89 protein-coding genes (1 of these 89 only partly in view) are annotated in these 115,343 nt (G+C 51.6%); 31 read left to right on the top strand and 58 right to left on the bottom strand.

Annotated features, from left to right (window positions below):
* Positions 1-335, top strand: partial view of a ribonuclease Y gene (gene rny, locus ACKWCC_RS03690; RefSeq protein WP_413994549.1) — the 3' end only. Its footprint begins 1,234 nt before the window's first position; 335 of the gene's 1,569 nt are visible here — the last part of the coding sequence; the start codon falls outside the window, past its left edge; the stop codon is at positions 333-335.
* 243 nt (positions 336-578) lie between these two features.
* Here rny and ACKWCC_RS03685 read toward each other — a convergent pair whose 3' ends face one another.
* The 16 genes from ACKWCC_RS03685 to ACKWCC_RS03610 all read right to left on the bottom strand — a co-directional run bounded on the left by ACKWCC_RS03685 (position 579) and on the right by ACKWCC_RS03610 (position 23,685).
* Positions 579-2,966 carry a DUF349 domain-containing protein gene (locus ACKWCC_RS03685; RefSeq protein WP_413994548.1) on the bottom strand — a complete coding sequence of 796 codons (2,388 nt, stop codon included), beginning with the start codon at positions 2,964-2,966 and terminating at the stop codon, positions 579-581.
* 232 nt (positions 2,967-3,198) lie between these two features.
* Positions 3,199-3,936, bottom strand: a complete 738-nt coding sequence (locus ACKWCC_RS03680) for a shikimate dehydrogenase family protein (protein ID WP_413994547.1) — start codon at positions 3,934-3,936, stop codon at positions 3,199-3,201.
* Entirely contained in the window at positions 3,926-4,945 is a 1,020-nt protein-coding gene (locus tag ACKWCC_RS03675) for a DUF368 domain-containing protein (protein WP_413994546.1), read from the bottom strand. Before ACKWCC_RS03675 ends, ACKWCC_RS03680 begins: the two co-directional genes overlap by 11 nt.
* Positions 4,946-4,957: 12 nt before the next feature.
* Positions 4,958-5,875: a DUF368 domain-containing protein gene (locus ACKWCC_RS03670; RefSeq protein WP_413994545.1), complete on the bottom strand. Its 918-nt coding sequence runs from the start codon at positions 5,873-5,875 to the stop codon at positions 4,958-4,960.
* A 24-nt stretch (positions 5,876-5,899) separates the two neighbouring features.
* Entirely contained in the window at positions 5,900-7,291 is a 1,392-nt protein-coding gene (locus tag ACKWCC_RS03665) for a tetratricopeptide repeat protein (protein ID WP_413994544.1), read from the bottom strand.
* A gap of 205 nt (positions 7,292-7,496) precedes the next feature.
* Positions 7,497-8,678: an aspartate aminotransferase family protein gene (locus tag ACKWCC_RS03660; RefSeq protein WP_413994543.1), complete on the bottom strand. Its 1,182-nt coding sequence runs from the start codon at positions 8,676-8,678 to the stop codon at positions 7,497-7,499.
* Between the two features lie 9 nt (positions 8,679-8,687).
* The gene (locus ACKWCC_RS03655) at positions 8,688-10,382 is read right to left on the bottom strand and encodes an OstA-like protein (protein ID WP_413994542.1); all 1,695 of its coding nucleotides are present in this window, start codon (positions 10,380-10,382) and stop codon (positions 8,688-8,690) included.
* Positions 10,383-10,527: 145 nt separating this feature from the next.
* On the bottom strand, positions 10,528-11,529 hold the full coding sequence (locus ACKWCC_RS03650; protein WP_413994541.1) for a ThuA domain-containing protein: 1,002 nt from the start codon (positions 11,527-11,529) through the stop codon (positions 10,528-10,530).
* A gap of 4 nt (positions 11,530-11,533) precedes the next feature.
* A complete protein-coding gene (locus ACKWCC_RS03645) occupies positions 11,534-14,725 on the bottom strand; it encodes a PVC-type heme-binding CxxCH protein (RefSeq protein ID WP_413994540.1) in 3,192 nt (1,063 codons plus the stop codon).
* 108 nt (positions 14,726-14,833) lie between these two features.
* Complete coding sequence (locus tag ACKWCC_RS03640) at positions 14,834-16,258, bottom strand: Gfo/Idh/MocA family protein (protein ID WP_413994539.1); 1,425 nt, start codon at positions 16,256-16,258, stop codon at positions 14,834-14,836.
* A gap of 18 nt (positions 16,259-16,276) precedes the next feature.
* A complete protein-coding gene (locus ACKWCC_RS03635; RefSeq protein ID WP_413994538.1) occupies positions 16,277-17,086 on the bottom strand; it encodes a 3-keto-disaccharide hydrolase in 810 nt (269 codons plus the stop codon).
* 420 nt (positions 17,087-17,506) lie between these two features.
* Positions 17,507-18,778, bottom strand: a complete 1,272-nt coding sequence (locus tag ACKWCC_RS03630; protein ID WP_413994537.1) for an adenylosuccinate synthase — start codon at positions 18,776-18,778, stop codon at positions 17,507-17,509.
* Positions 18,779-18,798: 20 nt separating this feature from the next.
* Positions 18,799-19,245 (bottom strand): Fur family transcriptional regulator, encoded by a 447-nt coding sequence (locus tag ACKWCC_RS03625; protein ID WP_413994536.1) that lies wholly within the window; start codon positions 19,243-19,245, stop codon positions 18,799-18,801.
* 111 nt (positions 19,246-19,356) lie between these two features.
* Positions 19,357-21,561 (bottom strand): RelA/SpoT family protein, encoded by a 2,205-nt coding sequence (locus ACKWCC_RS03620; protein WP_413994535.1) that lies wholly within the window; start codon positions 21,559-21,561, stop codon positions 19,357-19,359.
* Positions 21,562-21,605: 44 nt separating this feature from the next.
* Positions 21,606-22,838, bottom strand: a complete 1,233-nt coding sequence (locus tag ACKWCC_RS03615) for a M48 family metallopeptidase (RefSeq protein ID WP_413994534.1) — start codon at positions 22,836-22,838, stop codon at positions 21,606-21,608.
* A 37-nt stretch (positions 22,839-22,875) separates the two neighbouring features.
* Positions 22,876-23,685: a TrmH family RNA methyltransferase gene (locus tag ACKWCC_RS03610; RefSeq protein WP_413994533.1), complete on the bottom strand. Its 810-nt coding sequence runs from the start codon at positions 23,683-23,685 to the stop codon at positions 22,876-22,878.
* Positions 23,686-24,075: 390 nt separating this feature from the next.
* Here ACKWCC_RS03610 and ACKWCC_RS03605 point away from each other — a divergent pair, with 390 nt between their 5' ends.
* From ACKWCC_RS03605 to ACKWCC_RS03550, 12 genes are all read left to right on the top strand, one after another.
* Positions 24,076-24,663: an NTP transferase domain-containing protein gene (locus ACKWCC_RS03605; protein ID WP_413994532.1), complete on the top strand. Its 588-nt coding sequence runs from the start codon at positions 24,076-24,078 to the stop codon at positions 24,661-24,663.
* A 31-nt stretch (positions 24,664-24,694) separates the two neighbouring features.
* Positions 24,695-25,768, top strand: coding sequence for a molybdopterin-synthase adenylyltransferase MoeB (moeB, locus tag ACKWCC_RS03600; RefSeq protein WP_413994531.1), 1,074 nt, complete (start codon positions 24,695-24,697; stop codon positions 25,766-25,768).
* Positions 25,752-26,525 carry a sulfite exporter TauE/SafE family protein gene (locus ACKWCC_RS03595; RefSeq protein WP_413994530.1) on the top strand — a complete coding sequence of 258 codons (774 nt, stop codon included), beginning with the start codon at positions 25,752-25,754 and terminating at the stop codon, positions 26,523-26,525. The genes moeB and ACKWCC_RS03595 overlap by 17 nt, the downstream gene beginning before the upstream one ends.
* A gap of 319 nt (positions 26,526-26,844) precedes the next feature.
* On the top strand, positions 26,845-27,429 hold the full coding sequence (locus tag ACKWCC_RS03590; RefSeq protein ID WP_413994529.1) for a hypothetical protein: 585 nt from the start codon (positions 26,845-26,847) through the stop codon (positions 27,427-27,429).
* A 327-nt stretch (positions 27,430-27,756) separates the two neighbouring features.
* The gene (locus ACKWCC_RS03585) at positions 27,757-28,095 is read left to right on the top strand and encodes a type II toxin-antitoxin system RelE/ParE family toxin (RefSeq protein WP_413994528.1); all 339 of its coding nucleotides are present in this window, start codon (positions 27,757-27,759) and stop codon (positions 28,093-28,095) included.
* Positions 28,096-28,099: 4 nt separating this feature from the next.
* A complete protein-coding gene (locus ACKWCC_RS03580) occupies positions 28,100-28,429 on the top strand; it encodes a helix-turn-helix domain-containing protein (RefSeq protein ID WP_413994527.1) in 330 nt (109 codons plus the stop codon).
* 175 nt (positions 28,430-28,604) lie between these two features.
* Positions 28,605-29,192 (top strand): TlpA family protein disulfide reductase, encoded by a 588-nt coding sequence (locus ACKWCC_RS03575; protein WP_413994526.1) that lies wholly within the window; start codon positions 28,605-28,607, stop codon positions 29,190-29,192.
* 571 nt (positions 29,193-29,763) lie between these two features.
* Positions 29,764-30,285 (top strand): hypothetical protein, encoded by a 522-nt coding sequence (locus ACKWCC_RS03570; RefSeq protein WP_413994525.1) that lies wholly within the window; start codon positions 29,764-29,766, stop codon positions 30,283-30,285.
* Between the two features lie 2 nt (positions 30,286-30,287).
* Complete coding sequence (locus ACKWCC_RS03565; protein WP_413994524.1) at positions 30,288-30,461, top strand: hypothetical protein; 174 nt, start codon at positions 30,288-30,290, stop codon at positions 30,459-30,461.
* 552 nt (positions 30,462-31,013) lie between these two features.
* Positions 31,014-31,889 carry a helix-turn-helix domain-containing protein gene (locus ACKWCC_RS03560; protein ID WP_413994523.1) on the top strand — a complete coding sequence of 292 codons (876 nt, stop codon included), beginning with the start codon at positions 31,014-31,016 and terminating at the stop codon, positions 31,887-31,889.
* A 113-nt stretch (positions 31,890-32,002) separates the two neighbouring features.
* Positions 32,003-32,449: a nuclear transport factor 2 family protein gene (locus ACKWCC_RS03555; RefSeq protein ID WP_413994522.1), complete on the top strand. Its 447-nt coding sequence runs from the start codon at positions 32,003-32,005 to the stop codon at positions 32,447-32,449.
* A 54-nt stretch (positions 32,450-32,503) separates the two neighbouring features.
* Positions 32,504-32,857 carry a hypothetical protein gene (locus ACKWCC_RS03550; protein WP_413994521.1) on the top strand — a complete coding sequence of 118 codons (354 nt, stop codon included), beginning with the start codon at positions 32,504-32,506 and terminating at the stop codon, positions 32,855-32,857.
* A gap of 149 nt (positions 32,858-33,006) precedes the next feature.
* Here the strand turns inward: ACKWCC_RS03550 and ACKWCC_RS03545 are convergent, their stop codons facing one another.
* From ACKWCC_RS03545 to ACKWCC_RS03535, 3 genes are all read right to left on the bottom strand, one after another.
* Positions 33,007-34,302: an amidohydrolase family protein gene (locus tag ACKWCC_RS03545; RefSeq protein WP_413994520.1), complete on the bottom strand. Its 1,296-nt coding sequence runs from the start codon at positions 34,300-34,302 to the stop codon at positions 33,007-33,009.
* 35 nt (positions 34,303-34,337) lie between these two features.
* Positions 34,338-37,292, bottom strand: a complete 2,955-nt coding sequence (locus ACKWCC_RS03540) for an amidohydrolase family protein (RefSeq protein ID WP_413994519.1) — start codon at positions 37,290-37,292, stop codon at positions 34,338-34,340.
* 207 nt (positions 37,293-37,499) lie between these two features.
* Positions 37,500-38,561 carry a DUF3810 domain-containing protein gene (locus ACKWCC_RS03535; RefSeq protein ID WP_413994518.1) on the bottom strand — a complete coding sequence of 354 codons (1,062 nt, stop codon included), beginning with the start codon at positions 38,559-38,561 and terminating at the stop codon, positions 37,500-37,502.
* Between the two features lie 67 nt (positions 38,562-38,628).
* On the opposite strand from ACKWCC_RS03535, the gene ACKWCC_RS03530 reads away from it, so the two are divergent.
* Positions 38,629-40,086 (top strand): aminoacyl-histidine dipeptidase, encoded by a 1,458-nt coding sequence (locus ACKWCC_RS03530; protein WP_413994517.1) that lies wholly within the window; start codon positions 38,629-38,631, stop codon positions 40,084-40,086.
* A gap of 443 nt (positions 40,087-40,529) precedes the next feature.
* Here ACKWCC_RS03530 and ACKWCC_RS03525 read toward each other — a convergent pair whose 3' ends face one another.
* From ACKWCC_RS03525 to ACKWCC_RS03515, 3 genes are read right to left on the bottom strand one after another with little or no spacing between them, the layout of a single operon-like run.
* Positions 40,530-41,669, bottom strand: coding sequence for a peptidylprolyl isomerase (locus tag ACKWCC_RS03525; protein ID WP_413994516.1), 1,140 nt, complete (start codon positions 41,667-41,669; stop codon positions 40,530-40,532).
* Positions 41,666-42,229, bottom strand: a complete 564-nt coding sequence (gene gldI, locus ACKWCC_RS03520) for a gliding motility-associated peptidyl-prolyl isomerase GldI (RefSeq protein WP_413994515.1) — start codon at positions 42,227-42,229, stop codon at positions 41,666-41,668. Before gldI ends, ACKWCC_RS03525 begins: the two co-directional genes overlap by 4 nt.
* A complete protein-coding gene (locus ACKWCC_RS03515; RefSeq protein WP_413994514.1) occupies positions 42,226-43,242 on the bottom strand; it encodes a DHH family phosphoesterase in 1,017 nt (338 codons plus the stop codon). The genes gldI and ACKWCC_RS03515 overlap by 4 nt, the downstream gene beginning before the upstream one ends.
* Before the next feature lie 76 nt (positions 43,243-43,318).
* Here ACKWCC_RS03515 and ACKWCC_RS03510 point away from each other — a divergent pair, with 76 nt between their 5' ends.
* Together ACKWCC_RS03510 and ACKWCC_RS03505 are read left to right on the top strand one after the other, a co-directional pair.
* The gene (locus tag ACKWCC_RS03510) at positions 43,319-44,341 is read left to right on the top strand and encodes an alkaline phosphatase D family protein (protein ID WP_413994513.1); all 1,023 of its coding nucleotides are present in this window, start codon (positions 43,319-43,321) and stop codon (positions 44,339-44,341) included.
* Between the two features lie 137 nt (positions 44,342-44,478).
* The gene (locus tag ACKWCC_RS03505; RefSeq protein WP_413994512.1) at positions 44,479-44,898 is read left to right on the top strand and encodes a nucleoside-diphosphate kinase; all 420 of its coding nucleotides are present in this window, start codon (positions 44,479-44,481) and stop codon (positions 44,896-44,898) included.
* Positions 44,899-44,999: 101 nt separating this feature from the next.
* Here ACKWCC_RS03505 and ACKWCC_RS03500 read toward each other — a convergent pair whose 3' ends face one another.
* The 5 genes from ACKWCC_RS03500 to recF all read right to left on the bottom strand — a co-directional run bounded on the left by ACKWCC_RS03500 (position 45,000) and on the right by recF (position 47,991).
* On the bottom strand, positions 45,000-45,710 hold the full coding sequence (locus ACKWCC_RS03500; RefSeq protein ID WP_413994511.1) for a redoxin domain-containing protein: 711 nt from the start codon (positions 45,708-45,710) through the stop codon (positions 45,000-45,002).
* Positions 45,711-45,910: 200 nt separating this feature from the next.
* Complete coding sequence (locus ACKWCC_RS03495; protein ID WP_413994510.1) at positions 45,911-46,204, bottom strand: hypothetical protein; 294 nt, start codon at positions 46,202-46,204, stop codon at positions 45,911-45,913.
* Entirely contained in the window at positions 46,201-46,497 is a 297-nt protein-coding gene (locus tag ACKWCC_RS03490) for a DciA family protein (RefSeq protein ID WP_413994509.1), read from the bottom strand. Before ACKWCC_RS03490 ends, ACKWCC_RS03495 begins: the two co-directional genes overlap by 4 nt.
* Positions 46,497-46,931 carry a hypothetical protein gene (locus ACKWCC_RS03485; RefSeq protein WP_413994508.1) on the bottom strand — a complete coding sequence of 145 codons (435 nt, stop codon included), beginning with the start codon at positions 46,929-46,931 and terminating at the stop codon, positions 46,497-46,499. The genes ACKWCC_RS03490 and ACKWCC_RS03485 overlap by 1 nt, the downstream gene beginning before the upstream one ends.
* Positions 46,912-47,991: a DNA replication/repair protein RecF gene (gene recF / locus ACKWCC_RS03480; RefSeq protein ID WP_413994507.1), complete on the bottom strand. Its 1,080-nt coding sequence runs from the start codon at positions 47,989-47,991 to the stop codon at positions 46,912-46,914. The genes ACKWCC_RS03485 and recF overlap by 20 nt, the downstream gene beginning before the upstream one ends.
* Before the next feature lie 123 nt (positions 47,992-48,114).
* Between recF and ACKWCC_RS03475 the strand changes: the two genes are divergently transcribed.
* The 7 genes from ACKWCC_RS03475 (at position 48,115) to ACKWCC_RS03445 (ending at position 54,277) form a co-directional block, all read left to right on the top strand.
* Complete coding sequence (locus ACKWCC_RS03475; protein WP_413994506.1) at positions 48,115-48,882, top strand: tetratricopeptide repeat protein; 768 nt, start codon at positions 48,115-48,117, stop codon at positions 48,880-48,882.
* Positions 48,882-49,367, top strand: a complete 486-nt coding sequence (gene ribH, locus ACKWCC_RS03470) for a 6,7-dimethyl-8-ribityllumazine synthase (RefSeq protein WP_413994505.1) — start codon at positions 48,882-48,884, stop codon at positions 49,365-49,367. Before ACKWCC_RS03475 ends, ribH begins: the two co-directional genes overlap by 1 nt.
* A 150-nt stretch (positions 49,368-49,517) precedes the next feature.
* Positions 49,518-49,787: a riboflavin synthase subunit beta gene (locus tag ACKWCC_RS03465; RefSeq protein ID WP_413994504.1), complete on the top strand. Its 270-nt coding sequence runs from the start codon at positions 49,518-49,520 to the stop codon at positions 49,785-49,787.
* Entirely contained in the window at positions 49,787-51,634 is a 1,848-nt protein-coding gene (gene mutL, locus ACKWCC_RS03460; protein ID WP_413994503.1) for a DNA mismatch repair endonuclease MutL, read from the top strand. The genes ACKWCC_RS03465 and mutL overlap by 1 nt, the downstream gene beginning before the upstream one ends.
* A complete protein-coding gene (locus ACKWCC_RS03455; protein ID WP_413994502.1) occupies positions 51,635-52,378 on the top strand; it encodes a rhomboid family intramembrane serine protease in 744 nt (247 codons plus the stop codon).
* 2 nt (positions 52,379-52,380) lie between these two features.
* Entirely contained in the window at positions 52,381-53,262 is an 882-nt protein-coding gene (locus tag ACKWCC_RS03450) for a rhomboid family intramembrane serine protease (RefSeq protein WP_413994577.1), read from the top strand.
* A gap of 4 nt (positions 53,263-53,266) precedes the next feature.
* Positions 53,267-54,277 (top strand): endonuclease/exonuclease/phosphatase family protein, encoded by a 1,011-nt coding sequence (locus ACKWCC_RS03445; protein WP_413994501.1) that lies wholly within the window; start codon positions 53,267-53,269, stop codon positions 54,275-54,277.
* On the opposite strand, the gene ACKWCC_RS03440 is transcribed toward ACKWCC_RS03445, so the two are convergent.
* The 9 genes from ACKWCC_RS03440 to udk all read right to left on the bottom strand — a co-directional run bounded on the left by ACKWCC_RS03440 (position 54,251) and on the right by udk (position 61,296).
* Positions 54,251-54,574, bottom strand: coding sequence for a DUF6122 family protein (locus ACKWCC_RS03440; RefSeq protein ID WP_413994500.1), 324 nt, complete (start codon positions 54,572-54,574; stop codon positions 54,251-54,253). The two genes, ACKWCC_RS03445 and ACKWCC_RS03440, sit on opposite strands and share 27 nt — an antisense overlap.
* A 4-nt stretch (positions 54,575-54,578) precedes the next feature.
* Complete coding sequence (locus ACKWCC_RS03435) at positions 54,579-55,196, bottom strand: WbqC family protein (RefSeq protein ID WP_413994499.1); 618 nt, start codon at positions 55,194-55,196, stop codon at positions 54,579-54,581.
* A gap of 64 nt (positions 55,197-55,260) precedes the next feature.
* The gene (gene lepB, locus ACKWCC_RS03430; RefSeq protein ID WP_413994498.1) at positions 55,261-56,958 is read right to left on the bottom strand and encodes a signal peptidase I; all 1,698 of its coding nucleotides are present in this window, start codon (positions 56,956-56,958) and stop codon (positions 55,261-55,263) included.
* 79 nt (positions 56,959-57,037) lie between these two features.
* The gene (dapB, locus tag ACKWCC_RS03425) at positions 57,038-57,739 is read right to left on the bottom strand and encodes a 4-hydroxy-tetrahydrodipicolinate reductase (protein WP_413994497.1); all 702 of its coding nucleotides are present in this window, start codon (positions 57,737-57,739) and stop codon (positions 57,038-57,040) included.
* Between the two features lie 53 nt (positions 57,740-57,792).
* On the bottom strand, positions 57,793-58,401 hold the full coding sequence (locus ACKWCC_RS03420; RefSeq protein WP_413994496.1) for a DUF5683 domain-containing protein: 609 nt from the start codon (positions 58,399-58,401) through the stop codon (positions 57,793-57,795).
* Between the two features lie 22 nt (positions 58,402-58,423).
* Positions 58,424-59,332 carry a ParB/RepB/Spo0J family partition protein gene (locus ACKWCC_RS03415; RefSeq protein WP_413994495.1) on the bottom strand — a complete coding sequence of 303 codons (909 nt, stop codon included), beginning with the start codon at positions 59,330-59,332 and terminating at the stop codon, positions 58,424-58,426.
* 2 nt (positions 59,333-59,334) lie between these two features.
* Positions 59,335-60,108, bottom strand: coding sequence for a ParA family protein (locus tag ACKWCC_RS03410; protein WP_413994494.1), 774 nt, complete (start codon positions 60,106-60,108; stop codon positions 59,335-59,337).
* Between the two features lie 242 nt (positions 60,109-60,350).
* Positions 60,351-60,683, bottom strand: a complete 333-nt coding sequence (locus ACKWCC_RS03405) for an FtsB family cell division protein (protein WP_413994493.1) — start codon at positions 60,681-60,683, stop codon at positions 60,351-60,353.
* A 4-nt stretch (positions 60,684-60,687) separates the two neighbouring features.
* Complete coding sequence (gene udk, locus ACKWCC_RS03400) at positions 60,688-61,296, bottom strand: uridine kinase (protein WP_413994576.1); 609 nt, start codon at positions 61,294-61,296, stop codon at positions 60,688-60,690.
* A gap of 107 nt (positions 61,297-61,403) precedes the next feature.
* Here udk and ACKWCC_RS03395 point away from each other — a divergent pair, with 107 nt between their 5' ends.
* Positions 61,404-62,627 (top strand): multidrug effflux MFS transporter, encoded by a 1,224-nt coding sequence (locus ACKWCC_RS03395; RefSeq protein ID WP_413994492.1) that lies wholly within the window; start codon positions 61,404-61,406, stop codon positions 62,625-62,627.
* 271 nt (positions 62,628-62,898) lie between these two features.
* Here the strand turns inward: ACKWCC_RS03395 and acs are convergent, their stop codons facing one another.
* From acs to nagB, 8 genes are all read right to left on the bottom strand, one after another.
* Positions 62,899-64,806 carry an acetate--CoA ligase gene (gene acs, locus ACKWCC_RS03390; protein ID WP_413994491.1) on the bottom strand — a complete coding sequence of 636 codons (1,908 nt, stop codon included), beginning with the start codon at positions 64,804-64,806 and terminating at the stop codon, positions 62,899-62,901.
* A gap of 58 nt (positions 64,807-64,864) precedes the next feature.
* Positions 64,865-66,559, bottom strand: coding sequence for a sodium:solute symporter family protein (locus ACKWCC_RS03385; protein ID WP_413994490.1), 1,695 nt, complete (start codon positions 66,557-66,559; stop codon positions 64,865-64,867).
* A 54-nt stretch (positions 66,560-66,613) separates the two neighbouring features.
* The gene (locus ACKWCC_RS03380) at positions 66,614-66,877 is read right to left on the bottom strand and encodes a DUF4212 domain-containing protein (protein ID WP_413994489.1); all 264 of its coding nucleotides are present in this window, start codon (positions 66,875-66,877) and stop codon (positions 66,614-66,616) included.
* Between the two features lie 23 nt (positions 66,878-66,900).
* Positions 66,901-68,001: an anhydro-N-acetylmuramic acid kinase gene (locus ACKWCC_RS03375; RefSeq protein WP_413994488.1), complete on the bottom strand. Its 1,101-nt coding sequence runs from the start codon at positions 67,999-68,001 to the stop codon at positions 66,901-66,903.
* A gap of 2 nt (positions 68,002-68,003) precedes the next feature.
* The gene (locus ACKWCC_RS03370; protein ID WP_413994487.1) at positions 68,004-69,596 is read right to left on the bottom strand and encodes a glycoside hydrolase family 3 protein; all 1,593 of its coding nucleotides are present in this window, start codon (positions 69,594-69,596) and stop codon (positions 68,004-68,006) included.
* Entirely contained in the window at positions 69,583-70,857 is a 1,275-nt protein-coding gene (locus ACKWCC_RS03365; protein WP_413994486.1) for an MFS transporter, read from the bottom strand. Before ACKWCC_RS03365 ends, ACKWCC_RS03370 begins: the two co-directional genes overlap by 14 nt.
* The gene (locus tag ACKWCC_RS03360; protein WP_413994485.1) at positions 70,841-72,364 is read right to left on the bottom strand and encodes a glycoside hydrolase family 10 protein; all 1,524 of its coding nucleotides are present in this window, start codon (positions 72,362-72,364) and stop codon (positions 70,841-70,843) included. Before ACKWCC_RS03360 ends, ACKWCC_RS03365 begins: the two co-directional genes overlap by 17 nt.
* 61 nt (positions 72,365-72,425) lie before the next feature.
* Entirely contained in the window at positions 72,426-74,354 is a 1,929-nt protein-coding gene (gene nagB, locus ACKWCC_RS03355) for a glucosamine-6-phosphate deaminase (RefSeq protein ID WP_413994484.1), read from the bottom strand.
* A gap of 217 nt (positions 74,355-74,571) precedes the next feature.
* Between nagB and ACKWCC_RS03350 the strand changes: the two genes are divergently transcribed.
* On the top strand, positions 74,572-75,321 hold the full coding sequence (locus ACKWCC_RS03350) for a DeoR/GlpR family DNA-binding transcription regulator (protein WP_413994575.1): 750 nt from the start codon (positions 74,572-74,574) through the stop codon (positions 75,319-75,321).
* A gap of 3 nt (positions 75,322-75,324) precedes the next feature.
* Complete coding sequence (murQ, locus tag ACKWCC_RS03345; RefSeq protein ID WP_413994483.1) at positions 75,325-76,137, top strand: N-acetylmuramic acid 6-phosphate etherase; 813 nt, start codon at positions 75,325-75,327, stop codon at positions 76,135-76,137.
* A 173-nt stretch (positions 76,138-76,310) separates the two neighbouring features.
* On the opposite strand, the gene ACKWCC_RS03340 is transcribed toward murQ, so the two are convergent.
* Together ACKWCC_RS03340 and ACKWCC_RS03335 are read right to left on the bottom strand one after the other, a co-directional pair.
* The gene (locus ACKWCC_RS03340) at positions 76,311-76,724 is read right to left on the bottom strand and encodes a c-type cytochrome (protein ID WP_413994482.1); all 414 of its coding nucleotides are present in this window, start codon (positions 76,722-76,724) and stop codon (positions 76,311-76,313) included.
* Positions 76,721-77,842: a PQQ-dependent sugar dehydrogenase gene (locus ACKWCC_RS03335; RefSeq protein WP_413994481.1), complete on the bottom strand. Its 1,122-nt coding sequence runs from the start codon at positions 77,840-77,842 to the stop codon at positions 76,721-76,723. Before ACKWCC_RS03335 ends, ACKWCC_RS03340 begins: the two co-directional genes overlap by 4 nt.
* Positions 77,843-77,982: 140 nt before the next feature.
* On the opposite strand from ACKWCC_RS03335, the gene ACKWCC_RS03330 reads away from it, so the two are divergent.
* Positions 77,983-86,616 carry a T9SS type B sorting domain-containing protein gene (locus tag ACKWCC_RS03330; RefSeq protein ID WP_413994480.1) on the top strand — a complete coding sequence of 2,878 codons (8,634 nt, stop codon included), beginning with the start codon at positions 77,983-77,985 and terminating at the stop codon, positions 86,614-86,616.
* Between the two features lie 198 nt (positions 86,617-86,814).
* On the opposite strand, the gene ACKWCC_RS03325 is transcribed toward ACKWCC_RS03330, so the two are convergent.
* The 10 genes from ACKWCC_RS03325 to tsaD all read right to left on the bottom strand — a co-directional run bounded on the left by ACKWCC_RS03325 (position 86,815) and on the right by tsaD (position 104,388).
* Positions 86,815-88,326, bottom strand: coding sequence for an FG-GAP repeat domain-containing protein (locus ACKWCC_RS03325; protein WP_413994479.1), 1,512 nt, complete (start codon positions 88,324-88,326; stop codon positions 86,815-86,817).
* A gap of 75 nt (positions 88,327-88,401) precedes the next feature.
* Complete coding sequence (locus tag ACKWCC_RS03320) at positions 88,402-91,755, bottom strand: VCBS repeat-containing protein (RefSeq protein ID WP_413994478.1); 3,354 nt, start codon at positions 91,753-91,755, stop codon at positions 88,402-88,404.
* Between the two features lie 361 nt (positions 91,756-92,116).
* Positions 92,117-93,853: a RagB/SusD family nutrient uptake outer membrane protein gene (locus tag ACKWCC_RS03315; RefSeq protein ID WP_413994477.1), complete on the bottom strand. Its 1,737-nt coding sequence runs from the start codon at positions 93,851-93,853 to the stop codon at positions 92,117-92,119.
* 21 nt (positions 93,854-93,874) lie between these two features.
* Positions 93,875-97,117: a SusC/RagA family TonB-linked outer membrane protein gene (locus ACKWCC_RS03310; protein WP_413994476.1), complete on the bottom strand. Its 3,243-nt coding sequence runs from the start codon at positions 97,115-97,117 to the stop codon at positions 93,875-93,877.
* Between the two features lie 455 nt (positions 97,118-97,572).
* Positions 97,573-99,162 (bottom strand): fasciclin domain-containing protein, encoded by a 1,590-nt coding sequence (locus tag ACKWCC_RS03305; protein ID WP_413994475.1) that lies wholly within the window; start codon positions 99,160-99,162, stop codon positions 97,573-97,575.
* A gap of 417 nt (positions 99,163-99,579) precedes the next feature.
* The gene (locus ACKWCC_RS03300; RefSeq protein ID WP_413994474.1) at positions 99,580-100,761 is read right to left on the bottom strand and encodes a THUMP-like domain-containing protein; all 1,182 of its coding nucleotides are present in this window, start codon (positions 100,759-100,761) and stop codon (positions 99,580-99,582) included.
* 6 nt (positions 100,762-100,767) lie between these two features.
* Positions 100,768-101,868, bottom strand: a complete 1,101-nt coding sequence (locus ACKWCC_RS03295) for an AI-2E family transporter (protein ID WP_413994473.1) — start codon at positions 101,866-101,868, stop codon at positions 100,768-100,770.
* Between the two features lie 3 nt (positions 101,869-101,871).
* Entirely contained in the window at positions 101,872-102,489 is a 618-nt protein-coding gene (locus ACKWCC_RS03290) for a DUF4159 domain-containing protein (RefSeq protein WP_413994574.1), read from the bottom strand.
* Between the two features lie 154 nt (positions 102,490-102,643).
* The gene (locus tag ACKWCC_RS03285) at positions 102,644-103,351 is read right to left on the bottom strand and encodes a 16S rRNA (uracil(1498)-N(3))-methyltransferase (protein ID WP_413994472.1); all 708 of its coding nucleotides are present in this window, start codon (positions 103,349-103,351) and stop codon (positions 102,644-102,646) included.
* A gap of 11 nt (positions 103,352-103,362) precedes the next feature.
* Positions 103,363-104,388, bottom strand: a complete 1,026-nt coding sequence (gene tsaD / locus ACKWCC_RS03280) for a tRNA (adenosine(37)-N6)-threonylcarbamoyltransferase complex transferase subunit TsaD (protein WP_413994471.1) — start codon at positions 104,386-104,388, stop codon at positions 103,363-103,365.
* A 108-nt stretch (positions 104,389-104,496) separates the two neighbouring features.
* Between tsaD and ACKWCC_RS03275 the strand changes: the two genes are divergently transcribed.
* The 4 genes from ACKWCC_RS03275 to ACKWCC_RS03260 all read left to right on the top strand — a co-directional run bounded on the left by ACKWCC_RS03275 (position 104,497) and on the right by ACKWCC_RS03260 (position 112,089).
* Entirely contained in the window at positions 104,497-108,906 is a 4,410-nt protein-coding gene (locus ACKWCC_RS03275; protein WP_413994470.1) for a translocation/assembly module TamB domain-containing protein, read from the top strand.
* A 234-nt stretch (positions 108,907-109,140) separates the two neighbouring features.
* On the top strand, positions 109,141-110,127 hold the full coding sequence (gene pfkA, locus ACKWCC_RS03270) for a 6-phosphofructokinase (RefSeq protein WP_413994469.1): 987 nt from the start codon (positions 109,141-109,143) through the stop codon (positions 110,125-110,127).
* A gap of 24 nt (positions 110,128-110,151) precedes the next feature.
* A complete protein-coding gene (gene gap, locus ACKWCC_RS03265) occupies positions 110,152-111,153 on the top strand; it encodes a type I glyceraldehyde-3-phosphate dehydrogenase (RefSeq protein WP_413994468.1) in 1,002 nt (333 codons plus the stop codon).
* 84 nt (positions 111,154-111,237) lie between these two features.
* Complete coding sequence (locus ACKWCC_RS03260; protein ID WP_413994467.1) at positions 111,238-112,089, top strand: N-acetylglucosamine kinase; 852 nt, start codon at positions 111,238-111,240, stop codon at positions 112,087-112,089.
* A 5-nt stretch (positions 112,090-112,094) separates the two neighbouring features.
* Here ACKWCC_RS03260 and ACKWCC_RS03255 read toward each other — a convergent pair whose 3' ends face one another.
* Both ACKWCC_RS03255 and ACKWCC_RS03250 read right to left on the bottom strand, forming a co-directional pair.
* Positions 112,095-112,469, bottom strand: a complete 375-nt coding sequence (locus ACKWCC_RS03255; RefSeq protein WP_413994573.1) for a RidA family protein — start codon at positions 112,467-112,469, stop codon at positions 112,095-112,097.
* Between the two features lie 34 nt (positions 112,470-112,503).
* Positions 112,504-115,233 (bottom strand): putative LPS assembly protein LptD, encoded by a 2,730-nt coding sequence (locus ACKWCC_RS03250; protein ID WP_413994466.1) that lies wholly within the window; start codon positions 115,231-115,233, stop codon positions 112,504-112,506.
* Between the last annotated feature and the right edge of the window lie 110 nt (positions 115,234-115,343).

The raw sequence follows: 115,343 nt of genomic DNA, 5'->3' as shown, positions 1-115,343 counted from the left end.
TGGAAATGAAGACCCTGATCGCGCCCATAGTACAGGTATGTGACGCCATTAGCGGTGCCCGGCCCGGAGCCAGGCGGCAGGTACTGGATTCCTACATACAGCGATTGAAGGATCTGGAGGAAATAGCCTTTGGTTTTGGAGGGGTGCAAAAGGCCTACGCCATACAGGCCGGTAGGGAATTGCGCGTTATCGTGGAAAGCGAAAAGGTGAACGATGACAAGGCCGCCCAACTTTCCTTTGAAATATCACAGAAAATACAAACGGACATGACCTATCCCGGTCAGGTAAAGGTGACCGTGATCAGAGAGACCCGCGCCGTGAACGTTGCCAAATAAGCGCTTTGTGCCCCATAAAAAAAGCCCCGATTTCTCGGGGCTTTTTTTATGGAATGGTGCCCAGCGGTGGCGGACATGGGGAACAGGAACTGGCCCCAGCTTTGGTCTTTTGTATGCCAGCGGTTAAGCGAGAAGGATGAAACCTTGGCATCCCCCTTGCGCTACCGTTGGCTCCCCGGTACCGACCGACTTGATCGAAGGCTGCCGTCTTTTTATGGGTACGCCCAGCCTGTCTTGTGGCCGCTATTCCTCTTCCTCTTGCGCTGCGCTGTTCTCTTTTTCCGCAGCACGGTGAAGCGAGTTTTCCATGATGTTCAGTTTCTTCAACTTGGCCTTCCAGGCTTCCAGGGCCTCTTTGTTCTTTTCCAAGCGCTTTACCACATCTTGTACCAAGGGGCTGTCTTCGGACGAACCGGAGAAAAACTGTAGGTTGTTTTCCAGTTGGAGTATTTCCTCCTTGCTCTCCGCTATTTTTTTTCGCACAAAAGAGCGTTCGTGCCCAATGGCCCTTTCTTGATCGTCATCTTGGGCCAAACGCTGTATCTTGTTCCCGTATTTCAGTAATTCCGCCTCTTGGCGCCCCACGTTCAGTTTTTCAAAAAGGGCATCGATGATCTTGTGGAATTTCTGGTTAAGGTGCTTTTTCTTGTAAGGCACGTTTCCAACGGATTTCCATTCGGTCAAAAATCCCTTAATGGTGTCCAAGTCCACCTCGCGCTCGCCACTGGGCGCAAAACCCTTGAGGCGGGTCATGATCTCCTCTTTTTTCCGGTAATTGTCTTCCTCTACCTTATAGGCGCTGTTTTTGCTGGCATTGAACCGATCAAAGTAATGGTTGCAGGCCGCCTTGAAGGATTTCCATAACTTGTCCGAATACTTTCTGGGAACATGGCCCACTTGTTTCCACTCTGCCTGGATGCGTTTCATCTCAGGGGTGGCGGTGTCCCAATCTTCGCTCTCCTTCAGGGATTCCGCGGTTTGGAGCAGGGCCCTTTTCTTGTCCAGGTTTTGTTGTTGTTCCTGTTTCAGGTTTTTATAAAAGGCATTCTTGTGCCGGTTAAAGCTCCTTACCGCCTCCTTGAAGGCGGCCCAGGTCTTCTCGTTCTCTTTCTGGGGTACCTTGCCTGTGCTAAAAAAAGAATTTCTCAGGGATTCCAGGGTCTTTATCTGGCCCTGTATTCCCTTGTGGCTGCTGGCGGGCGCCGCAGACAGTTCGGCGATTTTTTCAATGATGTCCCTTTTGGTTTCCAGATTCTGCTGGTGGATCTTGTCCTGATCTTTTAAATATTCTTGCCGCCTGTCATGTATCACCTTGGTCGCCGCACTGAACAGGTCCCAAATGTCTTCCCGGTAGGCCTTGTCCACCGGGCCAATGTCCTCTTTCCAGACTTTGTGCAGCAGCTGCAGTTGTCTAAACGCCTTATTGGGGTCGGGCTCGTTGGCCAAGGCCTGCGCCTGTACCACCAACTTTTGCTTTTCCTCCAGATTGTGCTTAAAATCCAGGTCACGAAGTTCGCGGTTCAGGTGTAAAAAATCGTAAAAGCGTTCCACGTGGTGGTGGTAGGTACGCCATACGTTGTTGTACTCGGCTCGGGGCACGGGTCCGGCGTTGCGCCATTTTTCCTGTATGTCCTTGAAGGCGTTGTAGGTGGTGTTCATATCTTCTTCCACACTCACCAAACCTTTGAGTTCCTCAATGAGCCCCAGGCGCAACTGTAGGTTGTCCTTATGGCTTTTTTCTTGGCTCTTGTAGTGCTGGTTGCGCTTTTCCCTGTATTCGGCATAGACTTCATTGAATTGCCGTTTGGTGACGGAGTTGTACTTAAAGTCTATTTCGTTGCCCCCATTGCCCACGAAATCTTCCTTTTTTTCATCCAGGAAGGCCTTAAACTTTTGGTTGAATTCCTCACGAATGGTGTCCACGTGTTTTTTTATGCTCTGTACCTTTTCGTTTTTTACGAGCCGTTGCAATTCGCCCACCAGGTTTTCCATGGACATGGCGTGGTAATCGGGCATGGCAATATGGTGTCGTTTCGCGGTATGGCCGTCCTCGGCATCTTCGGCATTGGTATCGTCGATCTCGTCTTGTATGGCTTCCTTTTCCGATTCTTTTCCAGGAGCCGCTTCGCCGGTTTTCTGGGTTAAAGGGTCTTTTTGTGAAGCCGTGGCCACCACAGCTGCCATTCCGTTTTCCTTTGTTCCCTCCTCTTTGGCGTCCGTGGCAACTGCTGGCTCGGGAGTGGGCTGGGCATCCGCAGCTTTTGGTTCCGTGTCCGCCATCGCTTCAACCGTTTCCGTTGCCTGCTGTGCTTCGGTCTGGGGTTCATCTGCCGGCAAGTTCAAGGAGGCTTCTTTTATGGGGGCACCGGTTCCTTTCGGTTCTTGCCCGGAAACGTTCTTTTCCCCTTGATCGGCACCATCAACGGCTTCTCCCGATTTGTTCTGGGCAGTCCCTTTTTCCTCCGGTCCAGGTTCGGCAGGGTTGGGGGTGCTTTCTTCTTCGGCCTGTTTCTCCGCTTTCAGGGCATCTTTTTCCAGGACCGTGTTGGTCGTTTCCTTGGGTTCATTGGTTTCCAATGCCTTATCATCTGCCCCTTTCTTGGGCGCTTCCCTTTGTTCTTCTGTAGCCATGACCTTTGTTCTATATTGGTACAAGATAGTGACAAGACAAAGAACCGCCAAGGATATCCATTTTCTTTTTGGGTGTTGCCCAAGAGCACCTACTTTAAGGTCGCTTCACGGGGGGCTATGCGCACAAGGGCATACAAATAATTGAAAATGAGTTGGTTGAAATGGTTTTGGGCCCACGGGAACAAGGCTTGGAAAAACCCGGAAAAACCTATTTTCCTAGAGACGCCCAGCCTTATCGGGTCCAGATTTCCCAGGCCTTTTCCGCCTGTTGTCTCAGCATTTCAAGGCCGTTGGAAATGGCTGCCCCCCTTTGTTCGCCCTCTGCCAAGAAAGCCGTTTTGGCCGGGTTGTAGATCAGGTCGTAAAGCAGGTGCCGGGGGGTAATGCCACCGTAGGGAAGATCTGGTTTGTCCGTTATCTTGGGAAACGTGCCCACCGGAGAGCAGTTCACGATAAGGGTGTACTCCGCAATGGTTTCCGTACTCAAGGCGGCGTAGCTGAGGCCGTTGTTCTTTCCGCTCCGCGAAACGTATTGGAATGGAATGTTCCATTGGGCCAAGACGTGGGCCACTGCCTTTGAGGCTCCGCCCGTGCCCAGGATCAGTGCTTTTTTATGGGGCTGTTTCTCCAAAAAGGGAGCCAGGGATGTGGCAAAGCCGTAGGCATCGGTATTGTGCCCCGTGAGTTGCCCGTTTCCAAAGGCTATGGTGTTCACCGCACCAATGGCACGCGCCGCGCCCTCAACGGCATCCAAATAGGGAAGGATGGCCTCTTTGTAGGGAATGGTAACGTTTAGGCCCCTGAGGTTGGGCTGGTGGGCCACCAAGGACGGAAAGTCGGCGATGCGGGGCAGGTCAAAATTATCGTAGTGATGGTCTTCAAGGCCCATCGCGGCAAACTTTTCCTTAAAGTAGCCGGGCGAAAAGGAGTACCCAATGTCCTTGCCTATAAGGCCGTACCTATGCTGCATTTTTGCGGTGTTTTCCGTACCAATCCAACAACAGGAGCACGGCAATGCCCATGAAGATGTAGAAGATGGCCCACCAATTTTCGGCCATGTCCATGTTGGGAAGGTAGCGTTCGTAGTTCAAGATTATTTTTTTGTTGTTGGAGTCCAGGAGCAGCTCGCCATTGTCATCGGTCTGAAAGATGGTTTTCTTCCATGGCCAGACCACGCCCAGGGAACCGGTGATAAAACCCAAGATCACCGCGGTGGTCATGTGCTTAAAATGCTTTAGCACATAGGTGAGCAAGTGGGAGAGGGAGACCAGACCGGCCGCAGAACCAAGGGTAAATACGGCCAGGATACTGAGCATGTCCAAGCGGGCAGCATCATTGACAAAGCCAAAATCTCCCCCCAATACTTCGGCCAAGGTATCATAGAGCGCATTTACGGAATCTACCAGCAACAGCACGTAATTGCCCAGTAGGATCAGGATAAAGGATCCGGAAAGACCGGGAAGGGTCATCCCGGAAACGCTGATCATGCCGCAGAGGAAGACAAAGAAGAGATTGTCGTTCTGGGTGGCGGGACTTAAAAAACTAATGGCAATGCCCACGCCCAAACCCACCAATGAGGCTAGAATGGTGCGTTTTGTCCAATGCCCAAAATCCTTCCCTATGTAGTAAATGGATCCCAAGATCATGCCAAAGAAGGCCGCCCAGACCAAGAGTTCCCTTTGTTCCAAAAAATAGTCCAAGATCTTGGAGACCGAAAAGTAACTCACCAGCATCCCAAACACGATGAGGGTTAAAAACGTACCGTTCACATAGTTGTAAAAACTTTTGAACCTGCCGTTGAGCAGCAGTTTCAGTGCCTTTCCGTTTATTTTTTGCAGGGAATGGATAAACTCCTCGTAAAACCCGCCCACAAAGGCCACAATGCCACCGGAAACCCCTGGCACCTTATTGGCCGCCCCCATGCACAGTCCTTTTATGACCAGAAAAATCTTGTCCAATAATGTTCTTGACTGACTCATTTTGGGGCGAACTTATTTTTGCGGAGCGGTTCTTTCCAATATAAAAATAAGGGAAAAACCAACAAGGGCCATAGCAATGGCCAAGGCCAGCCTTGGGTCGCCATCAAAAAGAAAGGGGGAAACATTCTCGTCAATGATCACTTCCTTTTCCCCAAGGGAAATCACCTCCAATACGCGTTTCCAAGGCCATATTTCATTGAGGGAGCCCAAGATAAAGCCTGTAAGTAGGGCCAAAGTGATGTTCCTGTAGTGTTCAAAGAGCCATTTAAGGATGCGGGCAAAGCTGAGCAGGCCAAAAACCACCCCCAGCCCAACGGTAATGATCACCGTAAAATCCCTATTGTTCAAGGCCTCCAAGATGGTCTTGTAGGAGCCCAGGAGCACCAGGATGAAAGAACCTGAGATACCGGGCAGCACCATGGCGCAAATGGCCAGCGCACCCGAAAAAAACAAGAAGGGAAGACTGCCGGTGTTGGCCGATGGGGGCAGGCCGGTGATGAAATAGGCCACCAGGCTGCCCACCAGGAAAAGGGCCACGGTGCCCAAATGCCAGCGGGATATGGACTTGGCCACGAAAAAGACACTGGCCAGTACCAAGCCAAAGAAAAAGGCCCATACCGGAATGGGGTGGTGGTCCAGCAACCAGGCCATCAATTTGGAAAAGGACAGGATGCTCACCAACATGCCAAAGAAGAGCACCAGGAGGAAAGGACCGTTAAGCTCTTTCCAAAAGGCCGAAAAACCGTTTGTTTTCCATACCTTAAAGGTATGGCCCTTAATGTTGTTCAGGGAGCTTATGAATTCTTCGTAGATGCCGGTGACAAAGGCAATGGTTCCGCCGGAGACACCGGGCACCAATTCCGCGATGCCCATGGCCATGCCCTTAAAAAAAATAAAAAGATGTTGGGTAATGTTCCTGCTGCCCTTCACTTTGCCGTATTGGAGTTAAGAAATCTATTTCTTGGCCAAGATACGGAGCACCCATTGATTATCCACCACGGATGCGAAATGTTTTTCCAAGAGCTCCAGCCCGTGGTGTTCAGGGTCCAGGGACAGGGCGTCCAAAAGGGCTATCCTGGCGCTGATGGGGTCTTGGTGCAGCAGGTAAAAGCCCACTTTTTTGTACGCCAGTTCCAGATTTTCCGGATAAAAGGTAGTGGCCTGCACCAGTACCTCCAGGGCAGATCCATAATCTTCCAGTTCGCGGAGCGCATCTGCCCAGCCCAACCAGGTTTTCAGGTCATAATTGCCCTGTTCCACGGCTTCTTTGAAGGCAAAGTCGGCCTGGTCGTATTGCTTTAGCGCCAGATGGATCTGGGCGCACTTTTTCCAATAATTGGCGTTTTTGTCATCTATGTTCAGCGCCTTTTCAATGTACTGCAGTGCGTTTTCATAGGCTTTTCTCCTGTAGTGAAAATTGGTGATGGCCAACCAACCTTTGTCCAACTGGGGGTCTTGCCGCACGGCCTGTTTAAAATAGTATTCGGCCATATCGGGGTCTCCCAGTTTCTCGTAACAGCGGCCAATGCGGAGAAAGGCCTGGGCCGTGGGGTCCTCTATCTCTATGGTGGTTTGGTAGTTTTCTATGGCCTCCGCATATTGGCCCAAGTTTTCCAGCACCTTTCCTTTTTCATAATAGGCCCCCAAAAAGGTGTCGTCCGAGATAATGGCAAAGTCAAACGCGGAAAGTGCCTCTTGGTAGCGTTTTTCGGCATAGTACAGCTTGCCCAATTGGTGCCAGGCCACTTCGGAATAGGGGTGGCGGTCCAGGTAATCGTTCAGGAAAACCAGGGCCCCCTCGTTGTCTTCCAGAAACTCAAAGCAATAGACCACATTGTAGAGGGAGGCGTGGTCTTCCTCATCGTGTTCCAGGCACTTTATAAAACTGTCCTTGGCCAATTTAAAATCGTCCATGAAGAGGTACTCCATGCCCATTAGGGAATGTACGTCAAAGCTGTTGTCCGTGAGGCTCAACGCTTTTTGCAGCAGTTTCACGGCGCCTTGGTGGTTGTCTTTTTTGGATAGGATATTGGCCCGTTGAATGTAGATTTCGTCATTGTTGGCGTCCAATAGCTGTAGCTCGTCCAACAGGGTTTCCGCTCTTTCCAAATCGTTCTCAAACACCATGATCTCCACTTGGAGCAACTTTAGGGCTATGGACGCCGGGTGCTGTTGCAGGCCTATCTTAATGCCTTTTTTGGCCAGGGCGATCTTCCCGTGGTTCAGGTAGTGGTGAATGATGTCCTCAAAGTCCTCGGCATCAAAAAAATAGACGTCGTCCGTTTTCAGCATGGATTCAAACTTGGTAACGGGCCTACTGGGTCTTTCGTTAGCTTCAAACGCCATAAGTCTTCATTGGTTCTGGTGAACTAAAATTACTGTATTGTCCTTTTTAGAACGTGTGGCGGGGTTTCATATTATCAACAAATTAGTTAACAGGAGCGAACGCCGTGAGTGCGTTGTTCCTTGGTGACGGGCGGTGATTGCCGTCCGCCTCCGTTTTTCAAGGGATTTTGGTGGTTTGGAAGGCTGCGGTCGGCCCACTTCGTTTTTAGGCCGGAAGTGCATCCAGAATGTCCAATATAAGGGTACATCCCTTGTCCAATTCTTCCTCACTTATGGTAAGCGGCGGGGAGATGCGCACGGCCCTGGGCTCAAAAAGAAGCCAAAAGAGGATCAGCTGCTCCTTGGCCGCTTGGAGCACCAGGTGGTTGGCGGTTTCCGCATCTTCCAACATCAGGGCCAGCATGAGCCCACGCCCCCTGATCTCCTTTATCTTTGGGTGTACCAGTTGCTGGCGAACCCGCTTTTCTTTTTCCAGTGCCTGCTCCATTAGGGGGCTCTCCAAGATTTCACTGAGGGTGGCCAGACTGGCGGCGGCGATCACCGGGTTGCCGCCAAAGGTGGTGATATGGCCCAATTTGGGCTGCTCCTGCAGGGTCTGCATCATCTCCTTACTGGCGGTAAAGGCTCCCACCGGGAGTCCGGAGGCCATTCCCTTGCCCATGACCAAGATATCGGGAACGCAGTTATAGTGCATAAAGGCAAAAAGCTGGCCCGTGCGGCCAAATCCGGGCTGTATCTCATCCAACACCAAAAGGGCGCCCACGGCCTGGCACCTTGCCCTTACTTTTTCCAGATACCCAGGATGTGGCAGGATGAACCCGGCACCCCCTTGAATGGTCTCCAGTACCACACAGGCCGTTTTTTCGGTAATGCGCTCCAGTTCGCGTTCCACATTGAAATGGATGAAGGCCACATCGGGTACCAACGGCCTAAAGATGGCTTTGCGCTCCTCGAACCCCATTAGGCTAAGGCTGCCCATGGTGTTGCCGTGATAGGCGTGGTGGGCCGCGATCACCTCGCTTCTCCCGGTATATCTCCTGGCCAGCTTTATGGCGCCCTCCATGGCCTCGGTGCCGGAATTGACCAAATACGTGGTTTCCAGGGGGTGGGGCAGGGCCTGGGCCAGGAGCTTGCTGAACTGCACCGCGGGGCGCTGTACGTATTCCCCATAGACCATGACGTGCATGTACCGGTCCAGCTGTTCCTTTACGGCGGCCACCACCCTGGGGTGCCCGTGGCCCAGGCCACAGGCCGAAACCCCGGCCACAAAGTCCAAATGGGCGCGGCCCTGCGCATCATAAATATAACTGCCCTTGGCATGCGATACCTCCAGGCCCAGGGGATGGGGCGTGGTCTGGGCCTGATATTTTAAAAAATCCGAATGCATGCTAAGGGGTCATTTGGCCTTTTTCCGTTCCGTCCTACTTTTCGGATCGGTGGTCACGGGATCGGGAATGTTGTTCACGGGATCCAATGGGTTTTTACTGCGCTCTTCTTCCTCGGCATCAATGTCTATGGGGTTTTCTATGCCGCGGATCACCACCAGTTCAAGGTTGTTGTCATCCTCATCAAAGATATCGTCCTTGTTCATGATGCGCTCATCCCCCCGCCAAATAAAGCCGGTGAGCTTGCGCTCTTCCAGGGGCAGATCGGCCTCCGGATAAATGGCACCGTCGGGCTGGGTAAAGAAGGTGAGCTCATCAATGTCATTGTTCTCCATGGTAATGCGGATCTTACTGCAAATGGTCCTATCAATGCCGATCAGCTCATCGTCATCATTGTACATGTAATAGATGACCTCGGTGTTCTTGATGAGGTCAATGATCTTCAGTTCGTTTTCAATGAACTTGCCAAAAAGGTCCTTGCCCTTGGCCTGGTTATAGCCGGTCATGCTCACACTGTCCAAAGAAATTACAAAGGCGTTGCCCAACACCTTCAGGGAGTCCAGTTGTTCCGTTTCCAAGTTCGATTTTAGGTGGATGCTGTCTCCCGTCATCTGGTTGTCCACGTTCCACAGCACGGGATTTCGAATGAGCTGGGTTATGCCGGTGCGTTCCTCGGAGTGGATGCTGTCACACTTTCCGCTCAGGTCTTTTTTGAAGAATTTAGCATTGCGGAAAGCTCTGAGAATACGGGCCTCGGGCTTACCGGTTACCATAAGGGTATCGCCATGAACGTAGAGCGAATCCTGTTCCTGCACCGAAATGGATACCGCTCTCCTGGTGGCAAAAACGGAATCCTTTGCCTTGAAGACCTCGGCGTAGTGCGCCCTGATGATGCCCTTGTTTATGGTGTCCGTGACCACAATGTTGTTGGTGGCCGAGGCAAATTCCGTGGCCTTGTCAAAATAAACGCTGTCCCCTTCCACAATGCGGTTGTTGTAATTGATCTTGGTGTTTTTAATGCCGTAGCCGCTCTCTATCTTGGTGTCGTAAAAACCGCGTTCGCAATAGATGGTGTAGGTGTCCCCCACGATGGTGGAGGGGCCGTACATATAGGCGTTCTTGCTGGTGGTGTAATAGTCCAGCTGCTCGGAATCCAAGATGTACTGGGGGTTGTCTATGTGCACACTGTCCCGGAACTGGTATTTTTTCAGTTCCATAAAGTAGCGTCCTATTTGGCTGGTAAGGGTGTTGGCCGAATCTATGACCTTGCCCTTGTCTTGATAATAGGCCTCTTGTTTTTCCCGATCAAAGCGTAGGGTGTCCGTTTCCAAGGTCATGGAACTGTTGGTGAGCACCACATCTCCCCAAGCCTTGGCCAACTTGATGTCGCCGTCGTAGTTGATGCGGTCACTGGTCATTTCCACGGAATCGCCTTGTTTTAACAAGACATTGCCAATGGCCTGGAGGCGGTTTTCCCGTTGGAAATAAATGGCCACATCGCACCAAAGGTCTGCCCCTTGGTGCTCAAACTGTACCTGTCTTTCGTCTTTGCTGAAAATGGAGGCACCGGGGTATTCCGCTTCGTTTTTGGTGAAATTGGCCCCGTACACAATATTGATCTGCTTGGGTTCCTCTGGGGCATCTTGGGCCATGGCCGAGAGGGATAAGAGCAGGGACAGAAAAAAGTGGACCGTAACGCGCACCATTCAATTTTTTTCAAAATTATGCTTTTTTTGGCTAGGCCGATGGCTATTGGCAGACTTTTGGCATTCCGTTGCGCTTTGGTGGTTTACGGCCAGATAGTGCACTTGTAGATTGGTATTGTTGCCCGGTTGAAGCTTCCTTGGCCGCTCATTCTATGGGCTTGGGCCGCTGGTTGGGTTTGTACTTCATTCCAAAACCGGAGTTGTTCGGCTCGTAGGGCCGGTCCAGTGCAACGTTGGTTCCCGCTTCGGGGATGGCGTCTTCCAGGCCCAGGGCCCAATAGATGCCGTTAAGGGACAGTTTGCGCATGGGTTCCAGTTTAAAATCGAACGGATGGCCCAGTGTGGTGAAGAAGACCCGGGACTTTTTGCCCTTGGCGCCGGTGTAGCTCTTGGTCCAGGTCACGGGGTTGGTCAAGGGAAATTTGTCCAGCTTGTTGTTCATTTGGTGCTTGGACCGCAGGGAACGGCCTTCCATTAGGGGTTTGGCGTCTCCGTAAAGTTCCCAATCGCCCCCATCCACGTGGTAGAGCCAAGAGTAGGCCTCAAAAGGGGCCACCCCGTTAAGAACGGGATGTGGCTCCTCCAAGGGGGAGACCTTGGTCAGCGGGGCATCACCGTCATCAAAATGTCCGTGGTGGGTGATCCATTGCTGCCCAAATACCTTGGTGGGCCATTCATTGTTCCAGTACTGTAGGTCTGCATCATCTTCGTACAAGAACGCATGGGTGGCCGTCCTGAATCCCATAATGGGCCGTCCAGATTCCACATAGTCCGAGATGAGGTTGCGCTGTGTTTCCGGCAGGTTTCTAAACCGGGTGAACATCACCATCAGGTCTGCCGTTTTCAGGGCTTCCAATCCCTCAATGTGATCCGATCTGTTGGGATCGATGATACCAGTGGAATCCAGGGCGTAGCATACGGTGACCTTTGCCTGGAGCTCCCGTTGGGCCAGTCTGGCCAGCATGGGCATGGATTCTTCCGATCGGTACTCCTCATCGCCGGTGACAAATACAATGTGCGGCGGTGTTTTGTTTACCGCTTTGGGCTCGGTAACCTCGGTGTTTTTCTTGGGTGCATCGCCACAGGACAGCAAGAAAATGCCTGTGAGCCATAAAAAGATCGTTTTTTGGGCAGTGTATGGTATCATAACGTCAATTTTCCAATGGGTGTATCTGTAAGAGTTCGTCCGGGGTGTAAAAGCCTTCTTTGTCCTTGGTCTGTTCCCGTACCCTTTTTACCTTTTCCTCTGAGATTACGGACGCCTTGTTTCCAAAAGCGTTGCGCACATAGGTGAGCACGGCGGCAATCTCATCGTCTTTCAAAAGGTCCTTGAAGGGCATCATGGGCACCTGCCCATCATACTGTATGCCCATAACTTTCATAGGGCCGTACAGCCCGTTCAGGGTGAGTTTTATGAGTCGGTCTTCACTGCCCGTTACCCAGGCTTGGTCCACCAAGGTGGGGTAACCGGCCGCTTGCAGCCCTGCCCCGCTCTCTTGGTGGCAGGTAACGCAGTAGCCCTCGGTCTCATAGATTTTTTTTCCCTTTATGAATTGGTCCAAATCCTTCCCCTTGAGGTGGGATACAACGGCCTCTTCTTCATCATCGGCCATAAAAGTATTGTTCAAGCGGGTTTCGGCGAAGGTGATGGCATCTTCCATCCATCGGTCAATGGTCTGTTCTTTGGCCAGGGCCAGTACCTCCAATCCCTCTTCCGGGGGCATCCAAGATGCCGCGGTGATGGCCTCCAAGCGCACCCTCCCGTGGGGGTCTTGTGCGGCTTTTTTCATCAGGGCCAAACGGTCTTCCAATTGGTGTCCCATATAGCGCAACACGCGCACGCCCGCGGCACGTGCCCTATGGTCCGGGGAGCTTAGCACGGCCCTCAAGAGCGGAGCCTCTACCTTGTTCAGGCCCCAGCTTACCCAAAGGGCCTCCAGTCTGTGGTGTTCATACCCGGGGTCGTTTTTGTCCAAAGCCGCCACCCAAGGGCCCAAGGCAGAAAGTACCTGTTCCCGATCTCTTGCCCGGAGCTCCCGTCTGCTCCGGTACCTGGTTCTGTATTCGGGCAGTTTCAGGTTATTGAGCAGGGTGCCAATGGGGGCACCGTGTATCTTGGCGGGTTCCACCAACGGACGCGAAGGGTAGGTAATGCGGTAGATCCTGCCGTGGACGTGATCGCGCAGCGGATCGCGGGCATTGTGCTGCATGTGCCCAATGAGTATGTTGTGCCAATCTGCCACGTAGAGCGAGCCGTCCGGGGCAAATTCCAGGTCCACCGGTCTAAAGTTCTTGTCCGTTGCGCTCAAGAGGTCTTGGCGGTGCTTGGTGGCAAAACCGGTGCCTTCCTCGATCATTCGGTGTTGTTTTATGCCCAAAAAGCCAATGGTGTTGCCCAAGAGCATGTCTCCCTGCACCTCGTCCGGAAAATGCCGGCTGGACACGAATTCCAGGCCAGAGGTGGGGCGCACCCTATGGTCCTCTTCAATGAGGTTTTCGGTTTTTGGGGCCGCCACCCCGTAAATGGGTCTTAGGGTACTGGGCATCATCCAGTTCACCACGGTACCGGAGGTTTGGAGAAAGAAATCCTGCCCCCAGGCATCAAAGGCAATCCCCCACGGATTGGGAATGCTCACCTGTACCGTTCGATCCAGTTTTTTGCGGTTGGGGTCATATCGGTAGAAACCGCCATTGGTGGCCCTAACGGGCCCATAGGGTGTTTCCACGTTGGTATGGAGAAATACCCCCTCTGCCATGTAAAAAGCGCCGGATGGGTCCGCGCAAAAGGCGGAAATGGCGTGGTGGGTGTCATGGTCGTCAAAACCGCTGAGCACTATTTCCACCGTATCGGCCTTGTCGTCCCCATCGGTATCGGAATACAGCTTTAAATGGGTGCCCTGGCTAATGTACACCCCCTCGGGGGCAAATTCAAAGCCTATGGGCAGGTGCAGGTTTTCGGCAAACACCGTTTGTTTGTCCGCTTTGCCGTCGTTGTCCGTATCTTCCAAGATCAGCAACTTGTCGTTTGGTTTTGGGTCGCCCGGCTTGTGGTGGGGGTAAGAGGGCATGGTGGCCACCCAAAGCCTTCCCTTGTTGTCAAAGGACAGCTGCACCGGGTTGGCCAGGTGGGGAAATTCCTTCTCGGAGGCAAAAAGGGATATGGCATAGCCCTCTGGTAGGGTAAGCGCTTGTACCGCCTCGTTCCCATACAGGTAGGTAGCGGCGCTGTCTTGGTCCGCCATTTTGTAGTTGGTCTCCACCGGGGGCAGGGGCGTGGTCTTTTTGTCCGCTAGGGCCACATCATAGTCCTGGTCTTGGGCCAGGGCCCAGATGGCAGTGTCCCTGATGGCGGTGAGTTCCCTTATCTTTTGTTGTTCAAAGGGGTAGTTGTCCGGGCCAAAGGGGGCGTAGCGCCTCCCGTTCACGTGCACGCCGTTGGGAATTTTGTAATCATTGTGCCAATAAAAGTTCTTTTCTGCCACTGCCGCCTTTATGGCATCGCGTTTTTCCGAAATGGGGCTTTTTTTGTTTCCAGTGATCTTATTGGCCAGGAAGGTGGCAAACCTCTCGTAGCCTTCTTGGTTCATTTGGTAGCCGTCAATGGTCAGTTCATCTGGGCCCGCGAACCATTTTTTCGATGGCTCAAAGGCATTGATGAACGGAATGTTTTCCTCCTGGCATATTTCCTGCATCGCTTGGGTGTACCGGCCAAAGTTTTCGTTCTCCAGTTGCCCGTTGGGCAGGTCATGCCTGTAAGACAGATCTTCAAAGGCAATGGGCGAGACCAGGATGAGCTCGGGTGCGCTTACCCCATTGTACCGCTGTGCTTTGGTATGTTCTATAAAGGCCCGCAGTTCTGCCTTAAACCCCTCCAGTCCCGCCGGGCCCATAAAGGCCTCGTTGCTCCCAAAAAAGGCAATGACCACATCTGCGCCCTGTCTTTTTAGCCAGTCGTCCGGATAGTCGGCAAAGCCCTCGCTGCCGGAGTTGGTGGCCAGTTCGGTCTGAAATTTTTCTGCCCCGGGAAAGGCCCAAGGGGTGTTCCGTGAGGAGTGTGGCCTAAATCCTGGGGTGTCCCCACCATCGCACATGTTCCTAATGGTCAGGGAATCCGTTGGGTGGCGCAGGTGCATTTCGGTTTCAAAACCGCCGTAGTGCATCATCCGGGAACCCAGATTGTTTCCAATAAGCGCCACCTTGGTGTTGGGCCCTATGGTGGCCAAGGGCGCTTCTTTTGGGGTACATCCCACGGCAAGAAAAAACAGCATCCACAGGGCAATGGGCACATAAAGGGGAAGGGGCGGTTCATGGTCCCTCTGCATGCCGCTGGTTTTCATCAACATAAATACCTTTTATTTTGGACCTAAATATAATTAATAAAAGCCACCCGGAGGTGGCTTTTGCTTGAATTTGGTGCCGTTGGTACTACATCGGGTTCCGTTTCCGCGGACCTAAAAATCGCGGTAGTCCCCGGCCAAGAAGGCGTTGGCCTCCTCTTCCGCGAACCTGGCGTTGGCACTGTCCCAGTTCAGGGTCCTGTTGGGGAACCTCCCTGCTATGACCCCCAGCAGAATGGTCTCGGTGAGCCTGGCGGAATAGGAGAAGGGGGCGCTGCACTCGGCTTTGCCAAGACAAGCATCCACAAACTCGTGATAATGCTTGGGTCCTTCAGAGCCATAGTTGCGTATGGGTTTGCCCATCTTATGGGCTTTTTCCACGGCGGCGATCTCTTTGGAGATGTCCACGTATTGGCCATCCACGATCTTGCGGGGCAGTTGCATGAAATGGGGCAACAGCAGCCTGCCTTTTTCACCGATGAACATGGCGCCTTGGTCCGGTAGTGCCCCCTCTTGGGCCACTGGGGCATCCAGCGACATTTTTTCTTCCACGGACTTTTCTGCGGTGTCCTTTTTGCGCTCCTTCTTGGTCATGCCCGGCAACAGGAGGTCTTCGTGGTCCCTTGGTGCGCCGGGGCCATCGTACCATACCCACTTTAGACTTTCGGTGGTGTAGGGCGTGGCCGGGAACTCATAGGTAACGATGTTGTTCTCCGGAAAGCCGTACCCGTTGGGCGGGCGGCATTCGTTCCTGATGGTGCGCGGCACGTCCAGGGCCAGGGCGTTGTAGGGGGTATCAAAAATATGGACGCCCATATCGCCAAGTGTACCGCACCCATAATCTACCAATTTGCGCCAGTTGCCCGGGTGGTAGGTATCTTTTTTATAAGGTCTCTTGGCAGAGGTTCCCAGCCAGAGGTTCCAGTCCAAGCTGTCCGGAACGGTGTCCTCGCCCTGGGGTATGGGGCCGTCATAGCCCCAGTTCTTTGGAGACCAAGCCCGTACGGTGTGCACCTTGCCAATGATGCCGGATTGGATCAACAGCGTGGCCAGTTTGTAATCATAAAAGGAGTGTACCTGTATGCCCATTTGGGTCACCAAGCCTTTTTCCTCGGCCAACTTCTTCATGGCCCGTGCCTCCGATACGTAGTGGGTAAGGGGTTTTTGGCAGTACACCGGCTTGTTCATGTTCATGGCCATGATCGAGGCCGGGGCGTGGCTGTGGTCCGGGGTGGAAACAATGACGGCATCCACCTCGTTCTCCAGTTCTTTGAGCATGACCCGGTAATCTTTATAGGTCTTGGCGTTGGGGTACAATTTTTTGGCGGCGGCCAGATTGTTGGCGTCCACATCGCACAGTGCGGTAACGTCCACTTTGGGGTGGGAGGCAATGTCCCGTAGGTCTTCACCGCCCATATTGCCCACACCGATGTGTGCTGTTCGCAGTCTTTTGTCCTGGCCCATGGCCATTAGGCCCGAGGGCAACAGGGCCAAGGAGGACAGGGCGGCCGATTTTTTAAGAAATTCTCTTTTGTTCATTACAAGGGGTTTCTGGGATTATAATTTTTTTATCTTGATGTTCCTGAACCAGATCGGGCTGCTATGGTCCTGGAACCCGATGAAGCCTTTTTTGTACTTGCCGTAGTCCGGACTGTTTTTCCATTTGTCCGAATTTTTCTTCTCGTACCACTCCTCGGACCAGGGTACAAAGGAAAGCACCATGGCTCCGTTGAGCCAATGCTCCACGCGCTCTGGTGTAAAGACGATTTTGGAGGAGTTCCATTCTCCAACCGGGTTCAGTTTCTTCTTGGAATCGTCCGCAGGGTGCATTGCATAGTCCGAGGCCGTGCGCTGCAGTGGTTTCAGTTCTTCCGGTCTTTCGGTATATCCCAAGCTTAGGTTGTACTCTTTTAAACTGTGGATGTCCGCGTAGTTTTCGTCGTCTATCAATTGATATTCCGGAGCTACTTCCGGCGGGGCACCGTAGCCTTCCTTGATGTGATAAAAAATGCCGCTGTTGCCGCCTTTTGGCAACTTCCATTCCACATAAAGCTCAAAATTGTCAAATTCCTCCGCCCCATAGATAATGTCCTTGCCGCCCTTGTAGTCCTGTTCCAGTCCCAGTTCGGTGTCAAAGGTCAGGGCGTTGTTTTCAATGGTCCATCCCGGGGGCAGGCTTTCTCCATTGTAGGCCCGCCATCCCTTGGTGCTGGTACCGTCAAAGAGAACGATCCAATCGTCCTTTTCGGTCGTGGCCGCTTCTGGGGCATCCGTATCCTTGCCCGCTTTTACATCTTTCTTTGCCTCTTGGCATGAGGCCAAGAACAGCAGCGATGCCGCTGCTGTGCATATCCATTTGTTCGTCATAGAAAGTGATTCTTGAATTAACGGCAAAAGGTACAAAAAATCCTTTGTTCTTGTACGCTTTTCAGCTAAGGGGAATCCAAAACTGTGCCAAGGGGGCACGCACCGATAAAATGGCGAACAGGAAAGGCCAGCCAACGGAAAATGACCTGCCCACGGTTTGATCATGGCGCAGGTACCCTTATCCGGTGGGCTTTCATTATCCCGGAAAAAAAATCGGGGCGTGCACGCCCCGATGGTTAGGTAATACCATTTCCCAATTGAAAATAAGCCGATGAATGGTTTCTATTTACGCCCTACTTCAAAATAAAAATAAGCCGTAGCTGGGGAATGCCTGATTTTTCTTTTTCGCAGGCCAAAAGAATAATTCCATTTCTATGGCTGCATTTCAAACGAGAACTGGTATAAAAGCAACAGCGGATGCTATCTATGGATGGTCTGTTTGCGATCGGGTCCCACGGAGACTATTTTGATGGGCACCTGCAATTCGGCCTCCAAAAAGGCAATATAGTCGTTCAGGGCCTTGGGGAGTTGCGCTGCGGCCGACATTTGGGTAAGGTCTTCCTGCCAGCCGTCCATTTCGGTATAGATGGGGGTCACGTTCTGCGCCTCAATGTTGTAGGGCAGGTGGGTGATCTTGTTTCCCTTGTAGTTGTAGGCCGTGCAGACCTTTAGTTTTTCAAAACCGCTGAGCACATCGCCCTTCATCATCATCAATTGGGTGACCCCGTTGATGTTCACGGCGTACTTCAGTGCCACCAGGTCCAACCAGCCACATCTCCTGGGGCGTCCGGTGGTGGCCCCGAATTCGTTGCCCACGCGCCCCATGGTCTCCCCGTCCTGATCGAACAGTTCGGTGGGGAAGGGGCCGCTGCCCACCCTGGTGGTATAGGCCTTGAAGATGCCCATGACCTCTTTGATCCTGTTGGGCGCCACGCCCAGCCCGGTGCAGGCCCCTGCCGCGGTGGTGTTGGAAGAGGTCACAAAGGGGTAGGTGCCAAAATCTATGTCCAACAAGGATCCCTGGGCCCCTTCGGCCAGAATTTTTTTACCGGCTTTCTGGGCCTGGTGCAGGTATTCTTCGCTGTCTATGAAGGGCAAGGCCTTCAGGGCACCAATGGAGTCAAAGAAATCTGCTTCCAGTTCGGCCAGGTTGTACTGTATGTCCACGTTGTAGAAATTGATCATGGCCTCGTGCTTGTTGGCCAGGGCGCGGTATTTCTCCTTCCAGTCGTCCAGTTCCAGGTCTCCCACCCGGAGTCCGTTTCTGCCGGTCTTGTCCATATAGGTGGGGCCAATGCCCTTGAGGGTGGATCCGATCTTGGCCTTGCCCTTGGCCGTTTCGCTGGCGGCATCCAGCAATCTGTGGGTGGGCAGGATCAGGTGGGCCTTTCTGGAAATGAGCAGGGTGGAGCTTAGGTCCAGCCCAAAGCCTTCCAGCGCCTGAAGTTCTTTTTTGAAAATGACGGGATCGATCACCACGCCATTGCCCACCACGTTCACCGCATTCTTGTGGAAAATGCCCGAGGGTATGGTGTGGAGCACATGCTTTATGCCATCGAACTCCAGGGTGTGGCCGGCGTTGGGCCCCCCTTGAAACCTGGCAATGATATCATAATCCTTGGTGAGGACGTCCACGATCTTGCCTTTTCCTTCGTCACCCCATTGTAGGCCCAACAATAAATCTACTGCCATGAATTGTATGCTTGAATTGGTTATTGTTCTGTTTTGTTCTTTGTCCCGTAAAAATACAGGGAATGGGTGTTGATCTTAATATTGAACACCTCTTCTATGGTCTTTTTTATGGATTGGATCCTGGGATCGCAAAACTCCATCACCTCTCCCGTATCGGTCAGGATCACGTGGTCATGCTGGCGGTCAAAATAGGATTTTTCGTATTGTGCCTGGTTCTTCCCAAATTGGTGCTTGCGCACCAACTTGCAGTCCAGCAAGAGCTCAATGGTATTGTACAGGGTGGCACGGCTCACCCTATAGTTCTTGTCCTTCATTTTAAGGTAGAGCGACTCTATGTCAAAATGCTCCTCACTATCGTAAATTTCTTGGAGTATGGCATATCTCTCGGGAGTTTTCCTATGCCCGTTATCGTTTAAAAAAGTGGTAAAAACGTTTTTTACGATCTCTTGATCGGCGTCCGTGGCCATACCTTTTCGACTTAGTCTGCAAAGGTACAGCTAAATTTTAATTTGGTTCGGGTGCAGGCGCAAATCTGGCGCCCCAGATCGGGCCGGCCTGGCCTGTGTTCCGCACCAACCTTAGGCACGGGTCACTTTTTCAATGCCGTTGATCTGTTTCAGGTTTTCCATCACCTTTTTTAAAATGGCATTGTTCTTGACCACCACGGTGATCTCGCCGGTAAACGTGCCCCCGTCCGTGCGGAAGTTGAGGTTGCGCATGTTCACGTGCAGGTTGTTGGAAATGACCTCCGTGATCTCACTGATCAGGCCAAGGTTGTCTATTCCCGTTAATCTCAGGTCTGCCTTGAATTCTTCCTGTGTACTGTCCACCCATTTTGCGCTGATGATGCGGTAGGCGTAGTTGGATTGCAGTGAAATGGCATTGGGACAGTTCTTTTTGTGCACCTTTATGCCTTCGGACACGCTCACAAAACCAAACACTTCGTCCCCTGGAATGGGATTGCAGCAAGGAGACAGCCTGTAGTCCAGTTTTTCTTCTTCCTTGCCAAAGACCAGCATGTCATAGTTACTGGTCACCTCCTCTTCGTGCGAGGCCTGTGGGGCCGGACTCCGCCTGATCCTGTTTTTGAAAAAGTTGATAAAGGCGTTGTTGTAGGACGAGGCAAAATCCTTGATGCGCTGGTTGTCAATGGCACCCGTGCCCACCCGGTAAAAAAGGTCCAGACTGGTCTTGAGCTTAAAGTATTGAACCATTTTGTTCACCACATCCTCGTTAATGGTGATTTTTTGGGACTTTAGCTTGCGCCGAAGGATTTCCTTGCCTTCCTCGCCAATTTCCTTTTTTTCTTCCCTCAAGACCGATTTGATCTTGGATCGGGCCTTGGCCGTAGTGGCGTAGTCCAGCCAATTCTGGTTGGGCTTGGCCTGGTTGGAGGTAATGATCTCCACCCTGTCGCCACTGTGCAGCGTACTGTTCAGCGGAACCAGCTTGCCGTTCACCCGGGCCCCGCGGGTACGCATGCCCACCTCGGTATGGATGGTAAAGGCAAAATCCAGCGGGGTGGCCCCTTTGGGCAGGGATTTTAGGTCTCCCTGGGGCGTAAAGACAAAAATTTCCTTGGAATAGAGGTTCAGTTTAAATTCCTCCACGAAGTCCACCGCATTGCTGTTGGCGTTTTCCAGGGCCTCCTGTAAGCGGTTAAGCCAGGTCTCAATGCCCTGTTCCTTTTGGTCTCCGTGCTTGTACTTGAAATGGGCGGCGTACCCTTTCTCTGCAATTTCGTGCATGCGCTCGCTACGTATCTGCACTTCCACCCACTTGTTCTGGGGCCCCATCACCGTAATGTGCAGGGCTTCATAGCCGGTGGATTTTGGGGAAGAGATCCAGTCCCGGAGCCGGGTGGGGTTGGGGGTAAAGTGGTCCGTGATAATGGAATAGATCTTCCAGGCAAAGAACTTTTCTTGCTTCACCTCGGATTTGTAGATGATCCTCAGGGCAAACTTGTCGTAGATCTCCTCAAAGGGCACGTTCTGCATCTTCATCTTGCGCCGCATGGAAAAGATGCTCTTCATCCTTCCCTTGATGGTGCAGTCCAGGCCCTCTTTTTTCAAGGAGGTGTCAATGATCTCCGAAAAGGCATCAATGTACGCCTGCTGTTCCTCCTTGCTGTCCTCTATTTTGTTCTTGATGTCATGGTACACCTCCGGCTCGGTGTATTTTAGGCTCAGGTCTTCCAGTTCCGTCTTAATGTTGTAGAGGCCGATCCTGTGGGCCAGGGGTGCGTAGATGTACAGGGTCTCCGAGGCGATCTTTACCTGCTTGTGCTCCGGCATGGCGTCCATGGTGAGCATGTTGTGGTAACGATCGGCTATCTTAATGATGATCACCCGGACATCGTCATTTAGGGTAAGGAGCATTTTCCTGAAGTTCTCCGCCTGTTGGGAGATGTTCATGTCCTTCTTTAAATGGGCGATCTTGGTGAGGCCGTCCACGATCCTGGCCACGGTCTCGCCAAACATACGGTCTATGTCGTCCAGGGTGTATTGGGTGTCTTCCACCACGTCATGCAGCAGGGCAGAGGCAATGGACACGGCGTCCAGGCCAATTTCCGAGGCCACGATCTTGGCCACGGCTATGGGATGGAAAATATAGGCCTCGCCAGATTTTCGCCTTTGGTCCTTGTGGGCATCCACGGCCACCTCAAAAGCGGAACGGATCAGCTGTTTGTCGTCGTCCGTGAGCGTTTGGTAGCTAATGTGCAGCAACTCCTTGTATTGCCGGGCTATGAGCTTGTTTTCCTTTTCTATTGCGGTTTGGGTCATGCAAGCATAAAATTAACACAATCTTCCCAAGGTAACAACAAATATCATGCCTTTAAGTTCCGGATTCTGTCCTTTAGGGGAGGGTGGGAATAGTGCATGAAAACATAGGCGGGGTGGGGCGTTAGGTTGCTCAGGTTGTTCTTGGAGAGCTTTTTCAGGGCGCCCGTCAGTGCGGTGCCGGAGAAGGTCTCCTTGGCAAAGGCATCTGCTTGGTATTCAAATTTTCTGGACAGATGGTTCATGATCAGGCCGGTGACCTCGGACACGGGGCTGTAGAGAATGCCAAAGCCCAACAGGGCCGCATGGAAGCTGGGCTGCCCCACACCAATGGCCATGGCCAGGGCGCTGTTGTTCACAAACAGGCTAAGCACAAAGAGCATGAGCCCGGTAAGGGCAATGGACGCCGCCAAATTGAACAGCACGTGCCTTTTTTTGTAGTGTCCCACCTCGTGGGCCAAAACCGCCACTATCTCATCTTCCTCAAGATCGTGCAGCAAGGTGTCATACAGGGCAATGCGCTTTTGTTTGCCCAGCCCGGAAAAGTAGGCGTTGGCCTTGGTGGATCTTTTGGAACCGTTGATCACAAAGATCTGGCCCAGGTCAAAACCCACCTTTTTGGCGTAGTTTTCAATACCGGCCTTGAGGCTGCCCTCCGGAAGGGGCTCCTGTTGGTTAAACAGGGGCACAATGAGCTTGCTGTAAAAGAGGTTCATGAGCAGGGTGAACACCGCAATGGTGCCCCAGGCATAGAGCCAAAAGTGGGCACCCGCCCATTCAAAGAACCAAATGATGGCGGAGAGCAAAAGGCCGCCCACCACGATCATGAGCCCCCAGGATTTCAATTTGTCCAGAAAAAAGGTGGCCAGGGTGGTCTTGTTGAACCCGAAGCGCTCTTCTATGACAAAGGTATGGTAATAGGCAAAGGGCAGGTGCAACAGGTCACTGCCCAAAAGCAGTGCCCCAAAGAACAGCAGTGCCCGGGGTATGGCACCATCGCTCCAGTTGCGCACCAGGTCATCTATCCAGGCAAAACCGCCAAAGAGCAGGAACCCCAACATCAAGAGAAAGGAAAAGAGGGAGGTGAGCGTTCCAAACCGGTACTGGCTGCGCTTGTAGCGCTGGGATTTTTGGTAGGCTTCCGCGTTGTACACGTCTCGCACCTCCTCGGGAAGGGGATGGGCAAAGCGCCGGGCATTTAAATGGTTCAGCAGGGTGGTGAGCAGGAACTCGGCAACCAGAATGCCAATGATGCAGTACAGGTAAAAAGGGTTCTCCATGGGCCTTCGGGGACAACACCTTAAACAACCGTTCTGTTCAGCGGTTTTTGCGTTGTCGCTTGGCCTCAAATATAAGTATTGCCGCCGATACCGATACGTTCATGGAGTCAATTTTACCTTCCATCGGGATTATGGTGTTCTTGGTGGAGGCCAACAGCCATTCCGGGGTGAGTCCGTCGTGTTCCGTGCCCACCACAATGGCGCTGGGTCCGCGGAAATCAATCTCCAGATAGGGCACTGCCGCAGAAAGTGCCGCGCAAAAGATGCCCACCCGCTTTTCTTGCAAAAAGGCAATGATCTCCGGGCTGCTGGCCGTGGCAATCTTTCGGGAGAACACACAGCCCACGCTACTGCGCACCACATTGGGATTGTAGAGGTCCGTCTTGGGGTTGGCAATGATCACCGCGTCCAGGTTGGCGGCATCCGCCGTGCGCAACAAGGCCCCAATGTTTCCCGGTTTTTCCGGGGCCTCGGCCACCAGGATCAGCGGATTGCGGCCCAGGTCTCCCAAATGCCGCAGGCCGTGCGCCTTGGCGTGCATGACGGCAAGAATGCCCTCCGTGCCCGATCGGTGCGCCATTTTCCCGTACACCTGGGGCGTCACGGAAATGACCTCCGGTCGCTGTGCGCCCCACAGGAGGCGAAGATCGTCCGGGACCGGCATCAGGGCCCCGCAATAAAAGAGCGTCTTTATGGAGTACCCGGCCGCTACGGCCAATTGCAGTTCCCGTTGGCCCTCTACCACAAACAATCCCGTTTTAAGGCGTTCCCGGGATTTTTCCTTTAGGGCCACCACTTCCTTGACACGGACATTTTGTACACTGCTAATGTGCTTGCTAGGGGTCATGGTGCAAAAGTAAGGAAAGTGGGGCTGCCAAACGGAGGCAGGTCTTCAGGTTTTCATGGCACGGAGTTTCGCCTTGCGTGCCCGGCAAACCGATCGGGGCCATCCCATCCATGGTCTTGGCCTTTTGCTGTGCGGTGTGCGCGGCCGGGGCCCTATCTTTGCCCTGTGGCGCCCGGCCGCCAAGGCTGTGTTGTGATGCGGTCCGTTGGGGTTTGGAGCCGCCGGTCCGCGCCCCGCAAAAAGGGGAGGGATCCTTGGGACCCGGGGGCCACCGTGGCGCCCGGCCGGCAAGGTGGCATATATGGCACGCTTGCCCTACCTTTGTTGTCCCGAGGGTGTGCCCGGGGCAGGCGGGGCGGCCAGGGATTTAAAAAAGAAAGGTAAGATACTATGCTGTACGGGTTGGTCTTGGCAGGGGGGAGAAGTTCGCGCATGGGGTCGGACAAGGGCCTGCTGTACTACCACGGCAAACCGCAGCGCGAACACCTGTACCAGATGTTGGCCCCCCTGTGCGATCGGGTGTACCTGAGCCTGCGCCCCGACCAGGTGGCGGCCGTACCGCCCCACTACCGGGTGGTGGCCGATACCAATGAGCACGGCGGACCTTTTAACGGACTGTTGAGCGCACAGAAGAAACATCCCGGGGCAAGTTGGCTGGTGCTGGCCTGTGACCTCCCCTTAATGGACCGGCCCGCCTTGGACCGGCTTCTGGCCAAAAGGGAGCGTGCCCGCGTGGCCAGTGCCTTTTCCCAAGAGGGCAGCGGCCGCCCCGAGCCCCTGGCCGCCATTTGGGAAGCCCACGGCCTGGAGGCCGCCCGGCAGTTTTTGGAAGGCGGAGGCCCACCATCGCCACAGCGCTTTCTGCTGGAGAACCAGGCCCATTTGGTGCACCCAAGGCGGCCCCAGGTGTTGTTCAACGCAAACTCGGTGCAGGAATACCAGCAGCTGCTGGCCCTCCTGCAAAAACGGAGACCATGATCAAGGAACCCCACAAAACAAGAAACGGAACATGACGGACCAGCGCTACCATAGACAGCTTATTTTAAAGGGTTTTGGCCCGGAAGGACAGCAAAAATTGGCCCGGGCCCGTGTTTTGGTCGTGGGCGCCGGCGGACTCGGCGTGCCCGTGCTCACCTATCTCAACGCCATGGGCGTGGGCACCCTGGGCATAGTGGATGCCGATGTGGTACAGGCCTCCAACCTGCACCGCCAAGTGCTCTACGAGGCAGACCAGGTGGGCCAGTCAAAGGTCCGGGCCGCCAAGGCACGGCTCGGCGCACAGAACCCACATACCCAAATTGAGGCCCACCCCGTGCAGTTCACGGTACACAATGCCATGGAGCTCTTGGCCGGATATGACCTTGTGGTGGATGCGACCGATAATTTCCCCACCCGCTACCTGATCAACGATGCCTGTGTGCTGCGCCGCATACCTTTTGTCTATGGCGCGTTGCACGCCTTCCAGGGGCAGGTGAGCGTCTTTAATTACAAGGGCGGCCCCACCTACCGCTGCCTCTTTCCCGAGATGCCCGGGCCAGATACCGTGCCCGACTGCAACACCCACGGGGTGCTGGGCATTTTGCCCGGCATCATTGGGAATCTGCAGGCCCTGGAAGCCATAAAGGTGATCACCGGTCTGGGGCAAGTGCTCTCCGGGATTTTGCTGCTTTATGATGCCCTGGCACAGCAAACACGGCAGATGCGTTTTTCCAAAAATCCGGAAAATGTGCGCATTGCGGAACTTAGGCCAAGCTACACGTTCAGCTGTGCCGCGCCCGTGCCTTCCGTCACGGCAAAAATGTTGGGCGAGCTCCTAAAGGAAGGGCAGCCCTTTGTTCTGGACGTGCGCACCGAGGCCGAATTTCGGGTCGGGCACATTGCCGGGGCCAAGAACATTCCCTTGCCCCGCTTAAAGGACGGTATGCACCAATTGGAGGGAGCGCGGGAAGTATATGTCATCTGCCAATCCGGGGCCCGCAGTCTCCGGGCGGTGCAGCAGCTGAGCGAAGCCATGCCCAGCACTGTTTTTTTTCAGGTCGAAGGCGGAATGAACCAATACCAGCCCCATGATGCTTCCCATTGAGCAGTTGCTGTTGCTTTGTGCCGCTTTTTTTGTGGTGTCCGCGCTCTACGCCTCGGTGGGCTTTGGGGGCGGTAGCAGCTATTTGGCCTTGTTGGCCCTATTTGTCGGGTCCTTTTTTGCCATCCGCTCCATTGCGCTGATCTGCAATCTGGTGGTGGTCTCCGGGAGCACCTATCTCTACATTAAGGGTGGCCACGCCAAGTGGCGGCATTTTCTCCCCTTTGTGCTCACCAGTGTTCCCCTGGCCTTCCTTGGGGCCACCTTTAGGCTCAAGGAACAGATGTTTTTCATTGTTTTGGGGCTGGCCTTGATCGGTTCCGCCCTGTCCCTGTTCTGGCAGACCTTCGCTTCCGCCCAGGCAGATCGGGTACGGCCCTACCCCAGGACCCTTCCCTATGTTTTGGGTACGGGCATAGGCTTTCTTTCCGGGCTGGTGGGCATAGGGGGCGGCATCTTTTTGGCGCCGGTGCTCAACCACCTAAAGTGGGGCAGGGCCGTGGTCATTGCCGCCCTGGCCAGTTTCTTCATCCTGGTAAATTCCCTGGCCGGGCTGGGGGGGCTGGTCTGGGCCGGGACCTTGGAGCTCCCTTGGGTAGAGACCGCCTGCCTGGCGGTGACCGTGTTTGTGGGCGGCCAATTGGGGGTGCGCATCAGTCTAAAGCGCTTCTCGGCCACGGCCATAAAGCGCATCACGGCCATTTTGGTGCTGCTCGTGGGCCTGCGCGTACTGTTGGTGCACGGATTGCAGTGGTTCTGAGCCCTGGTTATGGGCGTTCCCTGCGGGCCGGGCTATGCGCTGCAAGTCCGCGCTCGTGCCTCGCTGTGGGCTTTTCGCTCCTATCCCTAACGCGGGCCCCGGGGCCTGCCAAGTGCCTGTGGCCCTAGGGAGCCCTTTCGGTGTTGCAGTGGTGGCCCTTGGGCTTGGTTGGGCCAAGATGCCACCGGGACCATGGGAAGGGATGCCAAAATAGCCCACAGCGGCAGCACGAGCACCTAAAGTTTTGTTATCTTGTGGGTGTAATGGGTGTGTGGTCAATGATCATGTACCTGCGTTGTAAGCAATTAAAAAAATAGAATTGGAATTAACCGAACTAGCAGAAATTAGAAATTGGACCTTAGCTGTATTAGCGATTACTGGTGCAGTTATTACAATTCGGACATTTAGAAAAAATAACCAACAAAGAAAGCTTGATAATACATTTAAGACTCTTGAATATCTAAGAAAACACATCGGGGAAGAGCAAATAGAACGCTTTATTGAATTGTTTCAAGCGAACAATCCAATCACAAGTCAACCGAACGAATTTAAGCTGCCAGATGGACAAATTCAATACGTAGAGGATATGTTCTCTGAAGGTGGATGTGGAAATGGAGAAATCTATAATATGATTCAAGTTTTTGATTTAGTTGCAAGGTCTTTAAACAAGAAATTATTAAAGACTGAACTTATTTGGTATGAATATGGGCAAATGATTTCAAAATGTTATGAACGGACAAGTCAAATTGAAGAAATTGATAAAGAACAATTTCCTTCTCTTACAGATACTGACCAAAAGTTTATGAAGAAATATGATTCATTCTATCATCATTTGAATAAGTTCATGAAAAAGAATGACGACTTAATGATTGGTCCGACTAAAATGTATACCGACATAGAATAATTGCTTACAATAACTAAGCATTCGTGCGGTCGGTACGACCGAGCATGAACGCGGTGTTGAACTACACCGGCCGGTCTGCCGTGATGTTCCTTGTGGGTATCGATATGAATCGTGTCGTAGGTTTGAAGTGGCCCCTGGGCCGATACTTTTGTGGTTTTCGGTATTTCTTGACCCCGTGGGGATGCCTTCCACGATCCGGAGCCTTGAATCTCTAGCTCCATCTGGCACTTTTCAACAAAACGTCCGTTTAGGGCCAACAAATTCGTTTTCAAAATAAAATTGTTTCCTAAATAAGAAACATTTATCTTTGAAAAGACAACCGATTGAATGAGACAAAAATTTAAGGTCGAGCTGATGGACGAAGTTGACGACTTTCTGAACGGGCTGGACGATAAAGCTCGAAAGAAAATCATCTACAATATCCGAAAAGCTCAAGTTGTGAATGACAGCGAACTTTTCAAAAAACTCAACGCCAACGTTTGGGAATTTCGGACACTTCACAGTAAGATCTATTACCGACTTTTTGCTTTTTGGGATAAGACGGACAAAACCGAAACGGTAGTTGTCTCTACTCACGGAATCGAAAAGAAAACGTCAAAAACACCGCAAAAGGAAATAGAAAAAACCGAGCGGATAATGAAACAATATTTTGACTCTAAAAAATAATATTATGAGCAAGAAAGCAATTAAAACCAAGAGTTTAGACCAGATTACCGACAAATATATCGGAAAAATCGGAACACCGGAAAGGGACGAATTCGAGAGCGAATTACGACTTGACCTGATTGGACAAGCCATTAAACAAGCCCGAAAAGAAAGAAAACTGACGCAAGCACAACTGGGAGAATTGGTCGGTGTTCAGAAAGCACAAATTTCTAAAATAGAGAACAATTTGACCGATGCTAGATTTGAAACAATTTTAAAAGTGTTTAGAGCATTGAACGCAAAAATCAATTTTAACGTGGAACTGCTAAACGAAAATATGAACTTGGCAAGCTGAAAAGAGCACTACACACATTAACTTAACATTCGCGCCGTCGGTACCACCCAGCATGCATGTACCGAAACTTCGGTGTTGAACCACACCGGGGCGTTGGTACCTTTTTCTGCCATGGGGATCGGTCCGTATTGGGGGAGCGGTTTGCAGTGGCACCATTACTCCGAAATAGCCAAAAATGATAACACCAAGAATAATTCTATTATTAATTTTAGTATTTACTTCTAACACAGTTTTAGGACAAGCAACTGATTCGTTGAAAAACGCGATGTTGGAAAAAACTAAATTTGGAGAACTTTTTAAAGAAACTATCTATGAATTTAAAGGAAAGGAATTACCAGAATTTGAACTAAATCTTTTAAGCGGAAAAAAACTCAATTCGGAATCTCTAAAAGGCAAACCAACCGTTATAAACTTTTGGTTTAGTACTTGTGCACCTTGCATTGAAGAAATGCCACTTTTAAACGAAATTAAGTCTGAATTTGAAAATGAAGTGAATTTTATTTCAATGACCTTCCAGAATCCGAATGATGTTAATGAATTTCTAAAAACACACGATTTCGATTTTACTCACATCGTTAATTCAAAAGAATACATAAAAACTTTTGGAACGTTTGGTTATCCAAAGACACTAATTCTGGATAAAGATTTAGTAATAGTTAAAATTGAGAAAAGGATTCCAAAAGAGATTGAAAACGAAGAAAGAAATATAGCGGAATTTAAAGCTAGATTATCAAAACTACTGACTGAATTAAAAAAACGTTAGCTAATAACTAAGCATTCGCGCGGTCGGTACCACCCAGCATGCATGTACCAAAACTTCGGTATTGCACCAAACCGGGGCGTTGGTCTCTTTGTCTGCTATGGGGATCGGTCTGTATTGGGGGAGCGGTTTGCAGTGGCACCTGGGCCGGTATTTTTGTGGTTTTCGGTATTTCTTGACCCCATGGGGATGCTTTCCAGGATCCGTAGCCTTGAATCTCTGTTTCCATCGGACCCTTTTAAACAAAGCGTCCGTTTAGGGCCATAGGTGTCCCGCACGGCCATTGTGCCGTTTTTATTGGTGAATCTCTGGCAAAGAATACACTGGAGCCCAGGACTGGAAACCCCCGAGCACATCCACAAAAAGCATCACGCGATAAAATACAAAATCATACCAAAAGAAAAACGGCCTGGGAATGTTGGCCACTTTTTTCAAAACCCGCCGGGAATTTTTTGAAAAAATGGTTCATGTTCCGACCAGAAATCCGATATTTAAAAATGGACGCTTCAACACAAAAAAAGGGCAACCTACATCAGGACAAGACAAATCCTGCCAAATTTCATAACTTAGAGATATGGAAAAAATCGAACAGGATTTTCTAATTGACCGACTTACGGATTCGATTCTGAACACGATTTCTGGAGACAGTTTCCAAACAGAGGTTTCTACCTTGAAAAAATCGGACTTAGGAAGCGTTTTGAAAAAGAACGGTTGGAATTTCAACTGGAAAAGTGAATTCAACGACCTTTCAAAAGAAGTTTATAAACTCACCATAGTGAACAATCCCGACATAATTCAAGGACTTTTGAGCATTACCGTGGAGAGCGACCACATATTTATGAACCTACTGGAGAGCGCACCTTTCAACATTGGAAAACGGAAACTGTACGAAGGAGTTGCCGGAAACTTGGTAGCCTATGCCTGTAAGGTATCATTTCAAAAGGGTTACGACGGATTTGTCGCCTTTACGGCAAAAACCACATTGATTTCCCACTATGAAAAAACGTTGGGAGCTTATCATTTTATGAACCAAAGAATGATTTTGGACACAGAGGCGGCAAAATTTTTGGTCACCAAATATTTTAAAACAAACTAGCAATGGGACATATCAAAGAACCTAAAGGAGTGGACTTTTTAATCGAAAGTAAGCCCCTTACCGACAAGGAGCGGGAAAAGATTAGCGAGTTCATCAAAAAAAGAAAAGAGCTGGCTGGACAAAAGACGTCAACCAAGAAAAAGCAAAGCAGGACGAGAAAGCCAGCGCAAAAATAACTAAGCAATCGCGCGGTCGGTACCACCCAGCATGCATGTACCGAAACTTCGGTATTGAACTACACCGGGGCGTGGTCTCTTTTGCTGCTACGGGGATCGGTCCGTATTGGGGGGCGGTTTGCAGCGGCATCTGGGCCGATACTTTTGTGGTTTTCGGTATTTCTTGACCCCATGGGGATGCTTTCCAGGATCCGTAACCTTGAATCTCTGTTTCCATCGGACCCTTTTAAACAAAGCGTCCGTTTAGGGCCATAGGTGTCCCGCACGGCCATTGTGCCGTTTTTATTGGTGAATCTCTGGCAAAGAATACACTGGAGCCCAGGACTGGAAACCCCCGAGCACATCCACAAAAAGCATCACGCGATAAAATACAAAATCATACCAAAAGAAAACGGCCCGGGAAGGTTGGCCATTTTTTTCAAAACCCGAAGGGAATTTTTTGAAAAAACTGGTCTATGTTCCCACCAGAAATCCGATATTAAAAAACGGATCCTTCAAAAACAAGAGCAACCTATTTCAGGATAGGACGCAACCGCTGAAAAACCCTGCGAAATGATATCATATCTAGAACTAGCTGACATTAAGCAAAATTTTGACTCGGATAAAAACACTTCACAATTTTTCTTTCCACCAAAGGGAAAACAGCCTTTCATATCCGAGCCCTATCGTATTAGTTCTTATGCATTGGGATTGTATCACGAAGGAGCCATTGAATTGATAGCAGATTTGAATTCTTATCATATTACAGATAAAAACCTAATTTTTCTGCCGTCAAAAGTCATTAGGGAATGGATGTTCACAAAGGAATGCGTGATTAATTCTGCATTGTTTTTTGAAAGGGAGTTTATGATGGAACAACTAGGGAATACCTCTTTTGACAAGAAAGTTCGGTTTATGCAAGAAGACACGGTTGTTCACTTAAGTCTATCAAATTCCAACTACGAAGAACTATCCAAGATCTTTGAAAACGTATTGCAGAAAAGCAAACAACCATCTAAGCACAAACAAACAATCATTGCCCACGAACTAATGACTTTGTTGCTGCAAGTAGATGAATTGTTTTTAGATACCAACAATAGTCTCCATACCAATAACTTTGGACGAAATCAAGAACTGACCAAAGCATTTAAAAAGCTTCTATCCCAATATATTTTGGAACAAAGGAACGTTGGTTTTTATGCCGAAAAACTTGGCGTTAACCCAAAACATTTGAGCCAAACCTTAAAACAGGAAACAGGTCATAGTGCAACTGCCATAATTTCCAAAAGGACTATTCTAGAAGCTAAGGTACTTTTGCAAGATGTTTCAATGAGTGTCGCTCAAGTGGGCTATGCTCTTTCTTTTAAAAATCCATCTCAATTTGGAAAATACTTTAAATCCAAAACAGGTGTAACACCCAATGAATACCGAAAAAACTTGCCTTTGTAGTCCAAAGGAAAAATGGAACACTTTTTCAGAAATCCTGACCTTTTACAACTTCCAAGACGCCCATACTTTTGTAGTGAACAAGAAAACAAATGTTTCACTTTTAAAAAAAAATTATGATAACTACAGAAGAAAGAGCAACGCTAAAACAGATTATCGCAAACTACAGCATTGCGTCAGATGCAAAAGATGTTCAGGCCCATATGCAATATTATGCAGAAAATGGGTATATCGATGGCGGCATGAGGTCCAAGCCAAAAAACGCGGGAATGGAAGAAGATTTAACCCAAATGTTTGCAATGGAAGGGACATTAAAACGTCACTTTGCCATGAACCATAGATTTTCTAGAGACCAAGATGCCGTAGTGGTAGATTATTTACTACTGGTGGTAGAAGGCGAACAGTTTCCAAATGTAATTGCAACGGCAGAAGTGAAGGACAAGTTTATCAAGGAAAATGGCGAGTGGAAAATTGCAGTTCATTCCATAAACATTGACCCTGCAATGTTCAACCTTTTAAAACAACAAGACACAGGTATTGATAGTGATGCCTTTAATGCATGAAACGAACAATATCAATAAGCCATCAGGGAAATCTGGTGGCTTAAAAAAAGTAATATGGAAATAAAGGAAAATTTAATATCGGAAGTTTTAGGTTCTGCAAAAGCCAAAACGGTTGTCTTGTTTGGTGGTAGCCCTGTTCGCAGAGATGAAATAATTAGACTGATTTCAGAAGGTGTGGACCTTACTGTGTATGGAACGCTCAATGAAGAAGAAGGAATGGCAAAACTGAACGAATTGAACGAAAAAGCCGATATCGTTCTCATTGGTGGTCAGTATTCCAATGTACAGCGCGAAAGAATATCTAAATGGGTTAAGGTCAATCTGCCAAAAGCAAAACTATCCAGACCAGGATTTGATTATCCTTACTCAAACGATGCCATAAGGAAAGATATTGTTTCGAAGCTATAATTCGATCATTCCTTAATCCCTGCGTTTAGGTAGATTTTTGGACATTGTTCGGATAGCGCAAAAAGTACGAAAACACAACAAGGCATAAAAAAATAGCGGTTTCGATTAAGCACCGAAACCGCTATTATTTTTATATTGAAAGGAGGGCATCATTCTCCCTCGTATTTTTCGGTATAGCGTTTCCATAGCTCCGTCTGGTGGGTTTCCAGGGAAATGTCCCGGCCATCTATAAAGGCCCTGGTCAACTGGTTGCCGCGCATGTCCAGGGCATCGCCCTCGGAGATGAAGAGGGTGGCGCTCTTGCCCACTTCCAGGGTGCCGTAGGCATCGTCTATGCCCAAGATTTTGGCCGTGTTCCCCGTAATGAGCTGTAGGGCCTTTTCCTTGTCCAGCCCCTGTTGGCCCACTTGACCGGCATAGAAGGGCAGGTTCCGGGTCTGGAAATTGGAGGCCTCGGTGTTTTGGATGCCCACCAGCAGACCCGCATCCATCAACAGTTTGGGCAGCTTAAAGGGCAGGTCGTAATCGTCATCGTCAAAGCTGGGCAGGGTGTGGGTAGATTGCACCAAGACCGGAATGTTGTGCTCCTTTAAAAAGTCGGTGATCTTGTGTGCCTGGTAACCGCCCACGAGCACCAGCTCTTGGGCCCCGTTCCGCTTCAGGGTGTTCACGGCATCTATGATCTCCTTTTCCCCGTTGGCGTACACATAGAGTTTCTGCTTGCCACTGAAAATGCCCTGCATGGCCTCATAGGGCAAGTGGGCCACCTTTGCCGGTGCCTTTCCGTGGGCCATGGCCGCTTTCATGAAACCCACCACATCGTCCACCTGCTTGGCGTAGTCCTTGTTGGGCTGGTAGCCCCGGGGCTCGCCCATCCACCAGCGCCCCTGCCTAAAGCTGCTGGGCCAGTTCAGGTGTATGCCGTCATCTACCTTTATGGCGGCATCTTCCCAGTTCCAGGCATCAAATTGCACAATGGAGGAGGTTCCGGAAATGCGTCCGCCGGCAGGGGCGATCTGTCCCAATAAAATACCGTTGGGACGCATGCTCTCCACCACTTTGGATTCTGCGTTGTAGGCGATCAGGCTTCGTACGTGGGGTATGAGCTCCCCGATCTCGTCCTGGTCATTACTGGCCCTCACGGCATTGATCTCTACCAGTCCCAGGGTTTTGGCCGGGGCAATGAAACCGGGATAGACGTGCTTGCCCTTGGCATCGATCACGGTTCCGGTGCGGGCTATGCGGGCATTGGCGCTGCCCACAAAAGTGAGTTTTCCGCCCTCGAACATGATCAAAGCGTTCTCAATGACCTCTCCGTTGCCCAAGTGGGCCGTGGCCCCTTCTATGGAGATGCCCTGGGATTGCGCCGGGGCAGGGGTCTGTTGTGCGATTCCCAGCGTAAGGACCGCCAGGAAAACTATGGGAATGGATATGTACTTCTTCATTTGTTGTTTTTTAAAATGGCAATTTTCATCTTGTATCATAGGGTCTTACAGGTAAAGACACGTTTTACGCTCTGTTTGGGACCCTGTGTCTTGCCCCCGTTGGATTTTTCCTGGAGCATCATCTTTATGAGCTGGGCCCGTTCTTTTTTTATGGCCTCCCGTTGTTGGCGGTCTTTTTCAAGATCAAAGTAAACCGCGCCCTCAATGAGCGTTTTTTCGGCCTTGGAGTAAATGGACATAGGGTGGCCGGACCAAAGCACCAGATCGGCGTCCTTTCCTTCCTTGATGCTGCCCACCCGATCGTCTATGTGCAATAGTTTGGCGGGGTTTATGGTCACGGTCTTCCAGGCGTCCAGTTCGCTCATACCGCCGTATTTCACGGTCTTTGCGGCCTCTTGGTTCAGTCTTCTGATCATTTCGCGGTCGTCACTGTTAATGGCCACGGTAACGCCTTGCTCGTGCATGATGGCGGCATTGTAGGGAATGGCATCGTTTACCTCGAACTTATAGGCCCACCAGTCGCTAAACGTGCTTCCGCCCACACCGTGCCGGGCCATTTTGTCCGCCACCTTGTAGCCCTCCAGGATGTGGGTGAAGGTGTTCACGGTAAAACCGAACTTTTCCGCCACCTTCATCATCATGTTGATCTCGCTCTGTACATAGGAGTGGCAGCTAATGTAGCGTTCACCGTTCAAGATCTCGGCCAGTACCTCCATCTCCTCGTCATAGCGTTGGGGCGTACCGTTCTTTTTGGCCGTATCGTACTCCTTGGCGCGTTGGAAATAGTCCATAAAGACCTGCTCCACGCCCATCCTGGTCTGTGGAAAACGGGAGTAGCTCTGCCAGTTGCTCTGTTTTACGTTCTCTCCCAGGGCAAACTTTATGAATTTGGGCGAATTGTCATAGATGAGTCCGTCCGCTTCCTCTCCCCATTTCAATTTCAAGATGGCCGAGCGGCCGCCAATGGGGTTGGCCGATCCGTGCAACAGCTGCAGGGAGGTGACCCCACCGGCCAGGGAAGGGTAAATGCCCATGTGCTCCGGATCTACCACATCTTCCATTTTAACCTCTGCGGTGCTGTTGTGCCCGGCTTCATTGATGGCCAGTGCGGCAATGTGGCTGTGCTCGTCCACAATGCCTGCGGTAAGGTGCTTCCCGGTGGCATCGATCACCTGGGCGCCCCCGGCGCGCAGGTCCTTGCCCACTTTGTCTATTTTTCCGTTCCGTACCAGCACATCCGTGTTCTCCAGGATGCCCGCATCCTCACTGGTCCAAACGGTGGCATTTTTAAAGAGGACGTTGGCTGCCTTGGGCTTGCTGGCATAGCCGTAGCCCACATTGGGATAGGTCACGGGAAGGATGGTGGGGGCGTCTGCCGTTTTGTCCTTTTTGTCCTCCTTTTTCTCGCTCTCGGCTATTTTTCTCGCGGTAAACCTGGTCTCGGTGCCATCGGGCAGCACCAAACGTCCGTTGATGTCGTCAGTGTCGGGCAAGATGGTGGCCGTCATGCGGTACACGGATTTTCCTTCATCGGTATGGAAGCTCATGTTCAACCAATTGTCGGCATAGGCCATTTTGGAGGGAAGGGTGAGCGTATCCTGTTTTACAGTGGCCTTGGGCTTTTCCGGTGATCCGTCAATGGCCAGGGAAAAGGTGCTGCCCTGTATGGAAAGCTCATAGTTGCCGCCCAGGTCTTTCACGTCCTTGTTGTTAATGACAGATTTGGTGCCCTGTACCCAGTTTTCGTACAAGGTGGTCTCCTGGGCAAAAATATCACCAGAGGTGATCAAGAAATTGGCATAGGCACCGGGACGCAGGGATCCTATTTTCCCAGCCTGTCCCAACATTTCGGCCGGTGCGGTGGTCAGTGCTTCCAGGGCCTTGGTTTTGGGGAGCCCGTGTTCAATGGCCTTCATCAGCATCTCCTTGAAGCTGCCCACGTCCTTGAGGTCATAGGGCGTCAAGGAAAAGCGCACATTGTTGTTGGCCAGTACCTTGGGGTTGGTAGGGGCTTGGTTCCAGGCCCGCATGTCTTCCAGGGATACGTAGCCCGCCTGGTAAGGGTCTGCCACATCATAGGCTTTTGGAAAATTGATGGGGACGATCAATGGGGCATTGGTGGCCTTGATCTCCTCAATGCGCTCGTACTCGTTGCCTCCGGCCACGATCACATACTGTATGCCGTTGGCATCGCCAATTTTATCGGCGCGCAGAATGTGGCCCTTGTCCTTGGCCTCAAAGATCTGTACCAGGTCACGGTTGGCAATGAGGGCCTCCAGGGAGCGGTCTTTGGTTTTGGAGTTGCCCTTGGCGTACCAGTCGGCATCGCTGTACATTTGGCGCAACAGGGCCAGGGCACCCATTAGGGAGGTGGGGTAGGATTGTTTTTTGATGACGGATTTGTCCAGGGAGAAGTACTGCCCCGAGCGGTCGTCCAGTACCCGGCTGGCATCCGTGCCCTCCCCGTTCAGGGCAATGAGGACCCCGGTACCCCGGGCAATGCCGTCATGGATGTGGGAATTGACCACGCCAAAACCAGCCTCGCGCAGGGCTTTCGCGGTCTTGTCGTCATATTTGTAATGGGCAATGGCCGTATTTTCGGGCATGATGTGATCGTTCCAATAGAACCCTTCGCGCTCGGGATCGTACTGGGGAGACCGGCCACCGCCCGGCGCCCGTTTGGGCTGTTGCACACCAAATTTGGAATAGGCGTCTATAAAGGAGGGATAGATGCTCTTGCCCTCCAAATCGATGACCACGGTATTGGGGGGCAGCGCTACCTTGCTGCCGCTGCGCACCACCTTGCCGTTCTGGATGAGCAGGGTGCCTTGGTCGATGATTTCCGTGGGGGCAACATAAATTTTGGCATTGGTAAAGGCCGTGTAGTTGTTGTTGTCCGCCTTTACCCCATCATTTTTTGGGAAATAGTCCTGGGCAAACAACAGGCCCGAGCACCAGAGGAGACAAAGGCCTAAAAACGTTTTCTTCATAATGTGATCTATTGGTTTGTAGCCCTAAAAATAGGCTTTGTTGCCGTATCTCCCCATCCTTTGCCGCATTTTAACACGTTAAGGGGCCCAAGGGCAAAGGGCAGGGGCCGGGCAAAGAGCGAAGGACGGGATCAAGGGCCTGGGGGCATGTTCCAGAACGGTCATGGGTACGGTCTTGCCACAGCACAAAGCGCCCCACCCTGCCCCTTAGAGCGGTGCCTCCTGGTGGTGAGCCACCAATAGGGATACCACGGCATTGTAGCTCCTAAGGCCCTCCGGTTGCTTGTTGGCCTTGAGGAAGGAGTTGAAGATCGATTTGAAGACGGGTTCCATGGGGTTTTCGTAGCGTTGCCAGAAGTGGGACATTTCCCTGAAATTCTCTTGTACGCCCGCGTTCAGGGTGGGCCACAGCGTTTCAAAGCGGGCCTCGTCTGCCCTCCGGATGTCATTGAGGCAATAGCCCAGGGCATAGGCGTGCGCCGCATATTTAAAATAGGGATCCTTGTTGTTTGCCGTGACCAAGTACCCTATGAAGTTGGTCTCGTTCTCTGCGGAATAGCCCAGCTGATGGCCGATCTCGTGCCCCGCCACCACGGGAAACCGGAAGGCGGGCAGGCGGGCGTTCACCTGGGCCTCATTGGTAAATGGGTTCAGGTAGCCCGCGTAGCCCATATAGGTCAGCGCCGTGCTGTACAGTGAGGTTTTTATGCTGGGCGCCTCGTAGGTAAGAAAGGGGTATCGTTGGGAAAGGGTGGCATAAGCTTGCAGCGTTTTGCCGAACATTTCTTCCTGCGTGTAGGGAAGCACCACCTTTTGGAGGCTGTCCCCCGCCAATTGTTCTTGTTCGGCATTGGTTTTGGCGATCAATTTTTCGGTGAAATCAACCAAGGCCTCCCACTCGGTATTTTCGGTCAGGCCCAACTTCGTCTTTAAGGGCGCCCTAAAATAATTTAGCCCCCAGGCCATATAAAAGGTAAAGTACAACAGGGAGCAGACCATAAGGAGGTCCCGGACAAAAACACCTTTGTGCGCTTTAATGTACCTCCAGTGGCGGTACACATACCCCAGCCCCAACAAAATGAGGAGGGTGTACACCACATCGCCCACCGAAAAGGGCACCCAGCCGTAAAGACTTCTAAAGGCCTTGGAGATGATCGGGTAGGCGCCCTCACTGTAATGGCGCTCGATCCATTCAGGGTGTTTGGAAAGCCATTGCACCATTAAAAATTGCGGTAAAAGGGACAGGGCAATGATGGTTTTGGAGGACATCTTCATGGCATCAAAAATAGCGAAATCCTTTTTCTATCCGTACTTTTGGGGGTCAATACCACAAGATATGAGCAACAGCGTGACAAGCTTGGCGCCCAAAGCCATCTGGAAAAATTTTGCAGCCCTGAATGCCGTGCCCCGACCGAGCAAAAAAGAGGAACGGGTCATTGCCTTCATGATGCAGTTTGGAAATGCCCTGGGTTTGGAGACCCTAAAGGACGACATAGGGAACATTGTGATCAGAAAACCCGCCACCAGGGGCATGGAAGACCGTAAGATGGTAACCCTGCAATCCCACTTGGATATGGTGCACCAGAAAAATGCGGATACCGTTTTTGATTTTGATGCCCAGGGCATTGCCATGGAGGTGGCCGGGGACTGGGTACGGGCCAAGGGCACCACCTTGGGGGCAGACAATGGTCTGGGCGTGGCCACCATCATGGCCCTGCTGGAAAGTTCCGATGTTCCGCACCCGCCCTTGGAGGCCCTGTTCACCATTGACGAGGAAACCGGGATGACCGGCGCTTTTGGCTTGGCGCCCAATTGGTTAAAAGGGGATATTCTGCTCAACCTGGACACGGAAGAAGACGATGAGATCGATATTGGTTGTGCCGGCGGGGTGGACGTTACCGCCAAGCGCACCTACAACCAGAAAGAGGCCTCGCACGGCGATGTGGGCTGCCGCATTGAGGTCAGTGGCCTGCAGGGCGGGCATAGCGGTATGGACATTCACAAGGGGCTGGGCAATGCCAACAAGATCATGAACCGACTCTTGTTTGCCGGGCTTTCCCACAACATGCGCATTTCCCGTTTGGAAGGAGGTAGTTTGCGCAATGCCATTCCAAGGGAAAGTGTCTGTGAGCTGAACGTACACCGAAAGGACGAAGCGGCCTTTAGGGAAGGTTTGGAATCCATGGCCAAGGTGGTACAAATCGAGTTGGCCCAGAGGGAACCAAACCTAAGAATAAGTTTGAAGCCCATAAAACCTGCCAAAAAGGTGATGGGACTGGGCGCACAGGGCAAACTGATCCGTGCCCTTTATGGTGCCCATAACGGGGTGTACGCCATGAGCGCTTCCATGCCCAATTTGGTGGAGACCTCCAACAACCTTGCCCGGGTACAGGTGAAGAACGGGAAAATAAAGATTTCCTGTTTAACCCGTTCTTCCCAGGAAACGGGGAAGATGGACCTGGCCAACGGCCTCAGAAGTGTTTTTGAGCTGGCAGGTTGCGAAGTGGAATTCAGTGGTTCCTATCCCGGTTGGCAGCCCAACCCGGATTCCCAAATTGTGAAATTGGCCACCAAGGTGTATCAGGACCTTTTTAAGGAGATGCCCCGGGTGGTGGCCTGCCATGCGGGCTTGGAATGTGGAATTTTGGGGCAGCATTACCCCGATATGGATATGGTGAGCTTTGGCCCCACCATATTGGGCGCGCACTCCCCGGATGAACGCGTTGGCATTGCCTCGGTCCAGAAATTTTGGAACTTCCTGCGCGCCATATTGCTGGAAGTCCCCAAACGATGAGGTCATCTGCCCCGGGCCGCCGGGACAATGGCACAAAAAACCCGCTCCTTTTAGGAAGCGGGTTTTTGGACTTTACATGGAGCCATTTAACCCAGATTAAGCAATAGAAATTCCATTACGGCTGCAAATCCCTGCAAAATCAATCGTTGCACTGACTTTTGCTCACTCACCGTAGCTATGGCTACCCGCCCGTACCGAACGGTACGTTCGGGCGGGCCTGCCCGACTGAGTCATTCAGGCGGGCGCCTCAATCGCAAAAGTCTTGATTTTATTGGGCTTTGCACCCTCTTTACGCAAGTCTACTATATAACACTCAAGCAACCAAGTTATCCTTTGAAAAATTATGAAGCCATTCATCAGGGGACTAGTGCATAATCTGGGTTTAATCCATTTGAAGCACTGTGCTTGGGCAATGGAAGATGGAGGCCATCATCTGGGATCGACTATTCTGCCATTCCGGTGATTTCCACGTCAAAAATTAAGTTGGCATTGGGAGGGATGGGGCCACCGCCCTGCGCTCCGTACCCCAAATGCGAGGGGATGAAGAGGCGCATTTTATCACCCACTTTCATGGTGAGCAGTCCTTCCTTGAAACCCGCTATGATACCCGCATCCGGACTGTAGTCCATGGTCACGGGCTCATAGCCCATGCCTTGTTTTCTGCGATCGTCAAAGACATTGTAGGCCTTGGCCACTTCTTCATAATTGCTGTCAAACAAAGTGCCATCCTCCAGGTAACCTGCGTACATGACCCGTACTTTCTGCCCCAGCTTGGGATCGGGGCCTTCCCCCTCTTGCAGGGCCATCATCTTGAGGCCGCTGGGCAAGGCCTTGGCAGCTTCTTTTTGGGCGGGCAACTGGGCCACAAAGTCTGCCTTAAGTTGGTTCACCGCGGCCATTTTTTCGGCCCTTTCCTTTTCGGCGGCCGCTTGGCGCTCTTCCTCTCCATCAAAATAATCGGTCATGATCTCCACGGCATCGAACTTGCGGGCCTCTTTGCCGTTGCGTATGATCTGCACCGTTGTCATGTACACGGGATCTACCGGCTTGTCCCCCTCGCCCACGGGAACGTTGGCCAGGGAATCCACAACGTCAATGCCCTCCACCACTTCACCAAAAACGGTGTGCCTGCCGTCTAGCCAAGCGGTCTCCGCGTGGGTAATGTAAAACTGGCTGCCATTGGTGGCAGGACCGGAATTGGCCATGGCAAGAATGCCTTTTTTGTCATGCCGCAGGCTATCGTTGATCTCGTCCATGAACTTATAGCCCGGATTTCCGGAGCCCGTGCCCGTGGGGTCGCCCCCTTGTATCATAAAATCCTTGATGATGCGGTGAAAGGTGAGGCTGTCATAATAGGGTTTTCCCTTGAACTCATCATTGACAAAGGGGTTGTCGCCCTCGGCCAGGGAGACAAAATTGGCCACGGTCACCGGGGTCTTGTCGTGGGCAAGTCGCACCACAATATCACCTTTACTGGTTTGGATATCGGCAAAAAGGCCGTCTCCCAAATCGGCGCGTTGGCTGGTTTTGCAACCGGTCATTACCAAGGCCATCAGGGCCAAAACATACACTTTGTTCATCATTGTTCCAGGGTATTTGGATTATTCATTTGTTTATCGATCTTCAATAGGGTCAAGGTGCTTTTAAGGGGCACGTTGGTGCCAATTCGGTCTCTGTCGCCGTCATAGCCGTAGGCAATGGACGAGGGAAAGAGAAAGGTGGCGCGTTCGCCCTCTTTCAACACTTTCACGGCCTCACGCAGGCCAAGGAACAGGGCCTCTTGGTCCACTCCAAAGTGGAGGTCGCCAATTTCCTCGGTCGTGTAGAGCGTGTCATTGTCCAGGGTCAAGAGGTTGTAGTTGATCAACACGCGGTCTCCCTTTTTTGGGGTATAGCTGGCCGTATCGTTTACCTTTAAATAATGGTACCAGGCCCCAAAATTGCTCTCTATGTAGTGTTTCAAGGAATCTTCCTCAATGATCTGCTGTATCTTTTTCTCTTCCGCAGCCAATATTTTTTTGCTGCGTTCCACGGATGCCTTGAAGAAGCTACTGCTCTTTTTTTGCACCGGTTTACGGGGCTCGGGACCTTGGCATGCCGCCACGAGCAGCATCAACATAAAAAGTAGTGGGGCACTCTTCATTGGGTCAAAGCGTCTTTGTACCGTGGTAGCAGGGATGTAAAGTAGGCCACGGTGTCTTCTATGGATTTTTCGCTGCGGCCGCCGGCTGCATTGTCATGGCCCCCGCCGTTAAAATGGGCTCGGGCAAAGCGGTTCACGGAGAAACTGCCCACCGATCGAAAGGAGATTTTTAAGATCCCTTCGTCCCGGTTCTCAATAAAGATCACGGCAAACTTAATGCCCTTGAGGGTAAGGCCGTAGTTCACAAAGCCTTCGGTGTCCCCTTTCTCGTATTGGAAGGCGTCCAATTCCTCTTGGCTCAGGGTAATGTAGGCCGTGGCGTACTCTTCCAAGATCACCATGTTTTTCAGCGCACAGCCCAAAAGGTGCAACCGGCTGGGGCTGTTGGTGTCGTAAATGTGGTGGTGTATGGTGGTGTTTTCTGCCCCTTTGTCCATAAGATCGGCTATGACCCGGTGTGTTTCACTCGTGGTGGAGCGGTATTTAAAGGAACCAGTGTCTGTCATGATGCCGGTGTAGAGGCAATTGGCCATATTGGGGGTGATCGCGTCCGAGGCGTCCAAATGTTGCAGAAGGTGGTACACCATTTGGCAAGTGGAGCTCATGCCCGTATCCGAATACATGATCTGGGCGTATTCCCCGGGCTCTTGGTGGTGGTCCACCATGACAAAGGTACCGTTGAGTCTTTCCAGTACGGGCGTCATTTGGCCCACCCGGCCCAGTTCATTGAAATCCAGTGTAAAAATTACCTCTGCCGCTTCCAGCACCCCGATCGCCTTGGCGTTCTGCCGTTCAAAATTGAGCACGTCTTGGGCGCCGGGCATCCATTTCAGGAACTTGGGAAAATCATTGGGCGCCACCACCGTGGCCTTATGTCCCTTGGCTTCCAGGTAGTGCCAGAGGGCCAAAGTGCTTCCCATGGCATCTCCGTCCGGATTCTTGTGGGGTATAATCGCCACTTCCCTTGGCGTTTCCAATAGGGCCTTTAGGGCATTGATGTGCTCCATTTTCATGGGCGCAAAGATACAATTTAATCATAAAGGGCTAAGCGGTAAATCCTTAATTTTGCCGTAGATAAAAAGACACCTTATGAAGACCTTTTCCGTATGGGCGGGTATCTTGTTGCTCTTTTCCTGCGCGGGCACAAAAGACTGGAGGGACCATGACCAAAGGGGAGACCTGGTCATTGCCTTTGGCTCCTGCAACAAGACGGACGCCAAGAATGCCCTTTGGGACGACATCCTGGCCACCGATCCGGATATGTGGATCTGGGGCGGGGACAATATCTACGCGGATACGGACAACATGGACGATATGGCCGCCATGTACGCCGCCCAGGACAGGGTTCCAGGCTATGCCAGGCTGCGGGAGACCGTGCCCGTGGTGGGTACCTGGGACGATCATGACTACGGCCTCAATGACGGTGGGGAGGAGTTTTCGAAGAAGGTGGAAAGCCAGATCAATTTCCTGAATTTTATGCAGGTGCCACAAGATAGCCCAAGACGGGAACGGGAGGGCGTGTATGCCAGTCATCTGCTAGGCCATCCCAAGGGAACCGTAAAGATCATGGTGCTGGATACCCGCTATTTTAGAACGCCCCTGACCCCGGACCGCGAGACCCGGCGCCGTATAAAACCCAATCCCTACGGCGAGGGCAGCCTTCTGGGCGAGGCCCAATGGCAATGGCTATCGGAAGAGCTGGAGCGCTCCACGGCCCAGTTTAACGTGATCGTGAGCAGTGTGCAGGTCTTGAGCAACAAGCACGGGTTTGAGTGCTGGGGCAATTTTCCGCACGAGGTAGATCGCCTGGCGCAGCTCATTGCCAACTCCGGGGCAAAGGGTGTGATGGTGCTTTCCGGGGACCGGCACATCTCCGAGTTTTCCAGGGCAGATATGCAGGACTCCCGCTATCCGTTGGTGGACTTTACCAGCAGTGGCCTTACCCATGCCTATCGCAGTTTTTCCGGTGAGCCCAATCCCTTTAGGGTGGGGCAGGTGGTGGCAAAAGAGAGTTTTGGCGTGGTGCGGTTTGATTTTGATGCCAAAAAGGCCATTTTTGAGATGAGGGGCAATAGGGGAAAGACCTTTGCCCAACTGGTACAGCCCTACTGACCACCTTGGCCCTGTACTTTTTATGAACTCTGGCGTACGGGGTCCGTACCGCCCTGTAAGGCGCACCGGAGTGGCCGCCCGCCGGCCCGGGCTTGCCGGTTGGCCCGAAAACCTTACTTTTGCCCAAAATTTTTTATATGAGCACGAACAGAACCTTTACCATGATCAAGCCAGATGCCGTTGAAAACGGGCACATCGGGGCTATTTTAGAAAAAATAAACGGCGCCGGCTTTAAAATCGTGGCCATGAAATATACCCACTTGAGCAAGCGCGACGCCGAGGTTTTCTATGGGGTGCACCGGGAACGTCCGTTCTTTGGGGATTTGGTAAGCTTTATGACCAGAGGTCCCATTGTGGCGGCCGTTCTGGAAAAGGACAACGCTGTGGAAGACTTCAGGGCCCTGATCGGGGCTACCAACCCGGCCGAAGCGGCAGAGGGCACCATAAGGAAACTATTTGCCAAGAGTATAGAGGAAAATTCCATACACGGGAGCGACAGTGACGAGAACGCGGCCATAGAGGGCGCCTTCCATTTTTCCGGTAGGGAAATATATTGATGAAAATTGGCCAAGGGCCGGCCAGTTGGGCGGTCCTTGGTTTTATTCATGTTATGGTAGCGTTTATGCTGTGTATTTGCTTTGGGATTTATATGACTTTTTTATAGCAACGTTTGCAAGGTCTCAATAAATTTATCTCCATCCCCCATTGCTATTTTACCGTTTACACCTTTCCTTTTTGGGATGCCATATTTAACCTCTCTTACAATTCCGTCTTTGTCAATGAAAAAATTGATAGGATAAGTGTTTATTTTCATAGCATCGATAAAGCTTCTGGCATTTATGATATGTTCAAAGTTGAAAGGTTGTTTTTTCAAAAAACCCTCAACTTTTTCCTGAGACTCATAAGTCAATGAAACGAAATTAAAATCGGCACCAAACTGTTCTTTCATCTTGTTTAAAACGGGCATTTCGGCAATGCAGGGCGCACACGAGGTAAACCAAAAATTAATCATTGTTGGTTTTCCTTTAAACTTGTCCATTGAAACTTCCACACCTTCTAAGCTCATCAACCTAAAATCAGGAAAAGGCTTGTTTAAAAATGTTGAAAAGTTGTTGTTAAAGCTGGCAGCGCCCTTAACTCCAAAATTTACGTAGTGGATTATGGAATCTTTACTCTTTTCGGTTTTTGTGGTATTGGTTACAAGTCCCATTCCCTTTAGTTTATCGGCCAGTTTTTCTTGCCTTTCTCGGAGAAGATGTTCCAATTCCGTCTTTGTTAGCCGGTTTTTTCCGTTTGTGGTATAAAATTCCAACTGTGAAAAAGAACTGACCGAGTAAACTAGGGTCAATAGAATTAAAATAAGTTTCATCTGTTGCTATTTATCTTTTTAGGTCAGACCTGCCCGTTCCGTTTCAGGCGGGTGTAATTTGCCAATCAACATTTCGCTTGGCATCCAGCATGGTTATGGCTCATTTCATTCACTATAAAGCGTTTCGTTTCTATCCTGCCAAAAAATAATAAGCTTCAAAACGGTGCTAAGAGTGATGTTATGGACATTGAACATCCAAGTTATAACAATCCATAAACAAAATCAAACCCTTTTTTTTCCCTTTCATACAGCGAACAACCTGTATCCATGGCTGGGATAATGGTATGGAGAACTGGGAAGATTTCAACAGCAATATTTACAGGCGGAGTTTTGCTGTCTTTTTCTTCTAATGGAGATTTGATTTGAGGAAAGCCGTAATTCTTAAAATAAGTTTTTAAAGAGAGGAGGTACCGGGAAATTTTCGCTTTGGCCACTTTGGGCAGGTTTGCTTTGGGCTTTGGCGTAATCCCAAAAGCGATGCTAAAAAACATCATCGCAATACCAAAGCGGTGATGAGTTCCTTGCCCATTTCCTCGTTCATCATGGCAATGATCTTGGTCTTGCCCATACTGAGCTCTTCCCGGAGCACGGAAGAGGAGAGGGAGACGTACAGCGTGGTGCCGCGCAGTTCCACTGCGGTGGTGTAATTGTTCACCCCATTTCCCATTAGCTTTGCCCAGGCCGTTCTGGCGGCCACGATATCCATCCCTCCCTGCAACTTGTTTTCCTTGAGGAAGGAGGCCAGCGCACTGGCCATGCTTTGGTTGTCATTTTCCCTTTTTGCCATCAGTTTTCCAAATTAATGGGTTCAAAGCGTTCGTAGTGATAGCGGATGCCCGCTTCGTTCTCCAATGAGAGTTTGTTGGCCGTAAGGGCCACCAGTATTTCTTTCCAGCTGTCCAGGTCGTTTTCGTACAGAATTTCCCATTGGTCCTGGTTCTGTTGCAGTACCAAGGGCTGGGCATCGTCCGAAGTGGCAAAGGTGCCCGTGAACTGGGGCTTCATTTTTTTTCGGTATCCACGTAGGCCATCCAACGAAAAAAAGTCAACATCCAGGTTCACCTGGTAGGCCTTTTTGCTCCCGTCGGGAAAGACCACCTCCTTTATTTCCCAATAGCCGTTGAGCTGGGCCAGCTCTTTTTCCGTGAGCTTGCCCGAGCAGGAGAGCAGGAGCATCAGGGCCAGCAGCCAGGGGGTTCTTTTACATATGGAAGAGTTCATAGGTCTGATGTATTTTTTTTACAATGTCCTCCGTTCGTTCCGGGTGGGTATCGCTCACAAAAATCTGTCCAAACTGTTCGTTGTTCACCAGGGCGATGATGTGGGCCACCCGTTGCTCGTCCAACTTGTCAAAAATATCGTCCAGAAGGAGCAGTGGGGTGGTCTTGGATTGTTGTTTGATGAAGTGGAACTGGGCAAATTTCAGGGCCACCAAAAAGGATTTCTGTTGTCCCTGGCTCCCAAATTTTTTAATGGGATGTTCCCCGATCTTGAAGCTGAGGTCGTCCTTGTGTATGCCCACGGTGGTGTATTGCAGGGCCCGGTCCCGGTCCAGGTTTTTTTCCAGAAGGGCCGGCAGTCCCTGCGCCAAAAGGGCACTTTGGTAACTGAGGCCCACTTGCTCCACATTGCCCGTTATGGCCCGGTACTGTTCTTGGAAAATGGGGATGAAGGCTTCCAGGAACGCCTGTCGCCTTTCAAAGATGGGTGCTCCGTGGGTTTGCAGTTGCTCGTTGTAGATGCCCAGGGTATTGGCATCATAGGTGCGGTTCGCGGCAAAGTACTTTAGCAGGGCATTGCGCTGCGCCAAGACTTTGTTGTAGTTGAGCAGGGATTGTAAGTAGGCCTTGTCCGATTGGGCAATGACCCCGTCCATGAACTTTCTCCGTGTGTCACTCCCCTCAATGATCAGGTCACGGTCCGCCGGGGAGATCATGACCAGGGGCAAAAGGCCAATATGGTCCGAAAAGCGCTCATAGGCCTTGCCGTTGCGCTTCATCACTTTTTTGTTGCCGCGTTTTAGGCTGCAGGTGATCTTTTCCTCCCGATCGCCCTTTTCAAAGGTGCCCTCCAGCACAAAGAAATCGGTCTCGTGCCTAATGTTCTGCGAAGACACCGGGTTAAAATAGCTCTTGCCAAAGCACAGGTGGTAAATGCCGTCCATGATATTGGTCTTGCCCACGCCATTGGCGCCCACAAAGCAATTGATCTTGCTGTGGAACTGGAGTTCCTTGCTGTCAAAGTTTTTGTAGTTGAGCAGGGATAGGTGGGTCAAAATCATAAAAACCGATGTCCTTTTGTGTTTTTAGGGTCGGTATGCCCTTTAAAATACCAAAAATAACGAATAAATAGGGTATGGGATTTCAATAAAAACTTTATTTTTGCGCGACCAATAAACGAAGCAATGGCAACATACAAGAAAAGGGGTTACAAGCCAAAAACCAAGGAAGAAATACAGGACGTACAGGAGCAGGAGAGCACCACGGCAGAGGTGTTCAGCACCTTGGACGAGAGTGCTTCCAGGACAGAGCGCTGGGTCTCCAAGAACCAAAATTATATCCTGGGGCTCATTGGGGTCATTGCCGTGGGCGTATTGGGGTATTTGGCCTACAACCAGTTTGTGCAGGTGCCCAAGGAGTCTGATGCCGCCAACGAATTGTACTACCCACAGCAGTATTTTGATCAGGCCTTGGCCAGTACCGTGGCCAAGGATTCCCTTTTTACCCTTTCTTTGGAGGGGGCAGATGGCAAGTACGGATTTTTGGACATCATTGAGGCCTATCCCGGCACCAAGGCCGCCAATTTGGCCACCTACAGTGCGGGCATGGCGTACCTGAACATGAACAAGTACCAAGAAGCCATTGCCTACCTCGAAGATTTTTCCTCGGACGATGCCATTTTGGCCGCATTGGCCAAGGGTGCCCTGGGCGATGCCTTTATGCAGTTGGGGCAGCCCAGCGATGCCTTGGGCTATTATGAAAGCGCGGCACGGCACAAGCCCAACGACTATACCACGCCCAAGTTTCTCCACAAGGCCGGGGTAACCGCCCTGGAAATGGGAGACAAGGCCAAGGCCGCAAGCTATTTTGAACGCATCAAGGAAGAATACCCGGATTCGGACCGGGCACAGAACATCGATGCCTTCTTGGGAATGGCCAAAAGCGGGAGCTAATGGCCACGGAGAACAAAAACCTATCGGCCTACGACAAGGACAAGGTTCCCTTTGCCAAGGGCTATCGGTTTGGTCTGGTGGTCTCCCAATGGAATCCCGAGATCACGGAAGGCCTGTACCAAGGGGCGGAAGCGGCGCTGTTGGACTGTGGTGCCCTGGCCGGCAACCTGCACAGGTTAAATGTGCCCGGCAGCTTTGAGCTCCCCTTTGGTTGCAAAAAGCTCATTGATTGGGGCGAGGTGGATGCCGTGATCGCCATTGGCAGCGTTATCCAGGGAGAGACCAAGCACTTTGATTTTGTTTGCAGTGCCACCGCACAGGGCATCATGGACCTGAACGTGCAAACCAAGGTGCCCGTGATTTTCTGCGTGCTCACGGACAACACCATGGAGCAGGCCAAGGACCGCAGCGGGGGCAGGCACGGCAACAAGGGCACGGAGGCCGCCATTGCCGCCATTGAGATGGCCGCCCTCTCCAAAAAATAGGCTTTTCCCGCCCTGCTCCCATACGAGCCGTTGCGCCGGCCAAGGAGGTTGGCACCCAGTTGCGTTAACAAATTTTGGCATCCCTTCCCCGCTATTATTTTCTATTTTAAGTAACTTTGGCGTATGGGTTTTTTGAGCAAAATAACGCGGTTGCGAAAGAACAGGCAGTTCGACTACAATCCCCGGTACTATGAAGGCAAGGGAAAGACAAACCCCTACAAAATAGAACCCAAGTTCGACCAGTTTAGAACCACCTTGAACAATCGAGGGCTAAAAAACAAGATCAACACGGCCTTGGCCGATACCAAAAGGGCCGGGGACCGCAACCTAAAGATCCGCTTGGCCGTGGTCTTGGCCATACTCATTCTTATTGCCCTTTACATACTCGATTTTGACCTCTCCATATTCTTCGGTTCCTGATGGCAGATATCATACGACTTTTGCCCGATCATGTGGCCAACCAGATTGCCGCCGGGGAGGTGGTGCAACGCCCCGCCTCCGTGGTCAAGGAGTTGCTGGAGAACGCCATTGATGCGGGATCCACCGAGATCAAGCTCATTGTCAAGAACGGTGGCAAGACCTTGATACAAGTGGTGGACAATGGTACGGGCATGAGCGAGACCGATGTGCGCCTTAGCTTTGAGCGCCATGCCACCTCCAAGATACAAAAGGCGGAAGACCTGTTCAATCTGAGCACCAAGGGCTTTCGGGGAGAGGCCCTGGCCTCCATTGCGGCCATTGCCCATGTGGAGACCATGACAAAAATGGCCGGCCAGGAGGTGGGCGTTCATCTGAAAATAGAGGGCAGCAAGGTGGTCATGCAGGAAGTGGCCGTGGTGCCCAAAGGAACCTCTATGCTGGTCAAAAATCTTTTTTTCAACATTCCCGCCCGGCGCAATTTTTTAAAATCGGACCAAGTGGAATTTAGGCATATCACGGATGAGTTTCACCGTGTGGCCCTGGCCCACCCCAATATTGCGTTTCAGTTCCACAACAACGGCGGAGAGCTCTACAACCTGCCCCCGGCCGATTTTAAAAAGCGCATTGTCCATATTTTTGGCCGCAAGACCGCCGATAAGTTGGTGCCCATAACCGAGGACACCCAGGTGCTAAAGTTGGGCGGATACGTGGTAAAACCTGAATTTGCCAAAAAAAGTAGGGGAGAGCAGTTCTTTTTTGCCAACCACCGCTTCATTAAAAGCCCTTACCTGCACCACGCCGTCCTGGGTGCGTTTGACGGGTTGCTGAGACAAGGGGTGCACCCGGGGTACTTCATTAACCTGGAAGTGGATCCGGCTTCCATAGACATCAACATACATCCTACCAAAACGGAAGTGAAGTTCGATGATGAGCACACCTTGTACGCCATTTTGAAATCTGCGGTAAAGCACAGCCTGGGACAGTTCAATATTGCCCCGGTGTTGGATTTTGATGCGGACCGTAACTTGGATACGCCCTATGACCAACAAAACAAGGCGGCACCATTTCCACGCGTGGAAGTGGACAGGGCCTTTAACCCCTTTCAAGAGAAAGCTGCTCCCGGCAACCGGCCGGGTGCTTACCAAAAGGCACCGACAACGGGCTGGGAGGAACTCTATGGGGGGGCGGGGGCCAAGCGTTCCCTGCCGTCCGTGGATCAGGTCTCCTTTGAGACCGAAGTGGTGAACAGCAGTATTTTTGATGGAAATGCCGAGGCCCCCCAAGAACAGGGAACCACCTTCCAGTTAAAGAAGAAGTATGTGGTGACCACCATTAAATCGGGCATGGTGATAATAAACCAGAGCAGGGCGCACCAAAGGGTGCTCTACGAACGCTTTTTGGGCAACATGACCCTCCAGGGGGCCGTGAGCCAGCAATTGCTTTTTCCGTTGTGCCTGTCCTTTACCCCATCAGAAATAAAAATTTTAATTGAAATAAGGGAGAGTCTTACGGCGGTAGGCTTTATTTTTGATGACATCCAGAAGGAAACCGTGGAAATCAAGGGGGTGCCCGTCTTGGTTTCCGAGAGTGAGGTGCAGATGGTAATGGAGCAATTGATTGCCGATTTCCAGATGGAGATACCCGGCAACAGCTTTTCGCAGGGCGATATGTTGGCAAAAACCTTGGCCAAGGCCCTTTCCGTGAAAACGGGAGAAACCCTGGACGAGGCCTCGCAGACCAACCTGGTAAACGATCTCTTTGCCTGCAAGGAACCTGCCTTGAGCCCCTTTAACAAGGCCATTTACGTGACCTTGACGGAGAACGATATTGAAAGAAAATTTATATAAATGGGAAGAATTACCGATGCCATAAAGCATCTGCTCATCATCAACATTCTGTTTTTTGTGGCCACCAGTTTGTATGGCGACCAGATGTACCAATGGTTTTCCCTTTGGTTTCCAGAAAATGAAAATTTTGGGATATGGCAGATCTTGTCGCACATGTTCATGCATGGCGGCCTCATGCACATTGCCTTCAACATGTACGCCCTTTGGGCCTTTGGCAGCCCCTTGGAGCAGATGTGGGGCCGCAACAAGTTTCTTTTCTTTTATTTTTCCGCCGGCCTGGGCGCGGCGCTCATCCATACCGGGGTCAACTATTATTATTTCAACGAGGGCCTCAACGCCCTGGTGAACAGTGGTTTGGACAAGGCAACGGTGATGGACATCATTGTCCAGGGGAAGTACAGTCCCGAGTGGTACAACATAGCGGGCAAGGATACCATAGATAATTTCCTGGGCGCCTACAACACGCCGGCCGTAGGGGCTTCCGGAGCCATTTATGGCGTATTGGTGGCCTTTGGCATGTCTTTCCCCAACAGTGAGCTTTTTTTGCTGTTCCTGCCGGTTCCCATCAAGGCCAAGTACTTCATTCCCGTGCTCATTGGCCTGGACCTGTTTTCCGGGGTCACGGGATATGGTATCTTTGGGCAGGGCATAGCGCATTTTGCGCACGTTGGGGGCGCCCTGTTCGGGTTTTTGATGATGTGGTACTGGAGAAAGAATCAGTTTAACAGAAATAGATGGGATTAGACATGGCGCAGGGGAATTTAAGATATTACTACAACCGCCTGAACATTGGGGAGAAGCTCATAGCCCTGAACGTGCTCGTGTTCATCGTGAACGGATTGGTGCCCTTTTTGTTGGGGCTGGACAAGAACAGTCTGGTCCAGTGGTTTGAGCTGCCCAAGGATTTTTTCGATTTTTTGCTGCAACCGTGGTCATTGGTCACCTATTCCTTTTTTCACGGCGGTTTTGGGCACCTTTTCTGGAACATGCTCCTCATTTATTTTGTGGGCCGGATCTTCCTGAATCTTTTTGATGCCCGGCGTTTTTTGAACGTGTACCTGCTCGGCGTTATTTTTGGCGGTCTGTTCTTTGTTCTTGGCTACAATATCTTTCCCGCCTTTTTTGGCCTAAATGCCTCGCTCATTGGGGCCTCGGCCGGAGCTTCGGCCATCTTGATCTTTGTGTGCACCTATATTCCCAATCAGGAGGTGCGCCTGATCTTTTTTAATGTAAAGTTGTGGTACATTGGTGCTTTTGTGGTCTTGGCGGACTTGATACAACTGCCCTACAGCGGCAATGCCGGCGGTCATTTGGCCCATTTGGGCGGGGCCCTGTTGGGCTATTGGTACGCCCGGCAACTGCTCCTGGGAACCGATATCGGTGCCGGCTTTTCCAAAATGGTGGATGGCGTCCTGAACCTGTTCAGCAAATCCAACAAAAAGGCGCCCATGAAGACGGTGTACCGCAACCGGGCGGCGCCCGACCAATCGCGGGGCAAGGCCGATTACGACAAACAGAGCCGCCAAAAGCGCATAGATGCCATTTTGGACAAGATCAGTAAGTCTGGCTATGAAAGTTTGAGCAAGGCGGAAAAGGACTTTCTTTTCAAAGCGGGTAAGGAACAGTAGGCCTATGATGTACAAAATGTTCCTACGGGTGCTTAACCTGTTTCGTGCCATAGCTGCGGTTTTGTTGCTCCTGGCCTGTGGAGCTCCCCACACGGGTTTTGCGGAGTTTGCTTTCTTGGGCCTGGCCGTGCCCTTATTGGTCATATTGAACATTCTTTCTGTGGTCTATTGGTTGTTTGTTGAGCGAAAACTGGCCTGGCTCAACATGATTGCCCTTGTGCTTGGGTATTGGTCTTTGGGCACCTTTGTGAAATTTGGCCGTGAGGTTAACACCGTCCCTTCCGAAGGTCTCTCGGTAATGAGCTTCAATGTGCAGGCTTTTGGAATGTTTGAAAGAAAGGAGAGCTTGAATCTTCCGGATGATATTGCCGCCTTTGTTAAGGAGGAAGATCCGGACATCATCGGGTTACAGGAATTTAGCAGGGTGTATCACACAAAATTTTCCCATTATCCCTTCAAGAGCTTAACGGCTTATTCCGAAGGTAGGAATACCCAGGCCATTTTTTCTAAATACCCCATTGTGGGCGAGGGGTCCCTGAGGTTGCCGGATACGAGCAATAATGCCATTTACGCAGATGTGCTTTACCAAGGAGATACCCTTAGGATTTACAACATTCACTTGCAGTCCCTAGCCATAAGGCCCGGTAGCATTAAACGAGAGCAATCGACAAAATTGTTTGGCCGTTTACGGTATTCCTTCACCCAACAACAGGAGCAGGCGCAAATCATCAGAGATCATGCCAATGCCTCGCCCTACCCGGTGGTGTTCTGTGCGGACATGAACAACAATCAGTTTTCCCGTGCGTACCACCTCTTAAAGGGAAACAAGAACGATTCCTTTATGGAAAAGGGAAGGGGATACGGGCGTACCCTTAGTTTTTCGATATTGCCCTTTAGGATCGATTTTATATTGGCCGACCCCAAATTTGAGGTGCTTTCCCATAAAAACTATGCCATTGGCCTATCTGACCACGAACCCGTGATGGCCTTACTGAGACTGGGCGGCAATAAATAGGCAGTCTGCCCGATCGGCAACCATGTGCAGCAAAAAGGCAAGGCCCCAGAGCCGGCCCCATTTGGGCACAAGTAAGAGAAGGTAAACCCCCATGGCCCAGTAGGTGTGCAAGGGGTGGGAGCCAATACTGCACCTATTGGCATCAAAAACGGGATCGGCCAAGAGGTGGTCCAGGTCCAAAACAATGCCCGCCAACAGAATCAGTGCCGCGCGGGGCCATTGCCTGCCGTAAAACACCAACGCTATGATGACCGGGACAAGGAAGTGGATGCCGTAATGAACAAAAAAACGCAGCATGAACCTAGTTTTTTGCCAATGCCCCAAGATAGGCCAAAGTATCCGGACCCAGGTTGAAAAGAGCGTCCAAAATGCTCAAATTGGAAAGAAAGCCATGGCGATCCCCAAAGACCTGAACATATTCCGGTGCCCTAAATGAACTGGGCCCTTTGGCGTTTACCCATTCCCTTTTATCGGTATATTGGGGCAGCTCCTGTTCGTAGCTGGTGGTCCGTTCCTGGGGAAAGGGAATTTGGAGACAATCGCAGACCAGGGCAATGCTCCCTAGGTTCAGGTCCAACAGGCCGTGATGCCTTTGGGAGAAAAAGGGTTTTAGGTCGTCTTCGTAAAATTCAAAAAATGGAGAGGTGCGGTAGGCCGTTTCCAGGGTGCGCCAGTGTTGGCGCTGCCAATTGTAGGTATTGTCCACCATCACGTTTTTGTACCGTTGCCTCCCTGTGGGGCTTCCCACGTGCACAATGGGTATGCTAAGCCTGTGCTTGCCCCGGTCCGTGGCAATATGGGTGCGGTTTCTAAAGGTCTGTTTCTGGAAATTGTCTTGGGTTTCCCAAATCACGTCTCCCTGGGCTATTCGTGCAAAACTCTGCAGGGAGGGAAAATAGGTGGGGTGCAAAACGGTCATCGCGTCATTTTTTGTGTTGATCGGGGGTGCCTTGCCCTGGGGGCGGAGTTCAAGGTTCAGGGCATCAGGCCTGCCGGGCCCTTCTTCTTTTCCACAACCAGCTTCCCACAAAATAGAGGCCCAGCACCACCAAAAAGGGGAGGAGGTAGGAACGGGACGTGCCCTCCCCGTTCACGGTGGTAAAAAAGCGGTCCCACCTGGGTTTCCATTGGGCCACGCCCTGGGTGAAGTTGTCAAAGCTCATCCAAATGAAAATTGGGGTGCCCACAATGTGGTCTTCCGGCACATAGCCCCAGGTTCTGCTGTCCTCGGATTGGTCCCTGTTGTCTCCCATCATCCAATAGTAGTCCTGTTTAAAGGTGTATGTGTCCGTGACCTCCCCGTTTATGCTGATCTGGTTTCCGGATACGCTGAGCGTATTGCCCTCATATTCCCGGATGATTTTCTTGTAGTAGGGAAGGGTGTTCAGATCCAATGCCACGGTGGCCCCTTGCTGCGGAATGTAAATGGGTCCCAACTGGCTGTTGTTGGAGGGGTGCTCCGGATGTTGGGGAAACCCTTGCCCCACCCCCTTGGGCACAATGGCCTGGACCACGGAGTCTATTTCGGCGCTGTTGCGCAATTGGGTCACCATGTCGTCCGTCAAGGCCACCATGCGCTGGCGATCGGTAATTTCCTTTAGGGATAGCCTATACTTTCTTATGACATCTGCGGGAATGCCCGATGACTTGGTGCCCAGTATGATCTGATTGTCGTCCGTTTGGCGAAATCCGGTGAGGTATTTGTTCAGCGCCTGGGCCTGTTCTTGGTTTATGGGAGGGGAGAGGTACTTCCGTTCAAAATCGGCCACCCCCAATTTTTGGAGCAGTCGGGAAGAGACCCCTTTGGAACTGTACACGGTGTAAATCCATTGCGGTTTGGCACTCCCCGGAAGCTCTAGGCGGCTGCCGTTCACCCAAACCCGGCCATCGCGAACCTCCAAGGAATCTCCCGGGAGGCCCACACAGCGTTTTACGTAGTTCGATTTTTTGTCTATGGGCTTGTCCACTCCCTTTTCCTTCTTAAAGAACACCCTGACCGTATCTGCCGGCCAACTGAAGACCACGATATCACTGCGGTCCACCTTGGTGAATCCGGGCAATCTAAAATAGGGCAACTGGGGCTTTTTTAGATAAGAGCGTACCCCTAAAATGGGAAGGGTGTCGTGCACCATCGGGGCTGCCACGGTGGTCATGGGTGTGCGTGCCCCATAGTGGAACTTGCTCACAAAAAGGAAATCGCCCACCCTGAGGGTCCTTTCCAAAGAGCCGGTGGGGATCACGTAGGGCTGTATAAAATAGGTGTGCACCAGCGTGGCCGCCACCACGGCAAAGACAATGGAACTGATCCACTCGCCCATGGCCGTGGCCGGATGTAGGCTTCGGTCCTTGATGTGCTCCACGTCCAGGGCATAGTTCACATAATAAATATAGAAGCCCAGGGTGAGCATGACCAACCAACTTTCGGCAGCGCTGTTCCTGCCAAAACTCCGTATGGTCTCGATCCAGATCACCGGGAACATCATTAGATTGATGATCGGAATGAACAAAAGAACCACCCACCACTTGGGGCGGTTAATGATCTGCATCAATACTATGGCATTGTAAACGGGTACGGCCGCCTCCCAGGCCTTTCTACCTGCCTTGACGTACAGTTTCCAAGTTCCCAAAAAATGGACTACCTGCACCAGCAGTATAAAAATGATCCATTGTGTACCGTTCATGATAAGCGTTGTTTAGGGTGTGTAGGTTCACCGAATTCTTGTGCGCATTAGACGCAGCTATCTGTAATCGTTACTGTTTTTAACCCAGGTTTAACACATCGCGCATGCCAAAAACACCTGTTTTTCCCAATATCCATTCGGCAGCGATGACGGCGCCGAGGGCAAATCCGGTCCTGTTATGGGCCTTGTGTTCAATGGATATGTTGTCTATGGCACTTTTATAGGTCACCGTGTGTGTACCAGGGGTGTCCCCAATTCTCTTGGAGCTAATGGTGAGCCGGTCTTGCAGGTCCTGGTCCAGTACCCAACCTTTTTTGTTGGAATGGGCCAAGATGCCCTCGGCAAGGGTAATGGCCGTGCCACTTGGGGCGTCCAATTTTTGTGTGTGGTGGATCTCCTCGATGGCGGCAGTGTACTCAGGTGCCTTGGCCATCATTTTGGCCAGGTGTTCGTTGAGCTCAAAAAAGAGGTTCACGCCCAAGCTGAAATTACTGGCATAGATAAAGGCCCCCTTGTGTTGTTCACATAGGGAGACGGCCCTGTCATAGTCTTTTAACCAGCCGGTGGTGCCACAGATCACGGGCACCCCATGGGCAAAACAGCCCGATAGGTTGGCGTAGGCCGCCTCCGGGGTGCTAAAGTCAATGGCCACGTCCATATTGCCGTAATCGGGGGCGGCACTCTCCATATCAATTTTGGCAACAATCCGGTGTCCGCGTTCTTGGGCAATGCCCTCGATCATCCTTCCCATTTTTCCGTATCCAAAAAGTGCAATGTTCATGGTTGCCAGTTGGTTTTTTAGCTTGGGCTTACCAAAAAGCCCCAAGGGGTTCTTTAAAATTTTACCGTTACGGCCATCCCATAGTTGGCCCTATTGGTTATGGGGTCAAGGTCCAGTACGGGTTCCAGGTCAAAGGCCAGGTTATTGTCTATGTTAAACTGTTTCAGATGGGCATCCACATTGGCATCTATGATGTTAAGGGCATACATGGCAATGGAAATAACCAGCCAAAGGTCCCGGTCGCGCTGAAAACGTTCCTGTTGGTTCTCCAGCTTGCTCAGGTCAAAATCCGGAAAAATCCCGTCATTGTTTATATCAAAGAATTCATCGTCCGTGAAACCGGCCTGTCTTCTTTTAAAGGCCGTTCGGAATCGGTTGTAGTTATCATTGTTCCACATATAAATGGCCACACTGCCGCCGATCACGCCCCACACAATGGGCGCTTTCCAATATCTTTTGTTGTAGATCTGTCCCAGTCCCGGCAAAACGGCGCTATAGAAGGCAGCCTTGCTGGGTGCCAAGGGGTTCAGCACCGGTTTTTTCTGAAGTAGGGAATCCTGGAAAACCACATTGTTCTCCCTCAAGGTGGTGGCCAGGCTGTCCTGTTCCGTTTCCGGTGCCTCCGGAACCTGCCCGTGTCCGCCCACAACAACAAACAGCAATATTGCACATATGGAGAGCAGCCTATGCACCCGTGATCAATTTTTTGATGCGTTCAAGGTCTGCCTTGGTGGCAAAGGGAATGGTGATCCTGCCCTTGCCCTTGCCCGATGTTTTGATGTCCACTTTGGCAGACAAGTGCTCCGAAAGTCTTTCAATGCCCTCCCTGATGTGGGGTTCCGTGGCGCTGCTCTTTTTCTTGCGGGGTGGCGCAGCCTCCTTGCCCCCTTCTTGGTAGGCCTTGACCGCTTTTTCGGTCTCGCGCACCGAAAGGTTTTCCCCCACAATTTTTTCGTAAAGGGCAAGTTGGTGCTCGCGAAGTTCCACGTTTACCAGCGCACGGCCGTGGCCCATGCTCAAAAAACCGTCCCGCATTCCGGTTTGTATAATGGGGTCCAGTTTTAGCAGCCTCAGGTAATTGGCTATGGTAGATCGTTTCTTGCCCACGCGATCGCTCAATCGTTCTTGGGTTAGATTGATCTCATCAATGAGGCGCTGGTAAGATAGGGCAATTTCAATGGGGTCAAGGTCCTGTCTTTGAATGTTCTCCACCAGGGCCATTTCCAGTGACTCCTGGTCGTTGGCAATGCGTATGTAGGCGGGTATGGTGTCCAGGCCCACCAACTTTGAAGCTCGGAAACGCCGCTCGCCCGAGACCAATTGGTACTGGTTAAACCCTAGTTTGCGTACGGTAATGGGCTGTATGACACCCAGTTCCTTTATGGAAGTGGCCAGCTCGGCAAGGGCGGTGTCATTGAAATTGCTCCTGGGCTGAAAGGGGTTTTCCTCTATATGTTGCAGGTCCAACTCAATGATGTTGCCCACAACCTTGTCGGCGTTCTTGTCCGATGCAGATTGGATGTCGTTCTCGGGGTCTTTGAGCAAAGCGGATAAACCTCTGCCCAAGGCTTGTTTTTTGGTTGCTTTTGCCATGTTCAGACCGTTTGCTGATTTTTCTTGACCACCTCATTGGCCAAATTCAAATAGTTGGTGGCGCCTTTGCTGGAAGCGTCATATTTAATGATGCTCTGCCCGTAGCTGGGGGCTTCGCTAAGGCGCACATTGCGCTGTATGATGGTGTCAAAGACCATATCGCCAAAATGTTTTCTCACCTCTTCCACCACTTGGTTGCTGAGTCGTAACCTGGAGTCGTACATGGTCAGGAGCATCCCTTCAATGTCCAGTTCCGGATTGTGAATGCGCTGCACGCTCTTTATGGTATTGAGGAGTTTGCCCAGGCCTTCCAGGGCAAAGTACTCGCACTGTATGGGGATCATCACGGAGTCTGCAGCGGTCAGGGCATTTAGGGTGAGCAGGCCCAAGGAGGGCGCACAATCAATGAGCACATAGTCATACTCCCCGCGAAGATCGGCAATGGCCTGTTTCATCATGTACTCCCGCTTGTCCTTGTCCACCAATTCTATCTCAATGGCCACGAGGTCTATATGGGAGGGAATGAGGTCCACGTTGGGCGAGGTGGTGGCCACAATGGTCTCTTTGGCGCTCTTGGTGTGTTCCAATAACTGGTAGGTGCCCAAGGAAACCTGCTCCACATCAATGCCAAGACCGGAGGTGGCATTGGCCTGTGGGTCCGCGTCTATCAAGAGCACTTTTTTCTCAAGTACGCCCAAAGAGGCTGCGAGGTTCACCGTGGTGGTGGTTTTTCCCACACCACCTTTTTGGTTTGCTATTGCAATTATCTTGCCCATAAATCATTCATCTGTTCGTTGGTAAAAATACAATTATTTGCGGGGCTGGGGAAAGGATTTTGTTAACACTGGCCAAATGGGGCCTTGGGTAAAGGCGGGTTCCCGTATTTTGTTTGAGGTCGGTGCGCATTGGAGTGCGCGCGCCACTGGTTTTCCTGCCATGGTGGGCCCAGCCACGGCCCTTGCCCCTTCGGTGCGCCCAACGTGCTCGGTGGGTCCTTTAGGGGGCTTATGCCTTGGCCCTACTCATTCGGGTCTGGCGGAAGACTGTCCTTGTACTCTATTAAGTAGATTTCCTCATTTTTCTTTTTAAGGTAGTACGCTTCCCTGGCAAACTTTTCCAGTTCTTTTTCATCGGATAGCTTCTCCATGATCTTGCGGTCCTTTTCTATTTCGGTTCTCAGGTGGTTTTTGGTCTGTTCCAGGTGGTCTATTTCCTGTTGCAGCTCTCTCTGGATCAAGTAGGAGTTGGTGTCAAAAAAAAGCATCCAAACAACGAACAGGGTCAGCACCACCACGTAGAGGTTGGTAAAAAACTTGAACCATTTTCTCTGTCTTAGTTCCTTGAGGCCCATGGGGTCAATTTATTTTATCGTTGATGATGGTCCTTACAATTTCCACGGCAACGGTATTGTAATGGTTGTTGGGTATGATGATGTCTGCATATGCCTTGGTGGGCTCTATGAACTGTTCGTGCATGGGCTTTATGACCGTTTGATATTTCTCCAGGGTTTCATCCAGGTCCCAGCCCCTTTCGTTCACGTCGCGCTTCAGCCTTCGTATCAACCTTTCGTCCGCATCGGCGTGCACAAAGATTTTGATGTCGCACATTTCGCGGATGCTGGCGTTGGTAAGGATCAGTATCCCCTCCACGATCATCACCTTTCTGGGATGGGTGGGAATGGTCTTTTGTGTCCTGTTGCATTCCAGGAACGAATAGACGGGCTGTTCAATGGAAGCCCCGTTCTTTAGCTGCCCCAAGTGGGCTTCCAAAAGCTTGAAATCAATGCTCTTGGGATGGTCAAAATTGGTTTTTCTGCGCTCTTCCAGCGTCAGGTGCGAGAGGTCGTTGTAATAGGAATCTTGGTTGATGACCCCTACCTCCTCCCTGGGCAGTTCATTGATGATCTGATTTACCACGGTGGTCTTTCCGCATCCGGTGCCGCCCGCGATCCCTATGATGAGCATGTTTCTAATTTTAAACAAAAATACATATTTGGGGCACACTTTGGTTGTCTTCGCAAAAATGGGCGTCTTGTGGTCCAAAGACCCGCGAATAGCGTTAGTTTTGCAAAATGGTCCAAGAGAACGCCAAGCCCGGTTTTGAGTTTATTGCCCTTATGGCCTCTTTGATGTCCATGGTGGCCCTGGCCATTGATGCCCTACTGCCCGCTGTGGCAAACATTGGTTTGGCCGTGAACAGTTTGGACCCCACCACCAACCAGCTATTGATCATCATGATTTTTTTGGGACTGGGCGTGGGGCAGTTGTTCTTTGGCCCCTTGTCTGACAGTTTGGGGAGAAAACCCATTGTTTACCTAGGTTTTGCCCTGTTTGCGGTGGCCAGTCTATTGTGCGTTTTTGCCCCCAACATGGAGGTCATGTTGGTGGGAAGGGTCTTGCAGGGCATTGGCCTATCGGCCGCAAGGACCATTAGCATCTCCATTATACGCGATACTTTTTATGGGGATTATATGGCGCGCATCATGTCCTTCGTCACCGCGTTCTTCATTCTGGTGCCCATTGTGGCCCCTGCCTTTGGTAAGGCCGTTATGGGGGTTTGGGGCTGGGAGGGCATTTTTTATGTGCAGCTCTTTTTTGCACTGCTCATTGCCCTATGGTTTTGGAAACGACAGCCGGAGACCCTGCGGCCCCAATACAAGGTGCCGTTTTCCTTTCGGGTCTTTGTAAGGGGCACCAAGGAAATTTTCAAGCATCGGGAAACGGTGTCTTGCACGTTTATATCCGGTTTGATCACCGGATCTTTCCTGGTGTACCTCAGTTCTGCACAGCACGTCTTCGAAGATCTTTATGGCTTGGCGGACACTTTTCCCTTGGTCTTTGCAGGATTGGCCATTTCCATTGGGTTTTCCACCCTGATGAACGGCACCTTGGTGATGCGGTTTGGGATGCGCAACCTGTCCTTTGCCGCTTTGTTGGCCTATGCGGCCATTGCCCTGTCTTACGCCCTGGTTTTTTGGAATGCGCCAGACCCGGGGCTTGCGGTGCTCCTGGGCGTTCTGTCCATGCTCTTTTTGTGTCTAGGGTTCATTTGGGGCAACATGCGGTCCATAGCCATGGAGCCCATTGGGCACATTGCGGGAATTGGGGCGGCCATTACAGGCTTTATATCCACCATCATCTCCATTCCGATCTCCATTTTCATAGGCAGTTTTGTGGAGGAGACCGTTTGGCCCCTTTTTGCCGGGCTGGGCTTTAGTGGATTGCTCTCCGTTCTGTTGTTTCTAGCGTTTACATCGCGGCCCATTTTTGCCAGGAACCGGGTGTGCAACCGTTAGTCCGTTGCTTTTTTTTTCTTGCTCTTTGCCCCTGTTTTTATCCCCGTACGAGGTGTTGAATGATCCTTATGCCGGTGCAGCCCCCAATAAAATCAAGACGGTGCCGATTGGGGCACGGCCATGGCCGTGCTTATTGGGCAAAAAGGGGCGATGCGAACGTTTTGCAGGGTTTTTGCAATGGTTGTTAAGGCGCTGTCTGGGGTCAAAAAAAAGACCGCACAGTGGCCTTGGGGGCGCTGCGCGGTCTTTTGGATCAATGATATTGGGAGGCCTACAGTACCTCGTCCATGATTTGCTGTACCACCTCGGGATTCAACAGGGTGCTGGTATCTCCCAGGTTGGAGGTATCGTTGCTTGCTATTTTTCGAAGGATGCGCCGCATGATCTTTCCGCTCCTTGTTTTGGGCAGGCCGGGCACAAACTGGATCTTGTCCAATTTGGCAATGGGTCCAATGTGCTCCGTGATCTGTTGGTTGATCTCGCGCCTAAGGTTGTCCCGATCGCGCCCTTCCCCAGTTTCCTTGAGAATGACAAATCCGTAGAGGGCATTCCCCTTTACGTCATGTGGAAAGCCCACTATGGCAGATTCGGCCACCGCGGGGTGCTCGTTGATGGAGTCCTCAATGGGGGCGGTGCCCAGGTTGTGGCCGGAGACAATGATCACATCATCCACACGCCCCGTTATCCTGTAATAGCCCACGGCGTCGCGCAGGGCTCCGTCGCCGGTGAAATACATGTCCTTGAAGGCAGAAAAATAGGTGTCCTTGAAGCGTTGGTGGTCTCCCCAGATGGTGCGCGCCACGGACGGCCAAGGGTATTTTATACAGAGTCTGCCGCTCACCTGGTTGCCCTTTATTTCCTTGCCTTCCCCATCCATCAGCGCGGGCTGTATGCCAATAAATGGAAGGGTGGCGTAGGTGGGCGTGGTGGGGGTCACATAGGGGATGGGGGTGATCATGATGCCGCCCGTTTCGGTTTGCCACCAGGTATCCACAATGGGGCTCATGTTTTTGCCCACATTGTTGTTGTACCAGTGCCAGGCCTCTTCATTGATGGGTTCTCCCACGGAGCCCAGAACCTTTAGGCTGCTCAGGTCATATTTTTCCACATAGTCCAGATTTTCTTTGGCCAATGCCCTGATGGCCGTGGGAGCCGTATAGAACTGGGTAATTTTGTGTTTTTCCACCACCTGCCAGAACCGTCCGTAATCCGGATGGGAGGGCACCCCTTCGAACATGACCGTGGTGGCCCCGTTGGCCAGCGGACCGTACACAATATAGGAGTGGCCGGTGATCCATCCAATATCGGCGGTGCACCAAAAAATGTCGCCTTCCCGATATTGGAACACGTTTTTAAAGGTATAGGCCGTATATACCATATAGCCGGCAATGGTGTGCACCATTCCCTTTGGTTTTCCGGTAGATCCGGACGTGTACAGAATAAAAAGGGGGTCTTCGGCATCCATCACCTCGGCCACACAATCTGCATAGGCATCGTCCATCAAGGGCTGCAACCAGTGGTCGCGGCCTTCCTTCATGGTCACCTTGCCGTTGATCCGGTTTACCACCAATACGGATGTTACCCCCGGGCAATCTTCCAAGGCCTTGTCCACAATGCTTTTAAGGTCAATGGTCTTTCCGCCCCGGTAAGACCCGTCCGAGGTGATCACCATCTTACAGTCCGAATCATTGATACGGGTGGCCAGGGCATTGGAGGAGAATCCTGCAAACACCACGGAATGGATGGCCCCTATGCGGGCGCAGGCCAGCAGGGAAACCGCCAGTTCTGGAATCATGGGGAGGTAAATACAGACCCTGTCGCCTTTTTTTATGCCCTGCTCCAGAAATACGTTGGCCATGCGGCACACCTTTTCGTGCAATTGGCGGTAGGTGATGTGCTGTGCGGCTTCCTTGGGGTCGTTGGGCTCAAAGAGAATGGCCGTTTTTTCGCCCCTGGTGGGCAAATGGCGGTCCAGACAGTTTTCCGTGATGTTCAGTTTGGCACCCTCAAACCATTTAATTTCGGGTTTTTCAAAATCCCACGTCAGTACATTGTCCCATCGCCGGCGCCATACAAAATGCTCCTCGGCCATTTCTTCCCAGAACGATTCGGGATTTCTTACGGACTTGCGGTACACCTGGTAATACTCCTCTAAATGTTTAATGTGGTAGTTGCTCATATCAAAAACGTTTCATCTTTTTGGAAGGGTTCAAAAACAAGCTTTAAAAATACGGAATTTAGTGGTTTACCGCTTCACCGGCACCCATGGGAATCCTAATGTCTTCCACGATCTCCTGCACTTCCTTGGGGGGAGGTGGCGTAAACTGCATGACGGCAATGGAAACCACAAAATTGGCCACCATGGCCACGCTGCCAAAGCCCTCAGGGGATATGCCCCACCACCAGTCTGCTTCGCTGCCACCGCCAAACATATCGAACTTAAACTTGCACATGTAAAAAAGCATGGACAAAATGCCCACCACCATCCCGGCAATGGCGCCTTCCTTGTTCATCTTTTTGTAAAAAATACCCAAAACAATGGCCGGGAAGAACGAGGCGGCGGCAAGGCCAAAGGCCAAGGCCACCACGGCGGCCACGAACCCTGGGGGGTTAATGCCAAAATAGCCCGCAATGACCACGGCAAACGTGGCGGCAATTCGGGCTGCCCAAAGCTCACCTTTCTCTGAAATATTGGGGTTGAACACTTTCTTGATGAGGTCGTGGGACACCGAGGCCGAGATGACCAGCAACAGCCCTGCCGCAGTGGACAGGGCAGCGGCCAGGCCGCCCGCAGCCACCAGGGCAATGACCCAGGGGGGCAAATTGGCAATTTCAGGGTTGGCCAACACCATAATGTCATTGTCTATGGTAAGCTCATTTTCCTCCCTATTGGCCACATACTTGATTTTTCCGTCGTTGTTTTTGTCCTCAAAGGTCAAAAGCCCCGTCTTTTCCCAATTTTTGAACCAAACGGGCATGCTGTCATAGGGGGCATTGCTCACCGTGCTCAGAAGGTTAGTTTTGGCAAACACGGAAACGGCGGGCGCGGTGGTGTAAAGTATGGCGATGAGCAAGAGCGCCAGACCTGCCGATTTCCGGGCATCCCTTACCCGCTTTACCGTAAAGAAGCGCACAATGACATGGGGCAGTCCCGCGGTTCCCACCATAAGGGCCAGGGTAATGGCAAATATGTCCACGGTGGATTTTTTGCCCTCGGTATAGGCGTCAAAGCCCAGCTCGGTGCTGAGGCCGTCCAGTTTGTCCAACAAATACGTGCCGGAGCCGTCTTTCAGCATAGATCCCATGCCCAATTGGGGCACGGGGTTTCCGGTCATTTGGATGGAAATGAAAATGGCGGGCACCATAAAGGCAAAAATGAGCACGCAATATTGGGCCACCTGGGTGTAGGTGATGCCCTTCATCCCGCCCAAAACGGCATAAAAAAGCACAATGACCATGCCTATGACCACCCCGGTATTGATATCCACCTCCAGAAAGCGGGAAAACACCACGCCCACGCCGCGCATTTGCCCGGCCACGTAGGTAAAGGAAACGATGAGGGCGCAGAGCACCGCCACAATGCGTGCCGTTTTGGAATAGTACCGATCGCCAATGAAGTCCGGCACGGTAAATTTGCCAAATTTTCTTAGGTACGGGGCCAGTAACAGGGCCAGGAGCACATAGCCGCCCGTCCATCCCATGAGATAAACGGAGCCATCATACCCCGCAAAGGAGATGATTCCGGCCATGGAGATGAAAGAGGCCGCGGACATCCAGTCTGCGGCAGTGGCCATGCCGTTGGCCCAAGGGGATACCCCGCCGCCGGCCACATAAAAGTCTTTGGTGGACCCTGCACGGGACCAAATGGCAATGCCTATGTAAAGGGCAAAGGTGATGCCCACAAGCAGATACGTCCAGGTTTGTACGGTCATTGTTGTAATGGTTTTGGTGTTTAAATCATGGGATTGGGCAGGTAAGCATAGGTGTCATGCTTCATCATAACCGTATTTCTTGTCCAGTTTGTTCATCAACCTTACATAGACAAAGATGAGGATGACAAAAACGTAGATGGAACCCTGTTGCGCAAACCAAAACCCCAGTTTAAAGCCACCAATGGAGATGGTGTCCAGGGCCTCCTTGAAGAGAATGCCGGCACCGTAGGAGACCAGAAACCAGATGAGGAGCAAGATGATGAGGTAGCCAAGATTTTCCTTCCAGTAGGCCGTGGCCTTTTTTTGTGTATCGGACATTGTTTTTTTTATAGGTGGATAAGTTAGTTAAAATTGCCCAGTTCGGGAAAATGGACCACGCCGCTGCAAGAATCCCTTTCCGCACCGGTCACGGATCGAAGCACATTGGTTTCCCCCGCCAAGCGCAGGGCCCCCATCAGGGCAAAGATCAGTGCTTCTTTGTAGTCAATGAGCGTTTTGGACGGAACCACCACTTCGGTCCTTGCACCCAGTTTTTCCCTCAGCGTGCTTATTAAAAATCCGTTCAGGGCGCCGCCCCCGGTTACCAGCATGCGCTGTAGGTCCTTTGTGCGGTATTTTTCCAGCTGTAGGGCGATCTGGTCGCAGATATGGTGCACCGTGGTGTGCAAAAGGTTTTCCATGCGGTCTGGCGTAGTGTCCAACAAAGGCACCACCTCATCTGTGAACCACTCGTACCCCGTGGATTTTGGAAAGGGCAGTTGGTAGTACGCCAAGGCGTTCAGTTTTTCCAACAAAGGTGCGTTTACACGGCCAGAGGCGGCCAAATTGCCGTTCTCGTCGTACTCCAGATCAATTTTGCGCGTAAGATGGTTCAGCGCCATATTGGCCAGACCAATGTCATAGGCCACGCGCCTGCCCTCCATTTCAAAGGAGATGTTGCTTATGCCCCCCAGATTGAGACACTGGTCGTATTCCGAAAAAAACAATCGGTCGCCAATGGGTACCAGCGGAGCTCCTTGTCCGCCCAAAGCCACATCATTGGTCCTGAAATCGCATACCACCCGATTCCCGGAGGTGTTGGCCAGATGCTGGCCAGATCCCAACTGAAAGGTGAGCCCTTGTTCCGGCCTGTGGTGCACGGTATGGCCGTGACTGGCAATGGCATCCACTTGTAGCTTGTGCTTTTGCAAAAAATCCTTGCTCTGCCGGCCCAACCAGGTGCCATAGCTGTTGTGAAACTGCAGCAGTTCTTCGGAAGGCAGTTCAATGGCGTGCTTTAACCGGGACCGCATCCCTTTTGGGTAGGTTCGGCTTTCGGACTGCAAAATTTCAAATGTCCACTGGTCTTGTTTTTTCCAAATGTGGCAATAACAGAGGTCCAGCCCATCCAGGGAGGTTCCGGACATGAGCCCCAGTATGTTAAATGTTTTGGTATGCTCCATGGTTACAGTGCTAGTGTTATGGGTAGTTTGCCCTTTGCCGGTATTGCCCCCAAATAATGTTCGTGGGCCACGGCCCGGAAAGGTTCAAATTCTTGATAGGCCAAAACGGTGGCCACGGTGCCCCGGATCTTGAACAGGCGCAGGGCATAGGGGTTGCCAAAATGGTAGAGCACCACTTGCTTTTGTTGCAGCAGGGCGTTTATGCCCTTGATCTCGGCCCTGGTAAAACCAAAGTCATTGTTGGGCTTTACCCTGGGCGGGGTAAGGTTCAGGAGTAGGTGTTCTTCATTTTTGGCCCGGGCCAGAAGTTGGTCCAGGTGTGCCGCGATCTGTGCGTCCGTATCGCCGTCCTTTCTGCGGAAATCAAGGGTGTGCACCTTGTTTTCGCGAAACCGGGCAATGGCCGCTTCCGATCCGGTGAGCAGGGTAAGCACCTCTTTGGCTATTTTCCGGTTCAGGGCGTCCGTTTGGGCCACGCGTTCCTTGATCCCGGGGATGGGCACAGGCCCATTTTCGCTGTTCCGGTTCACGAACACACGCTCCTTTAGCCTCCAAATGCGCTCAAAGGATGCCTGAAGTTGTTTGGGCCCACTGCGGTTTACAATGGTATTTATGCCTTCCACCACATGCTCGGCAAAGCAAAGGATATCGTTCCCGGCATCAAAGGCCAACCACTCCAGTTCGCCGGGTTTCGGGTAGTGCTTGGACACCGCGTGCATGTTAAGGGCATCGGATATCACCAAGCCCTGGAACCCCATTTCTTTTCGGAGCACTCCCTTGATGATGTCTTTGTTGATGCTGGAAGGAACGGAAGGTTCTTGTGTTAGGGCGGGTACCGACAAATGTCCCACCATAACGGCCTCCACCCCATTTGCTATCAGCTCTTTAAAGGGGTACAGCTCATGCTGCACCAGCGCTGTTTTGGCCTTTTTTATGACGGGCAGCCCAAGGTGGGAATCCGTTGCCGTATCCCCATGTCCTGGAAAATGCTTGATGCTGCAGGGCACGCCTTCCAGCTGCATGCCTTCCACATAGGCCCTTGCTTTTTGGGCAACGGCTTCCCTATCATCGCCAAAGGCACGGTAGCCAATGACCGGATTGTTGGCATCGGTGTTGATGTCCACCACGGGAGAGAGGTTCCAGTGCAGACCGGCCCACTTGCAGTCCTGGGCAATGCGTTGGCCCACCTCACGGATCAGCTGTTCTTGGCCCTGCAGGGCCCCCAAGGTAATGGCGTAGGGATACCGAGGGGTGTTTTCAATGCGCATGGCCAGGCCCCATTCGGCATCAATGGCCATGAGCAAGGGATATTTACTTGTTTTTTGATATCTGGTGATGAGCTTTTTCAGGGTATGTAAACTGCTTTCATTGCGCACCACCTCCTTTTTTCCCTCAAAATTGGTGGCGGCACTGGCGCGGGAATGAAAAAAGCACAGGCCGCCCACGTGGTGGTCGCGAATCAGTGCCTCCAGTTGCCGTATCTGGGCCTCGGTATCGTTTATGAAGGCGGCGGGCATAAAGAGCTGGCCCGCTTTCTCCTTGTTGCCCAACGTGCTGTTGGCCTCTTCAAAAGGTGGAAGACTACTCTCCATCATCGTTCGTTTTTTTTCCAAATTCCGCCGGATACTCAAGATACTTCAACAAGAAAAAGGCGGGCAGTGCCGCAATGACCACCCATATAAAAAATCCGTCATAGCCCAGCCATTCCTGCATATAGCCGCTGATCATGCCGGGCAACATCATGCCCAGTGCCATAAATCCCGTGGCTATGGCGTAGTGCGATGTTTTGGATTTTCCCTCTACAATGTAGATAAGGTACATTAAGAAGGCGGCAAACCCAAAGCCGTACCCAAATTTCTCAAAAATCACGGTCGCGGTCACGGCCACGATATGGGTGGTCTTGGTCGCGGCCAGGACGGCATAAAGGACATTGGGCACGTTAAGGGACAAAATCATGGGAAGCATCCATTTTTTAAGGCCATCCCGCGAAATCAGGATACCGCCCAGAATACCACCAATGGAGAGCATGATCACCCCCACGGTGCCAAAGAGCACGCCCAATTCTTGGGTGGAATAGCCCAGACCGCCCTCTTCTGCGGAGTCCAATAGAAAGGGCGCTGCCATTTTTACCAATTGGGACTCGCCCAGGCGGTAGGTAAGGATAAAGGCCAGGGCAATGCCGATCTGTGGTTTTTGGAAAAAAGTGCGGAACACCTCCAGAAAGCCTTTGGGCCTTTGGGTGGCAATGGCCCCGGAGGTCTCGTATTTTGGCGCCGCGAAAAAGTTGGACACGGTGAGGGCCAGCATCAAGAAGGCGGCGGCCGTCATGGTCATGCTCCATGCCTTGGTATTGTCTCCGTACTTTTGTTCCAGGAACCCGGCAAAAAAGACAATGAGCCCTTCTCCGGTGACCATGGCCAAACGGTAAAAGGTGCTGCGCATGCCCACAAAGAAGGACTGTTTTTTTTCTGTGAGACCGATCATATAATACCCGTCCGAGGCAATGTCATTGGTGGCAGAGGCAAAGGCCGCCATCCAAAAACAGGCCAGGGTGGTCACAAAGAACATGTTGGTGGGGATGCTGAGCCCCACCCCGAAAAGGGCCAGGGCAATGATGGCCTGCATTCCCAAGAACCATTTTCGTTTGGTGCTCTTTAGGTCCACAAAGGGGCTCCATAAAGGTTTCAGCACCCAGGGGAGGTACAACCAAGAGGTATAAAGGCCTATGTCTGCATTGGACACGCCCAATTGTTTGTACATGATCACGGAAACGGTGACCACCATGACGTAGGGCAGACCTTGGGTAAAATAGAGAATGGGCACCCAGACCCAAGCCCCTTTATCTTTTTTTATCATTGTTGGTCAGTTGTTTGGTGGTTAGTACCAGGGGCGGCACCTCACGCCCATAGCGGTCCAAAAATCCCACGGCCATGGACCTGCCGCGCCAGGCTTCCACGGGGATGCACACCCGGTTCGATTCAATTTTGGCCCGGTGCACCAGTTTTCTGATGGAATTGGTCTTGCGCCCCTTTTTGCCCGAGCGATAGAACAGGGCGGTGGTGAGGCCTTTGGCCCCATCCAAAAGCAAAGAAACACTGTCCTTTTCCCTTATGGCGCGGACCACTTTGGGGGTGGTCAAGGGCAGGTCTGCCGCCACCGGCATGGAAGGCGTAAGGGCCGGATACTTGTAAAACTTCCGTTTAAGGTAGGCTACCACATCTGGATTATGGTTCATCAGGGATTTGGCGCTGAACAGGATGTTGCCGCCCACTTGGGGGGTTTCCCTTGCCAGGGCTATCTGGTTGGGCAGCTCTTTCTTTTTGGACCACGCACCGTCTGCATTGTTGCGCACTTTATAGGCGCCATTGCCCATATAGATGTTGGTGTTTGGTGAATGGTTGGCCCACCATTTTAAAATGGTCCGGTGGGAGGCCACGGGCAGGTCCATGCTCCAATAGGCCTGGGGCGCAATATAGTCCAGCCATCCCTGTTCCATCCATAGAAGGGGGTCTGCATAAAGATCATCATAATTGGTCTGGCCGGCTTGGGTGTCCGATCCGCGGGGATCAGTGCTCTTGTTCTTCCATACCCCAAAAGGGCTTATGCCAAACTGTACCCATGGTTTGGTGTCTTTAATGGTTTGGTGCACGCCCTTGACCAGGGAGTCCACATTGCTGCGGCGCCAATCTTCCAGGGACTGCCCCTGTACCGCATAGTGGTTGAAGTCCACACTGTCCCGCAGCGTTTCGCCTTGAATTTTATAGGGGTAAAAATAATCGTCAAAGTGTACGGCGTCTATGTTGTACTTGGCCACCACCTCGGCAATGATCTGGTTGAACTTTTTCCTTACCGCCGGAATGCCGGGATTGTAGTAATACTTGTTCCCGTATCTTACCATCCATTCGGGATGCATGAAGTAGTCATGGTTGGGGCTCAAGGTTTCGGTCTTAAGATCAAAGGTGGCCCGGTAGGGGTTGAACCAGGCGTGGAACTCCATGCCCCTTTCATGGGTCTTTTGCACCATCCAGGCCAAAGGATCCTCCTCCCAGGCCGGCGCCCGCCCCTCCTTGCCCGTGAGATAGCGGGACCACGGGGCCAGGTCCGTGGGGTAAAAGGCGTCCCCGGCCGCCCTTACCTGTACAATGAGCGCATTGTAGTTCAGCTCCTGGTAAAAGTCCAGGATGTCCAGAAAATCGGCCTTTTGCTTGGCAGCGCTGTCGTTTCCGTCCTTGGGCCAATCAATGTTTACCACCGTGGCCACCCAAGCTCCCCTAAACTCCCTTTTGGGACTGTGTTTGTCCCGTTTATGGGCGCTGCAGCCCGTTAGGAGGGCAAGTGCTAAAAGAAGAAGGTATCTTGGCATAGGGAAAGGAAAAAAGGCCTATTCATAACTAAAATAGGCCTTTTTTTTTATGCTTTGGAATTTATTTGAACTTATGTCTCACAAAAGCTTCCATGGCCGCGTAAGAGGCCATGCCCAGTGCCTTGTACCTATTGGCAGTGTCACGGTTCCTTTCTTCGGCGCGCATCCAAAATTCCCTACTGTCGTCCCCTTGGAACATGACCCCATCCTTCTGGGATTGGTGGCAGAAAATGGCGTTTCTCTTTTTTAGGACTTGGCTTGGGCTCATGGGCACGGCCATTTCAATTTCATTGATGTCCCACTCGTGCCAAGCCCCCCGATACAGCCATAGCCAACAATCTTCCATGAAAGGTTCATCAAGAAGGCGTTGCATGGACTCAAATACCGCATCCAGGCATACCTTGTGGGTACCGTGTGGGTCCGCCAGATCGCCCGCAGCATAGACCTGGTGCGGTTTTATGCTCCGGATAAGGTCCATCATGAGCTTTATGTCCTCTTCGGAAAGTGGTTTCTTTTTTACGGTACCCGTCTCGTAAAAGGGTAGGTCCAGGAAGTGCACGTTCTTGTCCTCCAGGCCCATGTAGCGTGTGGCCGCGTAAGATTCAGAGCGTCTAATGTTGCCCTTGAGCTTTCGTACTTCCGGAGAATCCACCGTATTGTCCTCTTTGGCGTCAAGGGCCTCCAAAATCTTTTTTCCTTCTTGTGATGGGTTTACGGACTGTGCTATTTCGGCATGTTTTCTGGCATCGCCATCGGAAACGGCAATGTTACCGGATGTCTGGTAGGCAACGTGCACCTCATGGCCCTGCTCCACCAACCTGTTAAAGGTTCCGCCCATGGATATGACGTCGTCATCCGGGTGGGGGCTAAAGATGATGACCCGTTTTTTGGCCGGTTCTGCCCGTTCCGGTCTATGGGTGTCATCTGCCTTGGGTTTACCGCCCGGCCATCCGGTGATGGTGTGCTGTAGCCTGTTGAACATTTTTATGTTGAGGTCGTAAGAATCGTACATGGTGAGCAGGTCTGCCATGCCGTGGTCATTATAGTCCTTGTCCGTAAGGCTCAGCACGGGTTTTCCGGTGGTGCCGCACAACCAGACAATGGCCTTGGCAATGAGCTCGTCCGTCCATTCACAGCTTTCCACCAGCCAAGGGGTCTTGTTACGGGTAAGTTCGCTTCCCGCGGCCGTATCCAAGACAAAAGTACAGTTGCCGTGTTCCTGCAGATAGGTGGCGGGCACCTGTGAGGAGATTTTGCCCTCAATGGTTTTTTTGATGATGGCCGCCTTGTTCTGGCCCCACCCCAAAAGAACAATGCGTTTGGCTCTGCTCAGGGTGGCAATGCCCATGGTAATGGCCTTTCTGGGCACGTTGTCTATCCCCAAAAAGGCGGGGGCGGCATCCACACGAGTAATGTGGTCCAAAGTGATGATGCGGGTTCCGGAATTGACGTGCGACCCCGGTTCGTTGAACCCTATGTGCCCTGTTCTGCCTATGCCCAACAACTGGAAGTCCAGTCCGCCGTGATCTTTTATTTTTTTATCGTAGTCCAGGCAGTAGGCCACGACTTCTTCGCTTTCCAAGGTGCCATCCGGAATATGGATGTTTTCCGGCGCAATGTCCACATGGTCAAAAAGATGCTCGTGCATAAAGTAGTGGTAGCTCTGGAGGCTGCTTTTGGGCATGGGAAGGTATTCGTCCAGGTTAAAGGTAACCACATTGGCAAAGCTAAGGCCCTCTTCCTGGTGCATGCGTACCAGTTCCTCATATACCTTGATGGGGGAGGAGCCCGTGGCCAGCCCCAAGACACATTTTCTTCCCTGGGCCTGTTTTTTTCTGATCAGGGAGGCCATCTCTTCGGCCACGACCACCGAGGCCATATTGGAGTCCTCGAAGATCACATTGTGGATCTTTTCAAAGCGGGTTTCCTCAAATTGTCCTGCCGGTTTGTGGGCAATGCCCTTGTGCTGCTTCTCAATGTTGGTTTTCATACCGATTTCTACGTCCTTTTAGGGATTATGAAGTTAAAATTTCGTGCAAATATAAGCAAGACTTGGCTATTTATGCTGTTTGTTGCCATAAAATATGCTGTTTTTTGCTTTTATTGACAGATAATTCCTTTATTTAATCCAAAACGGTAAAAAATGGCATCCTGTATTTTTCATTATCTTTGCCCTTGGACATTTTTAATAAAAAGCTGACATGAGCATGTTAAAGGAAGAGCGGCAGCAGGCCATTTTGAACGAGGTGGAGCTGCACAACAGAATTTTGCTCACCGATGTGGCGGAAAGCCTGGACGTTTCCATAGATACCGTTCGCCGGGACGTAAAGGAGCTGGATGCGGAGAACAAGCTTAAGAAAGTTCACGGGGGCGCCATCTCCCTGGGCTTTACCACCAATAGCGCCCGCAATACCAATATCTATGCCCTAGAGGAGAAATCCGTCATTGCAAAAAAGGCCATAGGCATGCTGCGGGACGGAGCGGTATTTTTTTTGGACGGGGGCACCACCTGTCTGGAAATGGCCCGTTTGCTGCCCGATCATCTGAACCTCACTTGCTTTACCATAAGCCTCCCAGTGGCCATGGCGCTGAGCAACAAACCCAATGTCATGGTCATTGTGATCGGGGGGCAGATCACCAAGGAATCCCAAATTGCCATTGGTGCCAATGCGATACACACACTCTCCGAGATTAAGGTGGATTACGGCTTTATTGGCACGGGCTATGTGGATGCCGTGTACGGCTTAACGGAGTTCGACTGGGACATTGTGCAGATCAAAAAAGCGGTGATCAAGGCCTCCAAAAAAACCGTACTGTTGTCCATCTCGGAAAAACTCAATTCCCAACATAGGTACAAGACGTGCGACATTAACGCCATAAACACCATGATCACCGAATTGGAGCCCCGAGACGTATTGTTAAAAACCTTTCATAATCTAGATATCAATATCCTTTAATCCATGAAATACACCAAAATTACCGAAACCCCATCCCTTTACGATGACCTTGAGAAAATGGACACCACGGCCATCCTGATAAATATGAACAAGGAAGACCAAAAGGTGGCCCAGGCGGTTGCCAAGGTAATTCCCCAGATTACCCTTTTGGTGGATAAGTTGGCCGACCGTTTTTTGGCCGGCGGGCGCTTGTTCTACATTGGCGCGGGCACCAGTGGCCGACTCGGAATCTTGGATGCCTCGGAGATTCCGCCAACGTTTGGGATGTCCCATGACCGTGTCATTGGCCTCATAGCCGGCGGTGACACGGCCATACGGAAAGCGGTGGAGCGGGCAGAGGACCATACGGAGCAGGCCTGGAAGGATTTGATGGAGTATGATATTACCCCGCAGGATGTTATTGTGGGCATTGCGGCTTCCGGTACCACGCCCTATGTCCTGGGCGGACTCCAACAAGCCCGGAAGCACGGTAACCTTACGGCCTGTGTTACCAACAACCCGGGGTCTCCCATTACGGAAAACGCCGATATCCCCATAGCCGTGAACGTTGGCCCTGAATTTTTAACGGGCAGCACCCGGATGAAGAGCGGCACTTCCCAGAAATTGGTGCTCAATATGATCACCACGGCCCTGATGATCCGAATTGGCCGGGTAAAAGGGAACAAAATGGTGAACATGCAGTTGAGCAATGACAAACTCGTGGACCGGGGCACCCGCTACGTCATGGAAGGCTTGGGCCTGGATTACGCCGATGCCCAAAAATTGTTGCGCAAGCACGGTTCGGTAAAAAAGGCGGTGGAAGCGGGGAAGCGATAGGGGCTTTGTTTCATGGCCCCTCACCGTTAAAGGAAAACCTTATGGGCCAAATGTTCCAGTGTTCCAAAAAATATTTGATGGGCTAATTTTGTGGCCGATCCCACTTCATTTTTTGTGAAACAGGTATGGGCCCAAGGAGCCCGTTGCCAACAAACGAAGGAGTACAGACCGATCTAGGGCTTCTGGACCGCGGCAACCTCTTCCGGTGTCACCATTTTATCGGAACGGTTGCCCCAAATGTTTAGAATGTAGTTCATGACATCTGCCACCTCCCCGTCTTCCAAGCCCATTGGGGCCATGGTGCCGTTGTAGGTTTCTCCGTTCACCACAATTTCGCCCTGCATGCCGTACTTCACTCCGGCAATGCTCGCCGTTCGGTTTTTCATGAGGTAGTCTGAGTTGGCAAGCGGCGGAAAGGTATAGGGCACGCCCTCTCCATTGGCCATATGGCAGTTCATACAGAAATCTGCGTAGATTTCGGCCCCACGGTGCATGCTGGCCCTAAGGTCATCGGACTGTGCCCGGATGATGCCCGGCAGGAATAACAGTGCAAGGCCAAGGCAGCGGAATGTGGGCAGCCCTTTCATTTTTTTGGTACCAGTTTATAGATGCCCTTGCCCTCCACGGCCACGTAGATCAGACCATCGGGGCCTTGGCGCACGTCCCTTACCCGGCCCAGGTCTCCCAGCAACTTTTCGCGCTTTACCACTTTGTTGCCTTCCAAGACCAACCGCTCCAAATACTGAAAAGAGAGTGAACCTGCCAAGAGACTTCCCTTGTATCCGGGATATTTGTCCGAAGTTACAAAGGCCATCCCGCTAGGGGCTATGGACGGTGTCCATTGGTAAATGGGCTGTGCCATGCCCTCCATTTCGGTTTTGTCCGTTATTTTGGTGCCACTGTAGTTTATGCCATAGGTTATCACTGGCCAACCGTAGTTGACACCCTTCTCAATGATATTGATTTCATCTCCGCCCCTGGGGCCGTGTTCGTGATCCCAGACCTTGCCACTCTCGGGGTGGAGTGCCAAACCTTGGGGATTTCTATGGCCGTAGCTGTAAATGGCCGTCTTGGCACCATCAGTGCCCACGAACGGGTTGTCTTGGGGAATGCTGCCATCATCCATTATTCTGTAGATCTTGCCACCGTCACGGGTAAGGTCCTGTGGGTTTTCGTCCCGGTTGCCCCTATCACCAATGCTAAAAAATAAGTACCCGTCCCTGTCAAACACCATTCTGGAACCAAAATGTTGTCCCTTGGTGGTGTTGCCCTCCCCTTTGTAGAGGACTTTCCTGTCCGTTAGGGCACCGTCCTTTAATTTGGCACGCATAATGGCGGTGTTACCGCCTTTTCCCTCCCCTTCGGAAGAGGCATAGCTAAGATACAGCCACCCGTTTTTTTCGTAATCGGGATGCAGGATCACATCCATCAATCCGCCTTGGCCACGTTGGTAGATTTCCGGTACGTTTAGAATTTTTGTGTGCTTTTCATCGAAAAAATGAATAAGATCGCCAGATTTTTCGGTGATGAGCATGCTACCATCAGGAAGGAAGGCGAAGCCCCACGGTATTTGGAGCTCATCGACCAACTGCTCTACCGTAAAGGGAAAGCTGTCGGGTGTAATCACCTTGTTTTCAGCGTCCTGCGCACAGGAAAAATTGAGCATTACAACGAATAAAACAATAAAAAGCATACTTTTCTTCATGACCCAACGTTAGAGTAATATTATTATCGTCACAAAATACGAGATTACGAACAAACTTAGAGATATACGTTTAAACTTTTACAATAAGAATAACAAAACTGCCCCCAAATCAGGAGTTGTTCTATAAACAAGCTTAACCTATGCTTCCCAAAAAACCGTGGCATACTTTGTATGTGCTCTTATTTACCGCTTTTGCGGTAATCGGTTTCACGGCTCTTGCAAACTCCGAAGCAACCGAACTTCTGGAGCGTGCCAGGATGATTGTTGAGGTGGGTGAAACGGTTGGCACAAAGGTTGCCGCTGCGCTCCCATCACCCGAAAAAAACAACCGCACATTTACAGAAAGCCATACCAATGGAGTTTCCGCTGCCCCCTTGTTCTCTACCATTATCCAAGGAGCCGACGAGGTGGTGGGCTGCAGTGTTCAGGGGTTCAGTGTGGCACGTTTCAACCTCTGCGGCGATTCTGATGATCGTTTGATTTCGCTTTCCGGTGGGCCCTACGGTTCCGTGAGCTGGGAAATTCTTGGGGGCTCCTGTACCCCGGACATCAATGAGGATTGTCCCAATACCGGTTCCTGCTATACACAGGTGGGCAATGGGCAGACCTTTGCGCTCAGTGCCGCTGCCGTTCCGGCAACCATCGGGGCAGAATACCGGGTTATTGCCGATGGGCAAGTCTTTTATTTTAAGGTAAAGAAGAGTACCATTACCCAAACCTTCATTAAACAGGATGCCATATGTGGCGTGCCGGGACGCATACAGATCACCAACCTTTCCAGTGCCTATGAATACAGTATGGATGGGGGCGCTACGTGGCAAGGGCCCATTTTCAATGGTCTTGCCGCGGGTACTTATACGGTCATTGCCAGATTGCAAAATACCCCCAATACCTGTGAGTATCCCTATGCGCCCATTACCATTGCCCAATTGGATATGGACATTGAGGCCACCATCACGGATGCCCTCTGCATCGGGGACACGGGAACCATTACCGTAGCGGTGAACAACGTGCCGGGGCCCTTTAAATATACCTTGATCAATTCCAGCGGCGCGGCGCAGGAGTTCACTGCTTTTGTGCCGGACAATCCCTATACGTTCAATGCGGTGGGTTTCGGTACCTATACCGTACAGGTGGAGACCCTTCAATGTACCGGGGACCCGCTCAGTGGCATTGACCCGCCGAGACAAAGTTTGGACACCTCTGGCAATCCGCTTACCATTGGCGCGGGCATTTCCCCTTTGGATGCCTCTACCGAGGTAAACAGCAGTTTTGGCTGCAGTACCATCTCCGATGTGGATATTACCCTTAACGTCAACGGAGGCGTGGGCCCCTATACCTACACGGTGAACGGAGGCCCGGTGCAGCCGGCCTTTGGGGATGCGGTGACCAATACGGGCACGGTTGTACACACGGTTTTGGCCGCCGGCACCTATGATTTCCTCATTACCGATGCCAACGGATGCACCATCACGGCCAGTAGCAATGTGGAGCAACTGCTGCCCCCCGATATCTCGGTGAGCGGCACTGACGGGAATTGTACCAATGGTGGGGCGCAAATTGTGTTTACCGTAAATGATGCCCGCGGATATAACCTCAGTTTTAGGGCCAGTGCCTCGGACCCTTGGGTGGTAACGCCCCAACTTTCGGTACCGGCCACAGAAACCGGTACGCTGTACGATCAGCTGGAAGTACGTTACCAGCAAGGCGGGTTTGAATGTACTCTGGGCTTTCCGGACATTACCGTGAGCAATGTTGGGGCCATTACCGGTACGGCCACCAAGGTCAATGATGTGTCCTGTGACGGCACTGGAGGCACCACTGGCGGGCAGATCGACTTTGTGGGTCCCTTTACCGGAGGTTCTGGAAGTGGCTATACGTTTAGCTTGGATGGGGTTAACTTTACCACCCTTACCTCATATCCCAACTTGCCCGCCGGTACCTATACGCCCATCATTCGCGATGGAGGTGGTTGCCGCCTGTCACTGACGCCCATTGACATTTTGCCCACCGATCCGCCCATCGATATCGATTTTGTACAGAGCAACATCAACTGTGCCACAGGGACCTCTGACGTGCAGTTGACAGGTTTTGCCAATGCTGCCATTGTTCGGTACGAGATTATGTCGCCCACCTATGTGGACAATGGGGGCAACGATCTTTTTACGGGCCTATCCACCTCCCAATCGTACATGTTCCGAATCACGGATGCCAATGGCTGCACCTATACGGAAGGATTCAGCCCCGCCGTGATCAGTTCCATAAGGGTCAGGGTGAAGTCCGGTGGCGATCTCCGGGTATGCAACGGGGCATCAGACGGTACGGGCACTTTTATAGTGGATGGTTTTGCCAACAATTACACCTATGATATCAATGGTGGATTATTTACCGGTGGACCACAAAATGATGCAGAGGTGGCGCTTCCCTTGTCCGGCCCCGGCACGTACACCATAACCGTAACAGATGTGGATACGGGTTGTACGGACACCGCTTCCTTTGATATCCAAGAGGCTGCCGTTTTGGACCTTAGCGGCAGTACGGTGACCCCAATGAGCTGCGCAAACGGAAATTTGGGCAGGGTGCGCGCCAATGCCACAGGGGGTTGGGGCGGATACCGCTATACCTTGACACCACCTTCCGGAGCCCCCATCGGGCCACGGTCAGGGAGAACCTTTGGCAACTTGGCCTTGCCGGGAACCTATGTGCTCTCCGTGGAAGATTCGGAAGGCTGTACGGACACCTTTACCTTTGATCTTGTGGAACTCACGCCGCCCACACTGTCCATAGCCAGTGCAGACCTCTGTTTTTCACCCACCAACAACGGATCGGTCACCGTGGCGTCTTCCGGAGGCGGAACCGGGCACCGCTACCGCATAGAGAACGGAACGTTTCAACCAAGCCCAACATTTACGGGCTTGGTACCAGGAACCTACGACATTGAAGTGGAGGATGACAACAATTGCCGTGCCCAAGTATCGGTCACCATACCGCCGCAACTCAATGTGGGGCTTTCCCTTGTCAGTGAGATTACCTGCGGTGGAAATGGCTTTATGCGCATTTCCGTTAATGGGGGCGATATTACCAATCTTTCCGCTACCAGCTACACCGTATTTCGTAACGGCACAGCGGTTCCGGGCTCCATTGGTTTGTCCCTGCCCTCCGGATCGTTCAATTATACGGTTCCTTCGGGCCAACATGGCACGTACACCGTTTCGGTCACCGACAACAATGGATGTACCGATGTCTCTGAACCCCTGGTTTTTGCAGAACCCACCACCATTGTGGCCACCCATCGTGCGGTGGGCCCCAGTTGTCTGGATGCCAATAGCGGTTTTATTGAAATACGGCCAGACCCCACCATGGGCGTACCTCCTTTTGAGATAAAGTTTGGTCCCGATGGAAGCCTAAGCTATGGTACCTCGGACGATGGCATTTTTGCCTATTCCAGCCAGACCGTATATTCTGGACTTGCCGCGGGCACGTACGAATATGTGGTGAAGGACAGCAGGGGCTGTCTCATTCCCGGCATCGTGGATGTGGGCATTACGCCCGATCCGGTACCGGTGCCCGATGCCACCGTGGCGCCCATTGATGCCACTTGTTCCGTTGGCCTTACCTCAGGGGGAATCCAAATATCCGGTGTATCCGGTGGCACTGCCGAATTTACCTATATTGTGGAAGATAATTTTGGCAACGAGATTACCCGTATCGTTACCGATGCCACCACGGTTTATCCTTTGGATATTTTGGATGCGGCCATTGTGCCTGGGGCCTATACCGTGGTTACCCTGGATTCCCGTGGCTGTACCGACCTTGATACCGTAAATGTGGGCAGTGCCACCGTGGCCATAGTCCCTGACAACACCACCTTGCCCCCCACTTGCGCCCCGGGCGGTTTTACCTATTGCGTGGATATCGTGGGCGGTACTGGGCCTTTTGACATACGCACGGTGGACGGTAGCTTGCCCCCCCATAGTTATGTGTCCCTGGGCGGAACGCCACCCACCCCGGTAAGGCGCCACTGTTTCAACAATATTGAGCTGGGCGAGGTCTTTACCGTGGAAGTGGTGGACACGGCCAACGGATGTGTTTATGAACAGGTCATAGAGGTGCCGGACGGCCCTTCTCCCGTAACTGTTTCTTTGGCCATTGACAATGCCACCTGCATCCCGGGCAATCTGGTGGGCCTTACCTACACGGTCACCGGGGCAACGGGCATGTTGGACATTGAGATCAGGAATACCGATACAGGTGCCCTGTTTCTCTCGGAGAGTACGGCACTGACCACGCAAACCTATCAAGTTCCTGAGGGCCCCTACAGTATTTTGGTGTATGACAATGGCACCGCGTGTTCAGACGGTGCCCGGACGGATGCCGTCCTCAATATGCCCCGGGTGGATGTCATTGAGAACATCAATGCCAACTGTAATGCCGATGGGCAGCTCACCGTTCGCGGTAGTGGTGGTACGCCCTTTGCCACGGGAAGTCCCTACGAATACGCCTATGTGCCCGCTGGAAACCCTGTGGATGTGGACGGAACCTTGACCCCAACGGACCCAACGGACGATTTTACGGATGCCTCCACCGTGATTTTACCGGGAGCACCGGCCCCGGGCCTTCCCTATGACATCTGGGTACGGGATGCCAGGAATTGCGCCTTCCAGATTTCCACGGCCATAGTCACGGAAGATCCCCCGCTGCCCGGCCCAACATTTGATGTAAGCAACCAATGCGACGTTACGGCCGCCAGTTTTACCATTGAGGTGCACATGCCGGTTAATATCAATGCCCCCAATTTTACACTGGGCGGTGTGAGCCAGTTTGGGGTTTTCGATGCGGTGGACAACAGATGGGAGGCCGTGTTCACCGTGGGCAGCGTGGGTACCTATCGGGTGGACGTTGTCGATGCCAACGGATGTACCGGTTTTTCCGAACCAGAGGTTTTTCAAGTGCTCTCGGCCTCCGGAGGCTTTTCCACGGACCCCACCTGTACCGATGCCGATGGCATCATAACCGTTGTGGCCAACGGGGGCAGTGGCGATTTCTCCTTTGAATTACAGGATGCCGGCGGCACCCCCATAACCACCAACCCTTCAGGGACCTTCACCAATTTGGTTGCGGGCGCCTATCAGGTGCTGGTAACGGACAACCAGGTCACCGATGGCACCAACAACTGTACGGTCACCGTAACCGATATTATCAGTACCAGCCCAACCTTACCGCTCATTACCGGTACCGGTGCGGCGGACATCAGCTGTTTTGGCGCCAATGATGGAAGCATCAACGTGGCACTGGCCCCGGGGAGCGATGTGGACGGTATCGTGGCGTACCATCTGTTCCCGGGCAGTTTGCCCCTGGCTGTTACGGCCGTTCCCGTGGCAACCAATACTTCTGGGTCTTTTGCTGGCCTGGCACAGGGCAACTACGTGGTACAAGTGGTCTCTGCCCTGGGATGTACCGATGAAAGGGACGTTCTGATCAGCGAGCCACCGGCTTTTTCCATAACGGCATCGGCACCGCCCTTTGCCTGTGAGCCTGGCGCCAATCGTTTCAGCTCCACGATCATCACGGTCAATGTTGTGGATCCGGGCACGGTGGGATCCGGTTACCAGTACAGTATCACGGGCTTCTCCAATTTTCAGACTTCAAACACTTTTGAGATCGTGGACAATGGCTCCCCGAGGGACATTACGGTGTACGCCGTGGATGGCAATGGTTGCCAGACCACCTTCAATGTGCCCACCATTGCCGTGCCCACCGATGTGGTTCCGGTCATTGTGGATGTGGATCCGCTTACCTGCGCAACGGATGAAAGGGTGCGCATTGAGGTGACCGGTACGGCCAACTTTACCGTGAATACGGTGTCCGTAAGCCCAGTGGCCCCGGTGACCAATAGTGGAGGCACCAATTTTGTGGATGTTTTTCTACCGGATACCGGCGATTATTTCTTTGAGATCACGGATAATGACACCGGCTGTACCTATCCCATGCCCGTGCATACCGTGGTGCCGCCAGAAGTTCCCACCGTGTCCATTTCCGAAGCTGAGCCCGTAAGTTGTTTTGGATCCACGGACGGGGCCCTGTTCATAGAAGTAGGCAATTATACGGGCCCTTATACGTATAATGTGTACGATGCGGCAGACCTCGGAAAAACAACCTCCCTGGCCTCGGGTAGCTTTGATACGGCAAATGTTGGTCCGGCCCGTATAACCGGTCTCCCTGGGGGCAATCTCTTGGTGGAGGTGGTGGCCACGGGTTCCCCGTTCTGTTCCAATGACAGCAATGTGGCCAATATAAGAACGCCCAATGGTCCGTTGGTGGTCTCGGCAACGCCCGTGGGCAATGTGGGGTGCAACAATGACCTGGGTGAAATAGAGGCCATTGGAAGTGGTGGTTGGGACAACGCCCCTTATGAATACAGACTGCTGTTGAGCGGTGATGGCGGAACCACCTACACCACGGAAGTGGCGCCCTTTTCGGCCAATGATGGGTTTACAGCACTTTCCTTTGGTTTTTATCGGGTGGAAGTGCGCGATGTGGAAGGCTGTACGGCCCAGTTTGATATGGAGCTGGAAGAAGTACCGCAGATTTTGGCCGGAATCCGCGAGCCACAAGGCCTGCTTTGTCCCAACGGGAACAACGCGGTGTTGGAGGCCTTTGATCCCAGTACCGGAGATGCCATCACGGCCACCTCCGGGGCCACGGGAGGGTTTCCCGGAGCAGGGTACAATTATAGGCTGCTCTATTTGAACGGCAATGACAATACGGACATTGCGTCTGCCAGTGGGCTGCAGAACACCCCCACCTTTATTGGGGCCACCGGTGGTTTCATCAGCGCCGGTTGGTACGCCATTGAGGTGTCTTCCAGCTACGACTGTATTTTTGTAACGGATCCTTATTTTGTAGATCCACCCCCGCCCGTGGCCCCCTTGTTGGTACAGACCCAAGTTCCCGGTTGCGGCGGTATTGGAGAGATGCGCCTGTCCATTGAAAACCCTGAGGCTGGCTTTACCTATGAATACGCCCCCGTGGAGAACGGTGTGGTGGTGGGCCCTTACCAGCCCCTTGCCGGAACTTCGGTCTTGATACCCGGGGTGCAGGGCATCACCTACCAATTTGATGTTAGGAAGGTAACCACCTTGAACAGTTGCAATGCGGTACGATCCAATGGCATCACCATGACCAATGCCACCGGTATTACCTTGTTGCCCAATCTTCCCGATGACATTTCGTGTGCCTCAGAACTGGACGGCCGTATAGAGTCCTTTGTCAACGGTGGGGTGGGGAACAACTTGTTCTCCCTATACATTGGCGATCCGGTGGATGGCTTCAGCCCCAGTGCCACCGCCACCTTGTTCCGGGGACCACAGGACAACGGCACCTTTGAGGCATTGCCGCCCAATACCGAATACTATATTGCCGTGACCAGTGGCGCCAACTGCATGGATGTGGCGGGTCCCTTCGTGGTCAACAGGCCGGACCCCATTGTTTTCAATGCCACGCCCGCGCCCATTTCCTGCCATGGTGGGGAAGATGGTAGCATCACCATAGAGGTACAGTCCGGAGGGGTGGGCTTGGTGCAGTTTGCCATAGCGCCCAATTTCAATGAATTCTTTTCGGATGTATCCACCCCGGGCCAATTTACGTTTACCGACCTGGCCGCTGGTAGTTATGAGATCTTGATACAGGATGAGAACGGATGTTTTGAGAAGGATGTCATCATGGTCCCCGAACCCGATCCCTTGTCCATTGACGGGATCAGCACCGATCCGGAGCTTTGTATTGGTGCCAATGATGGCAGGGTGGCCTTCAATATCTCCGGCGGTACACCTTTTAACGATTCGGCGGTGAGCGGCACACCCTACTATCTCTTTACATTTGAGATGCTGGAACCCGTGGATGCCCGCGGCACCGAAGCATTCGCCCCTTTCTTGGGGCAGCCACTGGAAGACCTCCAGGGCGGCGCCTCTTACGTTTTGGTGGTGCAGGATGCCAACGGGTGCGAAACAATGGAGGTCATCACCATAGATATTGGGGTGGACCTCAATGCGCAAGCAAGTGTGGCGTATGGCTGCGAGGGAATTTTCCCCAACAGTACGGCCACCGTGGTGTTGCAAGATCAGAGTATGTTGGGAGAGGTTCTGTTCGCGCTTAACCCCCAAGACCCTACGGATGCTGGCAGTGCCATGGCAGGGGAGACCTACTCTTGGGGCGATCTTCCCCCCGGGGACCATTCGGTGTATGTGTACCACTTCAATGGCTGTACCAATAGGGTCGACTTTACAATAGATCCCTATGAACCCTTGACCTTAACGGTGAACAAAACAGGGCCCAACGAGTTGGTGGCCACGGCAGAAGGTGGGTTTGGCGGTTATGAATATTTCTTCAACGGGGAATCTTATGGGGAGGAGAACGTGTTTACCACCAATGAAAGCATGGTGGTAGTGGTACGGGCCGTGGATCAAAATGGCTGCACGGTAGAGGTCAGCATGCCTTTTGAGTTTACCGGTATGCTGGAATTCCCCAATTTCTTTACCCCGGACGGGGACAACCTCAATGACCATTGGTTCCCCAGGGGCTGGGAGTTCTTTCCTAATCTGGAGGTGAAAATATACGACCGTTACGGTAGGGTGGTGGCCATTCTCCAAGAGGTGAAGGGCTGGGACGGCACCTACGATGGCAAAGAAGTGCCCACCGGTGATTATTGGTACGAGGTAAACGCCAATGATAAGAGCAAACAGCGCTATTTTGGTCATTTTACCCTGTATAGATAAAAGAACGGTGTTTTTTGTTTGATGGTACAGGGCCTTGGACCCCGACAGGAAAAAAGAACACCTGTTTTATGGTAAGTTGGCTCCCACCAGAGTTGCGGTGTGGTCTGCGGGCCATAAAATAAACCCTGGAACCATCCCTGCTCGCTTTTGTGATCCGTGCGACGAGACTGGGTTAAAGGCTTGTGATCGAGGAACGCTTTATTTCAACAAGTTCTCCAAGAGCAACAGATCCGTGGAAGACTGGTTCCATAGGTTCGCCAGGTCTTCTGGCACGGGGGTAAAGCCGTATGTGAAGGAACTGAGCACAATGTCCTGGTCCCCATCTTGGTCCACATCACCGGAGTCCATCAACAGCCACCGGCCTTCTTTGGCATGCTCCGTGACAAAGTCTTGAAATTGGTAGGCTTCGCTGTCCAGGTTTTCCAGGTAGGTGAAACTTGCGTTGGGTCTGTTCTCGTAGTCGGGAAAGGTGGCCAAAAGGGCCAGATCCACGTCTCCGTCTTGATCAAAATCCTTGGCCACGAACCTTGTGGCCCCATTGAGGGGGTAAAAGTACTGTTCTTGAAACACGTTCTGTCCTTGATTGATGTGAATGCGGATGCCGTGATAGGGCTTTTGCACATAGCTCTTGTCCGCATTGTCCCCGTGGGCGGTAATGATGTCCAACAGTCCATCTTTGTTGTAATCCACCAGGTCAAACCAGCTAGACCCGTATATGGGACTGAATTGGAGCACGGTTTCGGGGGAAAACTGCAAGTCTTCCCCTTGGTGAAAAATGGTGATGCCCTCCCTGCCTTGGGTGGTCATCACGATCAGGTCCAGTTTGTTGTCCCCGTTCATGTCCCTGGCCATGGAGCGCACGGTACCGGGCAAATCCAAAAGGGTTCGCCTCTCATAGGTGAGGCCGTTTTTTTTTACAAAAAGCGACAATGCGCCGGTGAGGTGCCCAAATTCACAGACCACAATCTCGTCATTTCCGTCTGCGTTGAGGTCTTCCACCAAGGTATGCACCGGTCGGTGCAGCACAAAGGGCAGGGACACCGCTTGGGAGTCCGTACGGATGTGCAGGGCGCCCCTTGGTCTTTCGGAGGGGTTTAGGAAGCCCACTTCTGTGGTGTACTGCATTTGGTTCTTGGAGATAAAGGAAGTAACGGCGCGTCCGGTACGGTCCACATCCGTTACTTGGCCCGTGGCCCCCCCGTAGGTTTTTATGGCACCTTTGAGGTTGGCCAGCACCAGTTCTTGCTGCTGTTGGTCATATTCCAAAAAGGAGAGGCTAGCGCCCTTGCCCTCATAGACATCCACGGTTTTGGCGCTGAACTGGGTCAGGCTTTTTGGCACCGTGGGCCTAATGGCTTTAGGCAGGGAATCCGGTGCCAGCGCTATAATGTACTCTTGGAGCGTGTTCCAATCATTCACGGAGATCAGGGGCCGTTCCGGAAATACCCCAGTGGCCATCCTGGCCCCTTGTTCTTCAAAGGAAAGGCCGTGGTAGGGGTTGTTGTCCTTGGTGATCAGGCCCATTCTTGCCGCCATTTCCGGCAACACGGCCTCTTTCCAGAGGTGTTTGGGCAGCTCGTTCACCTTTGGGGCCAGGTGGCAGCTGGCACATTGGGCCTCGTAAAGGGCAATGGCCCTTTTTTCTTTGGCCGGGGTACAGGAAAACAGCATCGTTGCCAAAAAAAAAACGGTAAAAGGGTAGTGTTTCATCAATGAGCTGTTCATGGCATTCGAGCACTTAGGTCCCCTGGCCCGTAAACGGCCGGAGCGGGAGATGATCAAAGGTCAATTTTGCTGAAATACCAGCAGGCTGTCCCTATTTTGGCCCACCACAATGTAGGGTCGGTTCTTTGGTGGGGCGGCTTTCACCATTGCTATGGCCTTGGCATCGCCCCTAACCAAAAAGCCACTTTCGTTGGTGGGGACACTTTTAAAATTGCCTTTACCATCGCCTTGCAGCACCAATCCGTTGAGCGCATCTTGGCGGCCAAAAAAGGCTTCGGTGCCAAAGTTGTTGCCAATGAGCAAGACATCCAGGTTACCGTCGTTGTTTTGGTCCAAAACGGCCATATCGTTCACGGGAGCCAATTGGGCCTCCCAGGGCAGGTCGTGCAGGGCAAAGGTGCCGTCCCCGAGATTTTCAACATATACGCTACGGTCGTGGTTTCCCTGCAGTTGCAGCGCCCCTGTTCGTTCTTCTTCCGTGAGCAAGGTGTTAACATTGGCTTTGGCATAGGCCTTGTAGCTGTTGTACTTGGAACGGAACAGCAAGCTTTGTCCCTTGATATCGCCCCAGAAACTAGTGGGAAAGGCTTCCTTAACATCGCTTTCAAAATCTTTTCGGTAATGGGCAAAAGTAATGGGGTCAATGTTGCCGTTGTTGTCAAAGTCCTTGGCAATGAGCGTTACGGGTTGTTCTTTGGATGGTTGGTAGGGGTTGTTGGCCCCCATGTTCCCCACGATGAAATCCGTATCCCCATCCTTGTCAAAATCTCCGGGTGCCAGGCTTTCCCACCAACCCAATGTGGACGATAGCCCGCTTAGGGCCACCTTGTTCAATGTGGATGCCCTGTTCTCAAAAACGGTAATGGGCATCAGTTCTCCCACCACGATCAAATCCGGCAGACCATCTGCATTATGGTCTTCCCAAAGCGCATCTGTGACCATCCCCACCTGGGCCAGTTCCGGTGCCCAAGTTTCGGTAACGTCCTTTAGGTTGCCTTTGTCGTTTTTTAAGAGATAGCTGCGCTCGGGCATGGGATATTTTGCGAATGGGGTACGCCCGCCCACAAAGAGGTCGGTGTAACCGTCCCGATCAAAATCGGCCGCCCTGACCACGGCACCACTGGTATTGATGTTTGGGTGGGCACTAGGTTTCAGACTAAAATTGCCGCGCCCATCATTCACCAACAGGACATCTGTGTACAAGTGCTGTTCCTTGGGCATGAACTCGTTGCTTCCGGATACAAGGTAAAGGTCCAGATCGCCGTCGTTCTCCAGATCAAAAAGGGCCATGCCCTCTTGTTCATAAGGGGCCAGGCTTCCTTCTGCAAGTAAGGGGGCGCCATAAAAGGTGCCATCCTCTTTTTGAAAAAAGATAAGGGGTTCATATCCCGCGGAACTGCCAATGACAATATCTTCCGTGCCGTCCCCATTGAGGTCGCCACTGACCAGGCAAGGGCCGTTCTGGGTGAGTTTATGTGGAAGGGTGCGCTGCACATCGTAATCCACTTTGTCGTCTTCCTGGTGGGCATGCGCCATTCCAAGTTCTTTGGAGATTTCGGAGAAGATGGCATCCCGTTCCGGGACGCTCAGGGGATAATCCAAACTGGCCAAGGCCACGTCCCGGGCATTTTTGTGGTCCAGGGCCAGCAGGGTGTCTTTTTGCACATTCTTCAGCACTTGGTATTTGCCGTCTGGCCAAAGTACTTCCACTGCGGCCACCTCGCTGTGTTTGCCCAGGCCAAAATGGATCTTGTCCTCGATGGTGCTCATATAGCCGCGGCCCAGATAATGTTCATGGTACCCCATGGTGCCATCGGCAAAGCGCAGTACCACCTTGGTGCCAATACCGGACGGATTGGTTCCCGGACCGGCCAAGGACATCCTTAAAAAACCGTTTTGGTTTTGGGCCATGGCGTCACTTTGATTTTCAAAAAGAAAGGCCACATCGTTAATGTTGTTCACCACGTAGTCCAGGTCCCCATCACCGTCCAGATCGGCGACGGCCGCCCCATTGGAAAAGGAGTCGATGTCCAGACCCCATGCCGCACTGACGTCCTGGAACCGTTGTTTGCCCTTGTACTGGTAGGCGTAGTTTGGAATTTTGATCTGGGGAATGGAATCCAGCAGTTTGGCGGGACTCAGGTAACGGCTCATGTTAAACTTGAAATCGCCAAAATCCAGGTCGGTAATGTCCCTGGGAAAGCCGTTGGTGATCAAGAGGTCCCTGTGGCCGTCATTGTCCATATCCGCAAATAGGGGAGACCAGCTCCAATCTGTACGGGCCACGCCGGCCATGAGCCCGATCTCGCTAAAAGGCACTCCAGGGCCGTTGCCCATTTGTAGCATGTTGCGACTGTATTGGTAATCATACCCAAACTTTTCGTTAAAGATATAATTGGCATATTTGGTCATGGATATGGTGGTCTTGGCCCTGAGGTTGGTTTCCCCGAGCATGTCCAGGGTAACGATATCCAGGTGGCCGTCATTGTTGTAGTCGGCCACATCCACTCCCATTGAAAACTTGCTCTGATGCTTTACAAAGGAGCCAATGCGGTCCGTAAAGGTGCCGTCTTGGTTGTTTATGTAAAGAACATCGTTGGTAAGGTAGTCATTGCTCACGTAGATGTCTGGCCAGCCATCATAATTTATATCGGAAATGACCACGCCCAAGCCATAGCCCTCAATGGTAATACCGCTTTTTAGGGTCACGTCTTCAAAAGTGCCATTGCCCTTGTTGCGATAGAGGCGATCGTTGCTTTCTGCCGAGCCATCGGTGATCTTCTCCCGGTAATTGGCCGGCAAATGGTGTATGTCCACGTTGTTCAGGACATAAAGATCTAGCAGTCCGTCTTTGTCATAATCAAAAAAAGTGGCGTGCATGCTGTTTTCCTTTCCGGCAATGCCGTAGCGTTCTGCCATTTCCTTAAAGGTGGGCACCCCGTTTTCATCGGGGCCCTGGTTAACAAACAGCAGGTTTTGGCGTTCTTGATCGGAAGGGAGCATGGCAGAGCAAACATAGATGTCCAGAAAACCGTCCAAATTCACATCGGCCAGGGCAATGCCGGTGTTCCATTTGTTGGGTGCTTCAATTTGGGCCTCTTGAGACACATTTTTAAAGGCCATGTTGCCTTGGTTCAGGTACAATTGATTCGTTACCTGGTTGCCGCTGAAAAAGATATCGGGTCTGTTGTCATTGTTAAAATCGCCCACGGCCACCCCACCACCATTGAAAATGTATTCATTGTTCAGGATGTTGAAGCTGTCTGTCTCCACGATCACATTGTTAAAATCTATGGAACTCTTTTCAGGGCCTACCTGGACAAACACGGTTTGCGCTTTTTGTTCACAGGCCAAGAAGGCAAGGAGCACGGCGGAAAAAAGGATCAAAGAAAAGGGGCGAAAGGTCTTTGGCATGGGTACTTTGTAAGATGGCATCCCTATGGCAATCGTGCCAAGGGATGGCGTTGCAATGCTGTTTCCAACGATTTTGTGCGTATGGTCAGCGGCACGGTGTTGGGTTTGTCTCCTCACTGCATATTGGTTTGCACAAATATTTTAGGTTTATTTTTTAATCTGGCCACAGCCCTTTTCTGGGCGTGTGGGGCCATCTGGCCACGGTGCTTTATAGTTGAGTAAAAATAGCCCAAAGGGACAGCATGAAAAAATAATTAACATGCTTTTGAACTTCCGCCTTAACATTTGGTTGTGGTCCTGCCCTAAATAAAAAAGGGACACCCGATCGGCGTCCCTTTTTTTTTGGATGTGACCCAAGTTTTTAATAACCTGGATTCTGGGTGAGGATGCCCCCACTTAAATCGATGGCGTCAATTGGAATGGGAGAAAGGTCAAAATGCGGCTGGTAGGGCAGCACTTTTGGCCCAAAATTCTCAATGACACGGGTCTCGTTGGCATAGTAGGTAGGCAGTACCTCAGTGGTAACGCCCCACCTTCTTAGATCAAATAGGCGGTGTCCTTCCATGCCCAATTCCAAACGGCGCTCGTAGCGCACGGCATCCCTGGCAAAATCGGCATCCGGGAAGGCGGGGTACAGTCCAATTTGGTAATTGGCCGCAGGCCCACTGCCATCCACGGCCTGGACAACGGAGGTATTGGCGGCACGTTCCCTAACTTGGTTCACGTAGTTAAGGGCCGTGGCCAGATCACCGGTTTCCACGGCGGCCTCCGCGGCCATCAAGAGCACGTCTGAAAAGCGCATGATGTTGTAGTTGAGTCCGGAGCGCTCTTCGCCCCAGCCGCCTTGGCCTCGGCTCACACCGATCTCACTTTGTTGGTACACGCTCTTTTTGGGGAGATATGGCCCGGATATGTCATCCACGGGTGCGGAGCGGATCCATTCCTTGCCAATATGTTCTCCAAAGCCATTGTAATCAATGCCCCTGCGCCCTACGGTATAATCCAAACGTGGATCCACCGGGGTGGTGGTGTCCGGCTCAAAGGCCTGATCGGATTGGATGTTGTAATCGTTCTTGAACACGGGCAGGTTGTCCGCCATATCCAGCATGGGCAGACCTGTGGCCGGATCTACTTGGTAGGCATTGGCCAGGTCAATGGTGGGCATATAGAACCCACAGCAAGAGCCGAAGGGGCCTCCACCGGGAAAGTTCAAGGTGCTGCCAATGTTTCCGTTGAAAGAAAAACCGTCATCGGCGGCAAACTGTACGGCAAAGACCGATTCTGGGCTGTTTTCGCCCGAGGTGGTGAAATTGTCCAAGAACTCGGGGTTCAGGGAAAACTCGCCACTGTTGATCACTTCGTTCAACAAGGTCAAGGCCAGCGTGTAGTCTTGCTGAAACAGGTGGGCCTTCCCCAAAAAGGCCTTGGCCACCACGGCGGTTGGCCTTCCCGGGTCGGGCTGGTCTGCCCTTACGGCCGGCAGGTTGTCAATGGCGAATTGGAAATCGCTTTCAATTTGTTCCCAAGCGGGCCCATCATTGGGCTGATTGAACTCCAATTCCTTAAAATCATCCACATCTATGATGGCGACGTTGCCAAAGATTTTGGTGAGTTCAAAGTAGTAGTGCCCCCTCAGGAACCTGGCCTCACCTTCTTGTTGGGTCAGCTTCTCTGCTTCCAAGGGCAAGAGGGTACTGGTATCTATCCCCTGAATCACGTTCAAAGCGGCATTGGCCCGGTTCACTCCCGCGTACAGGGCGGCAAACTTGGCCCTAAAATAGCTGTTCACGGTACGAATGTCATTGGTTTCCAGTTGGAAGAGTTCTTCCTGGTCCGCATCGTTACTGCCTTTGTGGGCATCGTCGGACATCACGTCCAGCCACCAGTTGTCCGCGCTTACGCCAAACTGGTTTCCGGGCCTGTTGTTGCGGTTGCCGTCCAGAGCGGAATAGGCTCCGGTTAGCAATAGGTCCACACCCGAGGTGTTGGCCAAGGCTTCATCACTCAATGCCCCTACTGCCGGGGTCTCCGAAAAGTCGTCACCGCAGGAATACATCCCGATCAAGGCGGCAAAAACATAAATTAGTCTCTTTTTCATTTTATTACAATTTTCATTTTATTACAATTTTAAATTAACACCAAAGGTAAAAATTCTTGCCAAAGGAAAGGTATTGTCGTCCACACCCAAGGTCAAGGCACTGGTATCGCTGGCTGGACGAATTTCTGGGTCCAGACCATTGTAACCGGTAATGGTGAGCAGGTTGTTTGCGTTTACATACAGTCTTAGGTTGTCTATGCCCCAGTTGTCCGTGAGGATGTTGGGGAAGGTGTAGCCAATGGAAAGGTTCTTGAGGCGAACAAAGGAGCCATCTTCCACAAAGAAGGAGTTGGGACTGGTTTCCCCGTTCAAGACACCAAAGCTCAGGGCAGGGGCCGAACCACTGGGGTTAGTTACAGGATGAAAAGCATCCAAGACCCTCACGTTGCGGTTACCATCTGGGAAGGTGCCAAAGTCCGTGTAAATGCGCTCAAAGTTGTAAATATCGTTTCCAATGGTCCCTGAGAAGAACAAGCTAATGTCCCAGTTTTTGTAATTGGCGCTCAGGTTAAGGCCCAAGATCACATCTGGGTGCGGGCTTCCAATGAAGGTACGGTCATCATCGTTGATCACCCCATCCCCGTTTTGGTCCACAAAGCGCAAACGGCCCACACCGGCGCCATCGTTGGGAAAGCCTTGGTCCGGTCCTGCTGCCACTTCGGCTTCACTACGGTAAATTCCATTGTTTTCAAGACCAAAAAAGGAGGCCAAGGGTTGCCCTACCTGTGTCCTGTTGAAGACGCCAGAGCGGAAACGGTTACCCAATTGAAATTCGCTCGCAAGTTCCAGTACCTCGTTTCTCACGGTGGACAGGTTTAGATCTGCCCCAAAGGAGAAGTCGTCACTGGTCTGATTGAAATAAGAGGCCGTAAAATCAAAACCGGTATTTTGAAAACTACCAATGTTTGTGAAAGGAGGATTGGCATCTATGGCGGTATCGCTTATGATGGTTAAATCCTGAGCGATCAGATCCTGGGTGGTGATGCGGTAGTATTCCAAGGAGAAATTCAAGGTGTTGTTCAACAGCCCTATTTCCGTACCCACATTAAACGACTCGGTGGTCTCCCAGCCCAAATTGGGGTTGCCCACTTGGGAAAGCAGGGCACCCGTTGCGGCACTACCACTTCCTGTAAAGGCGTAGTCTGCCAACTGGTTGTTTAGGCTTGAGATGTTTCTGGTAGGGTTGCTCGCCGGCAGTTCCTGGTTGCCCATGGCGCCCCAACTGGCCTTAAGCTTCAAACGGTTAACGAATCCGTCCTGGGGAAAGAACCCTTCATTGCTAATGTTCCATCCGGCACTGAAGGCAGGGAAAATCCCGGTCTGTTTGTCTCCCAAAAATCTGGAAGAGCGATCCCTTCTCAGGGTGGCCGTGACCAAATACTTGTTGTTATAGGAATAATTTGCCGAACCGAACACGGAAGAAAGCGTATTTTCAAAATCATAGGTTTCTCCTGGGTTTACAATGGGCGATCCGGATGCGTTGTCCAACAGATAAAAATCCGGAGTCTCAAAAAGGAAACCCGTTGCCGAAACTTCCAAGCTCTTGCCCGTTCCCCTGGTGGCCTCCAATCCTACCAAGGCATTGATATTGTGCTTACCAAAGGTTTTGACGTAATTCAAGGTGTTGGTCCAGACCCAGTTGTAAAATTGAGCGTTTCGTTCGCGCAACGAGTTGGTGGCACGCGGTTCTGCGGATTCAGGGTCCCTGGCCAGGAAATCACGCTGATTGATGATATTGATATCGCCTCCCAAAACGGTCCTGACATTGAGTCCATCGGCCAGTTCCAGATTGGCATAGATGTCCCCAAGGATGCGTGTCTGCTTGGAAAAATCATCTGAGTTCCGAGCCAAATTGGCCACGGGGTTTTCCGCATTGGAAAGGCCGCGAGCGTTGTTGTAGGTCCCAGCAAAGCGTCCCTGGCTATCGCGCACGGGCACCAAGGGGCTTATCCGCATGGCCATGGAGGTGTTGTTGCCGGCCAATCTGGTATTGCCAAACGATATGTTGACGTTTTCCCCAACGGTAAGCCTGTCTGTTACTTTGTATTCCGAGTTAAAGCGCACTTGTCCACGCTTGAATCCGGTATTCAATTGAATGCCCTCCCTGTTGAGGTAGCCCGCACTAAAGGAGTATTTGCCCCGCTCCCCGCCATTGGAAACCGTGGCCGAAAAATTCTGGGTGGGCGCCATTCTGAAAATTTCTTCCAACCAATTGGTGCCGCCCGGTCTCACGGGTGCATCCACAGCTTCGCCCGTGCCTTGAAGCGTTACGCCAACCAATTGGGAGGGCACCACGGGATTGCCCCCGTTGGGGAAATATTGTGGATGCCGTATGTCTGCAATAGGTGCCCCTGTCCTGATGGCATCGTTGAGCTTGCTAACGTAGATCACATCGCCCAATTGCTCTGCATTGAGCATATCGGGCAGATTGGTCACTTGGGAAAAACCGGTGTAGGCTTCCACAGAGACACTCAACTTGTTTTGGTTGTAGTTGCCATTTTTGGTGGTCACGATAATGACCCCATTGGAGGCCCTTGCCCCATAAATGGAGGCCGCACCGTCCTTTAACACGTTGATCTGGTCAATGTCTGCTGGGTTAATGTTGTTGAGGATGCTACCATCTTGGGTCTGTAATCCGTCAATGATGTAGAGTGGGTTGTTGTTGTTGGGTGTGCCAAAGCCTCTAATCCGCACAATTGGGGTGCCGCCCGGGGCACCGGCATTGGTAATGCTCACCCCTGTGGCCCTACCTTCCAAGGCCTCGGCCACGTTCACCAAAGGTTGTTTTACCGCTTCCGAGACATCTACGGAAGATACGGAACCGGTGAGGTCTCCACGGGTCTGGGCGGCATAGCCCACTACCACCACCTCATCCAAGGCTGCGGCATCTACCGCCATGGAGATGGAGAGCGAGGTTTGACCGTCAATGGCAATCTCCTGTGAGGCATAGCCCACATAGCTGAAAATCAGGGTGTCGTCTGCATTGGCCTCAATACTGAAGTTACCGTCAAAGTCGGTCTGGGTACCGGTGGTGGTTCCCTTGATCACCACACTGGCGCCTGGCAGTGGTGCCCCGTTCTCATCCAAGACCGTTCCCGTGATGGTGCTCTGCAAGCCCATTTCCCTGGGCTCATTTAAACTTGTTCCTGCATTTGCCCTGACAAGCTGGGTGCCCAGGCAAAATACGAGGGACAAGATGCCGATTCCAAAAGTGCGCCAGGCGCCTTTTGAACGTACCGAGTTGTAATCATCTGTTAGATTCATCATCCTTGTTGTTTGTTAGTTTATAAAAAATTCAGCGCTTCGTGTTCGCTTGGGCTCAATGGCATTATCTTGCCCAGTAAAACACTAAAATTCTTGTTTGTCATTTTATGTTTGGAATAGCTAATTGATATACACCGGCGGGTCTCTGTTGCTCACCCCAAATTAAAAATATCCAGTCGCCTTAAAAGACTCCTTTTATAAGTCCGTACAGTCACAATTTTCATTTCTAATTAAGGGTTTAAGAATAGTACGTTTTATTTCAAGATTTCGATTTTTAAGGAGAAACGGAATAAAACGAATGTTGCCCTTAAGCTGATCCTGAGTGTACAGTGGAATTTGATTTTCCCGAACAGTTATAATATGGCCCAATGCGATTGTCTCTTTTAGTTAACCCTACCGCAACGAAAGAGTTGTGGCAGGGTTTTTGTTTACAAAAGAATTCTAGCCTTTTTGGTTCAATCCAAGGAGTTCACAAAATCGATGGCCGCCTGCGGCAGTAAGACCTTATCAATTACGTGGGCCACTCCATTTCTGGCCAAGACATCTGGAATTGCTATGGTTGCGTTCACATCATTGGTGGCATCGCCAATAACAAATCCAGTACCACCCAGTTGGGCAATAATATCAATATCACTTCCGCCAACCGTCGTTACAGGGCCCTCTGCGAGCTGGTCGCTGGTAACCTTTCCGGATACCACGTGGTACAAAAGAATATCGGTAAGCAGCTGTAGTTCTGCCTCTGTGTCAAAACTGGCAATGCTAGTGTAGTCATCTCCCAAAACCTCCAGAAGCGCCACAAAAGCATCATCCGTTGGGGCAAACACCGTTACAGGATTATCGTAGGTGAAATTTGTGGCATCCGGGTCAGCGATGTTAGTGTTGTCCACAAATACAGCTACAAGATCCGTGGCGATGAGTGCTTCTTCAAGAACACTAAGGGCCGGAGTTTCGACAACAATCGTGGCCAGATCGTCACTCGCCAAAAGGGCAAGAAAGTCCAACGCTGCTTCTGGCAACAACACTTTATCCACTATGTGCACAAAACCATTGGACCCATCGATGTCCGCAGTAACTATGCCTGCATTTGTTGTTGTGGCATCTCCGAACTCAAACCCTTGCCCATTGGCCACTATGGTAATGGCATTGTCTTCGAGCACTGTTGCTGCTTCCCCGGGGGCCAAGTCGGTAGATCCTACCCGCGCATTCAATACGTGGTATTTTAGGACGTCTCCCAACAAGGCTATTTCAGTATCGTTGTCAAAATCTTCCAAACTGTTGTAATCATCTCCCAATGCATCCAGTAAATCACTGAAGGCTTGGTTGGTAGGCGCCAAAACAGTGATTGAATCCAGCTCACTAACCGTATCAACCAAATCCGTTAAAACCAAGGCATCGACCAAAATGCTGAGGTCCGGGGTGCTTACGGCCCATTCCACTATATTTGGACGTACATCAACATCAAGAGCGTCAATGGCAGCTTTGGGCAAAAGTACCTTGTCAATAAAATGTACAATGCCATTGTTGAACTCTTGATCTGCCAAGGTAACGAGAGCTTGGGTATCTGTCTCGGGCAGCTTACTGGCATCAAATAAGGCCACACCACCATCTTCCAATAAAGAAACGGTAAGGTCATCACCCAGTACCGTGGTAACAGTACCTCCATCCGTTAAGTCTGTAGAAGCCACTTGACCGGCGACCACGTGGTAGGTTAAAATCTGAGACAATAAATCTGGATCAACCACTTCCAAAAGCGCGGCACCATCTTCAAGGCCCAAGCTTTCCGCCAGATTGTTGAAAGCATCGTTGCTTGGGGCAAAGACCGTGAACGGTCCTGTGCCATTCAATGTTTCAGTGAGATTGCCCGTTGCCACGCCCAAAGCACTCTCTAAAGTGGAAACGGTGGAATTCCTGACAATGGCATCCACCACAGTGCCCCTGCCCTCCAAACTTATTTCTAGGCGCTCATCTGAATCCTCTTGACAAGATGCAAAAGTAAACAGGGCCGCCATAGCCAAACATGTCTTAAAAATTAATTTGTTCATCATTCCTGTTGTTGTTTGTTAGTTTTAAATGATTTTTTGCAGATTTTGTTACTTGAATAACAATCCAAATCCTTTCCTTAATTGTTAAGCAAGCTGTAAATCAAATGTAATAATACTACAAATTTGTGTTAAAGACCAAATTTAAAAGTTGATGGTGTTTTAGGTATTGTTAAAAATCCATATTTTAAATTGAGAATGTTCGTCTTAAGTCATTGTAATTATTCAACTTATATAATTTATTATGAAAAAGGCGCCTTTTTCTTGTTGTTCGAAACTTTAACGTGAGTATCCTAAAACAATCTTAATGGATGTTAAAAACCTGCCTTTTTTGAAACATCTTACGGCCTTACTATTTCTTTGTAGTAGATGCTTGGGGTTCGTCTTTATGTGGTCGAGGTTTTACCAACATCCCCCAAGATGCTAGCCGCTCTTCAAGCCTATCACAATGAGTAATTTATTGTGCATATTGGTGGTAAAGAATAGATAATCCTCCCCGCCCTCCTTTAAGCCCGTTTTTTCTCGCAATGCCGCCACGGATAGCGGAAAGTTTCGTACCGTGATATTGGCTTTTTTTAAACCAAGCGCTTTAATGGTTTTTTTGGAATAGGGGAGCACTTGGTTTACCTTAAAGACACGGCCGGGAAAATCAAGAAGGTGTTTCGATGTGTACAGATGCGAATGGGGGTGCAACTTTACAAGGTCAAGGGCTTTGGAAAGGATATTGAAAGCGCCCGACTTGAGGATGGCGGCATTGGGCTCATAGAGATAGTGGCCCACGGGGCCCAATTTTGGTGCCGCCAGGGCCTCGTCCTTTAAAAAAAAGTTGAAACGCTGTGCCCCCGCTGTGGTAACATTGATGGTTTTTACCAACGGCGTTTCAGCTGCTCCCCGCTGCAACCACCATAGCACCTCCTTTACCTCGTTGCGGACGGCCACAATGTGGATTTCCCTTACATGTCGCAGCTGGTCCAGGCCCGCGCTAAGATCCAGTAAAGGGCCCGTTTTTATCAAGACCTTTTCTGCCTTGCCCAAGAGCATTTCCTGCGCGGCGACGACGTTGGGGGTGCAGTCCGTCAACAAAAAAACTTTTTTTTTCCGGGAGTCGCGACGGGAAGGGTCCACATAGAGCCAGTCTAACTTCCCTTCTTGGGTTTTTAGCCATTCCATTCCGTCCCCCGTGAAGCTCTCCACATTTTTTGCGCCCAGCACCCGGAAATTGTGCTTGGCCACCGCCGCCAAGTTTTGGTCCCGCTCCAAGTGCACCACCCGTTTCACCACCTTTGAGAAGGCCAGGGCATCAACCCCAAAACCACCGGTGAGGTCTGCCAGGCAATCGCCCTGCACCAGGGAGGCTTTGTACTGTGCCGTGATTTCCGAAGAGCTTTGGGAAAGATGGAGCTTATTGGGGTAATATACCTGATCGTGGGCAAACCAAGTGGGCAGTTTTTTTTCTATGCGCTGTTTGGAGGCCAGTTGCTCCACGATCTCCGCTTGGGATATTCCGGCAAAGGCCGACTTTTTAAAGACGAGCGACAGGGGGTCATGGGCCAAGTGGGCCTGGATGTAGGCCTGTACCTTGGGCTGTAACAATAGCGCGTTCACGGTGGGTCAGAGGTTTTGGGTAAGGGAGCGCACGATCTTGTTGTCCGATAGAAATTCCTTTAAAATCACCTTTATGGCCGTGTATCCCGGTACGGCAACGATCATGCCCACCACCCCAAAGAGCAGCCCCGCGATGATGATGACAAGAAAAATTTCCAAGGGGTGCGATTTTACACTGTTGGAAAAGATGAACGGCTGTGAGAAAAAATTGTCCACCAACTGGCCCACCACCAAGCCAATGAGCACATAACCTGTCTTGGGGAGGATCACGGTGCTAAAGTCCATTCCCAAGTTGGTGGTCATGGTGAGCAAGATCATGAGCACCCCGCCAATGATGGGGCCTATGTAGGGAATGATGTTGAAAAGCGCACATAAAAAGGCGATCACTATGGCATTTTCAATGCCCACGATCAACAAGACAATGGTGTAGATGACAAAGAGGATGAAAATCTGCAACAATAGCCCCACAAAATAGCGGGACAGGAGGTTCTTGATCTTTTCCAGGGAATTGATGGTGCCGTGCTCCTTGTCATTGGGTACAAAGGTGAGGAGTCCGTTCTGAAACAATTTGCTGTCCTTGAGAAAGAAGAAGGAAATGAACAAAACGGAGAAAAGTCCAATGCTGGCCGTGCTGAGGATGGTGAGCAGGCTGTTCAGAAAATCGGGGATAAAGCCCAGGTCCAGGCCAGATAGGATATCCTTTTCCAGCTCCGTGTCCTTTAAGACGGCCTGTACGGTATTGTCGGTCATGCCAAAATATTGGGTTATTTCAAGGTAGAGGCTGTTAAGGTTGCGCTGTAGGCCGTCTATGTTGAGCAGGGAAAGGTTCTTGCCCTGCTCCGTGAGCAACGGAATGAACAGGGCCACCAGGCCCACCAAAAGCCCCACCATAAGGGTCATGGTGGAGACCACGGCCAGCACGTTGGGAAACCGCGCCCTTCTCCTCAGAAAAAGCACAATGGGCCGTCCGATCAAGGCAATGACGGCCGCCAGGGCCAAATAGACCAAGACGGAGCGGATCATATAGAGAAAGTAAAGCACCCCGCCCACGGCCACCAGCACGGCAATGGCCTTTAAGATTCCTTTGGATATGACGTTGGAGTTCATCGCTTAATTTTTAAACACATAAGATATGATGTTTGCCCCCATCTCCAGGGCCTTTCTTCTTATTTCCTCGGGGTCATTGTGCACGCTGGGATCTTCCCAACCGTCGCCCAGGTCGGATTCCAGGGTAAGCAGCAGCACCAGTCTGTTGTCATGGAAGATGCCCATGGCCTGGGGTCTCTGGCCATCGTGCTCGTGAATTTTGGGGAGTCCTTTGGGAAAGGGGTAGGGCCCCTGGAAAATGGGATGGTCCGTTCCCAGTTCCTCCAATTCCTTTCCAGGGAAAAGGCGGCCAATTTCACGGGTTATGTAAGGTTTCATCCCGTAGTTGTCGTCTATGTGCAAAAAACCGCCCGAACGCAGGTAACGTCCAAGCTGCACCAATTCCTCTTCCGAGAACACCACGTTGCCGTGGCCCGTCATGTGCAGAAAAGGGTACTGGAAAAGGAGCTGGTCATGGGGTTCTACCGTGGCGGGCTTGTCCTTGATGGTGGTATTGAGGTTGGCGTTGCAAAAGGCAATGAGGTTGGGCAGGGCCGTGGGGTTCCCGTACCAATCCCCGCCCCCGCTGTATTTGAGCACTGCAATTTCCTGCCCCAGGGCAAGCGTTTGGAGCAAGCACATCAATCCAAATAAAAAAAAACGGTGGCGGTACAACATGGTTTTACTGTGGTATCAAATGTAAGCATATATCCCCTAAAAAAAAGCAGGTTGGAACCATGGGCATTTTACCATATCACGCCATTGCCCTCAAAGCGCCAACCGACCTTTCCCTGCCTTAGGTATTGTTCACCAAGGCCACTGTGGCACAGGCCACGATGGCCGCCGTCTCCGTGCGCAGCCTGGTCTTTCCCAAGGAAACGGGGTGGTATCCGGCAGCGATGGCCTTTTTGATTTCCTCGGTGGAAAAATCGCCCTCCGGGCCCACGATCAAGGTCACGTCCCGATCCGCCGCCACCCTTCTTTTTAGTTCATGGCGCTCGGTGGCCTCGCAATGGGCAATGAAGGCCAGCCCCTGCAGGGGTTGTTCCATAAAGTCGGCAAAGGTCACCGGGGCGTTGATCTTGGGCAGAAAGGTCTGCAAGGACTGTTTCATGGCCGCTTGGGCCACACGTGCCAAGCGTTCCATTTTTACGGTTTTCCGCTCAGAACGTTCACAGATAAGGGGTGTTATTTCATGCACGCCTATCTCGGTGGCCTTTTCCACGAACCATTCGTAACGGTCGTTCATTTTGGTGGGGGCCACCGCCAGGTGCAGATAATGCCGTTCCGGATGGTGCTTTTTGTGCTCCACTATTTTTATTTTGCACTGTTTGGCGTCTTCATTAACGATCTCACCCTTGAACAGGTCGCCTTTTCCGTTGGTAAGGTGCACGGGGTCATGCTTTTTTTTGCGCAGCACCTTGATGATGTGCCTGCTCTCCTCTTTGCCAAAGGTGTAATGATCGTTGGTCTCTGAAATCTCCGGGCTGTAGAATAACTGCATAATGGAAAAGTTTAACGTATGGTGTATCTAGCCTTGGCGGTGACATCTACCGCCGAGAACAATTTTTCACGGTATTTAAAGTACCCGGTAATGCCGATCATCGCGGCATTGTCCGTACAGTACTCCAATTTGGGGATGTGCACGGTCCACCCCCTTTTCTTGCCCTCTTGGACCAGGGCTTTTCGAATGCCACTGTTGGCGGACACCCCACCGCCAATGGCCACCTCTGAAATGCCCGTCTGCTTCACGGCTTTTTTAAGTTTGTCCATTAAGATACCGGTAATGGTGTACTGTATGGAAGCGCAGATATCCTCCAGGTTTTCCGCCACAAAATGGGGGTTTTCCCTTTGTTGTTTCTGCAAGAAGTAGAGGATGCCCGTCTTTAGTCCGCTAAAGCTAAAATCCAGTCCGGGCATTTTGGGTCTGGGAAAGGGAAACCGCAGGGCATCGCCTTTTTGGGCATATTGGTCCACCAAGGGCCCGCCCGGGTAGGGAAGGCCCAACAGTTTTGCACTTTTGTCAAAGGCCTCGCCCACGGCATCGTCCTTGGTCTGGCCCAGCACCTCCATCTCCAGCGGCCCGTTCACGCGCACTATTTGGGTGTGCCCGCCGCTTATGGTCAGGGCCAAAAAGGGGAAGGTGGGCGGCTTGTGGCCCCCATTGGAAATGAAGTGGGCCAAGATGTGCGCCCGCATATGGTTTACCTCAATGAGCGGAATGTCCAGTCCCAAGGCCAAGGACTTGGCAAAAGAGGCCCCTACCAAGAGAGATCCCATTAATCCGGGACCGCTTGTAAATGCTATGGCGGATAACTGTTTTTTGTCGATATTTGCCTTGGCCAAGGCCTGGGAGACCACGGGGACAATGTTTTGTTGGTGCGCGCGGCTCGCCAGCTCGGGAACGACCCCCCCGTATTCCCTGTGAACGGCCTGGTTGGCCACCACATTGCTCAAGACCCGATCGTTGGCCAAAACTGCTGCGGCCGTGTCGTCACAGGAAGATTCTATGGCCAAGATATGAATAGTTTCTCTTTGCAAGGTGTTTGGAACAAAAATTGAAGCCCAAAGGTAAAACAATAAAGTGCTATCAGAAAAATAAGGAAAATACTGTTTAGGGCCCTCTTGGTGGTCTTGCTCTTCTGCGTAATGGGCACCTTGGTATTTTCCCTGCCCGTGGTACAGACCCAGTTGGCCAAGGAGGTTACCCATTCCATAAACCAGCGCTATGGGACCCACATACACATTGATCGGCTCAAGGTTTCCTTCATTTCGTGGGATACCCAATTGGAGGGCATCTTTGTTGAAGATTACCAAAAGGACACCCTGTTCTTTGCCAAGGCCCTAAAGACCTCCATTCTCAGTGTGGGGCAATTGGCAAAGGGGCAATTGCAGTTCGGGGACGTGGCGGTGGACAGTCTGCACTTTAAGCTGAAACGTTATGCGAACGCAACGGAGAGCAACATAGAGGTCTTTGTGAACAAGCTGGACGCCCGTAAGGAAAGGGACCCCAATACCCCGCCCTTTCAGCTCTCCGCGGCCTCCATTACCTTGGCCAACAGTACCTTTGAATATGTTGATGAGAATCTTGAAAAGCCCCAGGTGTTGCTGTTCAGGGGCTTGGAGATCGCGGCTGAGGACTTTTACATTTTGGGCCCCGAAGTGGCGGCCAACATCCGGGATATGTCCTTTAGGAGCAGCAGAAACCTTGAGGTGCAGCGTTTGGCCACCCGTTTCAAGTACACCAGGGAGCAGATGCGGTTCGATTCGCTTGCCGTGGCCACCCCGCTTTCCGATATTCAGGGCAACCTGGTTTTCAACTATGACAGAAAGGATTTCAAGGATTTTCTGAACAAGGTGAACATTGACGCCACCTTTACCGAGAGCACCGTTTCCTTTGATGAGGTGAACCAGCTGTACAACGAATTTGGAAAGGGCAAAGTGGCCACCTTCAACGCCCGGGTAAGCGGCGTGCTCAATGACCTGAACACGGATGAGCTGCTGCTCATTTATGACAATACGGGCATTAGGGGAGATTTCAACTTTAAGAACCTGTTCAACAAAAACCAGGGGTTTGTGCTCGATGCCCGGATGAAGAACGTGACCAGCAGCTACTACCAGCTCAACGCACTTTTGCCCAATCTGGTGGGCAATTCCCTACCCTCTACCTTTAACAAGCTGGGGCAGTTCACCATTCGCGGAGACGCCCTGATCACCCGCTCTTCCATAGACACCGAAGTAAACATCAATACCGCCATTGGCAGCAGTTACGCCGATCTGGTGCTCACAGACCTGGACAACATAGACGCGGCCGCCTACAAGGGGTTTGTCTCCTTGATCGATTTTGACCTGGGCTCCTTTGTGGAGCGCAACAGCTTGGGCAAGACCACCTTGGATTTCAACGTGGAGGGCAAGGGCTTTGTGGCCAAAAGCCTTGACACCGAGGTGGTGGGCCAGGTATATGCCATTGATTTCAACAACTACACCTACAAAGACCTCAAGGTCTCCGGGGTGCTAAAAGACCAACTGTTCGATGGTTCCTTGGTGAGCAACGATCAAAATGTGCGCTTTGATTTCAAGGGGCTGGCAGACCTCTCCACCGAGCGCAACAACTTCAACTTCGTGGCCACCGTGGATTATGCCGATCTAAGGACCTTGAATTTCATCAATGACAGTATTTCCATTTTCAAGGGCAAGGTATTGATGGACATAGACGGAAGCACCTTGGACAATTTGGTGGGAGACATCAACTTTACCGATACCAGTTACGAAAATGTGAACGATGCCTATTTTTTTGAGGATTTTACCATTACCTCCTCTTTTGGGGAAGACGGGTCACGTACCATAGACATTGACTCCCCGGACATTATCACGGGCTATATGAAGGGCAATTTTAAGGTGGGCGAACTGGGGCGTTTGCTACAGAACTCCCTGGGAAGCATCTACACCAACTTTAGGCCCTTTGCCATTTCCAGCGGCCAAAACCTCACCTTCAACTTCAAGATCTACAACAAGATCGTGGATATCTTTTTTCCCGAGGTAACCTTTGACCCCAACACCTTTATCAAGGGCAAGATCGTGGCCGACGAGGGCGACTTTAAACTGAATTTTGAATCGCCCAGCATTGTGGCCTACGGTACCGAGGCCGATGATATAGAGCTGAAGATAGACAACAAGAACCCCCTGTTCAACACCTATGTGGCCGTGGGATACCTAAAGACACCGTACTACAATGTGCAGGATTTCAATTTGATCAACACCACCTTGAAGGACACCCTCTTCTTTAGGTCGGAGTTCATGGGCGGCAGTGAATTCAACGACACCTACAACCTAAATTTCTACCATACCTTTAACCAGGACAACAAGTCCGTCATTGGTCTCAAGAAGTCCGATATCAGTTTCAAGGGCAACAAATGGATCTTGAACCAGTCCGGGGACAGCAAGAACAAGGTGATCATAAACCGTACCCTGGACAGCATCAGCATCCAGGAAATAGTGATGAACAACGAACAGACCGAGCAAATACGGTTAAAGGGGCAGTTGGCAGACTCCACCTTCAAGGACCTGCAGCTGCAGTTCAAGATCGTTTCCTTGGACAAGATCACCCCGGACATACCCAATTTAAAGTTGGACGGGGAAGTGAACGGTACTTTGAACGTGCTGCAAAAAGATGGCATTTACCTGCCATCCTCCAATCTGAACATTGATGGTTTTGGGGTGAACGACATGACCATGGGCAACTTGGCCCTGAGCATTGTGGGCAATAGGGACCTTACCGAGTTTCAGGTAAATTCCCAGCTCTCGGACGGGGGTGTCGATGTCTTTGGGGTCTTGGGAAAGATCGGGAACCGTGGCAGGGTGCCCCAACTGGACCTTATTGCCAATTTCAACAATTTTCAAATGCAGCCCTTCAGTCCGCTGGGCAAGGGGGTCATAGACCGCATTCGGGGAGAGCTGGACGGGCGCGTGCTCATCACCGGTCCGGTGGACAACCCCAGTTTTAGCGGACTGCTCACTATGGACAATGCCGGGATGGCCATACCCTACCTCAACACCAATTATGGATTTGGCCCCCGCTCCAGGGTGCTGCTGTCCGGGCAGACCTTTGACTTTCAGCAAGTGGCCGTGACCGATGTGGCCAAGGGATCCAGTGCCACCCTGGATGGCGTCATAAACCATACCGCCTTTGATGATTGGGTGCTTAACCTGAACGTGGATACCAACGATCGCCGTTTTCTTATACTGAACAAGGAATTTGAAGAGGGCGCCCTCTATTATGGCACGGGTTTCCTGGACGGTACGGGGCGCATATTTGGGCCCACCACCGCCCTGAACATTGTGGTGGATGGGGAAACGGCCCGGGGCACCTCCCTGAAGATACCCCTGAGCGATGTGGCCAGTGTGGGAGATTATTCCTTCATCAATTTTGTGGAAAAATCCGATGGCACCGCAATCGAGGAGCAACGGCAATTAAAGGAATACCAAGGCCTGGAGCTGGAGTTTAACCTGGACGTAACGCCCGAGGCCGAAGTTGAGATCGTGACCGACACCAAGACCGGGAGCAGCCTGCGGGGCACTGGGGAGGGCATTCTTTTGATCCAGATCAATACCAACGGCAAATTTGAGATGTACGGCGATTTTGTGGTGGTCACCGGCCAGTTCGATTATAAGTTCGGGGGCATCATAGACAAGAGTTTCAGGGTGAAGCCCGGGGGGCGGATCAATTGGGACCAGAAGCCGCTGGAGGCAGATCTGGACATGGAGGCCGTCTATTCGCTCAACGCCAATCCGGCACCGCTGCTGGACAGCCAGGGGTTTACCGCCAGGATACCCACGGACGTGGTCATTAAGCTCACCGGCGAACTGCAGAGCCCGGACATTGCCTTTGGCATAGATTTCCCCGGCACCAACTCGGTGGTGCAGTCCGAGCTGGAATACCGCTTGCAGGACCCCACCGTGGCCGAGAAAAACGCCATCTTCTTGCTGGCCCAGGGCACTTTTGTGAACGAGCAGAACGGCATAAACCAGCAGGCCATTACGGGCAATCTGGTGCAGAGTGCTTCGGGCATCCTTAACTCCCTCTTGGGCGGGGGCAACGACAAGTTCAATTTTGGCCTCTCTTACGAACAGGGCAATTTAAACAGAAATGCAGACGCCGGCATAGACGATCGCATTGGGGTCACCGTCTCCACCCAGATCAGCGATCGGGTGCTCTTTAACGGCAGGGTCGGGGTTCCGGTGGGGGCATCCAGCCAAAATTTGGTTGCGGGAGATTTTGAGATACAGCTGTTGCTGAACGATGAGGGCACCCTGAGCGCCAAGTTCTTCAGTAGGCAAAGTGAGATACAGGCCTTTCTGCCGGACCAGCAGGGCAGTACCCAAGGGGCGGGGGTGTCCTATGAGGTGGACTTTGATACCTTCCGCGGTCTTTTTCGGAAAATTTTTGGTCAGATCGAAAAAGAGCGTCAAGAACGGGAGGGGGCAAAGGCACCACTGCCCAAGCCCATAGTGGGGAAAGACGGCCTGGTGGGCCCAAGACGCTCCGCCAACCCGTTTTGAAGCGCACGGGGCCGCTTGATCCAAGGTTTTCCAATTTTTGTTTTTTAAAGCGCCAAAGGCACAGCTGCCCCTGCCCGGGAGGGCTTTGCATTGGGGAGTTTTTTGGCCAATGTAATGGCAATGTTAAATTTGGGTCAGCGAAATCGTTTTCTGCCAAAAAATGTATGAAAAGCAACGGTCCCAAATTTCATTTTTGCCGATAGTTTTACTACTTTCGTTGGCTTAATTTTTTCAATGTCCGCAAACATAAAGAAAATAGGTGTTTTAACCTCCGGGGGAGACTCTCCGGGAATGAACGCCGCCATACGCTCGGTGGTGCGCACCTGTGCCTATCTTGGAAAGGAGTGCGTGGCCATTTACCAGGGCTATCAAGGGATGATCGATGGTGATTTTAAGCCCATGGACGCGCGCAGTGTAAACAACATCATCAACAAGGGCGGGACCATATTGAAATCTGCCCGGTGTGATGAATTCAGGACCCCCGAAGGCCGTGCCAAGGCCCACGCCAACCTCTTGGCAGAGGGCATAGATGCATTTGTGGTGATCGGCGGGGATGGCAGTTTCACGGGGGCCATGATTTTTGGCCGGGAATACAACTTTCCCTTCATGGGCATTCCGGGAACCATAGACAATGATATTTTTGGCACCACCTTCACCTTGGGCTTTGATACCGCCCTGAACACGGTGGTGGAGGCCATAGACAAGATACGCGACACGGCAAGCTCACACAACCGACTGTTTTTCATAGAGGTCATGGGCCGGGATGTGGGTCATATTGCACTGAATGCCGGTGTGGGCGCCGGGGCCGAGGAAATATTGATCCCAGAGGAAAACTTGGGGTTGGAGCGCCTCTTGGAATCCCTTAAAAGAAGCAAGGAGTCCGGAAAGTCTTCCAGTATCGTGATCGTTGCCGAGGGCGATAAATCCGGGAAGAACGTCTTTGAGCTCAAGGAATACGTAGAGGAACATTTGCCCATTTATGATGTTCGGGTATCTGTTTTGGGCCACATGCAGCGCGGAGGGGCCCCGTCATGTTATGACAGGGTGCTGGCCAGCCGAATGGGCGTTAAGGCCGTGGAGGCCCTTTTGGAAGGCAAGAGTGACCTTATGGTGGGCGTCCAGGACAACAAACTTACCTTGACACCCATAAACAAGGCCATAAAAGGGCACACTAAAATAGATAAGGAGCTCATACGGGTCTCTGAAATAATGACAACGTAATAATAATCAGTAAATAGAAGTAAGATGGCAAACTTGAAAATAGGAATTAACGGATTTGGTAGAATAGGCAGATTGGTCTTTAGGATTGCCATGAAGCGCGATGATGTGGATGTGGTGGCCATAAACGACCTTTTGGACGTGGAGCATTTGGCGTATTTGTTAAAGTATGACTCCGTGCACGGTAAATTTGATGGCGATGTATCTGTAAACGATGGCCACTTGGTGGTCAATGGCCAAACCGTGAGGATCACTGCCGAGCGCGATCCAAAGAACATTGGCTGGGATGCCGTTGGGGCAACCATTGTGGCCGAGTGCACCGGAATCTTCACCACCTTGGAAACGGCCCAGTACCACATAGACGGAGGTGCCAAAAAAGTGGTCATTTCCGCACCTTCAAAGGATGCGCCCATGTTTGTTATGGGAGTGAACCACAAAGACGTGAAAGCCTCCGATACCATCGTGTCCAACGCATCCTGTACCACCAACTGTTTGGCCCCAATGGCCAAGGTGCTCCACGATGCCTTTGGTATAGAAGAGGCCCTGATGACCACGGTGCATGCCACCACGGCCACACAGATGACGGTGGACGGTCCTTCCAAAAAAGATTGGAGGGGCGGGCGCAGTGCCATGTTGAACATTATCCCGGCCTCTACCGGAGCGGCCAAGGCAGTGACCAAGGTGATCCCAGCTTTGGAGGGCAAATTGACCGGAATGGCCTTTCGTGTGCCCACCGCGGACGTTTCCGTAGTGGACCTTACCGTGCGCTTGGAGAAAGAGACCTCTTACGAAGAAATTAAGAAAGCCTTTAAGGCAGCCAGCGAAGGAGAGCTTAAGGGCATTTTGGGATACACTGAGGAAGCCGTGGTCTCCCAGGACTTCATTGGCGAGCCACAAACGAGCGTCTTTGATGCCGGCGCAGGAATTGAGCTGAACCCGCGGTTCTTTAAGTTGATCAACTGGTACGACAATGAAGCTGGTTTTTCCAATAAGATGTTAGATTTGATCCAGCACGTGAACACGCTTTAGGCCCGATGGCATAAACTCTAAGAGAATCCTGAAAGCAAGGCCTTTTTTCCTTACTTTCAGGATTGTTTTTTTAAACCATACCAGATGATTTTAATAGTGGACAGCGGCGCCACCAAGTCCGATTGGATTGCGTTGGACGAGAACGGCAAGCAGCTATTTTTTACACAGACCTTGGGACTTAGCCCAGAAGTGCTCACCAGGGATGTCATTGAGGACCGGATGGCCAATAACTTTGAGCTTTCCAAAAACAAGGAGGCGGTGAGCCATCTTTATTTTTATGGTGCCGGTTGTGGTACCGACCGTATGAAGCGGTTTTTGGGGGAGATTTTCAAGGAGTTTTTTCCCAATGCCAAGGCAGAGGTCAAGGAAGACACCTATGCCGCCATCTATGCCACCACCAAGATGGGCAAGCAAGGCATCGTCTGTATCCTGGGCACGGGCTCCAACTGCAGTTATTATGATGGGCACCAACTTTTTCAAAAAGTGACTTCCCTGGGCTACATTCCCATGGACGACGGTTCCGGGAACTTTTTTGGCCGTAAGCTCATTCGCGATTATTACTTTCATAAAATGCCCCAGGACCTGGGCATTAAGTTTGCCAAACAGTACAATTTGGATGCCGATGTGATCAAGGACAATCTGTACAAACAGCCCAACCCCAACACCTATTTGGCCACCTTTGCCCGGTTTTTAATAGAGAACAAACATCATCCTTACGCCAAAGGGGTCATTGACAAAGGTTTTCAGCAGTTCATCAACAATTATATCATGCAGTTTGAGCTGGCCACCAAGGTGCCCATTAATTTTGTGGGCAGCATTGCGCATTATCTCAAGGATGAATTGATCGAGGTGTTGCAACGGAACGACCTCATTGTTGGGGTCATAAGGCAGCGTCCCATAGACGGTTTGGTGGAGTTCCACAAGGACAACTTGTAAAGGTCTCAGGGAGCCACCGCGATCATGGAGATTTCCACCTGCACAAATTTGGGCAGGTTGGCCACTTCCACGGTTTCCCTCGCGGGAGCGGTATCGGCGTTGAAATATGTGCCGTACACTTGGTTCACCTCATTGAACTGGTGCATGTCCTTTAAAAAAATACTGCTTTTTACCACGTTTTCAAAGCTGAGCCCCGCGGCCTCAAGAATGGCTTTGAGGTTTTCCATGCACTGCTTGGTCTGGGCACCAATGGCACCCGATACCAGTTCCCCGGTCTGGGCGTTCATGGGGATCTGCCCTGAAATGTAGAGTGTGTTGTTGGCCAAAATGGCCTGGTTGTAGGGCCCAATGGGGGCAGGTGCGTTTTTGGTCCGGACTATTTTTTCATTTCCCGTGCTTTAGGTTAAAAAAGGTCTATCTCCTTATTTGTTGACTTCTGTTTTCCCATTTCAGGTCGCTTAGAATGGAGGCGTCTATGCCTATAAAGAAGAACCATCTTTTAAACTGCCCAAAGGGGGTCCAATTGAAGCGCATGCTAAAACTGCCCAACTGCCGTTCAAAACGTAACTGTGTCAGGGTAAAGCCTTGGTTCTTAAAATCGTACCCTGAGCTTCCGCCCACGCTCCATTTTGGCGAAAGTTCAATGTCCCCGGAAAACATCAAGGAGTGGTTGCCAAACTCACTTTGCCTGTTGGCATTGTTGTAAGAGGCCGCGTAGGCCAATCTAAAGTTCCAGGGGATCTTGGTGCCATAAATGGGGTTTTCCCCTTCTTCCTCTTCTTCCCTTCCGCCGGCCATGGGCCTATCATTGAAACTGTCGGCCCTGCCAAAAAGGTCGTCCGTCCTGCCCCCGCTCTGTGCCACATAGTCGAACGGATTTTCCTCTTCCTCTTCCTCTTCTTCGTCCTTTTTGCCGAACATGTCGCTGCTAATGGCGTAAGACACGTTTACATTGGCCCGGGTAAGCCTCAGTAGGCTGCCGCCGTTGTTTATGTTCAGGGTGTTAATGCGCCTACCGTTGTTGTCAATGGCGTAGGGGTCCAGCCCCGCGGCAAAGTTGATGGACATTTTATTGTCCAGGATGTTGGTGCCGCCGTTCATGTTTATGGGGCTCAATCTCACGGAATCGGCTTCCAGGTTGTAGGCCGTGGAGAAATTTAGATTGCTCAGCAGCGGCACTTTTTTGGGTTCTGTCTTGGTACTGTCCTTGTCCCGTATCTTGGCCTCCAGGACGTTGTTCAGGGCAAAGCTCAGGTTGTTGGACTGGCCCAGGCGCGGGGCGCCGTTCAAGGTGCCCTCAAAACGGCTGAACTGGTCCACATCGCCCTCGGCGTTTATGAAATACTCATCGTAGAACTGATCAAAGGAAGGGGCATAGCCATAGCTCAACTGGGGGCGCATGACGTGCCTTATGGCCTGTATTTTCTTGTCCTTCCCAAAATCGAAGGTTCCGTACAGCGTGGTGCCCAAGCTGGCACTCATATTGTATTGGTTGTATCGGTCAAACCCGTTGATGGTGTCCGTGACCACCCTATCCAGCGTGGCATCATACCGCCTGCGAAAGGTTTCAAGGGTCCAAACATCCTCATAGTTGCCCCCCACGGTGACACTGAAGTGTTTGGCCACCTTAAAATTGGTGCTCAGGGGGATGCGGTGGCGGGCGCCCACCCGAGCGTTATCGAACATTCGGCCCGTAAGGAAATCTTCATCGTTGGTGGTGAGGCGGTTCTGGGCATTGACATCATACTGAAAATTGATGTTCTGCAGGGCTCCCTTTTTTATGCCGTCCCTTTTGGCAAAGGGAAAGATACGCTCCATACTGGCCTGGAAAGTGGGCAGGGTAAGGTTCACGTTATCCGGGTTCTCTTCCGTGGCCGTGGGGGAGGTGAGCTGGGAATGGGTGGCGGTAACGCTCATGTTCACCGAGGGATAGGCCGGAAAAGTCTTGGAATACGATATGGAAGAGGACAGGGTGTTGTTCTGGGTATTGGGCAGGTTTCGCTGTTGTAGGGAATTCCTGAAATACTCGCTACTGCCCAGGTTCACCGATGCCGAGAACCGGGAGTTGGGACTTGCCTTGGGGTCCTGGGAATGGGACAGTTGTATGTTGTAGCTCTGTCTTAGGCTGTAATCGCTGAACCCTTTTTGGCTGGTGACCAGGTTCTCGTACCTGAAGTTGAAATTGCCCCTATAGCTGTAGCGCTTGGTATAAACGGACTGTGCCCGGAAACCGTAGCTGCCGTTGGTATAGAAGTCACCGCTCAGGGTAAGATCGGCATATTCGCCCAATGGAACGTAATAGCCCATGTCCTGAAGGAAATAGCCGGTATTGGGGTCGTTGCCAAAGGAGGGCATGAGCACCCCTGCGGCACGGCCAACGGCCAGGGGAAAATAGGCAAAGGGCATGGCAATGGGCGTGGGCACGTCTGCAATGTAAATGTTGCTGAGCCCGGCAATGACCTTTTTCTTGGGAACAAACTTGGCCTTTCTAACCCGGATATAGTAGTCAGGGTTCAGGGTGTCCTTGGCCGTGGTAAGTTTGGCCTCGCTCAAAAAATAGACCGAGTCGTTCTCCTTTTTGGTGATTTCCGCATACACCTTCATGGATTCGCTGCCCAAGGAACCCGCGTTGGCCTGTTGCTCGGTCCTGGAATTCCAGATAATGGCCTTTTGGGAGTCAAAATTAAAGCGTATGGAATCCGGGATCACCACATTTTCGCCCTGTTTAAAATAAGGGAGTTGGGTGTAATTTCCCAGGGAATCCTTTAAACGCCCGGCATAAACCTCGTTTTTAACGTAATCCATGATGATCACCCCAGCCTTTAGTTCCGTGTCCTGGTAGTAGATTTCGGCCTCATCGTACAGATAAATCTTGTTCTCCTTTTGGCTCAGCTTCACATATTCCTTGGCCTTGTACTTAATTTGATCCAGCAACAAGGGTGGTTTTTGGGCCAGGGAGTCCCGTCTCAAAGAATCGCGCAGCACACTGTCCTTTGGCACGGGGGCGGGCATTAGGGGGGCAATGATGCTGTCCCTTTCCACCGGCACGGTGAGCGGCACCACTTTGTCCTCCTGTGCCCTGAGCTGAAACACCCACGCAAAAAGAGCCAGTGCGAAAAGTACGTGACGTTTATTTGATTGCAAGGCTATATATCCTATTTTTGTAGTGGACTGGAGGTTGGGAGCAGCTGTGTTTCAGATGCCAAACTTACATATATTTTTAATTCCCCTTGTAGGGAATTACCATAAATTTA

Origin of the sequence: Maribacter aquimarinus (genome assembly GCF_047345505.1) — a bacterium.
Taxonomy (GTDB): Bacteria; Bacteroidota; Bacteroidia; order Flavobacteriales; family Flavobacteriaceae; genus Maribacter.
The sequence above is the reverse complement of the archived record's forward strand: the minus strand, read 5'-3'. Positions and strand labels throughout refer to the sequence as shown.

Excerpts from the sequence above, each read along its gene's own strand:
- ACKWCC_RS03565 (WP_413994524.1), top strand. The coding sequence starts at position 30,288 with ATGGGACATATCAAAGAACCTAAAGGAGTGGACTTTTTAATCGAAAGT.
- mutL (WP_413994503.1), top strand. The coding sequence starts at position 49,787 with ATGGCAGATATCATACGACTTTTGCCCGATCATGTGGCCAACCAGATT.
- udk (WP_413994576.1), bottom strand. The coding sequence starts at position 61,296 with ATGCTCATCATAGGGATCGCGGGCGGCACCGGATGCGGAAAGACCACC.
- ACKWCC_RS03275 (WP_413994470.1), top strand. The coding sequence starts at position 104,497 with ATGGGCACCTTGGTATTTTCCCTGCCCGTGGTACAGACCCAGTTGGCC.
- ACKWCC_RS03585 (WP_413994528.1), top strand. The coding sequence starts at position 27,757 with ATGAGACAAAAATTTAAGGTCGAGCTGATGGACGAAGTTGACGACTTT.
- ACKWCC_RS03665 (WP_413994544.1), bottom strand. The coding sequence starts at position 7,291 with ATGGCGTTTGAAGCTAACGAAAGACCCAGTAGGCCCGTTACCAAGTTT.
- ACKWCC_RS03440 (WP_413994500.1), bottom strand. The coding sequence starts at position 54,574 with ATGCTGCGTTTTTTTGTTCATTACGGCATCCACTTCCTTGTCCCGGTC.
- ACKWCC_RS03615 (WP_413994534.1), bottom strand. The coding sequence starts at position 22,838 with ATGGAGAACCCTTTTTACCTGTACTGCATCATTGGCATTCTGGTTGCC.
- ACKWCC_RS03490 (WP_413994509.1), bottom strand. The coding sequence starts at position 46,497 with ATGGCAAAAAGGGAAAATGACAACCAAAGCATGGCCAGTGCGCTGGCC.
- ACKWCC_RS03395 (WP_413994492.1), top strand. The coding sequence starts at position 61,404 with ATGGTCCAAGAGAACGCCAAGCCCGGTTTTGAGTTTATTGCCCTTATG.
- ACKWCC_RS03260 (WP_413994467.1), top strand. The coding sequence starts at position 111,238 with ATGATTTTAATAGTGGACAGCGGCGCCACCAAGTCCGATTGGATTGCG.
- ACKWCC_RS03505 (WP_413994512.1), top strand. The coding sequence starts at position 44,479 with ATGAGCACGAACAGAACCTTTACCATGATCAAGCCAGATGCCGTTGAA.
- lepB (WP_413994498.1), bottom strand. The coding sequence starts at position 56,958 with ATGAACGGTACACAATGGATCATTTTTATACTGCTGGTGCAGGTAGTC.
- ACKWCC_RS03290 (WP_413994574.1), bottom strand. The coding sequence starts at position 102,489 with ATGTGCTTGCTCCAAACGCTTGCCCTGGGGCAGGAAATTGCAGTGCTC.
- ACKWCC_RS03550 (WP_413994521.1), top strand. The coding sequence starts at position 32,504 with ATGGAAATAAAGGAAAATTTAATATCGGAAGTTTTAGGTTCTGCAAAA.
- ACKWCC_RS03655 (WP_413994542.1), bottom strand. The coding sequence starts at position 10,382 with ATGGTGCGCGTTACGGTCCACTTTTTTCTGTCCCTGCTCTTATCCCTC.
- ACKWCC_RS03640 (WP_413994539.1), bottom strand. The coding sequence starts at position 16,258 with ATGAACAAAAGAGAATTTCTTAAAAAATCGGCCGCCCTGTCCTCCTTG.
- ACKWCC_RS03515 (WP_413994514.1), bottom strand. The coding sequence starts at position 43,242 with ATGAAAATGGAGCACATCAATGCCCTAAAGGCCCTATTGGAAACGCCA.
- ribH (WP_413994505.1), top strand. The coding sequence starts at position 48,882 with ATGGCCACGGAGAACAAAAACCTATCGGCCTACGACAAGGACAAGGTT.
- ACKWCC_RS03320 (WP_413994478.1), bottom strand. The coding sequence starts at position 91,755 with ATGCCAAAGACCTTTCGCCCCTTTTCTTTGATCCTTTTTTCCGCCGTG.
- recF (WP_413994507.1), bottom strand. The coding sequence starts at position 47,991 with ATGATTTTGACCCACCTATCCCTGCTCAACTACAAAAACTTTGACAGC.
- ACKWCC_RS03435 (WP_413994499.1), bottom strand. The coding sequence starts at position 55,196 with ATGACCGTTTTGCACCCCACCTATTTTCCCTCCCTGCAGAGTTTTGCA.
- acs (WP_413994491.1), bottom strand. The coding sequence starts at position 64,806 with ATGAGCAACTACCACATTAAACATTTAGAGGAGTATTACCAGGTGTAC.
- ACKWCC_RS03410 (WP_413994494.1), bottom strand. The coding sequence starts at position 60,108 with ATGGGCAAGATAATTGCAATAGCAAACCAAAAAGGTGGTGTGGGAAAA.
- ACKWCC_RS03495 (WP_413994510.1), bottom strand. The coding sequence starts at position 46,204 with ATGATGTTTTTTAGCATCGCTTTTGGGATTACGCCAAAGCCCAAAGCA.
- ACKWCC_RS03680 (WP_413994547.1), bottom strand. The coding sequence starts at position 3,936 with ATGCAGCATAGGTACGGCCTTATAGGCAAGGACATTGGGTACTCCTTT.
- ACKWCC_RS03510 (WP_413994513.1), top strand. The coding sequence starts at position 43,319 with ATGAAGACCTTTTCCGTATGGGCGGGTATCTTGTTGCTCTTTTCCTGC.
- ACKWCC_RS03360 (WP_413994485.1), bottom strand. The coding sequence starts at position 72,364 with ATGCCAAGATACCTTCTTCTTTTAGCACTTGCCCTCCTAACGGGCTGC.
- ACKWCC_RS03635 (WP_413994538.1), bottom strand. The coding sequence starts at position 17,086 with ATGACGAACAAATGGATATGCACAGCAGCGGCATCGCTGCTGTTCTTG.
- ACKWCC_RS03340 (WP_413994482.1), bottom strand. The coding sequence starts at position 76,724 with ATGAAAGGGCTGCCCACATTCCGCTGCCTTGGCCTTGCACTGTTATTC.
- ACKWCC_RS03485 (WP_413994508.1), bottom strand. The coding sequence starts at position 46,931 with ATGAACTCTTCCATATGTAAAAGAACCCCCTGGCTGCTGGCCCTGATG.
- ACKWCC_RS03315 (WP_413994477.1), bottom strand. The coding sequence starts at position 93,853 with ATGAAAAAGAGACTAATTTATGTTTTTGCCGCCTTGATCGGGATGTAT.
- ACKWCC_RS03365 (WP_413994486.1), bottom strand. The coding sequence starts at position 70,857 with ATGATAAAAAAAGATAAAGGGGCTTGGGTCTGGGTGCCCATTCTCTAT.
- ACKWCC_RS03620 (WP_413994535.1), bottom strand. The coding sequence starts at position 21,561 with ATGACCCAAACCGCAATAGAAAAGGAAAACAAGCTCATAGCCCGGCAA.
- ACKWCC_RS03350 (WP_413994575.1), top strand. The coding sequence starts at position 74,572 with ATGTTAAAGGAAGAGCGGCAGCAGGCCATTTTGAACGAGGTGGAGCTG.
- ACKWCC_RS03555 (WP_413994522.1), top strand. The coding sequence starts at position 32,003 with ATGATAACTACAGAAGAAAGAGCAACGCTAAAACAGATTATCGCAAAC.
- ACKWCC_RS03305 (WP_413994475.1), bottom strand. The coding sequence starts at position 99,162 with ATGATGAACAAATTAATTTTTAAGACATGTTTGGCTATGGCGGCCCTG.
- ACKWCC_RS03530 (WP_413994517.1), top strand. The coding sequence starts at position 38,629 with ATGAGCAACAGCGTGACAAGCTTGGCGCCCAAAGCCATCTGGAAAAAT.
- ACKWCC_RS03605 (WP_413994532.1), top strand. The coding sequence starts at position 24,076 with ATGCTGTACGGGTTGGTCTTGGCAGGGGGGAGAAGTTCGCGCATGGGG.
- ACKWCC_RS03525 (WP_413994516.1), bottom strand. The coding sequence starts at position 41,669 with ATGATGAACAAAGTGTATGTTTTGGCCCTGATGGCCTTGGTAATGACC.
- ACKWCC_RS03405 (WP_413994493.1), bottom strand. The coding sequence starts at position 60,683 with ATGGGCCTCAAGGAACTAAGACAGAGAAAATGGTTCAAGTTTTTTACC.
- ACKWCC_RS03295 (WP_413994473.1), bottom strand. The coding sequence starts at position 101,868 with ATGAACTCCAACGTCATATCCAAAGGAATCTTAAAGGCCATTGCCGTG.
- ACKWCC_RS03560 (WP_413994523.1), top strand. The coding sequence starts at position 31,014 with ATGATATCATATCTAGAACTAGCTGACATTAAGCAAAATTTTGACTCG.
- ACKWCC_RS03455 (WP_413994502.1), top strand. The coding sequence starts at position 51,635 with ATGGGAAGAATTACCGATGCCATAAAGCATCTGCTCATCATCAACATT.
- dapB (WP_413994497.1), bottom strand. The coding sequence starts at position 57,739 with ATGAACATTGCACTTTTTGGATACGGAAAAATGGGAAGGATGATCGAG.
- gldI (WP_413994515.1), bottom strand. The coding sequence starts at position 42,229 with ATGAAGAGTGCCCCACTACTTTTTATGTTGATGCTGCTCGTGGCGGCA.
- ACKWCC_RS03625 (WP_413994536.1), bottom strand. The coding sequence starts at position 19,245 with ATGGCCACGGACGCCGATCAAGAGATCGTAAAAAACGTTTTTACCACT.
- ACKWCC_RS03415 (WP_413994495.1), bottom strand. The coding sequence starts at position 59,332 with ATGGCAAAAGCAACCAAAAAACAAGCCTTGGGCAGAGGTTTATCCGCT.
- ACKWCC_RS03595 (WP_413994530.1), top strand. The coding sequence starts at position 25,752 with ATGATGCTTCCCATTGAGCAGTTGCTGTTGCTTTGTGCCGCTTTTTTT.
- ACKWCC_RS03475 (WP_413994506.1), top strand. The coding sequence starts at position 48,115 with ATGGCAACATACAAGAAAAGGGGTTACAAGCCAAAAACCAAGGAAGAA.
- ACKWCC_RS03630 (WP_413994537.1), bottom strand. The coding sequence starts at position 18,778 with ATGGCAGTAGATTTATTGTTGGGCCTACAATGGGGTGACGAAGGAAAA.
- ACKWCC_RS03610 (WP_413994533.1), bottom strand. The coding sequence starts at position 23,685 with ATGACCCCTAGCAAGCACATTAGCAGTGTACAAAATGTCCGTGTCAAG.
- nagB (WP_413994484.1), bottom strand. The coding sequence starts at position 74,354 with ATGAAAACCAACATTGAGAAGCAGCACAAGGGCATTGCCCACAAACCG.
- moeB (WP_413994531.1), top strand. The coding sequence starts at position 24,695 with ATGACGGACCAGCGCTACCATAGACAGCTTATTTTAAAGGGTTTTGGC.
- ACKWCC_RS03285 (WP_413994472.1), bottom strand. The coding sequence starts at position 103,351 with ATGCAGTTATTCTACAGCCCGGAGATTTCAGAGACCAACGATCATTAC.
- pfkA (WP_413994469.1), top strand. The coding sequence starts at position 109,141 with ATGTCCGCAAACATAAAGAAAATAGGTGTTTTAACCTCCGGGGGAGAC.
- ACKWCC_RS03330 (WP_413994480.1), top strand. The coding sequence starts at position 77,983 with ATGCTTCCCAAAAAACCGTGGCATACTTTGTATGTGCTCTTATTTACC.
- ACKWCC_RS03310 (WP_413994476.1), bottom strand. The coding sequence starts at position 97,117 with ATGAATCTAACAGATGATTACAACTCGGTACGTTCAAAAGGCGCCTGG.
- ACKWCC_RS03385 (WP_413994490.1), bottom strand. The coding sequence starts at position 66,559 with ATGACCGTACAAACCTGGACGTATCTGCTTGTGGGCATCACCTTTGCC.
- murQ (WP_413994483.1), top strand. The coding sequence starts at position 75,325 with ATGAAATACACCAAAATTACCGAAACCCCATCCCTTTACGATGACCTT.
- ACKWCC_RS03575 (WP_413994526.1), top strand. The coding sequence starts at position 28,605 with ATGATAACACCAAGAATAATTCTATTATTAATTTTAGTATTTACTTCT.
- ACKWCC_RS03685 (WP_413994548.1), bottom strand. The coding sequence starts at position 2,966 with ATGGCTACAGAAGAACAAAGGGAAGCGCCCAAGAAAGGGGCAGATGAT.
- ACKWCC_RS03445 (WP_413994501.1), top strand. The coding sequence starts at position 53,267 with ATGATGTACAAAATGTTCCTACGGGTGCTTAACCTGTTTCGTGCCATA.
- ACKWCC_RS03370 (WP_413994487.1), bottom strand. The coding sequence starts at position 69,596 with ATGATGGAGAGTAGTCTTCCACCTTTTGAAGAGGCCAACAGCACGTTG.
- ACKWCC_RS03500 (WP_413994511.1), bottom strand. The coding sequence starts at position 45,710 with ATGAAACTTATTTTAATTCTATTGACCCTAGTTTACTCGGTCAGTTCT.
- ACKWCC_RS03580 (WP_413994527.1), top strand. The coding sequence starts at position 28,100 with ATGAGCAAGAAAGCAATTAAAACCAAGAGTTTAGACCAGATTACCGAC.
- ACKWCC_RS03450 (WP_413994577.1), top strand. The coding sequence starts at position 52,381 with ATGGCGCAGGGGAATTTAAGATATTACTACAACCGCCTGAACATTGGG.
- ACKWCC_RS03335 (WP_413994481.1), bottom strand. The coding sequence starts at position 77,842 with ATGAAGAAAAGTATGCTTTTTATTGTTTTATTCGTTGTAATGCTCAAT.
- ACKWCC_RS03570 (WP_413994525.1), top strand. The coding sequence starts at position 29,764 with ATGGAAAAAATCGAACAGGATTTTCTAATTGACCGACTTACGGATTCG.
- ACKWCC_RS03380 (WP_413994489.1), bottom strand. The coding sequence starts at position 66,877 with ATGTCCGATACACAAAAAAAGGCCACGGCCTACTGGAAGGAAAATCTT.
- ACKWCC_RS03375 (WP_413994488.1), bottom strand. The coding sequence starts at position 68,001 with ATGGAGCATACCAAAACATTTAACATACTGGGGCTCATGTCCGGAACC.
- ACKWCC_RS03675 (WP_413994546.1), bottom strand. The coding sequence starts at position 4,945 with ATGAGTCAGTCAAGAACATTATTGGACAAGATTTTTCTGGTCATAAAA.
- ACKWCC_RS03645 (WP_413994540.1), bottom strand. The coding sequence starts at position 14,725 with ATGTTGATGAAAACCAGCGGCATGCAGAGGGACCATGAACCGCCCCTT.
- ACKWCC_RS03535 (WP_413994518.1), bottom strand. The coding sequence starts at position 38,561 with ATGTCCTCCAAAACCATCATTGCCCTGTCCCTTTTACCGCAATTTTTA.
- ACKWCC_RS03660 (WP_413994543.1), bottom strand. The coding sequence starts at position 8,678 with ATGCATTCGGATTTTTTAAAATATCAGGCCCAGACCACGCCCCATCCC.
- ACKWCC_RS03540 (WP_413994519.1), bottom strand. The coding sequence starts at position 37,292 with ATGAAGAAAACGTTTTTAGGCCTTTGTCTCCTCTGGTGCTCGGGCCTG.
- ACKWCC_RS03650 (WP_413994541.1), bottom strand. The coding sequence starts at position 11,529 with ATGATACCATACACTGCCCAAAAAACGATCTTTTTATGGCTCACAGGC.
- gap (WP_413994468.1), top strand. The coding sequence starts at position 110,152 with ATGGCAAACTTGAAAATAGGAATTAACGGATTTGGTAGAATAGGCAGA.
- ACKWCC_RS03325 (WP_413994479.1), bottom strand. The coding sequence starts at position 88,326 with ATGAAACACTACCCTTTTACCGTTTTTTTTTTGGCAACGATGCTGTTT.
- ACKWCC_RS03545 (WP_413994520.1), bottom strand. The coding sequence starts at position 34,302 with ATGAAGAAGTACATATCCATTCCCATAGTTTTCCTGGCGGTCCTTACG.